Origin of the sequence: Novipirellula galeiformis (assembly GCF_007860095.1) — a bacterium.
GTDB lineage: Bacteria > Planctomycetota > Planctomycetia > Pirellulales > Pirellulaceae > Novipirellula > Novipirellula galeiformis.
In genome coordinates, this window is record NZ_SJPT01000005.1 from 115,344 (window position 1) to 230,686 (window position 115,343).

General features: G+C 56.0%; 78 protein-coding genes and 5 tRNA genes (1 of these 83 only partly in view). 51 read left to right on the forward strand and 32 right to left on the reverse strand.

The window, feature by feature from the left end:
• Positions 1 to 16: 16 nt before the first annotated feature.
• The 3 genes from trkA to Pla52o_RS14375 form a co-directional block, all read right to left on the reverse strand.
• Positions 17 to 1,369 carry a Trk system potassium transporter TrkA gene (gene trkA / locus Pla52o_RS14365; RefSeq protein WP_146595324.1) on the reverse strand — a complete coding sequence of 451 codons (1,353 nt, stop codon included), beginning with the start codon at positions 1,367 to 1,369 and terminating at the stop codon, positions 17 to 19.
• On the reverse strand, positions 1,369 to 1,560 hold the full coding sequence (locus Pla52o_RS14370) for a hypothetical protein (protein ID WP_146595325.1): 192 nt from the start codon (positions 1,558 to 1,560) through the stop codon (positions 1,369 to 1,371). Before Pla52o_RS14370 ends, trkA begins: the two co-directional genes overlap by 1 nt.
• 84 nt (positions 1,561 to 1,644) lie before the next feature.
• Complete coding sequence (locus Pla52o_RS14375; RefSeq protein WP_231612340.1) at positions 1,645 to 2,241, reverse strand: DUF6677 family protein; 597 nt, start codon at positions 2,239 to 2,241, stop codon at positions 1,645 to 1,647.
• A 292-nt stretch (positions 2,242 to 2,533) separates the two neighbouring features.
• On the opposite strand from Pla52o_RS14375, the gene Pla52o_RS14380 reads away from it, so the two are divergent.
• Positions 2,534 to 3,151 (forward strand): hypothetical protein, encoded by a 618-nt coding sequence (locus Pla52o_RS14380; RefSeq protein ID WP_146595326.1) that lies wholly within the window; start codon positions 2,534 to 2,536, stop codon positions 3,149 to 3,151.
• Between the two features lie 535 nt (positions 3,152 to 3,686).
• On the opposite strand, the gene Pla52o_RS14385 is transcribed toward Pla52o_RS14380, so the two are convergent.
• Together Pla52o_RS14385 and Pla52o_RS14395 are read right to left on the reverse strand one after the other, a co-directional pair.
• Positions 3,687 to 3,866, reverse strand: a complete 180-nt coding sequence (locus Pla52o_RS14385) for a hypothetical protein (protein WP_146595327.1) — start codon at positions 3,864 to 3,866, stop codon at positions 3,687 to 3,689.
• 690 nt (positions 3,867 to 4,556) lie between these two features.
• Positions 4,557 to 5,732 (reverse strand): hypothetical protein, encoded by a 1,176-nt coding sequence (locus Pla52o_RS14395; protein WP_146595329.1) that lies wholly within the window; start codon positions 5,730 to 5,732, stop codon positions 4,557 to 4,559.
• Between the two features lie 260 nt (positions 5,733 to 5,992).
• Between Pla52o_RS14395 and Pla52o_RS14400 the strand changes: the two genes are divergently transcribed.
• Positions 5,993 to 6,874: a WecB/TagA/CpsF family glycosyltransferase gene (locus Pla52o_RS14400; RefSeq protein WP_231612341.1), complete on the forward strand. Its 882-nt coding sequence runs from the start codon at positions 5,993 to 5,995 to the stop codon at positions 6,872 to 6,874.
• Positions 6,875 to 6,972: 98 nt separating this feature from the next.
• Here the strand turns inward: Pla52o_RS14400 and lpdA are convergent, their stop codons facing one another.
• On the reverse strand, positions 6,973 to 8,418 hold the full coding sequence (gene lpdA, locus Pla52o_RS14405) for a dihydrolipoyl dehydrogenase (protein ID WP_146595330.1): 1,446 nt from the start codon (positions 8,416 to 8,418) through the stop codon (positions 6,973 to 6,975).
• 190 nt (positions 8,419 to 8,608) lie between these two features.
• On the reverse strand, positions 8,609 to 9,217 hold the full coding sequence (rpsD, locus tag Pla52o_RS14410; protein ID WP_197169249.1) for a 30S ribosomal protein S4: 609 nt from the start codon (positions 9,215 to 9,217) through the stop codon (positions 8,609 to 8,611).
• A gap of 781 nt (positions 9,218 to 9,998) precedes the next feature.
• Between rpsD and Pla52o_RS14415 the strand changes: the two genes are divergently transcribed.
• The 3 genes from Pla52o_RS14415 to Pla52o_RS14425 all read left to right on the forward strand — a co-directional run bounded on the left by Pla52o_RS14415 (position 9,999) and on the right by Pla52o_RS14425 (position 17,243).
• Entirely contained in the window at positions 9,999 to 11,033 is a 1,035-nt protein-coding gene (locus tag Pla52o_RS14415; RefSeq protein ID WP_146595332.1) for a cytochrome c family protein, read from the forward strand.
• Between the two features lie 128 nt (positions 11,034 to 11,161).
• Positions 11,162 to 14,173, forward strand: a complete 3,012-nt coding sequence (locus tag Pla52o_RS14420) for a secretin N-terminal domain-containing protein (protein ID WP_231612342.1) — start codon at positions 11,162 to 11,164, stop codon at positions 14,171 to 14,173.
• A 325-nt stretch (positions 14,174 to 14,498) separates the two neighbouring features.
• Positions 14,499 to 17,243 carry an MMPL family transporter gene (locus tag Pla52o_RS14425; protein ID WP_146595333.1) on the forward strand — a complete coding sequence of 915 codons (2,745 nt, stop codon included), beginning with the start codon at positions 14,499 to 14,501 and terminating at the stop codon, positions 17,241 to 17,243.
• Between the two features lie 358 nt (positions 17,244 to 17,601).
• Here the strand turns inward: Pla52o_RS14425 and msrA are convergent, their stop codons facing one another.
• A complete protein-coding gene (msrA, locus tag Pla52o_RS14430; RefSeq protein WP_231612410.1) occupies positions 17,602 to 18,189 on the reverse strand; it encodes a peptide-methionine (S)-S-oxide reductase MsrA in 588 nt (195 codons plus the stop codon).
• 385 nt (positions 18,190 to 18,574) lie between these two features.
• Here msrA and Pla52o_RS14435 point away from each other — a divergent pair, with 385 nt between their 5' ends.
• From Pla52o_RS14435 to gyrA, 3 genes are all read left to right on the forward strand, one after another.
• Positions 18,575 to 19,027 carry an acyl-CoA thioesterase gene (locus Pla52o_RS14435; protein ID WP_146595335.1) on the forward strand — a complete coding sequence of 151 codons (453 nt, stop codon included), beginning with the start codon at positions 18,575 to 18,577 and terminating at the stop codon, positions 19,025 to 19,027.
• A gap of 8 nt (positions 19,028 to 19,035) precedes the next feature.
• Positions 19,036 to 19,506, forward strand: coding sequence for a hypothetical protein (locus Pla52o_RS14440; RefSeq protein ID WP_231612343.1), 471 nt, complete (start codon positions 19,036 to 19,038; stop codon positions 19,504 to 19,506).
• A gap of 452 nt (positions 19,507 to 19,958) precedes the next feature.
• On the forward strand, positions 19,959 to 22,775 hold the full coding sequence (gyrA, locus tag Pla52o_RS14445; RefSeq protein WP_261343354.1) for a DNA gyrase subunit A: 2,817 nt from the start codon (positions 19,959 to 19,961) through the stop codon (positions 22,773 to 22,775).
• Between the two features lie 80 nt (positions 22,776 to 22,855).
• Here the strand turns inward: gyrA and Pla52o_RS14450 are convergent, their stop codons facing one another.
• Positions 22,856 to 24,403: a sulfatase family protein gene (locus Pla52o_RS14450; RefSeq protein WP_146595336.1), complete on the reverse strand. Its 1,548-nt coding sequence runs from the start codon at positions 24,401 to 24,403 to the stop codon at positions 22,856 to 22,858.
• Between the two features lie 391 nt (positions 24,404 to 24,794).
• Here Pla52o_RS14450 and Pla52o_RS14455 point away from each other — a divergent pair, with 391 nt between their 5' ends.
• The 8 genes from Pla52o_RS14455 to Pla52o_RS14490 all read left to right on the forward strand — a co-directional run bounded on the left by Pla52o_RS14455 (position 24,795) and on the right by Pla52o_RS14490 (position 37,988).
• Positions 24,795 to 25,676, forward strand: coding sequence for a hypothetical protein (locus Pla52o_RS14455; protein ID WP_197169250.1), 882 nt, complete (start codon positions 24,795 to 24,797; stop codon positions 25,674 to 25,676).
• A 129-nt stretch (positions 25,677 to 25,805) separates the two neighbouring features.
• A complete protein-coding gene (locus Pla52o_RS14460) occupies positions 25,806 to 26,039 on the forward strand; it encodes a DUF3311 domain-containing protein (RefSeq protein ID WP_146595338.1) in 234 nt (77 codons plus the stop codon).
• Complete coding sequence (locus Pla52o_RS14465) at positions 26,036 to 27,721, forward strand: sodium:solute symporter family protein (protein WP_231612344.1); 1,686 nt, start codon at positions 26,036 to 26,038, stop codon at positions 27,719 to 27,721. Before Pla52o_RS14460 ends, Pla52o_RS14465 begins: the two co-directional genes overlap by 4 nt.
• Positions 27,722 to 27,730: 9 nt before the next feature.
• Positions 27,731 to 29,533 (forward strand): SLC13 family permease, encoded by a 1,803-nt coding sequence (locus Pla52o_RS14470; RefSeq protein ID WP_146595339.1) that lies wholly within the window; start codon positions 27,731 to 27,733, stop codon positions 29,531 to 29,533.
• 602 nt (positions 29,534 to 30,135) lie between these two features.
• Positions 30,136 to 30,798: a TetR/AcrR family transcriptional regulator gene (locus tag Pla52o_RS14475; RefSeq protein ID WP_146595340.1), complete on the forward strand. Its 663-nt coding sequence runs from the start codon at positions 30,136 to 30,138 to the stop codon at positions 30,796 to 30,798.
• A complete protein-coding gene (locus Pla52o_RS14480) occupies positions 30,785 to 32,548 on the forward strand; it encodes an efflux RND transporter periplasmic adaptor subunit (protein WP_390620880.1) in 1,764 nt (587 codons plus the stop codon). Before Pla52o_RS14475 ends, Pla52o_RS14480 begins: the two co-directional genes overlap by 14 nt.
• Positions 32,548 to 35,922 carry an efflux RND transporter permease subunit gene (locus Pla52o_RS14485; RefSeq protein WP_146595341.1) on the forward strand — a complete coding sequence of 1,125 codons (3,375 nt, stop codon included), beginning with the start codon at positions 32,548 to 32,550 and terminating at the stop codon, positions 35,920 to 35,922. The genes Pla52o_RS14480 and Pla52o_RS14485 overlap by 1 nt, the downstream gene beginning before the upstream one ends.
• A gap of 254 nt (positions 35,923 to 36,176) precedes the next feature.
• Entirely contained in the window at positions 36,177 to 37,988 is a 1,812-nt protein-coding gene (locus tag Pla52o_RS14490; RefSeq protein WP_146595342.1) for an arylsulfatase, read from the forward strand.
• A 32-nt stretch (positions 37,989 to 38,020) separates the two neighbouring features.
• Here the strand turns inward: Pla52o_RS14490 and Pla52o_RS14495 are convergent, their stop codons facing one another.
• From Pla52o_RS14495 to Pla52o_RS14505, 3 genes are all read right to left on the reverse strand, one after another.
• Positions 38,021 to 43,279, reverse strand: a complete 5,259-nt coding sequence (locus Pla52o_RS14495) for a DNA repair ATPase (RefSeq protein WP_146595343.1) — start codon at positions 43,277 to 43,279, stop codon at positions 38,021 to 38,023.
• Between the two features lie 259 nt (positions 43,280 to 43,538).
• Positions 43,539 to 44,570, reverse strand: a complete 1,032-nt coding sequence (locus tag Pla52o_RS14500; protein ID WP_146595344.1) for an oxidoreductase family protein — start codon at positions 44,568 to 44,570, stop codon at positions 43,539 to 43,541.
• A gap of 249 nt (positions 44,571 to 44,819) precedes the next feature.
• Positions 44,820 to 46,433, reverse strand: a complete 1,614-nt coding sequence (locus Pla52o_RS14505) for an amidophosphoribosyltransferase (RefSeq protein ID WP_146595345.1) — start codon at positions 46,431 to 46,433, stop codon at positions 44,820 to 44,822.
• 346 nt (positions 46,434 to 46,779) lie between these two features.
• Between Pla52o_RS14505 and proB the strand changes: the two genes are divergently transcribed.
• Both proB and Pla52o_RS14515 read left to right on the forward strand, forming a co-directional pair.
• Positions 46,780 to 47,952: a glutamate 5-kinase gene (gene proB / locus Pla52o_RS14510; RefSeq protein ID WP_146595346.1), complete on the forward strand. Its 1,173-nt coding sequence runs from the start codon at positions 46,780 to 46,782 to the stop codon at positions 47,950 to 47,952.
• 249 nt (positions 47,953 to 48,201) lie between these two features.
• Positions 48,202 to 49,407 (forward strand): esterase-like activity of phytase family protein, encoded by a 1,206-nt coding sequence (locus Pla52o_RS14515; RefSeq protein WP_146595347.1) that lies wholly within the window; start codon positions 48,202 to 48,204, stop codon positions 49,405 to 49,407.
• An 86-nt stretch (positions 49,408 to 49,493) separates the two neighbouring features.
• Here the strand turns inward: Pla52o_RS14515 and lpxB are convergent, their stop codons facing one another.
• Both lpxB and Pla52o_RS27440 read right to left on the reverse strand, forming a co-directional pair.
• Positions 49,494 to 50,681 carry a lipid-A-disaccharide synthase gene (lpxB, locus tag Pla52o_RS14520; RefSeq protein ID WP_146595348.1) on the reverse strand — a complete coding sequence of 396 codons (1,188 nt, stop codon included), beginning with the start codon at positions 50,679 to 50,681 and terminating at the stop codon, positions 49,494 to 49,496.
• Between the two features lie 274 nt (positions 50,682 to 50,955).
• Positions 50,956 to 51,204 (reverse strand): hypothetical protein, encoded by a 249-nt coding sequence (locus tag Pla52o_RS27440; RefSeq protein ID WP_231612345.1) that lies wholly within the window; start codon positions 51,202 to 51,204, stop codon positions 50,956 to 50,958.
• Positions 51,205 to 52,724: 1,520 nt separating this feature from the next.
• Here Pla52o_RS27440 and Pla52o_RS14530 point away from each other — a divergent pair.
• The 11 genes from Pla52o_RS14530 to Pla52o_RS14580 all read left to right on the forward strand — a co-directional run bounded on the left by Pla52o_RS14530 (position 52,725) and on the right by Pla52o_RS14580 (position 63,686).
• Positions 52,725 to 53,105, forward strand: coding sequence for a cupin domain-containing protein (locus Pla52o_RS14530; RefSeq protein ID WP_146595350.1), 381 nt, complete (start codon positions 52,725 to 52,727; stop codon positions 53,103 to 53,105).
• Between the two features lie 130 nt (positions 53,106 to 53,235).
• Entirely contained in the window at positions 53,236 to 55,506 is a 2,271-nt protein-coding gene (locus Pla52o_RS14535) for an outer membrane protein assembly factor BamB family protein (protein WP_231612346.1), read from the forward strand.
• Between the two features lie 409 nt (positions 55,507 to 55,915).
• Complete coding sequence (locus Pla52o_RS14540; RefSeq protein ID WP_390620891.1) at positions 55,916 to 57,976, forward strand: outer membrane protein assembly factor BamB family protein; 2,061 nt, start codon at positions 55,916 to 55,918, stop codon at positions 57,974 to 57,976.
• Between the two features lie 558 nt (positions 57,977 to 58,534).
• Positions 58,535 to 58,909 (forward strand): response regulator, encoded by a 375-nt coding sequence (locus Pla52o_RS14545; protein ID WP_146595724.1) that lies wholly within the window; start codon positions 58,535 to 58,537, stop codon positions 58,907 to 58,909.
• A 4-nt stretch (positions 58,910 to 58,913) separates the two neighbouring features.
• Complete coding sequence (gene panD / locus Pla52o_RS14550) at positions 58,914 to 59,405, forward strand: aspartate 1-decarboxylase (RefSeq protein ID WP_231612347.1); 492 nt, start codon at positions 58,914 to 58,916, stop codon at positions 59,403 to 59,405.
• A gap of 18 nt (positions 59,406 to 59,423) precedes the next feature.
• Entirely contained in the window at positions 59,424 to 60,071 is a 648-nt protein-coding gene (locus tag Pla52o_RS14555) for a DMT family transporter (RefSeq protein WP_231612348.1), read from the forward strand.
• Between the two features lie 88 nt (positions 60,072 to 60,159).
• Positions 60,160 to 60,654, forward strand: coding sequence for a 3-hydroxyacyl-ACP dehydratase FabZ family protein (locus Pla52o_RS14560; RefSeq protein WP_146595353.1), 495 nt, complete (start codon positions 60,160 to 60,162; stop codon positions 60,652 to 60,654).
• Between the two features lie 131 nt (positions 60,655 to 60,785).
• Positions 60,786 to 61,175, forward strand: a complete 390-nt coding sequence (locus Pla52o_RS14565; RefSeq protein WP_008694933.1) for an acyl carrier protein — start codon at positions 60,786 to 60,788, stop codon at positions 61,173 to 61,175.
• A 6-nt stretch (positions 61,176 to 61,181) separates the two neighbouring features.
• A complete protein-coding gene (locus Pla52o_RS14570) occupies positions 61,182 to 61,688 on the forward strand; it encodes a 3-hydroxyacyl-ACP dehydratase FabZ family protein (RefSeq protein ID WP_146595354.1) in 507 nt (168 codons plus the stop codon).
• Positions 61,689 to 61,752: 64 nt separating this feature from the next.
• The gene (locus Pla52o_RS14575; RefSeq protein WP_146595355.1) at positions 61,753 to 63,036 is read left to right on the forward strand and encodes a beta-ketoacyl-[acyl-carrier-protein] synthase family protein; all 1,284 of its coding nucleotides are present in this window, start codon (positions 61,753 to 61,755) and stop codon (positions 63,034 to 63,036) included.
• A gap of 248 nt (positions 63,037 to 63,284) precedes the next feature.
• A complete protein-coding gene (locus tag Pla52o_RS14580; RefSeq protein WP_146595356.1) occupies positions 63,285 to 63,686 on the forward strand; it encodes a hypothetical protein in 402 nt (133 codons plus the stop codon).
• A gap of 59 nt (positions 63,687 to 63,745) precedes the next feature.
• On the opposite strand, the gene Pla52o_RS14585 is transcribed toward Pla52o_RS14580, so the two are convergent.
• A complete protein-coding gene (locus Pla52o_RS14585; RefSeq protein WP_146595357.1) occupies positions 63,746 to 64,066 on the reverse strand; it encodes a hypothetical protein in 321 nt (106 codons plus the stop codon).
• Positions 64,067 to 64,368: 302 nt separating this feature from the next.
• On the opposite strand from Pla52o_RS14585, the gene Pla52o_RS14590 reads away from it, so the two are divergent.
• The 4 genes from Pla52o_RS14590 to Pla52o_RS14605 all read left to right on the forward strand — a co-directional run bounded on the left by Pla52o_RS14590 (position 64,369) and on the right by Pla52o_RS14605 (position 70,419).
• Positions 64,369 to 65,622 carry an NAD(P)/FAD-dependent oxidoreductase gene (locus Pla52o_RS14590; RefSeq protein ID WP_146595358.1) on the forward strand — a complete coding sequence of 418 codons (1,254 nt, stop codon included), beginning with the start codon at positions 64,369 to 64,371 and terminating at the stop codon, positions 65,620 to 65,622.
• A 346-nt stretch (positions 65,623 to 65,968) separates the two neighbouring features.
• Positions 65,969 to 67,321 carry a hypothetical protein gene (locus Pla52o_RS14595; protein ID WP_231612349.1) on the forward strand — a complete coding sequence of 451 codons (1,353 nt, stop codon included), beginning with the start codon at positions 65,969 to 65,971 and terminating at the stop codon, positions 67,319 to 67,321.
• Between the two features lie 148 nt (positions 67,322 to 67,469).
• The gene (locus Pla52o_RS14600) at positions 67,470 to 68,825 is read left to right on the forward strand and encodes a PQQ-binding-like beta-propeller repeat protein (protein WP_197169251.1); all 1,356 of its coding nucleotides are present in this window, start codon (positions 67,470 to 67,472) and stop codon (positions 68,823 to 68,825) included.
• A gap of 103 nt (positions 68,826 to 68,928) precedes the next feature.
• Complete coding sequence (locus Pla52o_RS14605) at positions 68,929 to 70,419, forward strand: hypothetical protein (RefSeq protein ID WP_146595360.1); 1,491 nt, start codon at positions 68,929 to 68,931, stop codon at positions 70,417 to 70,419.
• On the opposite strand, the gene Pla52o_RS14610 is transcribed toward Pla52o_RS14605, so the two are convergent.
• The 7 genes from Pla52o_RS14610 to Pla52o_RS14640 form a co-directional block, all read right to left on the reverse strand.
• Positions 70,402 to 71,154 carry a polyprenol monophosphomannose synthase gene (locus Pla52o_RS14610; RefSeq protein ID WP_261343350.1) on the reverse strand — a complete coding sequence of 251 codons (753 nt, stop codon included), beginning with the start codon at positions 71,152 to 71,154 and terminating at the stop codon, positions 70,402 to 70,404. The two genes, Pla52o_RS14605 and Pla52o_RS14610, sit on opposite strands and share 18 nt — an antisense overlap.
• Positions 71,155 to 71,307: 153 nt before the next feature.
• Entirely contained in the window at positions 71,308 to 71,727 is a 420-nt protein-coding gene (locus tag Pla52o_RS14615) for a hypothetical protein (protein WP_146595361.1), read from the reverse strand.
• Between the two features lie 87 nt (positions 71,728 to 71,814).
• Positions 71,815 to 73,668 carry an ExeA family protein gene (locus tag Pla52o_RS14620; RefSeq protein WP_197169253.1) on the reverse strand — a complete coding sequence of 618 codons (1,854 nt, stop codon included), beginning with the start codon at positions 73,666 to 73,668 and terminating at the stop codon, positions 71,815 to 71,817.
• A 475-nt stretch (positions 73,669 to 74,143) separates the two neighbouring features.
• Positions 74,144 to 75,154: an NAD-dependent epimerase gene (locus tag Pla52o_RS14625; protein WP_146595363.1), complete on the reverse strand. Its 1,011-nt coding sequence runs from the start codon at positions 75,152 to 75,154 to the stop codon at positions 74,144 to 74,146.
• A 344-nt stretch (positions 75,155 to 75,498) separates the two neighbouring features.
• Positions 75,499 to 75,699: a hypothetical protein gene (locus tag Pla52o_RS14630; protein WP_231612350.1), complete on the reverse strand. Its 201-nt coding sequence runs from the start codon at positions 75,697 to 75,699 to the stop codon at positions 75,499 to 75,501.
• A gap of 38 nt (positions 75,700 to 75,737) precedes the next feature.
• Entirely contained in the window at positions 75,738 to 77,594 is a 1,857-nt protein-coding gene (glmS, locus tag Pla52o_RS14635; RefSeq protein WP_146595364.1) for a glutamine--fructose-6-phosphate transaminase (isomerizing), read from the reverse strand.
• A gap of 414 nt (positions 77,595 to 78,008) precedes the next feature.
• Positions 78,009 to 78,722, reverse strand: a complete 714-nt coding sequence (locus Pla52o_RS14640) for a hypothetical protein (RefSeq protein ID WP_146595365.1) — start codon at positions 78,720 to 78,722, stop codon at positions 78,009 to 78,011.
• A gap of 226 nt (positions 78,723 to 78,948) precedes the next feature.
• On the opposite strand from Pla52o_RS14640, the gene Pla52o_RS14645 reads away from it, so the two are divergent.
• The 3 genes from Pla52o_RS14645 to leuD all read left to right on the forward strand — a co-directional run bounded on the left by Pla52o_RS14645 (position 78,949) and on the right by leuD (position 84,090).
• Complete coding sequence (locus tag Pla52o_RS14645) at positions 78,949 to 81,228, forward strand: S8 family peptidase (protein WP_146595366.1); 2,280 nt, start codon at positions 78,949 to 78,951, stop codon at positions 81,226 to 81,228.
• A gap of 687 nt (positions 81,229 to 81,915) precedes the next feature.
• Positions 81,916 to 83,358 carry a 3-isopropylmalate dehydratase large subunit gene (gene leuC, locus Pla52o_RS14650; protein ID WP_146595367.1) on the forward strand — a complete coding sequence of 481 codons (1,443 nt, stop codon included), beginning with the start codon at positions 81,916 to 81,918 and terminating at the stop codon, positions 83,356 to 83,358.
• A 138-nt stretch (positions 83,359 to 83,496) separates the two neighbouring features.
• A complete protein-coding gene (leuD, locus tag Pla52o_RS14655) occupies positions 83,497 to 84,090 on the forward strand; it encodes a 3-isopropylmalate dehydratase small subunit (protein ID WP_146595368.1) in 594 nt (197 codons plus the stop codon).
• A gap of 19 nt (positions 84,091 to 84,109) precedes the next feature.
• Here the strand turns inward: leuD and Pla52o_RS14660 are convergent, their stop codons facing one another.
• Positions 84,110 to 85,426 carry a DUF1501 domain-containing protein gene (locus Pla52o_RS14660; RefSeq protein WP_146595369.1) on the reverse strand — a complete coding sequence of 439 codons (1,317 nt, stop codon included), beginning with the start codon at positions 85,424 to 85,426 and terminating at the stop codon, positions 84,110 to 84,112.
• Positions 85,427 to 85,603: 177 nt separating this feature from the next.
• Positions 85,604 to 87,331, reverse strand: a complete 1,728-nt coding sequence (locus Pla52o_RS14665) for a DUF1549 domain-containing protein (RefSeq protein ID WP_197169254.1) — start codon at positions 87,329 to 87,331, stop codon at positions 85,604 to 85,606.
• A gap of 319 nt (positions 87,332 to 87,650) precedes the next feature.
• Between Pla52o_RS14665 and Pla52o_RS14670 the strand changes: the two genes are divergently transcribed.
• From Pla52o_RS14670 to Pla52o_RS14725, 11 genes are all read left to right on the forward strand, one after another.
• Positions 87,651 to 88,397, forward strand: coding sequence for a class I SAM-dependent methyltransferase (locus Pla52o_RS14670; protein WP_146595371.1), 747 nt, complete (start codon positions 87,651 to 87,653; stop codon positions 88,395 to 88,397).
• A 516-nt stretch (positions 88,398 to 88,913) separates the two neighbouring features.
• Positions 88,914 to 88,986 (forward strand) — tRNA-Thr (locus tag Pla52o_RS14675).
• A gap of 161 nt (positions 88,987 to 89,147) precedes the next feature.
• A tRNA-Tyr gene (locus tag Pla52o_RS14680) sits at positions 89,148 to 89,229 on the forward strand.
• A gap of 16 nt (positions 89,230 to 89,245) precedes the next feature.
• Positions 89,246 to 89,316, forward strand: a tRNA-Gly gene (locus Pla52o_RS14685).
• Between the two features lie 75 nt (positions 89,317 to 89,391).
• Positions 89,392 to 89,463: transfer RNA gene (locus Pla52o_RS14690), tRNA-Thr, on the forward strand.
• A gap of 620 nt (positions 89,464 to 90,083) precedes the next feature.
• Entirely contained in the window at positions 90,084 to 91,280 is a 1,197-nt protein-coding gene (tuf, locus tag Pla52o_RS14700; RefSeq protein WP_146595373.1) for an elongation factor Tu, read from the forward strand.
• 228 nt (positions 91,281 to 91,508) lie between these two features.
• Positions 91,509 to 91,580: transfer RNA gene (locus tag Pla52o_RS14705), tRNA-Trp, on the forward strand.
• A gap of 89 nt (positions 91,581 to 91,669) precedes the next feature.
• Positions 91,670 to 92,119, forward strand: a complete 450-nt coding sequence (gene secE, locus Pla52o_RS14710; RefSeq protein ID WP_146595374.1) for a preprotein translocase subunit SecE — start codon at positions 91,670 to 91,672, stop codon at positions 92,117 to 92,119.
• 101 nt (positions 92,120 to 92,220) lie between these two features.
• Positions 92,221 to 93,003 carry a transcription termination/antitermination protein NusG gene (gene nusG, locus Pla52o_RS14715; RefSeq protein ID WP_231612351.1) on the forward strand — a complete coding sequence of 261 codons (783 nt, stop codon included), beginning with the start codon at positions 92,221 to 92,223 and terminating at the stop codon, positions 93,001 to 93,003.
• Positions 93,004 to 93,106: 103 nt separating this feature from the next.
• Positions 93,107 to 93,532: a 50S ribosomal protein L11 gene (rplK, locus tag Pla52o_RS14720; protein ID WP_146595375.1), complete on the forward strand. Its 426-nt coding sequence runs from the start codon at positions 93,107 to 93,109 to the stop codon at positions 93,530 to 93,532.
• Positions 93,533 to 94,222: 690 nt separating this feature from the next.
• Complete coding sequence (locus Pla52o_RS14725) at positions 94,223 to 94,879, forward strand: YoaK family protein (protein ID WP_146595376.1); 657 nt, start codon at positions 94,223 to 94,225, stop codon at positions 94,877 to 94,879.
• Between the two features lie 255 nt (positions 94,880 to 95,134).
• Here the strand turns inward: Pla52o_RS14725 and Pla52o_RS14730 are convergent, their stop codons facing one another.
• Complete coding sequence (locus tag Pla52o_RS14730) at positions 95,135 to 96,406, reverse strand: DUF1552 domain-containing protein (RefSeq protein ID WP_197169294.1); 1,272 nt, start codon at positions 96,404 to 96,406, stop codon at positions 95,135 to 95,137.
• A 107-nt stretch (positions 96,407 to 96,513) separates the two neighbouring features.
• Positions 96,514 to 99,483: a DUF1592 domain-containing protein gene (locus Pla52o_RS14735; RefSeq protein WP_146595378.1), complete on the reverse strand. Its 2,970-nt coding sequence runs from the start codon at positions 99,481 to 99,483 to the stop codon at positions 96,514 to 96,516.
• Between the two features lie 453 nt (positions 99,484 to 99,936).
• Between Pla52o_RS14735 and Pla52o_RS14740 the strand changes: the two genes are divergently transcribed.
• The gene (locus tag Pla52o_RS14740; RefSeq protein ID WP_231612353.1) at positions 99,937 to 101,427 is read left to right on the forward strand and encodes an FAD-dependent oxidoreductase; all 1,491 of its coding nucleotides are present in this window, start codon (positions 99,937 to 99,939) and stop codon (positions 101,425 to 101,427) included.
• A 76-nt stretch (positions 101,428 to 101,503) separates the two neighbouring features.
• Positions 101,504 to 102,394, forward strand: coding sequence for an SDR family oxidoreductase (locus Pla52o_RS14745; protein WP_146595380.1), 891 nt, complete (start codon positions 101,504 to 101,506; stop codon positions 102,392 to 102,394).
• A 577-nt stretch (positions 102,395 to 102,971) separates the two neighbouring features.
• Here Pla52o_RS14745 and Pla52o_RS26930 read toward each other — a convergent pair.
• From Pla52o_RS26930 to Pla52o_RS14765, 5 genes are all read right to left on the reverse strand, one after another.
• Positions 102,972 to 103,115, reverse strand: a complete 144-nt coding sequence (locus Pla52o_RS26930; RefSeq protein WP_197169255.1) for a hypothetical protein — start codon at positions 103,113 to 103,115, stop codon at positions 102,972 to 102,974.
• 36 nt (positions 103,116 to 103,151) lie between these two features.
• The gene (locus tag Pla52o_RS14750) at positions 103,152 to 105,848 is read right to left on the reverse strand and encodes a cbb3-type cytochrome c oxidase subunit I (RefSeq protein WP_146595381.1); all 2,697 of its coding nucleotides are present in this window, start codon (positions 105,846 to 105,848) and stop codon (positions 103,152 to 103,154) included.
• Between the two features lie 132 nt (positions 105,849 to 105,980).
• A complete protein-coding gene (locus Pla52o_RS14755; protein WP_146595382.1) occupies positions 105,981 to 106,505 on the reverse strand; it encodes a hypothetical protein in 525 nt (174 codons plus the stop codon).
• Positions 106,502 to 107,806, reverse strand: coding sequence for a molybdopterin-dependent oxidoreductase (locus tag Pla52o_RS14760; protein WP_197169257.1), 1,305 nt, complete (start codon positions 107,804 to 107,806; stop codon positions 106,502 to 106,504). The genes Pla52o_RS14755 and Pla52o_RS14760 overlap by 4 nt, the downstream gene beginning before the upstream one ends.
• Before the next feature lie 475 nt (positions 107,807 to 108,281).
• The gene (locus tag Pla52o_RS14765; RefSeq protein ID WP_231612354.1) at positions 108,282 to 109,004 is read right to left on the reverse strand and encodes a hypothetical protein; all 723 of its coding nucleotides are present in this window, start codon (positions 109,002 to 109,004) and stop codon (positions 108,282 to 108,284) included.
• An 881-nt stretch (positions 109,005 to 109,885) separates the two neighbouring features.
• On the opposite strand from Pla52o_RS14765, the gene Pla52o_RS14770 reads away from it, so the two are divergent.
• Positions 109,886 to 113,887: a GEVED domain-containing protein gene (locus Pla52o_RS14770; RefSeq protein WP_146595383.1), complete on the forward strand. Its 4,002-nt coding sequence runs from the start codon at positions 109,886 to 109,888 to the stop codon at positions 113,885 to 113,887.
• Positions 113,888 to 114,364: 477 nt separating this feature from the next.
• On the opposite strand, the gene Pla52o_RS27920 is transcribed toward Pla52o_RS14770, so the two are convergent.
• Positions 114,365 to 115,012 (reverse strand): ankyrin repeat domain-containing protein, encoded by a 648-nt coding sequence (locus Pla52o_RS27920; protein ID WP_146595384.1) that lies wholly within the window; start codon positions 115,010 to 115,012, stop codon positions 114,365 to 114,367.
• Positions 115,013 to 115,145: 133 nt separating this feature from the next.
• Here Pla52o_RS27920 and parA point away from each other — a divergent pair, with 133 nt between their 5' ends.
• Positions 115,146 to 115,343, forward strand: partial view of a ParA family partition ATPase gene (gene parA / locus Pla52o_RS14780; RefSeq protein ID WP_231612355.1) — the start only. Its footprint extends 222 nt past the window's final position; only the first 198 of its 420 coding nucleotides appear in the window; the start codon lies at positions 115,146 to 115,148; the stop codon falls past the right edge of the window.

Here is a 115,343-nt window from a genome sequence, read left to right on the forward strand (position 1 = left end):
ATTACTGAGTCCCTGCTTAGAGCGGTGCATTGAACAACTCAAGACTGTCCTCGGCGGAGGATTGGTCGATCAGCGCCACAACGATATCGCCCGGTTTCAATTGGTCGTCGGCGCGTGGCACCCGCACAAATCCATCTCGTTGGATCGCGGCGATCAAGCACCGTCCGGCGAGCGGAAGATCGGCGAGGGTTGCCAAGGTGACCTTGGTGCCTTCGACCACTTCGAGTTCGTAAACGCCGATTTCACCGCTGGGCAATCGACTCTGGCTGATAATCGCCCCCTCGTTTAAAAAGCCCAGGACTTGGCGAGCCAGAACGTCTCGCTCGCTGACCGCACAATCGATTCCGAGTTTGCCGACCACGTTTGCATAATCGGGGCGACCAACGACACACATCACACGCGAAGCGCCCAATTCGCGGGCTTCGACACCGGCCATGATGTTGCTCTCGTCATTGCCGGTACAGGCGACGAAGAAGTCAACGGTTCCGGCCCCTTCATCCTCTAAAATGCTGCGGCGATTGGCATTGGCATTAATGACCGTGACGTTCGGTAATGTTTTCGAGAGGTGATCACAACGGTCCAAGTTGCGTTCGAGCAGCACGATTCGATAGTCATGCGAGCTTAACGATCCAGCCAAGTGATATCCCGTTTCCCCTCCGCCGGCGATCATAATGCGTTTGCGCGACCGCCGGTCGTCTGCTTCGGCGCCGAAAATCCCTCGCGCCTTCGCCACAGCATCGGGCATCCCGACCAAACTGACGCGATCACCAGACCTCAGCTCATCTTCGCCACTGGCAATCCACATTCGGCCTTCGCGTGCGATCGAGCCCACCCGCACATTGCCAGGGATTTTCAAGTCTCGCAAACGGGCGCCCGCCGCGCTGGCATTGTTCGTAATTGGCATCTCGTAGACTTCCAATTGTCCACGGGCAAAATGCTCTAGCGGAATCGCATCGGGATTGCGAATCGCGCGAGTCAACTCCGACGCGGTCAGCTGTTCCAAGCTGAGAATGCTGTCGATATTAAAATGACGTTGATAGTCAAACGTGCTGAGGTCCCCAAACGCAGGGGCGTATACACGAGCAATGCTGCGGCGTGCACCGAGGGCTTTTGCCATGCTCGCGGCAACAATGTTGACCTCGTCGTCGCCGGTCACGGCGAGCACGATGTCGGCGCTACATACGTCGGCTTGGAACAACACGGTGCTCTGAGACGCGTTGCCTTGAATCGCGCGCACGTCCAATTCGCTGTTGATGCGGCGAACATTTTCAGGATCGTTGTCGACCACGGTCACGCTATGACGACGCCGACAAAGAATGTCGGCGATCCAACGTCCTACCGTTCCGGCCCCCAGAGTGAGAACACGCACTAGATCATCCAATTCACGATGCACAGCACAACAAAAATGAACGCCATGAATCCACAGATCCAACGTCCTGTTCCCAACGCATGCTTCATGATCATTGTAGGGTCTTCGTGGCGGGTCGCACCAAAAACCAACGAGATCGAAATCAACAGCGGGACAAAGTACAGCAAATAAGTAGGGGAAATGGAAAGCATCGTCAGCCGCATCGAGTTCAAGGGGGATTGGGAGGGAAGGTTCGTGACGAGTCGTTCGCGTGCACGAAACGGTCCGAGGGGGAGCTAGTGGTCCGGAGCCACCTCCGCCTCGGTTTGCTCATCGTCTCGATCTTTCTTTCGCCCGCTAATGGGCACGCAAAGGGGTCCCCCGAAGGCATCGTAGATCACCAAAATATTAAGTAGCCCGGCGATCACGGTGTACCATGTTCCCACCTCATACCCCGCGCCATGACGTGCAAACCAGGCTGAAACATCGTCCGCATTGCTTTCAAACACTGGACGACGCGGGGGCGCCATAAAGCCGCTCCACAAAGGCTCGTAGCTCTGCAGCGTCCGCCCATCCTTGGTATTCAAACGCATGCGATTGCCTTGGACGAGCGCGGGAAGGGCGGCAGCGCCGACACCGGCTTGCAAAAAGTAATGCCAACGCTTGTCACCCGGTTGCCAAGAGGCGTAGACCACATGCCCTCCACCGAGCGCGAAGCCCAGCATCCAGGTGGAAAGAATACAGACGAAAAACAGCGCCGCCTTGGTCGTTCTGCCTTGGTAATAATGCCCTGCACCGGGCAGCAACCACGCCAAGAAGGCGGCCAGCGGACGATTGCGAAGGTCCACACGTTTTCCATCGACCGCAATCACGTTGTCTTCGTTGGAGGGCATGATCTTTGTTTGCTTTCAATATTTCGTAGGCGAGTTTGTCTCGATCAAGCGGACTCTCGATCAAGCCGACATTGTGCGGAAAAGCGATCGCGAGCGGTAGCCGAATCTGAATCCCCGCCCGTTGCGACTCCCCCGGGCGGCGTTTGACCTGTCGGTATTCTCCCCGGCGGCGTTTGCCATCGGCGGCGCTTGCCATCGGCATCACATCGGATCTACCTTGACGCCCCTTGGCTGGTTTTCTATCTAACCCGATTCCGTTGCCTGATCATCCTTCATTTTGATGGCCTTCGCTATGACCCGAATTTTGTCGAACACCTCGTTATTTGCCTTTCTGTTGATCGCCACCCTCGGCTGCGGCTCTGGTTCGGATGTCGCAGAACAGGCTTCCTCGGAACCCGCAGCATCGTCGACAGCACCACCGGCGGCAGCAAAATCGTCGCCAACCGACGTTGTCAGCCAATTCCTCGATCAAGTTCGCCGTGGTGGCGAGGACTCGGGGGCAGGCGATTTATTGACCGAGCGTGCCCAAGCGGAACTCAAGCGAATCGGCCGCAGCGTCCAACCGATCGGCTCTCCGGACGCTCGTTTTAACGTCACTCAGGCGCGCGAAGTGCCCGGGGAAGCAAATTCGATGCTAGTGCAAAGCATTTGGACCGAACCGGGTCCCGATGGCACCCAAAGTGATTTCGAAGTCGTTTGGGCCTTGCAACTCGAAGCCGCCGGATGGCGCATTTCGGGACTCGCGATGGAGATCGATCCCAGCCAGCCCCCAATTGTCATTGACTTCGAAAATGGCGATGAAATGGCCAAACTTTTGGCCGAAGGTGAGGAGCCTGCTGCGACCCCGCAAAGCGATGCCCAAACCCCTCCAACTGGCCCAAATGACCTCTCTCCTCAAGAAAACCAGTAAAATTTATCATTCTCATTTGTTCACTGCTGTGCCCGTATTGTGTCGAGGCCGCTGATCACCCGAGTGGAGGGAGCGGCAAAAAAACATTCCGCCCCCTTGGAACGCCAAAACAAGGCGATTTGGCCTGATTTCCCGATAAAAATCGCAATGGGGCGTGCTTCGGGAATCCCCGTCCCGTCTTGGTACGCGAAATGCGGTTGGGAGCGGGCCGAAAGGGGGAGCGAAAATTTCCTCCGTCGTGACGACCTAGATGGATTGACATCAATATTCCCCAGGTTATTGTAGCGGCGAAATTGCGCGAACCGCAAACTCAACCTAGCCACCCCATCTTGTTAGTGAGTTGGAGGGCCTGGAAGAAGGTTCGATGATCTTTCGGTAGTCGATAACGTTATCGGCGGTTGGGTCGACGCGATTGGGCCGTGGAATGACTGGCCTTACTAATTTGATGTGCGAATTCGGATCGCACCAAACTCCGAACACTTGGGAGATCTTTATGAATCGGACTGTGGTGAGCGGCATTGCCGCATTCGCACTGTTAATCGGTGCGGCAGTAGTAACAAGCGAAACCGCTGAAGCAGGACACCATGGCGGTGGACTGTTCGGCAAACTGCACGCGAAACAGTGCGGCGGTGGATGCGATCAACCATCCTGTGGTGGTGGTCTTGTACAAAAAAGCTGTGGCGGCGGATTGCTCGCACGCTTCAAAGCAAAGCATGCAGATCCTTGCTGTGCCCCTGAGCCAGTTTGCGCTCCTGTCTGCGAGCCAGTTCCCGTTTGTGCTCCAGCTCCAGTTTGCGAACCAGCTCCAGTTTGCTGCGCTCCAGAGCCAGTGTGCTGTGATGTTGCACCCACCTGTGCTCCTAAAAAGCGTTGCGGTTTGTTCAGCAAACTTCGCAATCGCAAAAACCGCTGCTGCGAACCAGCTCCTTGCTGCGAACCAGCTCCTGTAGCAGCACCTTGCTGTGGCAGCGAAGTTGTCGTCGAAGCTCCAGCAGCAGCACCTTGCTGCGGTGGCGAAGCGGTTGTCGTTGAAGGCGGACACGTTAACTCGGGACACGTCAGCTCGGAAGGTTACGACCTAGCTCCAGGCGAAACGCTCGTTCCTGGTAGCGTCGTTACCGAAGCGGCTCCTGCTCCTGAAGCAACTCCCGCTCCTGCTCCAGAAGCAGCCCCTGCACCAGCACCTGCACCAGCTGCAAGCAGCAGCGATGCTCCTCCAGCACCTAAAGCAGACGCTAACACCGACATCTAGTCGTGTTGGTTTAACGTAACCTCACGTTAAACCTCGTTCATGCAATCGAAACCTCACCGATCTTGTTGGATCGGTGAGGTTTTTTCATGCCCGTGCGAGTTCCGCAACGCGAGCTCCCCCCGCTCTCGCGCCATCCAAGAACAGCTAACCTCGTTAGGGTTCCAGCGGTGAGGCGAGGTGCTCGACGACATCATGCCGCAATCGACTAATGTCATTGTGGTCGTCCACGTCATCGGGCTTCAGATAAAGATGCTCTTCGCCTGGGGATTGAACGCAATACCATCGAGGGGTGGTGATCGCGTTTGACCCTTTGTCGCTGTGGGTGACAACACGAGGCTCGAACTCGGCGGCGGTGGCAGCCCAGGTAGCGGGATGAATCAAGTGATCAGGGGCGTCTTTGATTTTGGCCAGAATCTCGGGAAACGACGCCGCCTCGGTGAGAGCGGGGTGTCGGACGGGCCCGAATTCACTGACAACCATGGGCACGCGGTGATGGCAACTACGAAGCGGCCCCGTGCGATAGCCGAGCCATCCATTTTGCCCGAGGCTAAACCCGCTGGTCCCAACCAGCACAATCACGGGATCAAAATCGCTGACATATTCGATCAATAGCGACATCATTCGATCGAGCAACCGCACTTGGCAGCCGTAGGTCCGCATCCACGAAACCGCCAAATCGGGGTGCGAATGAGACGTGATTTCCAATTGAGGCGGCAACACGTTGGAAAAAACCCAGGGTGGCATTTCAAGTTCATCGTCGCCGATCGACTCGCCTGATTCGGGCAACAGCTCGACTTCGTCGGAAGGTTCTTCGCTGTAGAGCTCGTCGGCATCCAAAGGCACCAACCATCGTGGTGCATCCCAGCATCGGACCAGCGATTGCGTATGCAACCACCAGACGGCTGCAGAATCGGGCTCTTCGATCCTTGCTAGCAGTGCCGCAAACAGCCGAGCGAGGTGTGTTTCTTCGATCTCGTCACAGGGTTGAGCGTCGCTACTGACTTCATCGAGTTCAACCAACCAAGCTTGATCGAAGTCCTCGTCCAACGACTGATTCGACAAACGCGGGTCGTCCGTAATCAATTCCACCGGTCCCAGCTCGTTCCATCGGGTGATCCAGTGCTCGGGATCATGCTGCGTGGGCGGTTTCAGCCATTCGGCGAGCACTTTCAAGCCGTCGTCGTGACCGGCAATCACTCGATCCCAGACCACCCCACGGCTGGAAATCAGGTCGGCGGCGGGGGTTTCGTTCCATGACGATCCATAGCAACCGAGTGCGGAGGTGGCCAAGCCCTCGACGGAGATTACGATCATTTTTCGCTCATTCATGGGCGTTACTTTGACGAACCGGCGTATTCGCTACAAGCCGACCATGTGACAAATGAGCTCGCGGTTCAAGGGAAAGGATCGGCTATGATAGGGAGCCCCTTGGCGGGGAGTGACGTAGCGTTGGGAGATCGCGTCGAACGACGCCGGAACCTACACCCTGCAATACTCAACCGCTGACCATTTTGATGAACCCACTTGATCAACCCATGCATGCGATGAACAACCTTTCTCCGGTTGTTTGCCCTGAAAGCATTGCTGCCATGCCCCGATCGAACGACTCACACGACCAGCCCAACGAATCCATCGCCGCGGGGCCAATGTCCCCAGCCTTTCCGGAGCAAAAGCGAAGCGTGATATGGGATGTGCCATTTGATCACACGACCCTCGACGAGGCGGTCGACCGGATCGAGAGCTTGGTGCGTCAGGGGACGCCAAGTTACGTGATCACCGCGAACCTCAACTATTGCATGTTGAACCACCGTGACCGTGATTTGCGACCGGTCACCGAAGATGCCGATCTGATCCTGGCCGATGGCCAACCGATCGTCCTGCGTAGTCGGATGAGCAAAGCAGCGCTGCCGGAACGGGTGGCGGGAAGCGAGATGATTTACAACATCGCCGAGCGTTGCCGCGACCACGGTTGGGGGATTTACTTTTTGGGAGGCGAGCCGGGGGTCGCCCTCAAGTGCGCCGAGCAGCTGGTGGCGATGTATCCGGGACTAAAGATTGCGGGCGTTGAATCGCCTCCGTTCCGCGCCCTCAATGAAGCGGAGCAGGTTGAGCAAGATCAACGCATCCAACAATCCGGCGCCGCGATCCTATTGGTCGCCTTTGGGCAGCCCAAGGGAGAGAAGTGGATCCACAAGAACTACAAACGATTGGGCGTCCCGGTCAGCATTCAACTCGGTGCTTCGTTTGACTTCATTGCGGGTACCGCGAAGCGAGCTCCCCTGGTCTGGCAGAAAATCGGGATGGAATGGGCGTATCGGATGTGCAGTGATCCCAAACGGCTGGTTCCCCGCTATGCCTTGAACGCCACATTCTTGCTGGGAGCCCTCGTCGAAGATTGGAAGCGATTGGTGACGGGCTGGGGGATGGGCGATTGGAGCAACGACTCCGATCCGAATCGCCCTTCTCGCTAACATCGCAATCGGAAACACCGACCGCGGACGAGACGCTTCACTCGTGCCCCAAACACACCCGTTTTGAAGAGACACGTTCTACATTTCCCGAAGCGTCCCTAGCTCGCTGCGGGACTTGGCTTACGTTTCGGTTTGTAGATTTCCGTTGCGGTACCGAGGTGCACTTCGCCCGCGTTCATCAATGTCTCGCTGAGCGTTGGGTGAGGGTGAACGCTTTCGGTGATGTCGTGCACTTCGCATCCCATTTCGATCGCCAATACCGCTTCGGCGATCAGCTCGCCCGCACCGCTACCGACGATTCCGCAGCCCAGAACGCGATGCGTTTCGGGATCCACCAACCATTTGGTCAAGCCATCGGTAATACCGAGAGCCTGCGCCCGCCCACTGGCTGCCCAGGGATAGACCTCGACGTCGACCTTGCGACCGGCCGCTTTGGCCTCTCCTTCGGTGAGCCCAGCCCAAGCGATCTCGGGATCGGTAAAGACCACCGCAGGGATCGCCGCTTTGTCGAAGACGGACGGCTTGCCCGCGATCACTTCGGCTGCCACGCGGCCTTCGTGAGAGGCTTTATGGGCGAGCATCGGATCGCCGGCAACGTCGCCGATCGCGAAGATATGGGGGTCCGCGGTGCGTTGTTGGGCATCGCACTCGACGAAGCCGCGATCGTTAACAACCACTTGTGTATTTTCCAGTCCCAGACCACGGGTAACCGGCCGACGACCGATACTGACCAACACGCGGTCGAATTTTTCGTGCCCAAAGTGCGCGGGACCTTCAAAGGTCACTTCAATTTTGTCGCCATCTTCGGCAATCGAACCGACCTTGGTGTTAAGCAGCACACGGCCTTCGCACATCTTGTCGATGCGTTTGGCCAGCGGCTTGACGAGGTCGCGGTCCGCTCCGGGCAATAGTCCGTCCATCAGCTCGACCACGGTGACCTTGGTACCCAGGTGGGCATAGACGCTGCCCATTTCCAAGCCGATGTAGCCGCCGCCTACGACGAGCATCGTTTCGGGAATATCGGCAAGCGCCAAGGCACCGGTGCTATCCATGACTCGATCGCTACCGATATCGAACGCCGCCGGCATCGCCGGGATGCTGCCGGTGGCCAAGATACAGTGGTCGAACGTGAGCTCGCCCCCTTCGGGAATCGATTGGTCGTCCCCTTCGAGCTTCAGCGTGGTGGAATTCAGGAAGGTGCCGCGTGCCTGGATCACGGTCACGTTGCGTCGCTTAGCGAGCTGGCCGAGGCCGCCGGTGAGGTTGGAAATCACCTTCTCTTTGCGAGCACGCACCTTATCGACATCGATCTTGGGTTTTTCGTTGTACTCGACACCCCATTCTTCACGCAGCGAATCGACTTCGCTGATCACCTTGGCCACGTGCAACAACGCTTTGCTAGGGATGCACCCACGAAGCAAACAGGTGCCGCCGAGCCGAGGTTCGGCTTCTACAATCGCAACATCGAGACCTTCATCTGCAGCTAAAAACGCCGCTGCATATCCACCAGGACCACCACCGAGAACGACTACAGGACTATGCATCAGAGAAGATTGCCTCGCAAAAAACGGCTAGGACGATTCGTAAAGAAAGCCCAGCGAGATCGTCCGATACGGTCGCCGGGCTGAAAGAGGTGTCATTAGAAACAGAACCGGCAATTGTGGATTGCCGGTTCGCAAAAAAGACACCGCGCCGAGGGACTCGGCACAGATAGAAACCGATAAGCCTGAAGGCTTATCGTGACAAGAATTCGACGACGCTGTTCGCGTCCACTGGCAAGCTGATGTCGCTAGATCCAGGAAGCCCCAACACGGTTGCCTTGAGGTTCTCGCTGTCGAAGGTGACCCAATCAAGCGGATCGGGTGACGCGTTGGCGATCACACCGCGATACAGGTTCTTCAGGTTTTCGCGACCGCGAACTTCAACAATGTCGCCGGGGCGAAGTTGATAGCTAGGCTTGGTGACCTTCACGCCGTTGACGCGGAAGTGACCGTGGGTGATTCCCTGGCGCGCTTGAGGCCGAGTCTTTGTGAATCCAACGCGGCGAACCACGTTGTCCAAACGACGCTCGCACATCAACAGCAACAATTCACCGGTGTTACCCGATCGGCGGCTGACGGCATCAAAGTAACGACGAAGTTGACGCTCGCCCAAGCCATAATAATGCTTGATCTTTTGCTTCTCCATCAACGCCAAGCCGTAGTTACTTGGGCGGCGCCCGCGAACGTGCATCCCAGGAGGCGTATTACGACGGTCCAGTGCACGTGCAGCACCGGCTGTTTCGTAAATCAGAGTGCCAAGGCGACGGTTGATTCTTGCTTTGGGGCCAGTGTATCGGGCCATATCGCTGTACCTATCTTTTTGCGTCAAAAACGCAGCTTGAGACATCGGCAGGAGGAGATCGCTGCGAGCGTAAACTGCAAGCGGACTGCTGCCAGCGTGCGATCCGCATCAGGGGGGCGTCAATGACGCCAACACCCCGGCTGCTTTCCACAATGAAAAACAGGCGTTCGCACTTCGAATTCGAGGAAGCCCGAAAGTTTCGCGTCCGGTGCTCCCTTTGACAAGAGGAAACGGACGTTTAGAGGGCTAAAAACGATGAAAACGAGCTCAAAACGCTTCGTTTTAACGATCGTCGACGCAATTTTCCAACCAGGACGAATAATCCTCCCTTGCGGGGGGGATGTCCTCCGTTGCTCCAGGGAGACAAAAAAAGGGGGAGCAAGCCAGCGGGGGCAGCTCCGACCCGCTGAAACTTCTCATGCTCTCGCATTCCTCGGGAACACACGGCTTCCTCGGGAACACACGGCAGGCGCCGCCGCATCCTGTCGCGGTGAGCCGAAACGGGCTTCAGAAAAGCGTATTTTTTCCGCTGCTTTCCAGCCCTTGCACGAAAAAGGGACCTAGCCTCTTAGTAGCACTGCCTAGGCCCAGGCTCCGTTTAGAAACGCGCCGCTGGAGCTTGAGTCGTGCCGTTCGGAGCAATGCAGCGGTTTCCACCAACCGCCTCCACGGCAGGACACGGGGGGAACCGATAGCAGTCCCGGAGCGATGAGAGACGGTTGTCATCCTCTCGGCTTATACGAGGCGCGTACACACCTGACCTGAGGCTGGAGACTTTACGATGATCGTTCGCTGGAATGCGTTGGCGGCAGTTTGCTTTTTCATGACGCCGTCGACCGCACTCGGCGCGAGCCCTTCGGCATCTGCGGGTGCCGCGTTGGACTCGGCGGCGCCTGCGGCGCCCCATTTGGTGGTCGGCAATCAAGCCTGTGTGAAATGCCATGCGGCGGAAATCGACGTGTGGCGAATGACACCTCATGCGAAGACCTTTGATGAATTGCATCGCCGCCCCGAGGCCAAACAGATTGCAGCCAAGCTTGGTTTGCAATCGATCAAGAACGAGGGCCGCTGCGTCGCGTGCCACTACACCCAACAGACCGATTTGGCCACCAACCACACCCACGTGATCGCGGGTGTCTCATGTGAATCGTGTCACGGCGCCGCGAAGAATTGGCTTGACCTTCACCACGACTATGGTGGCGAAGGGATCACGCGGTTGAGCGAAACCGACGCGCATCGCAAACAGCGGATCGCTAACAGCATCCACGCGGGGATGCGCAACCCTGCAAACGTCTACCTCGTGGCTCAAAGTTGTCTTCGCTGTCACACCGCCGCGGATGAAGAACTGGTAAATGTCGGAGGACATTCAGCGGGAAGTCTTGATTTTGAGTTCGTTTCGTGGAGCCAAGGGCTCGTCCGTCACAATTTTGTCCGAACCGATGGCAAGTCGAATGAGGTCAGTTCACCGGAGCGTTTACGCGTCATGTTTGTCGCGGGCATGATCGCCGAATTGGAAGCGGGATTGCGTGCGACAGCGATTGCCACGGAGAAGGCGAGCTATGGCGTGACCGCTGCGAAGCGAACCGCCCGTGCCGCTGCGAAGCTGAAAAGCGTGGCGGCGAAGGTCAGCGTTCCCACCCTTGATAAAATTCTAGACGAATTTGCCACCGTCACGCTGAAGTTGAATAATCAGCAAGAATTGATGCAGGCCGCAGACAAAATCGCCCAATTCGGGGTGGCGTTTGCTGACGAAGTTAGCGGAGTCGAGCTAGCCCCGCTGGACACCTACATTCCCGCCAGCGATCGTTGGAAGTAGTCGCTGAGGCGTGGGCCTGGCATTTTGCCGATAATTGAGCCCATTTGCCACTGCGTCATGTTTGCCACCGCGTCATCGTTCAACCATAATGGCGAAGGTTGCGAGGTTTGACGCCTTTTCCCTAAGTGGTGGATTCATTGCGCTGGCATTTCTACACGTTACTGGCCACCCTCTTTTTGCTGGCTGCCATTCCGCCATCGGCTGCGTTTGCCGATGAAGCATCGGCCAAGCAGGGGAATCCGGCCGCTGTGACGGCGGGCAAACGCTCGCCCAGTTCCGCAGCGGGCAAATCGCCACAAGAAGGTCAACCACAACCCTCCCAGCCAACCGACGCGAAGCCGTCGGAGTCTGCGAAGCCAGATTCTGCTGCGACAGAGGCCAAGGTGATCCGTCGCGATCAAATCCCGGAAAACCAGGCCCGTCCCGAGGGAGCACCGACGGCGGACATGGACTCGAAAAACGCCGGCCAGCCTCCTCTCGTCTTCGCTGCGAACCCCGACGAACTCAAAGCCAGCGTCGGCGAGGACGGACGGGTTGCGTTCCAGTTCCGAAATCAGCCCTGGGTGGATTTGGTTCAATGGTTGGCGGAGATTTCCGATCAACCCTTGGATTGGCTTGAGCTTCCCGGTGACCGCGTGAACCTCTCCTCTCCGGGACGCTACACCGTGGCGGAGACGCGAGATTTGTTCAACCGTTACCTGTTGGCGCGAGGCTATGCGATTCTCGAACTCGACGGCGGATTGACCGTCGCCAAGACCGAAACGATCAACCCCGCCATCGTTCCGCGAGTCACTTCCGAAGAGCTGATGGCATTGTTGCCGCATGCCTTTGTTCGGATCTCGTTGGATGTACAGTGGTTATCAGCGGAGAAGTTAGCCGAAGAACTCAAGCCCATGATCAGCTCCAACGGCCGCATCACTGCGTTGTCGACGACCAATCGCATCGAGGTCATGGATGCGGCGATCAACGTGCAACAAGTCGCTCGACTGCTGCGTGAAGAGTCCGACAACGCCAGTCGTGAGGCGTTAGCACCCGAGTTCAAATTACGATACATGCCTGCCGAAGAAGCCAAGCGGATGTTGGAACAGTTTCTCGGGGTCGAGAAAAAAGCAGAGGTCCCGATGACGCCTCAACAGATCCAACAAATGCAACAAATGCAGCAGCGTCAGGGAGGGGCTCAACCTCCGGCGGCGAAAAAGGTGGAGGTATCGATCGTTGCGAACACGCGTCAAAACTCAGTCCTGATCCGCGCCCCAGATGATCGCATTGCGATTGCCCAAGAATTCCTCAAACGGATCGATGTCCCCAGCAATTCGCTGGCCACGCTTGCCGATGTGCAATCGCGAGTCCAGGTGTTCCGCTTGGCATCGCTGGATCCCGAGAAATTGATCGAGATCATTGGCGAAATGAACGTATTGGAGCCTTCGACACGCATCCGTGTCGACAAGGAAAACGGAGCGTTGATCGTTTCCGGATCGGCCGCCGATCGCTTCATCATCAATTCTCTGATTGAACGACTCGATGGAAGCGGACGCAATTTCCATGTCTTGCAACTGAGGCGATTGGACGCCGGTGATGTGGCCGAATCGATTAACTTTCTCATGGGCCAGAAAAAGGAAGACGATTCCGGTAGCTCGCGTCGACGCTACTCCTACTTCGGCTATGGGCAACCGCAAGAGGAAGAGAAAAAGAAAGACGAGTTTCGCGTCGCTGCGAATAACAGTTACCGACAAGTGCTGTTGTGGGCCAATGATATCGAAATGGAGCAAGTTCAATCGCTGCTGATCAAACTCGGTGAATTGCCACCGCCCGGCGGCAGCGCACGTAAGTTTCGCGTGATCGATGCTTCGGCAAGCCCCGAAACACTCGAGTATTTGCGCCAACTCGAAAAACAGTGGCGACAACTCTCGCCCAATCCACTGGAGTTGCCTGCTGCGGAACAATTCAAAAAACCGACGGAAAGCCCCGCGTCGGATCCGCCCTCGGAAGATGGTGCGAAGCCGGAAAAAACCCTGCCGGATGATGACAACGATGTGGTCTCGTCAGATGAGCCAAAAAATAATCCGTTCGATCCCCATCGCTGGACACTCGTCCAATCCCCAACCCACCCGCAGCCACAACCACCGTCCATTCACTCGCGGGAAGATTTCGATCGCCTGTTCCCTGAAACGGCGGCGGAGAAAGAGTCGCTCGATCCAGCCAAACCGCCTGCTTCGATTCGCATTGAACTCGACCCCTCCGGCAACCTTGTGTTGATGAGTTCCGACACCAAGGCGCTCGACCAACTAGAAGACTTGATGCTACAAGTCGCGCCCCCAACACGCTCCTACCACGTGTTCAAAATCAAACACAGTAGTGCGTATTGGATGAAATTGAATTTGGAGGATTACTTCGAGGACGAAGAACCGGAAGACAATTCCGATGATATGTTTTCGCGATGGTATTGGGGTGGCGATGACAGCAGCAACAAGAAAGAAGAACCTGCGGGGCTTGGCAAAGGGGCGAAGCTGAAGTTTGTCGACGACATCGATACCAATACACTTGTCGTCACCGGAGCCTCGCCTGAGCAACTTCGCACGATCGAAGAACTGATTCAATTGTGGGATACCGAAGTGCCTACCAATAAACGCAAGTCACGCTACACCAAACTGGTGACCATTCAGTTTGGAAAAGCCGATCGAATTGCGGAAACCGTCAAAGAGGCCTATCGCGATCTGTTGAGTAGCAACGACAAGACGTTCCAGGGAGGAAAAGGGCAACCGGGTGGGCGAAACCAGGGAGCCGATAAACAGGGAGTGTCCAAGAGTCGTGACGGAGACGGTAGCGGGCTGGTAGCATCCGAAGGAGGCCAGGAGGCAGGAGGTGCCGATTTTTCATTCAAAGGCAAACTGTCGATGGGCGTCGACTTGGTCGGCAATACCTTGATCGTGAGCGCCGAGGGAGAGCCGTTATTGGACCTTGTCTGCGAAATGATTGCCCAGCTTGACCAAGCAGCCAAACCGAGTGGCGAGGTCCAGGTCGTTAAGCTTTCCGGAGACATTAGTGTCGAGTCGGTACAGAATGCATTACGCGCATTCGGGGCTCAAGAAAATACTCCGAATGGCCCGCAAGAGAAAAAGAACCAGGGGATCAATGAATAAGGGACACCAACGTAGATGGCACCCGCGACTCCGCCCGGGTGACAAAGACTCGACGATCCATGCGGAGACCGCTACGCTGAGACTCGCTCCACTGCATCGCGTGCCGATGATCAACACAACCCTTTCGGGCCAACGCCAACCACCCTTCCGAACTACACCCATGCATTGAGACTCGTACCTTGAGATTTGAGTCGGGGGATGACGCTCTGCGGGTTCCCGGCTAATGTCACTACTTGCTCCGGGATACGACAGCAGGAAGTTGGCTACTTGCACCGATTTCCGTCCTCCCCATCCTTTCCCTCCTCATTTCTGATTTCGATGCTCCATGCACCGTCCTGTTTCGCATCGCTGGGCACAATTCGTCACACGGCGTTGGGGCTGGGTGATGTTGGCTTGGATCGTTGCCGCGGTGGTGCTCCGCATGGCAGCGCCGGCGTGGAAGGACATCGCTCAGGACGGTGACTTTGAGTACCTTCCGCCGGAGATGACCAGCGTGGCGGGAGGGCACCTGTTGGACGAAGCTTTTCCCGGCATCCGCAGCCGCAGCCAAATGGTGCTTGTGATTGGCCGTGACGAAGGGGCGCTGAGCAAAACGGATGAAATCGTCGGGCTTGATTTACTGCGACGACTGTACCACCAACTCGGCGAAGTCAGTTGGCAACGCGCGATCGCCGAAGGTTATCGCGGTGGCCCTCCCGCCGAAGACGCTCCATCGGGACATTGGATCAAGCTTGCTCGCGAGGCGTTTGACAATTCCATTTTGATGGACGAGCGATTCTACGAGCGAATTGCCGATCAATTGCCTAAGTCGGCAGCGACGCTGAGAGAGCCGCGGATGGCATTAGCGTATTGGGATCGTGGCCATTTGCTTGAAGCGTGGGGCGATTCGGCTGAAAACGTCGAGTCGGATTATGAAGCTGCGTTAATTCTGCAGCCCAAGATACCCTCGATGGCCACTCCGATTGCGGATCGAGAGCTCGGGTCATGGGACTCGCTGCTTGACGTCTTGGCTTGGGAAGACGCGATCGTTGGACCGCGATTAAAGAAAGACGGCGCTCGACTCGCCGTGCTGCAGCTTTCCAGCGAGCTTGCCGCAACCAGCAATATCGAGACGCTCGCAGCACTGCAGCAATTGATTGCATCGGTCGAGCGTTACAGCATGCATTACACCGCACCAGGCTTGCAGGTGCTGGTGACCGGTTCCGCCGCGATCGGGGGCGAAACCTTGACCGCCGCACGCGATGCGATTCGGTACACCGAATGGATCACCGTAGCGATGATTTTGATCATCCTAACGGTCGTCTACCGAGCGCCGTTATTGGTTGCCATTCCGATGATTTCGATCGGGTTTGCGGTCGTCGTTTCGATGAGTCTGGTATCGTTGCTAACACAATGGTCGATGGACGGCACGATCCCTGGATTGGACCTGCGGGTGTTCACGACCAGCCGGATCTTTATCGTGGTGATCCTGTTTGGGGCGGGCACCGACTACTGTCTGTTCTTGATCGCACGACTTCGCGAAGAGGCGCGGGAAACCGTTTGGCCGGTGGCGTGTCGCAATGCCGTCTCCAACGTCATGGGAGCATTGATCGGCAGCGCTTTGACCACGGTGGTCGGATTGGGCATGTTGTGGATCGCTCAGTTTGGCAAGTTTCACTACACCGGCCCGATCATTGGCATCTGTTTGCTTGTCGGTTTATTGGTCTGCACGACGCTGACCCCCGCAATGCTTCGCGCCCTTGGCCCCAAGGTGTTTTGGCCCACCAAAATTGATATCCGACAACCGGCCCGTCGAGCACTACTGAGCCCATCGTCGAGTCACGCATCCGGCTCTGCACACGGTGGATTGTGGGGCTGGATCGCATTGGTGCTGACGCGTTATCCGATCACGGCATTGTCGGTCGGCGGTTTTTTGTTGATGGTTCCGGGGGTGTATGGATTGCTGAACGAGCGATCGGTGACCTACGATCTCAGCAGCCAATTGAGCCACTCGGCCGAAAGTCGCCAAGGGCTGCGTTTGCTGGCGAAGCATTTTAACATCGGAGAGATCAATCCCGTCACGGTCTTGATCGTTCGTCCCGAAGCGGCGCCGCATGACGTGGTCAAGAAGAGCGTCAAGCAACTTGCCACCAAGTTGTACTCGCAACCAGGTGTAACAACCGTACGCACCGCCGACGATCCACTGGGCGATTTCCCTCCTAATCGCGATATGGGTTTGCTCAGCGGGGATGCTTGGCGACGCCGCGCATTACAGAATCACCGGATCGCCCAGGGCTACTTTTTTAGCGAGGTTCCCAAACTCGAAAAGCGACTCGTTCGGCTCGACGTGATCTTCCAAGGGGACCCGTTTTCGATTGAGACCGCTTCGCTCGTCAGCAATCTGCAACAGTACCTACAAAGTCGTACGGAGGATCCCGATTCGGGGTGGCAGGGGGCTGAGGTGCTGCTGGCCGGAACCACACCCTCGATCATCGACCTTCGCAAGGTAACCTTGTCAGACAATCGCCGCATCAAGATTGCGGTCGTCGTGGCGGTGTTCTTGGTGCTGGTGGTCGTGCTGCGACGCGTTGGGTTGTCGCTGTACTTGATCGTGACGGTATTGATCAGCTATTACGCCACCCTAGGGCTGACGATCCTGTTTTTCCGCGCTGCCTATGGAAGCGATTACGTCGGACTGGACTGGAAACTCCCCCTATTTTTGTTCGTGATCCTTGTCGCGGTGGGCCAAGATTACAACGTCTACTTGGTGACACGAGTCTTGGAAGAGCAGCAGCGACTGGGCTGGTTGGCGGCACTGCGACGCGCCGTCGCACGCACCGGAGGGATCATCACCGCATGTGGCCTCGTGATGGCAGCGACGTTCTTCAGCATGACCGCCTCGGTATGGTTTCCCCCGATCGCCAGCGTCTTTGGCTTCCCCAGCGAAGGAGGGGCGGCGCTGCGAGGAATTGTGGAGCTTGGCTTCGCGCTCGGACTCGGTGTGCTGATCGATACCTTTTACGTCCGTACGATCTTGGTCCCAAGTTTCATCGCGATTTTTGGAAAACGGTCCGGCTCGGCGAGTACGTAATGCAGCGAAACCGCGGTCTTGAGTGACGCCACCGCTGCTCGATCGCGGTTCGCTAGCCAGCGGAGGTTTCCCCCGACTTTTTCCGCCCAGCTTCCCAGACGCTCTAGTTCCCAGACGCTCTAGTTCCCGGACGCTCTGGTTCCCGGACGCTCTGGTTCCCAGACGCTCTGGTTCGGGACAGAAGTTTTGAAGTGACGTGATTCGGTGGGTTCCGGGGCTTCGCCCCGCAATGCAAACACACCACTGCAAACCGAAGATACCAGCCCCCCCCCTCAGCCCGAATGCGAGTTCGCCTTGAGCGATGAGGGCAGCGATCATGCCTCGATGCGGGCATGCCTCGGTACGCGGTGGGCGCCGCTTACGGCTTCTTCAGCAGATCGCTAAATTCGCGATTGGTTTTGCGGACTTTGTTTCGCACCACCGCTTGGCAATATCCGGCGTTGGGGTTCCGGCGATAGTAATCCTGGTGATATTCCTCCGCGGGGAAGAACTTCGTTGCCGGCTCGAGCGTGGTCACCACGGGGTTTGAGTAATCGCCTGATTCGTTGAGTTTCTCGATATACTTCTCAGCCGCTTTCTTTTCCGCTTCGCTGCGATAGAAGATCGCGCTGCGGTACTGAGTTCCCTCGTCGTGGCCCTGCTTGTTCAAGGTGGTGGGGTCGTGGGTCTTGAAAAAGATCTTCAAAAGTTCGTCGTAGGTGCGTTTGCTAGGGTCGTAATAGATTTCGACCGCTTCGGCATGTCCGGTCCGGCCGCTACACACTTTTTCGTAGTTGGGTTTGGGATCGGTGCCGCCGATGTATCCCGAAACGACATCATTGACCCCTTCGATTCGCTCGAAGACCGCTTCGGTGCACCAGAAACATCCGCCCGCCAACGTGACAACCGCTTCGCTGGCCTTCTTAGGGGCCGGTTCTTCGGCAACACTTCGCTGTGGTGTCAACATCGGACTGGCTACCGCCATCAACAAAACGGCCGCCGTCACAAGGACATTTCGAGACTGAAGCATGGAGGTAAGTTTCATTCTGGATGGTTTCATTACGAGTATCCGCTTACAGGTGGGTAGGTTTGGCGAGGGAGGGAGGCTACGGTTCAATGTTCACCCGAAGTTCACCTGAAGCGTAGCATTCATCGGAAACGCAACTCCGACGATTCTTAGGCTGCCGTCGCGCGCCTTCGCTGGGCTCATTTGCCTCAGACACTATCATAGGCGCTCGGCTGCCGATTCACACCTCATTTCTCATCCGAAGCATTGGCGACCAACGCCATCGCGATCTCCACAAAACGCACGCAAAACACAAAATGCATGCCCAAAAGGGACAATTTTAACGATGCAGAGTTATTTTGATGTCACGCATACGGTGATCCCCGACGAGATCGATTCTCAGCACCATGTGCACAATTTGCGTTACTTGCAGTGGACGCTGTGGGCTGCGTCGAAGCATTCCGCCGCCACGGGCTGGGATGCAACGGCCGCGGCCGAACAGGGCTTAGGATGGGTCGTGCGCAAGCATGACATCACATTTCGGGCCGCTGCACTGGCCAATGACCAACTCGTGATTCGAACCTGGGTCGATGACTTGGATCGCTTTGCATCGAGACGAAAGTATTTGATTTGCCGTCCCGCTGACCGAACCGTGCTCGCTCGTGCCGAGACGCGATGGGTTTACGTCGATTTGCGCGTCCATAAAGTGGTGGAGATTCCCTCGTCGGTGCGAGATAAAATCCAGGTTTCGGCAACGCCCCCACTGCCTTGGGAGCCCGCTGCCTTGAAAGGGAAGTGATCGAGGCCATGAAAATCGACGCGACAAATATCGAGCCAAACAGCCAATCAGGCGACCGCAATGCTGCTCCGCTTCGCTGGTTCCTTCGAGCGGTGGGTGGCATCACGCTGTTGGCGTTTGCCGCGGCCGTGATGCCCGAGAAATGGATGATCGAGATTGGCGAAGCACTGGGGGTGGATCCCTTTCCGGCGGCTCCATTGACGTTCTATCTCGCTCGCCACTTGTCAGCCTTGTACGGGTTTGTGGGCATCGGCTTGCTCGTCTTGGCCAATGATTTGGTGCGATATCGACCGCTCGTCAAACCCCTAGCGCTGGGCACGATCGGCTTTGGGTTGATCCAGTTTGTGATCGATGCGATGTCGGGGTTGCCGGCTTGGTGGACATTTGGCGAGTCCATCTCCACCCTCTTAGGTGGCTGCATGATTGCTTGGCTCAACCGCCATGGTGGGGGACGCGGCGCCCGGGATCACGCCGTCTGATCCGGGCACCGGACAGCGGCAAATTTCGCCGAATCGCTCGTCAATCGCTCTTTTTCGGCCAGGAATCACAGGCATTCCGCTCGGCTGAAACGGTGTCAAGGGGCGTTCCGGAGAGGGGAAACCAGGTGCGTTTTCGCTCGGCTTAGATTGATCGGTCGCAAGTAATTGGTATGTAAGGATTTGCGACAACCCCCTGAGACGTCTGGGTCGTTGTGAACGAACCGGAAAATTGGTACATTTTGGGGCTGAAATACGGGCTCTTGGCAGCCTTTTTTTGAAACCGAGGCTGACTCTTCGCAAGCGAGGGTCAGCCCCCGTTTTAAAACGAAATCAGCTCAACACAAACTTTTCGCACCCAGCACTCCTTTTAGGTCACGACGTTGGCAGAAGACGAAACTAGCAAAGAAGACGGCGCGAGCGAGAACAAAGGCCCGGACGACTACCGAGATGGGATTGATGGCGGCGCGGGCGCGTTCCGTCTTGTCGATTTGCCGATCGAAGACGAGCTACGTGAGAGCTATCTGACGTACGCGATGAGCGTCATCGTCAGCCGTGCGTTGCCCGATGTCCGCGACGGCTTGAAGCCCAGCCAGCGGCGGATTCTGGTCGCGATGAACGACCTCAATCTGGGCCCCAACAGCAAACGGGTCAAATGCGCAAAAATCTCAGGTGACACGTCGGGTAACTATCACCCGCACGGGGAAAGTGTGATCTATCCGACGCTTGTGCGAATGGCCCAGGAATGGAACCTGCGATCGCTATTAATCGACAAGCAGGGGAATTTCGGTAGTATCGCGGGGCTGCCACCGGCGGCGATGCGGTATACCGAAGCTCGCTTGAGTGCGGTGGCTGCATCGATGTTGGATGACTTGAAGCTCGACACCGTCGACTTCATTCCGACGTACGATGAAGCGCGCACCGAACCGACCGTGCTTCCGAGTCGGTACCCCAACCTGCTTATCAATGGTAGCGGCGGGATCGCGGTCGGGATGGCGACAAGCATCCCTCCGCACAACCCCACGGAAGTCTGCGAGGCGCTCATTCGCTTGGTGGATCATCCCGAGACCTCCATCGACGAGATCTGTGAGATCATCCCAGGCCCCGACTTCCCGACCGGTGGAATCATCTGTGGACGCGGGGGAATTCGTCGCGGTTACAAGACCGGACGAAGCACCATCGTCGTCCGGGCACGCTGCCGTATCGAAGAGATGAAAGGAAATCGCTCACGCATCATCGTGACCGAGATTCCTTATCAACAATACCGCGACCGCGTGATCGAAAAGATTGCGGGGCTGGTCAACGGCGAAAAGATCAAGGGAATCTCCGGGATTCGCGACGAGAGCGACTTGAAGGAACCGGTTCGCTTGGTGATCGAACTGAAGCGGGATGCCGATCCCGATGTCGTTCTGAACCAGCTTTATCAATACTCGCCGCTGCAGGACACCTTCTCGCTGATCTTCCTAGCGCTGGTCGATGGCAAGCCTCGCGAGTTAACGATCAAGGAAATGTTGCAAGAATTCTTGCGACATCGCGTCACGGTGATTCGTCGCCGGACTCAATTCTTGTTGGCCCGCGCGCGTCGCCGAAAGCATACCGTCGAAGGCTTGCTGCTCGCCCTGACGGATATCGACCAGATCATCAAGACGATCCGAAGCAGTGCCAATCAAGCCGAAGCCAAGGTGCGATTGATGGAAATCGAATGCCCCTCTTCGATGCTCAAACGAGCGCTCGGAGATAGCGGTTTCGACCAATTTGTACTCGAGCGAGGTGAGGCGGAAAACTACAAATTGACGAGCGTTCAAACCGATGCCATCTTGCGTTTGACACTCGGCCAATTGGTTAACCTCGAGCAAGAGAAACTCTCCGGTGAACATGCGGCGCTGCTAACCGAGATTGTCGATTACCTCGATATCCTCGGTAACCAAGAGCGAATCAATGGGATCATCAAGGATGATCTCGAAGAGATGAAGCGTCGTTTTGGCGACAAACGCCGAACCGAAATCAGTGGTGAAGAGCTTGGTAATATCGATCTTGAAGATCTGATCCCCGAAGAAACGATGGTCGTCTCGATCAGCCATCGCGGCTATATCAAACGAACGCCAACCAGCGTTTACAACACTCAGCGTCGCGGCGGCAAGGGGCTCAAAGGAGCCAAGACGGATGAAGAGGATCCGATTGAGCACCTGTTTGTCGCCAGCACGCATGCCTACCTGTTGTTCCTGACAACGGTCGGCAAGGTGCGTTGGCAAAAGGTTTACGACCTGCCGCAACTTGCTCGCGACAGCAAGGGACGTGCGATCGTCAATCTCTTGAATCTTGAAGCCGACGAGAAGATCGCGGAGTGTCTAGCAATTCGCGATTTCGACCAAGCGGGCTATTACGTGGTCATGGCCACTCGCAGTGGATTGGTCAAGAAAACGCCGCTCGAACAATACAGTCGCCCCAAGAAAGGCGGTATCATCGCGATCAAACTTCGCGAGGGAGATGAGCTCGTCGACGCTGCGGTGATCGGCCCCGGAGACGAAGTTATCCTGGTTACCAGTTCCGGTATGGCGATTCGATTCCGTGAATCCGATGCGCGGCCGATGGGAAGAAACACCTCCGGCGTGAAGGGGATCCGATTGGTCGGCGATGACCGAGTCGTTGGCATGGTTGTCGCAGACCCTGAAGCGACCCTCTTGACCGTTTGCGAAAAGGGCTACGGCAAACGCACCCATTTCGGCCCCAATGCAACGGTCGAAGCGGAGGACGCTGATGCCCCCGAGACCGACTCAGCGGATGCTCCCGAAGAGGAAAGCAGCGCCTCGGGCTCGCGATACCGCACGCAAAAGCGTGGCGGGAAGGGACTCCGTGACATTCGCACCAGTGAGCGAAACGGGGCCGTAATCGGAATCGCGCGAGTGACCGACGAAGACGAATTATTCATGATGACCGGAAAAGGCAAGATCCAGCGGATCAAGGCCGCCGACATCAACGTCATCGGACGCAACACCCAAGGCGTGCGAATCATGAACGTCGACAGCGGTGACAGTCTGATCGCGGTCGTGCGAGTTCCACCCGAAGAGCAATCTGACGAAGTCGAAGGGGCTGTCGTCGAGGGCGAAGTGATCGAAGGCACCGTCACCGAGGGCACCGTCATCGAGGGGACAGTCACTGAGGGCACCGCCGTTGCATCCAACGAGGAAGCGACCGACGCCAGCGTCGATGACGCTTCGGCGACCCCGCCGGAATCGGATCTCGATACTGGTGATAGCGACGACGAAGCGTAGTCACGACGCTTCAATGGCATACAGGGCTACGCAAAATGCGAGCCCTTGGAACTCCGATCCGCTGACGACTCCCAAACGCGTCACCACTGCAGTGGCAAACGCTCATCACCGGCTTCAAGTTTGCCGGAGGCGCGAAGCCCGGATCCTTTGCGCCGGGTGAGTTTGTCACCGAGGTCTTGCCGCGCCCGCTCCGCTGCGAACTGTAATTCCTTGACGACGGCGGGGAACCTCTCTTTCACATCGGTCGTTTCGGAGACGTCATTGTCCAGGTCAAACAAGGACAAGCCAATTTCAGTCATTTGATACGCGGTCGGCTTACCCCCTTCTCCGCCCTCGCGCCCATCGAGCGTTCGGTAGCGGTGAGGAAACATCAGTTTGAAACGCTCATTGCGAACCGCTTGAAGTTCGCCGCCTGCGTAATAGCAGTAAAAGGCTTCGTGGGGCGAGCTCGCGCCCTCGTCACCAAACATCAGCGGGCGAATGTCCTTGCCATCGATCTTCAGCGAACGGCGAGTGGACTCGGGTAATTGGGAACCGGGCAATGGAGCCAAAGGCAACTCGGCCCCGATCAACTTCGCGACCGTGGGTAGGACATCGATCGTGCTGCACAGTTGGTCGCAAGTGGTTCCAGCCGGGATTTTGCCTTTCCACCACATCAACGTCGGCGCGCGACAGCCCCCTTCGAACATCGTGCCTTTACCTTCGCGAAGCGGTGCAGCGGATCCAGCATGCGTCCCGTAGGATAACCAAGGCCCATTGTCGCTGGTGAAGATCACCAGCGTGTTTTCGGCGGCACCGATCGAATCGAGGGCGGACATGATTTGGCCCACGGACCAATCGACCTCCATCACCACGTCACCGAAAACGCCTTGCCCACTTTTCCCCTTGAACTCATCCGAGGCATACAGCGGGACATGAACCATGGGATGTGGCAGGTACAAAAAAAATGGCTGATCCGCACGGGTTCGGATGAACTCCACAGCTCGCTCGGTGAACTGTTTCGTCATCTGCTCCTGGTCCGCTGGCTGGATCTTCGGGTTGACGATCTGGTAGCCCGCTTCACGCGTTGACGAAATCATCGGTAAATCGGGCCAAGGCGACTTGGCGTGGGGATTTTTCTCGCGTCGGGCCAAAAAGTCAGGGTGAAGCGGCCACATGTCGTTGCTATAGGGAATGCCGTAGAAGTGGTCAAAGCCATGCGCAGTCGGCAAAAACTTGGGGTGATGTCCCAAGTGCCATTTGCCAAAAATCGCAGTGGCATATCCCTTCGATTGACAAACTTCCGCCAAGGTCGTTTCCGCTTCGTGGAGCCCAATTTCCGATTTTGGCCCCAGGGCACCTGAGATGCCGATGCGACGGTGATAACACCCCGTCATCAGCGCCGATCGCGAAGCGGAACAAACCGCCGATGAAACCACAAAGTCGGTAAATCGACGTCCCTCTGCGGCCATGCGATCCAAGTGAGGAGTCGAGCACCGGGCGTCACCAAACGGGTTGATGTCGGCATAGCCCATGTCATCGATAAAAATCACGACGATGTTGGGGGGCGTTTCAGCGCACACGGAGGTCGACAAAAACGCCGCCGCTAAGCTCAAAAAGCGAACCAGGGCACGGGGAAATCGTTTCATGATAGATACAAGAAGGTGGGTTTGCGGAGATGAGCTTCAACAACCTCGCACCGAGGTGCCCCCTCGCTCCTAAACAAGCGAGGACTTTGGAGAAAGAGGACTCTGATCCCATGATTCACGCCACTTTGACACAGGTTCACTTGAATGTAACCGGCGATCCCAGGTGAATGACGATATCCAGTTTCTCGTGATCGAAACGGTCGCATGGCTTTGTCTCGTTTTGATTCTTCATCGCAATCTTGTTCTTACCCTCATCTCCTCCGCTGGGTCCGGATCCAGCGCGGTTGCGCAGACGCGATTAAGATTAAGAGTAGGATTAAGAGTTGCTTGTTAAGGACAAGTATACTTTCGATACATCGGGGATGTCGTTCCCGATCGAGGTTGATTCTCAATGCGTTTCCCACACACACGCACGCGACTCGTTCCCAGCATGTCTCCGTCACCTTCACCGATCGCAAACGTTCACTACAAACGAAATGAAGGTACGTTCGGTGACCGTGCCGGATTCGCCGAGCATCGACGTCATGTCATGGGCGTAATCGCGGGCGCTGCAAATTCAACGCGCCCCAGCCTGTGTGTGCTGGGGGCTGGCAACGGCAACGATCTTGACCTGGATATCTTGGCGAACCATTTTGACGAGATTTGCTTAGTCGATCTCGACACGGCGGCGCTCCAGCAATGCGTGAGCCGATTACCCCAAGCGATCGCTCGCCGCATCACGCTCAAGGCTGGCGTGGATTTGTCGGGCATCCTGCCCACGCTGGATGCCCTGCAAGCTCAGCGTTCGATTTCGCACGACCAAATCAGCGAGTTATCTGAGTTGGCACGCGAATTCCCGCCCCAGATCGAACTGGGGCGATGGGACGTCGTTGTCTCGACCTGCTTAGTATCTCAGTTGATCGATTCGGTGGTGATGGCCGTGGGGGCGGAGCACCCCGGTTGCAGCGACTTGATCCTGTCGGTTCGCGACGGCCACTTGGGGGGCATCGCTGCCTTAACCAAAGATCGGGGGGCGAGCATTTTGATCACCGATTTTGTTTCATCCGATACGTTACCCCAGTTGCCGCAAGTCCCCGAAGCTGAACTTCAATCACTCGTCCATCACGCGGTTTCGAATCGGAATTTCTTTACGGGATTGAACCCAGCGGTCTTATTAGAGCGGATGCATGACTGGAGTCTTCGTCGAAACGTCGCCGTTAAAACGCACCCCGCTTGGCGGTGGACGCTAGGTCCGAGGTGCTTTGCGGTTTGTGCCATCGAGATCGCTCCCTGATCGACTTGTGGTGTGGTAAAACCGAAGTTGAGCCTGGCATCGTGTGCTCGATAAGAATTCCACTACAATGCGAAGCTCAATTTCTCCCGCCGTCGGTACTCGCTCCCTATCCAACCTAGAGTGCGCTTTATGAAATACATTGTCTGGGGTCTCATCCTATTCTTGGTGGTAATCCATCAAGACGTTTGGAATTGGGGCAACGATCGATTGGTCTTGGGATTCATTCCGTTCACACTGGCCTATCACGCGGGGATTTCGATCGCGGCAAGTGTGGTTTGGTTTATGGCCGTAACGTTTATCTGGCCTCAACATCTCGAAGATGAAGTCGAAGCGTCCACGGATACAGAGGAAGGTGCGGTATGAGTCCTGGAATGATCAAAGTCACCATCATCGGTGTTTACCTTGGATTACTCTTGTTCCTCGGCGTGTTTTCGTCGCGTCTGTTCAAAGGAACTTCAAAAGATTACATGTTGGCGAGTCATTCGATTGGCCCATTCCTGCTTTTAATGTCGTTGTTCGGCACGACGATGACCGGCTTTGCGCTGGTCGGTTCCACCGGAGAAGCGTTCTCCGAAGGGGTCGGAGTCTATGCGATGCTAGCCTCCTCATCGGGGATCATCCACTCCCTTTGCTTCTTTGTCTTAGGCGTCAAGCTTTGGTCATGGGGAAAGAAATACGGATACACAACGCAGGTCGGATTTTTCCGCGACCGACTCGAGAGCAATAACATTGGTTTGGTGTTGTTCCCCATCCTTGTGGCGCTCGTGGTCCCGTACCTGTTGGTCGGAGTCGTCTCGGCGGGCAAAGCGATCGAGGGAGCCACGCGAGGTGATTTCCCAGCTTTGACCGAGAACGGCGGGATTCCTCCTTGGCTTACCGAGCTGGTGATTTGCGTGGTGGTACTCGTCTACGTTTTCTTTGGCGGGATGCGAGGCACAGCCTGGGCGAACACGTTTCAAACGATTGTGTTTATGATTCTAGGCGTCGTGGCGTTCTATTTGATCGCCACGAATCTCGCCGAGAAATCGGTCGCCGATGGACGTGCACACGAGATTCGCGATGGAGCACGGGTCGTTCGCACCGAACCGCCGACCGGCTTTTTTGACTCGCTGCATATCGTCAGCCAAGAGATACCGAAGTCACGACGCGTTCGCGACGAAGTCGCTCTGAAAGACCAGCTTGAATCGGTTGAAGCGCCCGCTCAATTCCGCACCCGCGAACGATTGGACCCGTGGCTGTTCTTCACCTACATGCTGATCCCCTTCTCGGTCGGGATGTTCCCTCACTTATTCCAGCATTGGTTGACGGCCAAAAGTGGCAGCGCTTTCAAGCTGCCTATCGTCGCGCACCCGGTGTTCATTTTGATTGTTTGGATCCCCTGTGTGTTGATCGGAGTTTGGGCCACGAGCGGGCTGATTAACATTCCACCACCGATTGCCGCGGAGCCCAATAAGGTATTGGGTTTCATGGTCAAATCGCTGTCCGGCGACGTGCTTGGTGGCTTCTTGCTGGCGGGCATTCTGGCAGCGATCATGTCCAGCCTCGATAGCCAATTCCTCTGCATTGGAACGATGTTTACCACCGATATCGTGGTCCACTACGCTGGCAAAGATCGCTTTACCGATCGGCAAATCGTGATGATCTCGCGATGCTTTATCGTTGCGGTGGTCGCGATCACGTACTTGCTTAGCTTGACCGACGTCGCTCAAGCTCGCGTGTTCCAGCTTGGAATTTGGTGCTTTAGCGGTTTCAGCAGCCTGTTTCCTCTCGTGTTGCTCGCGGTGTATTGGCGTGGGCTGACCAAGTGGGGCGCCTATGCCGGCGTGCTCACTGCCTTTGTCACCTGGAGCGTGTTGTTTGCCAAATCCAACTTCGCCTCGATCGAAAATTGGTCTGTCGACATCCCCTGGGGCGACGGAGTCATTCACACGATGCCCGTTGCAACCATGTTTATCGCTTCCGCCGTCGCAACCATCGTCGTTTCGCTGGTCACCAAGGCTCCAAGTGAAGCAACGTTGCAAAAGTTCTTTCCTGAGCGAGCTTAATCAACGTCGATGGAGACTTGGGAAGCATGGTTGACCGTCATCGTCGCTGGCTCACTGCTGGTGTGCTTGGCGATGCGCGTGGCGGCGACCGACTTGTTGGCCTTGATGTTCCTGGGCGTGATCATATTCGCCCAAGAGATCAGCGGTTCGACGCTGCTGCCGACCGCCGAGGAGGCGGTTATGGGCTTCGGCAATAAAGGATTGATTACGGTCGCGCTGCTGTTTGCGGTGGTGGCCGGTCTGGAATTTACCGGAGGTACCGAATTAGCCACTGGTTGGTTGCTCAGCAAAGCCAAGAACGTCGTCGATGCGCAAGTCCGGTTGCTCGTTCCCGTCGCGGCGCTGAGCGGATTTTTAAACAATACGCCACTCGTCGCGGCGTTGATGCCGGTGGTAGGAGATCTCAGCAAACGAGTTTCCGTCAACAGTAGTCGTCTGCTCCTGCCGCTGTCGTACGCTGCGATTCTTGGTGGCATGTGTACGATCATGGGGACCAGCACAAACCTGATCGTCAAAGACAAGTACGAACAGCTCAACGGCAACGTGATGTCATTTTTCGAGCCCGCAGCCGTTGGGATTCCCGCAGCGATCGTGGGCTTGATCTACATCATCGGTTGCTCGCGATGGCTGCTTCCCGAACGCCAAGCGGCGGTCAGCGTTTCGGATGACCCTCGCCAATACACCGTCGAAATGGAAGTCGATTCCTCAGGACCGCTCGTGGGGCGGACGCTGCACGAAGCCGGACTGCGGCATTTGCCGGGGCTCTACGTCGCCGAAATACAACGCGCCGATGGGATCATTGCAGCCGCAAAACCCAACGAGGTCTTGCGCGGCGATGACGTGCTGATCCTGGTCGGAGCGTTGGACAGCGTCGTTGACATGCGAAAAATTCGCGGCTTGACGATCCCGGATGACCAAGCCCGTAAACTGCGTGTGCCGGCATGGCAACGCACCCTTGTCGAAGCGGTGGTCAGCTCGCGCTGTGCCCTGCTTGGCAAAACCATTCGCGAAGGAAAGTTTCGCTCCCACTACAATGCGGCCGTCGTCGCCGTGGCTCGCGGTGGCCGGCGATTGACCGGGAAAATCGGCGAGGTGCGACTCGAAGTCGGCGATGTTTTATTGCTCGAAGCGTCCCCTTCGTTCTTGCATCGTCGCCGCGAATCACATGATTTCTATCTGGTCAGCACCGTCGAAAAAGGAGTGGTGCGACGCCCCGAACTCGCGTGGCTGTCGATCGGAGTGATGTTGGCGATGGTGGTGGCGGCAACGCTAACGCCCGTCTCCATCATGACCTCGGCCCTGATCGCGGCGATCGCGATGATCGTGTTTCGCTGCTGCACCGCTTCGGAGGCACGCCGCAGCATCGATTGGTCGGTGTTGATCGTGATCGGAGCTGCAATCGGAATCGGGCAAGCGCTGGAACAGAGCAAGGCGGCCGATACGATCGCCAACGGCATGCTCAGCATTGCTGGGGGAGGCAACCTCGGGTCGTTGGCAGCGATCTTTATTGCCACCATGATTTGCACCGAATTGATCACGAACAATGCCGCGGCCGTCTTGATGTTCACGATCGCCGTTACCACGGCGGGCAAGCTGGGCGTCGATCCCGCCCCCTTCGTAATCGCTGTGATGATCGCGGCATCGGCAAGCTTCTTAACCCCGATCGGCTATCAAACGAACACGATGGTCTACGGCGTTGGAGGCTATCGTTTTACGGACTACCTTCGCTTCGGCTTCCCTTTGAGCATCATTGTGTTTGTCGTCTCGATGCTGATCATTCCCCAGGTCTGGCCCTTCACACCCGCCCCTTGATTCGGTCGCACGGTTTTAAGCAGGTAGGCAGGAGTCTTTCGGCAGCTTAGCCGTTTTGCCGCTAGCGGCGGCTCCCACGTTCAACCGGGGCTAACGCTGGGCTGTGCAAAAGATGGGGTTGTGTTTTTTGTGGTTTGCGCAATTTTCATCCCGCTGGGACGACCGACAGTCGCCGGTGGTTTAAACGCAGCGAACACCACCGCAAGGCCAGCGGTTCGGATTCCGGGGATGCCGCTACGCTTACGCCCGGCCAATCGCTAAGAATCCTTTCGGGATGAAGCCAAAGCCTTCACGACAAAGCCTTCACGACAAAGATCGCGGAACAAAAATGCCGTCACGAAATGCTCGGTCCATACCGACGATTCCGCCCCCCAGGCCAACGCCCGAACGGCTGATGGGATTTCTCCCAAGGATTCCTGCCTAGCTGCTTAGCACAACGCGTAGCATCCCGGTCGAGCTCGATTGCTAGCTACCATGCCGCCGTGGCCTTGGCGCCTCTGGACACCTTCTTGGCGAGCTGGCTAAACTATACCCGACCGACGGTCGATAAATAGACGACCGCGGGTTGATTACGGTTGGCGAGGTCACAGGAGATCCTTTGAATGAATTGGCAACGTGCGAGACAACCGGCTCAAAAAGCCGAGCGAATGACGGCAATTTTGGATGCGGCGGCGTCGCTTTTTGACGAGAAAGAACTTGCTGAAATCACGATGCGGGATGTCGCCGTGCAAGCGGGCGTGGGCAAAGCAAGTTTGTATCACTACGTCAAAACCAAAGAAGAAGTGTTTTTGTCACTCTATGGTTACGAGCTGGAATCGTGGCTCAATGAGCTCGAAAAACGACTCCACCGACTTCGCCGTCCCACGCCTGAGCGTGTCGCAGCGGTGTTGGTTAACGAGTTGCTACTGCGGCCGAGATTGTGTCGTTTAAAGGTGGTGCTAGCGCTCGTGCTCGAACGCAATCTATCAGACGAAGCGATTACGGAATTCAAAGAGTCGCTATTGGAACCGACTCATCGCTTTGTATCGCTGATTCACCATTCGCTGCCCGAGCTTTCGATCACCGCCGCCAAAGATTTTCTGTTTCAGTATCACGCGTTGGTGGCTGGGTTGTGGCCCATCGCCCATCCCAGCGACCAACTTGCCGCCATACTCGAAGACGCGAAATACAGTGAATTCCGTGTCGACTTTGGACCGCTGCTTCAGCGCACGCTTGCGAGTTTGTTGCAGCAAACCTCACCAGGAGCCGAAAATGCAAGTCGATAACCCCCGATCGGCGCCCCCGATCGGGCAACTTCAATATTTGGTCTTCTGCGGTTTCGTCTCGATGTTGGGCTGTCAAAAACCAGCGATGGAATTTGCCGACAAGGCGGCTCAACCGGTGACCGTGATGACGTTGGTTAAAGCGATGCCTCCGTCGTCGTTCATGGCGTCTGGCAGCGTCAAATCGTGGAAGTCCGAAGACCTCGGTTTTGAAGTCTCTGGACGGCTCGAATGGGTACTAGAGCCCGGCTTGGATGTGGACGGGCGGATCGTGGATCCTGAGGGGAATTTAGTTCAACCAGGCACGCCGCTCGCCCAAATCGAAACGGCTCAGTACGACATTGCGGTCGAGTCGGCAGCGGCGAACGTCGAGGTTGCCGAACGCAAAAAGGAGAGCATCGAGATTCGCTTGAACGAGGCATTGCCGGTGGAAATCGAATCGGCCGCGGCAGATTTAAAACTGGCGCAAATCGAATTTGAGCGAATGCAAAAATTGAATGCTCAGCAAGCGGCCTCGCAATCCGAATACGACCAAGCGGAGAATTTGGTGCAGACGCGACAAGCCGCATTACGTTCCCTCGAAGCAAGCGAGAAACAAGCCCAAGCGGAATTGAAGTCCGCCGAATCCGAAATCCGACGTGCTCAACAAGTGTTGCGTGACGCCGAGCGCGACTTAAAAAACACAACCCTGTATGGCTCCTACCAAGGCCAAATCGCCGAGGTGATGGTGGTGCCTGGCAGCGTTGTCACGGCGGGGTCGCCCGTTCTGAGGCTACAGATGACCAACCCGATCAATGTCGAGGTTGAGTTGTCGTCGCAACAATCACGTCAAATCCGTCAGCGGCGAAATTTGCCTGCGGCGTTCCCATTGCCCGATGGCACGATGCGGCACGTCAATGCGTTTATCTACAGCATTGCGCCGAGCGCCGATCCGAGCACACGAACGTTCACGATGAGGCTACTGCTGCTGAATGAGAAATTTCGTGATCGTTTGCCGGATTCAATTTCAGAGGATACCGTGGCAAGGTCCGAAGACATTTGGCCCCTGAAACTCAATCGTATGATGGGGACCCCCGCTGAGGTGACGTTGGTGGAAGAGAAATCGATCCACCATGATCACGAAGGTGCCTTCGTTTATCGGGTCATCAATGCCAAACTCGACGATGTCTTTCCCAAGATCCTGAAAGTCCGTCGTCAACGTTTAACAGAAAACGATTTGCGGATTCCGTTTCTAGGCAATTGGGTTTTTCGGTCGGTGTCGTTCTTGGATGACAAGGGTAATCGCGAAATACTTCCACAGAACACCATCTACATCGGCGAATTGGAAAGCGGTCCTTCCGCAGCGTCCGCGTGGGATGGCGAATCGGTGGTTTTAGACGCGGGCGCCCAATGGATGCTACGCCCAGGCGATTTGGTTTCGGTGGATCTGTCGAACAGCGAAATGGCGGTTGGTTTCCATGTGCCAATCGAAGCGATCTACGAAGAGTCGGGCGAGATGTTCTTGTTCGTCGTTCAAGACGGTCATGCGAAAAAGCTTGCGGTCCAGCTGAGACAGGCAGGAAATCTGGATGCCGGTTCGCGGGTCGAGATCCAATCGCCCGCCTTAGTCGATGGGATGCAGGTGATCGTTGGCGGTGTCCACTATTTGCGAGACGATGAACCGGTTCGGATCGTTGGGACGACGCGGGCCGAACAATCTTCAACGAATGCACCCGAGCCTGTTTTGGGCAATGATGATGGGATGTCGCTGTAATGTCTTTACCTGCCTTGGCGGTCAAGTATCGCCCCATCGTGATTTCGATCGTGTTGCTCGCGATGGCTTGCGGCGCGATGACCTATGTCACCATCCCGCGGCGTGAAGACCCTGAGTTTACGATTCGCGTTTGTGTTGTCTCAACCTCATGGCCCGGAGCGTCTGCGGAAACGGTCGAGGAGTTGATTACGGACAAGATCGAACAAAGTTTGATCAGTATTGAGGAGGTCGATCTGACGCGATCGACCACGTTGACGGGCCAGTCGACTATTTTCGTTGAGATCGAAGACAACGTCGCACCGGCCGACATTCAAAATGTGTGGGACAAGGTGCGGGCGCGTGTGCAAACCGTGCCGATGCCCGAACCCGAGATTCTCCCCGTCGTCAACGACGAGTTTGGTGATACCGCCGTGTTGTTATTGGCGGTGCATCAAACACCATCGCATGGACGCGATCACGTTCGGGAACAGGATCGGTATTCAGCTCGTCAACTGGAAATCCACGCCGAAGCGGTGCAAGACGCGGTGCGATTGTTGCCGGGCGTTGCCAAAGTCGACATGTTCGGCCAACGCGAGGAGGCGATTTATATCGAAACGGAGCTCGCGAATTGGTCCCAGCTCGGTTTGACCACGGCGCAGCTTGCAACGTTGGCTCGCGAACGAAATATTATCGAAGCCGGCGGTGAACTGGATACCGAATCGGGCCACTATGCCGTCAAAACGGGCGGCGAGTTTAACGCGGTCCAAGAAATCCAACAGATTGCCAGCACCGTTCGCACCAATGGTGGCGACAACAGTGTCCCGCTTGCCGAACTTGGTTTGACGGTGACGCGAGGCCTCGAAGATCCGGCGGATTTCATCTGCCGTTTCGGAGACACGTCCGGTGTCACTCCTGCGGTGATGCTCGGGATCACGATGAAGTCGGGCTCCAACATCATTGACATTTGCGAGGCCGCCAAGGCGCGCGTGCAGATGTTGATGGATGTCGAACAGCGATTGCCACCGGACATTGCCGTCACCCCCGTTTCAGATCAATCCGAAAGTGTGGCGAAAAAGATCCGTGACGTGATTATCAACGTGATCGAAGCGGTCTTGATCGTGGTGGTGGTCGTCTATTTGGTCGTTGGCTTTCGCACCTCGTTTGTGATGGCCGCGAACATCCCAATCGTGGTGCTCATTGCGCTGGGGCTGGTCGCTCCCTTGGGCGTTCAATTGGAACAAATCTCGCTCGCCGCCTTGATCATCTCACTTGGGCTGTTAGTTGATAACGCGGTTCAAGTTTGTGACCAAGCTCGCACGAATCAAATGGCGGGGATGAAACCGTTTCCTGCGGCGATTGATGGTGCTAATACGCTGGCGATCCCAATGTTAGTTGGCACGCTAACGACGATGGCCGCGTTCATTCCGATGTTGTTCTCACTCGAAGGCGGCGGAAAAGAATACGTCTACAGCTTACCCATCACCGTGTCGACCACGCTCGCGCTCAGTTGGTTGTTGGCAATGACGTTGTGTGTGATCCTCGCCGGTCTCTTCATTCGAGCCCCCGAGGGCAACCGATCGGGATCACCCGTTGTCAATGCCGCTACGGCGATGACGCGGTTCGCGTTGCATTTCCGTGGTCGCGGGCGCACAGGTTATGAATCGAATTCCCGTTCGAAAACCGCGTCCGGCACTCGGTCCGAGAATTGGGTCTACCGGATCTACGGCGTCGTGGGGGCATTGGCGGTGAAGGTGAAATGGTTGACGGCGATCGCCACGTTGGCGTTGATTGTGGGCATCATGACGTTGCCGGTCAGCTCGGAATTTTTCCCTGAAGCCGATGGGACTCAGTTCGCGGTCAAAGTCATCCTGCCTGAAACGGCGACCATCGATCAAACCGATGCGGTGGCGAAACAGGTCGAGCAGATCGTCCGCACCCTGGGACGCAGCGACGACCATCGGCCGGCGCGTTTGAGATCCTTTCGCACGATGGTGGGCGGCGGCGGATCCCGCTGGCATCTCGGTTGGAGTCCCGAACCGAAGACGCGGACCTATGCTGAGATTCTGGTTCGCACCAGCGACAATTCTGTGACGACACGCTACGCCGAACAGGTGCGTGAAATCGCCGAACGGGGCGACCGGGAACTTGGAATCGAGCCCATCGTCGGGGCCCGTGTGGTTCCGCTGCAATTAGCCCTCGGGCCTCCCGCGGATCCATTGGTGTTTCGGGTTTCCGGGAACGGATTTGCCGATCCTGCGGTCCTGCGATCCACCGCCGACCGATTAAAGCGTCTCGTGGACCAACAACCCGAAACCTGGGACGTCAACGACTCCTGGGGCGCCGATGGCTACCAAGTCCGCGTCGATGTCGACCAGGATCGTGCCACGCTCGCGGGCGTCACGAACTCGCAAGTCGCGCGGACGCTGAACTCTTATTACTCCGGTTTGCGATTGACGACGTTTCGCGAGGGCGACCATGAAGTGCCTGTCTATTTTCGGCTCAAACCGAGTCAACGGGCATCCATTCGGGGATTGCAAGAATCATTTGTCGAAGGGGATCTTGGCAAGGTGCCGTTGTCATCCATCGCCAGCTTGCAAACCACGTTTGAGTTGGCCAAGATCGCCCGGCGCAATATGAACCGGACCATCGAGGTGAGCTCGCGAATGGAACCTGGCGTGACCGGTAACGACGTGGTCTCGCGGCTTTTGCATTCGGATGCGATGAAAACACTCAAGGCAAGTTTGCCGGTCGGTTACTGGATCGAACCGGGCGGGGCGTTCGAAGAGAGTGCCGAAGCGGGTGGGCAAATGATGACGTCGTTTCTTATCTCCTTTGTATTGATCGTGCTGTGTTTGATCTTCCAGTACAACGGTTGGTCCAAGCCGTTGATCATTCTGTCCACGCTGCCGTTGGCATTAGCGGGAGCATGGTTGGGGTTGTTTCTGTTTGATAAGTCGCTCGGCTTCATGCCTCAGCTTGGGATCTTGGCGTTGTTCGGGATCGTCTTGAATACTGCCATCATCTTTGTTGAGTTCGCCGATATCGTAATCGCCGAGCGTGCGACCACAAAAGTGAATACGGGAACCGCCAACGGTCCAATCGTCGGCTTAAGCATTGCCGAGTTTCGCGAGTGTTTGATCGATGCCGGCAAGCAGCGGATGCTGCCCATCTTTTTAACTACGGCGACCACGGTGGGCGGACTGATTCCGCTAGCACTCAGTGGCGGCGCGCTATGGGAAGGTCTCGCGTGGTGCATGATCGTGGGATTGCTGCTGACCACATTCCTGACGCTGATTGTGGTTCCGGCGTTCTACGCCATCCTAGTCGAAACCTTCGGCGTCAAACCGATCGCAATCGCCGAAGCCGATCCACACCAAGTAAATCACCAGGGGTAATCGCGTCCGGAGGCATTAGGCGTGCTCTCCATCGATTTACCGACCGCGCCGTCCCCCAAGTCCATCTGTAGCAACGACTTACCTCACTCGAATTGCGATGCACCGAGGGCCGGGAAACGAGGCACTGCGGTTCCGCTCCGCCGAAAATCGAGACGTGAACGACGCGGTGATGATACACTGGCGTCTCTTCACGATCTGCGTCCACCGTCTGCGTCCACCGCACGAATGACTGTAGCAACCTCGACGAGAATCTCATGAATCGAATGCCATTGTTAGCCATCGCCTTGGAAATGGCGGTTCTGGTCGTGCCCACCCTCGCCGAAGCAAAACAGCCCAACGTTGTCGTGGTGATGACCGACGACCAAGGCTGGGGCGACTTAGCGTGCAACGGCAACCCCTGGATCAAAACGCCGACGATGGATGCGCTCGCCTCCGAAAGCACGCTCTTGACGAACTATCACGTCGATCCCACTTGCGCCCCAACGCGAGCGGCGTTGATGACGGGGCGTTACTCCGATCGCGTCGGGGTGTGGCATACGATCCAAGGACGCAATCTGTTGCGGTCTCGCGAGAAAACGATGGCAGACCTCTTTGCCGCCAACGGGTATGCGACCGGCATGTTCGGCAAGTGGCATCTCGGCGACGTCTATCCGTTTCGGCCCGAGGATCGCGGTTTTACTCACGCCGTTTATCACGGCGGAGGCGGAGTGATGCAGGCTCCCGATTATTGGGGCAATGACTATTTCGACGATACCTATATCGAAAATGGAAAACGAAACCGCTTTCCCGGTTTTTGCACCGACGTGTGGTTCGACGAAGGGATGAAATTCATCAAAGCCAACAAACACAAACCATTTTTTGCCTACATCGCAACCAACGCGCCGCACTCGCCGCTGTATTGCCCGACAAAGTACACCGACATCTACAAAGAGGATCCCAATGTGCCGTCAGATGAATTCTATGGGATGATCACCAATATCGATGATAACCTGGCGAAATTGATCCAGTTGCTTAAAGACGAAGGCCTCCACGACGACACGATTCTAGTCTTTACCACCGACAACGGCACGGCAGCCGGCTTGGTCAAAGGACTTGGTTACGATGGCAACATGCGAGGCAAAAAGGGGTCTCAGTACGACGGTGGGCATCGTGTTCCGTTCATGATCCGCTGGCCCAACGGCAACATCGAAGCGGGCAAAGAAATCAGTCGACTAACGGCTCACATCGACATCTTGCCAACGTTCATTGACCTATGTCAGCTTGACGCACCCGAGATCAAGTTTGACGGATCGAGTTTGCGAGAATTGCTCTACGGCGATGCGGACGGCTGGCCGGACCGCAGCTTGGTCGTCGAGTCGCAACGAGTAGTCGATCCCGTCAAATGGCGTCAATCGGCGGTGATGACGGATCGTTGGCGGTTGGTTGATGGCAAGGAGCTTTATGACATCCAAGTTGACCCGAAACAAAAACACAATATTGCCAGCGAGCATCCCGAGGTGCTGCAGCGTTTGCGGAATCAATACGAACGCTTTTGGTCGGATGTTTCCGCGGAGCACAATTTGACCAGCTACATGATCATCGGATCGGCGCAGCAACCGATCGTGACCCTGTCGTCTCATGATTGGCTCGTCGAGCGGGTGCCCTGGAATCAACCTCACATTATCTCCGGCGCAATGGCAAAGCCGGCCTATTGGGCGTTGCAGGTGGAACATGCCGGTGAGTACGAAATCTCCCTTCGTCGCTGGCCCGTCGAAGCGGACAAGGGGATCAACAACGGCGATTATGGCAACGCGTTTGCGTTTGAGCAGGCTTGTTTGCGAATCGACGACATTAACGAAACCAAGCCGATCCCAGCGGGAGCCAAAGAAGTCACGTTTCGAGTCACACTAAAAAAGGGAATGACGCGGCTAGCTCCCACCTTCGTCGGCGGTGGAATCGAAGCGACGCCGTATTACGTCTACGTCACTGACAAAATCCAGCCCGCGTGGCAAACCCCGGAGGGAATGGGGATTCCAGTCTACGATCCCGAGTACGGTCGTCGTCCGCCGCAAACAATGTCGAAATGACGTTGAGCGGCACGCAACGAACCGAGCCAACCCTACGATGGCGGAGACAAGCCTTCGTTGCCCGATTCGATCATTGATTCCATCTGTGAATAATGAGCGAGCATCGCTTCAAGCTGCGATTTCAGTTTCTCTAAGTCGCGACCATTTTCGAGCGACTCCGTCAAAATGGGACGCATCCATTCTTGCATCAAATGGAACTGACCTTTGACGAGATCCGCCAACACACGAGGCACTCGATGTTGGACCAAAATCTTCTGGTCGGGTGGCGATGCAGCTTGTTGTTCGCTGACCCGCTCCAGATTTTTACTGGTTGCACGCAGCGTATCAGAAAGCTGAGCCAGCGAGGCGGTCACGCTTTGGCGAAGCAGGTCGACCCGGTCGTCCATACGTTCTTCGGCCCCATCACTTCCTGATGCGATCGCATGAGAGATAACTTGGCGAATCGATTCGAGTCCGTCTCGCATCGCACCGAGTTGCCGCATCAATTGGCCCGCTTGGTCTTCGCTGTTCATGCCCTGCATTCGAACACTTTCCACAAACGCATACTTGATCGCATCCCAGCGTTCTTTTTCGGCCGGCGTTAAAATCCCCATCAACTCTTTGAATTTCAATACATTGGCTTCGTTATCGGTCGTCAACGTTTGTGCATCTTGCTCGTAATTGCTGATAATCAGGGTTTGCAATTCCTTTTCATTCATCACGCCCACCACGCGTTCGGCAATGCGATTCATATTTCGGTAACTGCCTTGCAATTTAAACGGAGGCTCGGTGCGATACGAATCGGCCTGAGCGGCGCTGCGAATGTAGGCGCGATTTACCTTTAGCACGACATCGCGGACCCGCAATAATTTGCGTACGACTTCGAACATCTCACGCACTTGATCCATCGACAAGTTGCTTTCCAACTCGATCCCTTCGAGCGAATCACGCTCGGCCGCACGAAGGATCGCTCGAGAATCTTCCATCGGAACCGTCGAGAGTGGAGCCAGGGTGCGGTTGCTGGTCAAACAATTCTCCAAGTAACTCATCTCGAACGCGTCGGCGGAATCGCCAATGATCTCACCGAGGTTATAAACGTCGGCGCGATTGGAGAGCATGTCGGGAATCTGGAAACGTTCCCCACTTTCGGTATAGGGATTTCCCGCCATCACGACCGCTACCCGACGACCGCGCAAATCAAACGTGCGAGTCTTGCCGTTACGAACCCCTTCAATCTTACGTGTCGCATCACAAAGCGAAATGAACTTCTGCAAAAACTCAGGATGAGTGTGCTGGATATCGTCCAGGTACAGCATCACATTGTCGCCCATTTCGAGCGCCAAATTCAGCCTTTGGATTTCTTCGCGAGCCGCTGCGTTAGGCGCTTCTGCGGGGTCCAGCGATGTCACGCCGTGACCGATCGCAGGCCCATTGATCTTCATAAAGACGATGCCCAGCCGATTGGCAATGTACTCCATCAACGTCGTCTTGCCGTATCCCGGAGGAGAGATCAACAGCAGCAATCCCATCCGATCGGTCCGCTTGTCCGCCCCGGCTGCGCCCATTTGTTTCGCGAGATTGTCGCCGATCATTGGCAAATAGACTTCATCCAACAAACGGTTGCGAACAAAGCTGGTCAAGACGCGTGGCTTGAACTCATCAAGTCGCATGTCTTCACGAGCGGCATCGAGCAATTGTGTTTTCGTTTCCTGCAACCGTTGAAATCTCGGCACGACATCGATTCGGTAGCCGCGAACACGGTCGAGCAATTCGTGAAAGTGCAGCGGCATCTCGCCTTTTTCGATCCGCGGGTGAGCTCCCGCCATCGACCCCAGCTTTTGAGCGACCGCAGCATCGACGACCGACATCGAGCCTACGCCGCCGCTTTGAACCAGCCAGGCAAACTCATCGAGGTACGATACCGAGGGATCCAATTCATTTGTTGTGGTGCGAGATTGCAAAAACGCCTCCGCCCAATTCCGCGCCAAAATAAACGTCGCCACAGGATCGGCTTGATTGCGTTTGATCGACACATCGAGCCACCTTTGGCGATCCGATGCTGGCAACGTTTCGGTGAACTCGTGATACAAGTCGGAGGCCCGTTTGCTGACCGCCGGCTGGTCCTCGGACGCAACCCATTGATCAAACAAGTAGTCAGCGATCCGTTCCTCGGTGACATGGTTAGAAAAGAGCGATCCCCAACGCGGTCGGTCCGAGGATGCAAGCTCCGCAAGCCGTTGGCGAAATTGCACCGCGGGCTTTGCGTTAGGATACGCCTTGGCGAGTTTGGCAAACCCACCGATCCACTCCCTCATCGCCTCGCTTTGTTTCGCATCCAACAATTTCGTATACCACAGCAACGAAGCCGCGCGCACCGAGGGCGAATGTCGTAGCAAACCAATCGAGCCATTGAGTTCGACGAGTTGGCTCAGAATCTTAATGGCATCGACATCGTGAACCCCTTTGGAATAGCCTTCCCTAAATCGCCCCGCAATCTGCGTTTGCATCCACTTCGCATCGATCGATTTCCGGTCGATGGCGTTGGTGGGATCGGCGATCATGTTTTCAAACAAATCGACGGCCAAGTATTCACCGCGATAGACATTAGGATCCTCGCTAACCAGCTCCTGATTCCAAAGATCTTTAGCCGCATCGAGGGCCTCGTCACGAAGCGGCTCAAAGAACTGAGTGCCGGTCAGATGCAAACAGATCTGCCCGCCGCGCAGCACCGTAGTCAAATCCAGCGGCTGCGTATTGACGGCGAACCGATGTCGCCCCAAGCGGATGACATCGCCGCCATCTTCGTAGAGATCTTGACGATCTTTAAGTTGTCGCGAGGCATCTTCGCGAATGGTTTTCAAGCGACTTTGCAGATCTTCGACACGAACGGCATCGCCGAGCTCTGTGAGCTGAGCGATAATGTCCCGCACCTTTTCGACCATTAAATCGCCAGCGAAATAGGCGGCCATTTCATCGCCCGAGGACATCGACCGGACGCGAGAATCAATCCCTTTGAGAATCCGATCGGCCGCCGAAGCCAACGACTCGGCGCGTCGGTTGCGTTTCTCCGTCCATTGGACTTTCCGCGACTCAAACGCCGCGTAGACCTCTTCACGCCGCTGAGCCAATTGAACAATAAATTCGTCGAACTCGGCGAACCGCCCTTCGAGTTCTTCGAGCTGGACCATCACTTTGGTCAAATATTCATCACACTTCTCGGCCGAGTCGATGACGTCCAAATATCCGGCGGTGGTTTGCTGCAGCAATTTCATCTGCGAGGCAAACTCCGCTCGCCCCTCGACACTGACGAGCTCGTTGATGCGTGCCTTCAACGAACTGCGGACGCGGTTGAGCGAGGCAAAAACGTTCCCGATGGCATCGATGATCTCGGTCCGCTTCGTCGCATCCTCGATCCGTAGATTGCTGACCGTTTCGGTCAACAACTCCAATTGGCTAGCCGACTCGTCGATCACCTCGCCTAGTTTCTTGGCTTCGGAAACCGTTTCCACCTGCTCGACTTGTTCCGCAGCCGCACCGACCTGAGTTTGATAAGAATCGAGCGATCCAGGCGTCAGCAAAAAATCGACACAGCGACGACTGAGTCGCTCGGAGCGTTCCGCCGTTGTGGATTCAAGCGTTTGCACGACATCTAGATCGACGTAGCGGAGCTCTTTGAGGGCCAAGGCGTGACCGCGTTGAAGCCGCAGCTTGGCGAGGAAATCAACAAAGCTCTCAATCGACTCGAAACGTCCACGCTCGATCTCTCGGACGAGCGTTTGCACATCTTGCTGGACCTGATTGATTTGTGTCTGCGTATCTCGACGGACCCGTACGACTTTTTCAAATTCGTCAACCGCAGCCGATGCCGCTTCGCGAATTTGTAGTAACGGTTCGGAAAGCTTCTCTGTCTCGGGTTTGTCGATCCAAAAATAACTATCCAACACATCGGACGCTTTCTTAACCAAGTCGACGTACAACCCATCGTAGCTATCGTCTTTGTCGATCAATTGAAGCAGTTCACTGCACTCGGCCATGCCGCGAACGATTTCCTTGTTCCCGATTTTGAACAACAGCGAATCAGTTTGATTCTCAGGAACAAAATTAGAACTCGTGAACGGCGTTTGCCAGACCTGGATGGCATGATGTTTTTGCGGTTCCGCTTGCGTCTTGAAACAAACCATCTCCCCCGCATCAAACAACGTTTGCCCGCTACAGACCAAGGGTGTTTCCACCGATTGGCGAATCAGGTTGTAACGCAATTGCACATACGTTCCCGTATCAGGATTGTAAAACAGGTAGAGAAAATCTTCACCGTTGGCTGCGGCGATCGTGCGTTGATAGCGCATGTCGCGGAGCCCATGATCGAACCGTTTACATTCCCCCGTTTGCAAATAGTAGCCGCCCGGAAAGATCAACCCTTGGTCACTGGGTAGCATCACGCACGCGTGCTCGATTTCATCGAGCCGGGTGGCTTGTTGAATCTTCCCATTGAAGACGATGTAGCGGGTCTTGGCCTCTTGATACGGACGCACTTTCATCAGTACGAGATTACCAACGATGGCATAGTGAATCTCGGCGTCATCGAGTTTTTGGTCGCGATGATCAACCGCCTCGGCATAAATGCCTTCACCGGAATCGGTGTTATTTTCGATTTTGACGGTTAAATCACCGCCGACGGTTTCGATAAAAACACGGTCATCGATCGAGATATGGGGATGAGTCCCATAATGGTGTTGGTCACGTGTCGTTCGCGTCCAAGTGAATTCGTGCTGTTGCGGATCACGCACCTCGTGCTCGCTACGATTGTCCAAATACTCAATCGAATCGGGAGTCACTCGCCATTTAAAACTCTTGATATCGCGTGGGTTCTTGCCAACGCGAAACACCATATGCAACATCGGACCGACGCGAAAGAAGCGAGCGAAAGCGGTGCCTTTGTAGAACCGGTAGAGTTCGTTGAAATCATTGGCGAAGCGTTTGTCGCCAATCAACTCGAGGGATGCTTGGTGAAATTGATGGTTCTCGAATCGATAGACCGAGAACACGTCGGCGAGCTCAATCTCGGATTTCAGCCCAAATTGAACGTTGTAGCCAAACAGAAACTTGTCACCGATCGAAACCAAGTCGCGAGGGATGCAATTATGAGCGGTGGTAACACGCTCGGTGGTAATCAACCGAGTTTCAATATTACCGAAGACTGCAGCCCGCTCTTCGTTCAGTTTGGAAAGTCGCCCACGAAGGTCGGACGACGCATCACGAAGTCGGTTGCGAAGGACTTCGTAGGTCCCGGCAGCAAGTGGAATGTCGGTCATGGCCGTCCCTTCGCAGTGAATTTCAATGGGAATCCCCCATCATGATTGCAACGCGCAGTGTATTCGCGGTAAAAGCAGGGTATTCGCGGTAAAAGCAGGGCGATCGCGGTAAAAGCAGGCGTTTTCCCCGTGAAATGGCAGGCACCTTTCCGGCGAAAAGAAGGCGCTTCCCAGGTAAAACGTAGGTCATGAAAGCCTCGTTTACAACTTCGTTCGCCGCCAAGCGGAGATCCCATCAGCGGCGAGGCAACGCGGGCATTTAGCCACACGTTTTCAGCACATCCGCAGTGATCCGGCGGCTATATCGGTTTAGTTTGTGATGGCCGGGACACCACCCCAATAGAAAACGGGTAAAGTCGGCCCAGGCGAAAGGGTACATCGCTCGCCACTCTAACTCCAACGCCTCAACGTCCACCTCCTTGCCCGTCGAGAGCAGCGATTGACGCAACGCTTGGAAATAACAATCCAAATAATCCGATTCACCACGCTCACACTCGGACTCGGAAAGGCAACTGCTAAGAAAGTAGGCGACATCTTTCATCCCACAGCCGGTACCGACGTATTGAAAATCGACGGCGGCCGCGCGAGTGCCATCCCCCGTGAAGCAGAAATTCGCGACCTTGGCATCTCCGTGAACGGCGGTCAAGAAGCGACATGCATTGAGTTTCGCGTCGATCGCCTCGGCGGCGTCCTTTAATGCCCCTGGTTCCATTGCGTGCCATTCGTCGCGGCGCGTGGCAAGATGCCAATACGTTCCCATGGGCCACAGTCCGGCCAGCGAATCGTGCAGAAAAACGGCATGAAAATGGGCCAACCATTTCAGCCCGACAAAAACGCCCTCTCGATCGAGACTCGACCGTCGCGATGCGAACCCCGCCGCATCGAGATCCTCTAGCACAAAGGCCCATTGGCCATCGAGCGAGCGAGCGGCGTAACAGTGGGGCACGCGACAGGCGTCGTCACAGCGGGCACTGAACTCTCGATACCAAGTCGACTCGACCTCGTAGGATAGCAGCTTGCGGTCATGCGACCCGCAGGTGTTCCAGCCACGCGGATGCGACGAGCCGCCCAAGCCACGCTGACCGCCCGAGACACCTTGGCTGAATGGCGGCGAGACGTGCTTGAGGATCACCGTTGCGGGCTGGCCCGAAGTGGCCCGATCATGAACCAGATTGACGCGAACGATTTCACCGTACCCGCTCCAGAGCGTCTGGATCGGCGACGTCTGAGCCACGGCCATCGCACCGGTGGATTGCAGAATCAGATCAATGAGTAATGGGTTCGATTTCATGAAAGCAAGGACGTCACCGCCGCAGCGTCCGATTTGGGTTCATTTCACGATCATTCGCACCGCAACAAAAACCGCCCCGTGGGCACCCAAGCAAGGGTCACAGGGCGGTGGATTGAACTCAAAGATTCCTGCGCAATTTGTCCCGTTAGAACATTTTTAATTTTGATGTGGTTCGTGTCGCCCTTGCGGCGGACCGCGTTCTTGCGAACGCAGCTACGGTTAGGATCCCACGTCAATTTTAAAATTGCTCTAGCTCTGTTGGAGCGCCGCGGCAAGCTGTTCGTAGGTGCGTTTGGAATCGATATTATTGCCGCGATTATCCAAGGCGATTTGATACAGATGTTGGCCGCATTCGGTGGGATATTTCCCAGTGACACAGGCGCGACACAAATGGTCTTCGGGCAACCCAATCGCGCGAGCGATCGCGTCAACCGGCAAATAACGCAGCGAATCGGCCCCCAAGTCATCGGCCAATTTCTGTTGAGCTTCATCCGTCAATTCGCCACCGACACCGAAGTACTTTGGTGCGATCAATTGATCGATTGTGCTCATGTCGATCCCGTAAAAACAGGGTGCGACGATGGGGGGACAGGCGACTCGCACGTGAATTTCTTTCGCCCCGCCGACTTCGCGGATACGGTCCAACAACACATTCATGGTAGTGCTGCGGACGATCGAGTCCTCGACCAAGATCACACGTTTGCCTTCGAGGACCTCCCGCAACGGGGTGTACTTCGCCGCCGCTTTGGCCTTCCTTGCTCCGCCCCCTTCGATAAACGTTCGGCCTGCGTAACGATTGCGAATCAGCCCTTCGCGACAGGGAATCGAGAGCTCAAATGCCATCGCATCGGCGGCCGCTTTGCTGGTATCGGGCACCGGCACAATGATCGTGTCCTCACTATTGAGCGGGACCCGTCCCAAGGCGCGTTCGGCGCGGGCTAATTCTTCACCGAGATGGGTGCGGCTGAGATAGACGCTGCGATCATCCAACGTACTGGCGACATTGGCAAAATAGATCCATTCGAAGAAGCAGTGCGCGGGCGATTTTTCTTCCGCGAAACGCTCAATTCGAAACCCGGTTTCCGGGTGAATGATGATCGCATGGCCGGGGGCCAACGATTTGATCTGGCTGTCCGAAAACCCGAGGTTCAACAAGGCCACACTCTCGCTTGCCGCAGCGAACAATGGACCTTCGTTGGCATAACACATTGGTTTGACCCCGAGCGGATCTCGCGCGACGATCATCTCGCCTTCCGCGGTCAACAACGCCAAACTGTAGGCGCCATCAAACCCGGCCGTCGCTTGCCGCAAAACATCGATCCAATCAATCCGCTCGGGACTATGGCTCAACAGACGACCGAACTCGTGCAAGATGATTTCGGTATCGGTGTCGAGGGTCAGATGATGGTCTCCGTCGGCGAGCAAACGCTCTTTCAACAAACCGTAGTTGGCGAGTTGTCCGTTGAAGCAAAAGCTAAACCATTTTCGTTTATGAATATGTTTACGCTCAAAGGGTTGGGCGTAGTTGCGATCGTCTTGGCCACAGGTGGCGTAGCGAACGTGACCGATCGCGGCGCGTCCGGCCAGATGCTTCATCAACGATTCGGACTTGGCACGATGGTTCAACCGAAAGACTTCGGTCACCGCCCCGACGTCTTTTCGCGTTCTCAACAGCGACGCACGATCGGGATCGTAGGTCGACATGCCGGCGGCCAATTGGCCACGATTTTGAATATCCAGCAGCATTCGCGGCAACAACCGCGAGATGTGGCGTGGTCCGTCGGAGGTGCACAGTGGGCTTCGCCCACGCCCCGACAGATGGTAAATGGCAGCAACACCACACTCGTGATGTAATTCGCTCATATCAGATGCTTCGTTCTGAGGAAGAAGAGAAGAGGCGGATGGGGGGCGAGGAAGAAGCATCGATTTTGAACCGTTTTCAAATCAATACAACTTCATCAAGTCTACACGAAATGTACGCTGGGCTTCCAAGGTCGTCGATTCCCCACGACAATTCAATCTTGGGGCGTTAACGAAGCTGGCCAATGTTTTCAGGTGAAAACCGCGGTGAAATCATTTTAACAGCCTAAAACAATCCTCCCTATGCTTTCCTTGCGACGGTCTTTTTAAGATCATCGTGCTGCTAATTCCCGTCACGCCAGCCTCGGAAGGCTGGCGTATCTTAAAATCAAAATGGATCGTTTTTCCGATGGACCAAACTGAAGCCACCTTAAAAGCGTACCGAAAAACCGCAATCGAAAATGCAAAATGCGTTGTCGTAAAGGTAGGAACGAGGGTCTTAACGACGCCTAGCGGTAAACTTGACCGCGATCGAGTCGCGAAACTTTCCGCACAACTTTGCCGAATTGCCGATACCGGACGCCAAACCGTCATGGTCAGCAGCGGTGCCGTGGGCGCCGGGGTTGGTAAGCTTGGACTTGCCAACCGCCCCAAGGGCATCTCTCAACTTCAAGCGGTCGCGGCAATCGGGCAAACCGACTTGATCCAAGCTTACGAATCAAGCATCGCCGCGGGCGGCCACCATGCCGCCCAAGTGCTGCTGACCGCCTCGGACCTGCGTCGCCGCAGTGGCTACTTGCATGTTCGCAACGCGCTGAGCCGAATTCACGACTACGGCGCGATTGCCATCGTCAACGAGAATGACTCGGTGGCCGTTCGCGAATTGATGACGACCTTTGGGGACAACGATCGGTTGGCCGCTCGAGTCGCCGGCCTCTTGAACGACACCTTGTTGATCATCCTTTCGGACGTCGACGGACTGTACGATGGCCCCCCTAGAGACCCGAAAAGTAAACGGTTGCAGGTGGTCCACGCGATCAACGACGCAGTCTTCAACTTGGCCTCCGACAAACTCAACAGCGTCAGCAAGGGAGGAATGACAAGCAAACTCGAGGCCGCCAAGATCGCGACCTCCCACGGCCACACCGCCATCATCGCTCCAGGCCATGACGATGAAGTGCTCGACAAAATTTTCGCATTGGAACCGATCGGAACCCTGTTCCCTCCGACCGAGAAAACCATCCGCGGTCGTCGACGTTGGATCGGTGGCTCCGCGAAAGTCGAAGGGATTCTGCATCTCGACCGCGGCGCCGTCAAAGCGGTTTGGGAAGATGGCCGCAGTCTATTAGCGGTCGGCATCCGGGTCGTCAAAGGAACGTTTCGGCGAGGAGCAGTGGTCGCGCTGCATGATCCCGATGGAAACGAAATCGCTCGTGGTCTAAGCAATTACCGATCGACCGAACTCGAGAAGATCATGGGCAAATCGAGCGACCAAATTGGCGACATCCTGGGGCATTGTCCGTATGAAAATGCGATCCACCGCGACAACCTCGTGCTGACTCGTAACAACGAGTTCACCTAGGAATCCCATTCGCCTTGAGCGCGATCGCCGCTGGGGACTCAACCGATCCGCAAGAAAAGGAGACGAGGAGCAGTCGCGAAGCAAGGCCACGACCTTCATCGCTTCTTCACATTTTCCACATCCGATATTCGCCAAGTTTTTACACAATCACCGCCGTGCTTCACGCTCAGGGGACACTCGCGATCGAGTGCTCTGAGATGAACGTTAGTGTATTGAATAAAAACCCTCGTTTTTGCGTTGGTGCCGACGATGACTTGGAAAGCGATTTTAGTAGGATCAATCCTCCGCATCAGCCTTGCCGCGATGCTCTTCAGCGACGCGGCTTTGAATGCCGCGTCGCCACAAATTGAATTGATTGGAAAACTGGCGATCCGAGGCGACCATCGAGACGCCACCGAGGACCAGCGGAAACTCGAAGACGGATCCCACGCCAACCAATTCGGAGGCCTCTCGGGAATCGAGTACCGTGGCACGGGCAACCGCTTCCTATTGCTGGCCGATCGCGGCGCCGGCGACGGCGCAGTGACCTATCACTGCCGCTACCACGAAGTGGAACTGGCCGCGGACCCGGCAACCGGGACCCTCTCGTTCCAACTCGAGTCGACGCACTTGCTGCACACGCTGGCCGGCGAACCGTTGGTTGGCTCGTCCGCAGCTCACCAGCAACACCAGCACAACAAAAACGCGAAACACGCCTGGACGGCGTTCGACCCCGAAGGCATTCGCCTACTCGCCGATCAATCATTGCTCCTTAGCGACGAGTACGGACCGCATATTGTCGTCGTCGATCCATCGGGACGAATCTCATACGAGTTCACCGTGCCCGATAAATTTCGCTTGCGCGAGCCCGAAAACGGCGTCGTCCAACAAGGGATTTACAGCAATCGTGGCTTGGAAGGCATCGCGGTGACGCCGAGCGGCAACCGCATGATCGCACTTCCCCAAAGCCCGCTGATCCAAGATGCGGTGATCGAAGATGGCAAATGTCTAGGGCTGAATTGCCGATCGCTGGTCTTCGACGGCAACCACAACTGCATTCGTGAAATCGTTTACCCCCTCGACAATCTCGCCAGCGGCACCAGCGAAATCTTGGCGATTGATGAGGAGCGACTCCTTGTGCTTGAGCGCGACAGCAAAGCGGGGCTGGAAGCAAAAACCAAAAAGATTTTCTTGATCGACATCGCCGGCGCCAGTGATGTCAGTGGCATCGAATCGTTGCCCAAAACCGATCTACCTGAGAACATTATCCCGGCAAAGAAAAGTCTGTTAATCGATTTGCTTGAGCCGAGATTTGGCCTGGGCGGTGAGAACGCGCACGAGAAACCCGAGGGACTTTGCTGGGGACCTCGCTTGGCCGATGGTCGTCGTACCCTCTGGGTCTGTTGCGACAACGATTTCGATGCCTCGATCTCGAGCGAAATCTACTGTTTCGCGGTCGACGGACTGGATCGCTAATGCGATTGCTGAGCCAAAGTTCAACAAGCCGCAGGTGAGTTTCGTCACAAAAAATGCACGCGGCGAAAAAGGCACGCGGCAATAGGCTAAGCGGCGTTGCGAAGGGCTTCGTCGCGCCGTCCCGCGACCTGCTCGCCGATCCAATTCGCAGCCTTCGCGGTCGCCCCGCCGCCCGCATGCTGACGTCGCAATTCGTCGATCGAGGCGAGCGTTTGTTGGTAGTAAAACTCGTCGTGCAGGAACGCGCCCACCGATTGCGTCAAAAATTCGACGGCGGGCTCCGTCGACCCCACGGAGATGAACTCGGGAAAAACCTTTCGAGGACTCATCAAATTGGGCAACGTGATCGAGTCTAACTTCACAACCATTTTCGCGAACGCATACAAGAATCGGCCGATCCGATACGTCACGGCGGCAGGCGTTCGCCGAGCCATCAACTCCAAACTCACCGACCCGCTGACCATCATGGCACAACGTGCCGCTTCGATGATTTCGCTTGTGCGGTCGACGTAAAACTCAATCGGCAACTCCGCATCCGCTGCGGTCAATTGGTTCCGGCACCACAAGCAGTGGCGATCCCGGTACGCGGCGACCAAGAATTTTGCATCAGGATCCGTTTTCGCCAATCGCCGGATCGACTCGAGCATGACCGGCCACGTGCGTTGGACCTCGTGAGTGCGCGACCCTGGCAACACCGCGACCAATTGATCCCCGTCGTCGCTTTGCTTTGCCAAGCGTGCGAGCAGATGCTCGTCAAGCTTGGCCGATGCCACCGCGTCAAAGAACGGATGCCCGACATAGGTGGCCGGAATATTGTGTTTGCTAAAGTAGGTTTGCTCGACCGGCAGCACCGCCAGCACATGATCGACAAGCCGTTTCATCTTCCGCACTCGCCACCCGCCCCAGGCCCATAGTTGGGGGGGGCAATAGTAGTAGACGGGAATCCCGTATTGCTTGGCACGTTTGGCGATATGCCAATTGAAACCTGGGAAATCAACAAGGACGACGGCATCGATCGTGCCGGTCTTGAAAATGGCTTCAGCCTGATCGACAAAGCGAAAGAACTCGCGCAGCTTTGGCAAAACCTCCAAAATCCCCACGACCGCATGCTTGGTCAGATCGAGCTCCAATTCACAGCCCGCCGCCTGCATCGATTCGCCGCCGAATCCAGTCGTCTGAATCTCGGGGTAAGCCTGTTTTAGATGGGTGATGAGTCGAGCCGCATGCTGATCACCACTGGGTTCCCCAACAGAAAAGAAGATGCGTTTGGACATGTCTTCGGGTGGGTTATCGCTAAGAGGTTGTCACTTGAGAGTCGTACGTCTCGGTTCTCAGCATGAATAGCTAGAAAATTACGAGTTGAACGTCAATGTGAGTTTTGCTGCTGGCGAGGCCGATCGAGCGACTTGGGTGACACAAACGTGGCTTGAGGACCGAAAACATCAATGCCATGAACGCAAAAAAAAAACGACCCGGACAGGGAAATTCCCCGACCGGGTCGTTTAGGTCACGTCTTATAGCTCAGTGGGCTACCTTTGTAAGCATTTTTCAGCGAACGTAGCTTGCACTGGCTTGAATGACGCGACGCTTGCTGGTCACGCTAGCACTTGGATCAACGATCGGTGCTGGTGGCATTGGAGCAGCTTCGACTTCAGGAGCAGCAACGGGGGCCGCTTCGTAAGGAGCGTGAGGAACCGAAGCTCCACATCCGCATCCGCTGTCGCAGATGCTGTCGCAGCCGCTGTCACAACCTTTTTTGCAACCGAGGTTGCGAACGTTACCGAACAACTTGGTCAAAAGACCAGGTCGTTTGATTCCGCATCCGCTGTCGCAACCGCTGTCGCAAGATGCAACTTCGCATCCGCCACAAGCGGGGACTTCGCAGCCGCTGTCGCAGCCCAAGTCACAACAGGCTCGTTTGCCAGAGAACATTTTCGAGAGCAATCCGCCACGGCTCTTGCCGCAAGGATCGCAAGGGGAATCGCAGGTGTTGACTTCGCAACCGCATGCTGGCTCACAACCACGCTTCAGAAGACCGAGACCGATCTTCGAACCACATGATGGTGTTTCGAAACCACACGATGGCTCTGCACATCCGCCACAGGCAGGTGCTTCGCAACCACAAGCGGGTTCCGCACATCCGCAAGCGGACTTGTGACGACCGAGCAAGCCCAAACCGAGCTTCGATCCACAAGCGTTTGCTTCAATGCCACAAGTCGGTTCAGCACACACAGGTGCTTCGCAACCGCATGCTGGCTCGCCAACAAGCAGGCCGCGGCCCGCTTTCAGCAATCCACATCCAGATTTTTTGCAACCGCATGCAACCGCTTCGCTGCCGCATGCTGGTTCTACTGCACAACCACAAGGGCTGTCACAGTCGTATGTTGGTGCATCGCAGCAGCTCGTCGAGCTGCCACAGCCTTTAACGCCAAGCATCCGATCCAAAAGATCGAATCCAAAGCTTTGGCTACAAATTGAACTACCCAATACGAGGGTCAAAGTTAAGATTGTCCGCTTCATTGGAGCCACGTCTCCCTTTATGCCATTTTCTGCGGGTTGTTGGTCGGCATTTCATTGTTGATGAGTGAGATCATTCCTCATTCAGGCAAGGCGAGGTCCAGTCGTCGAACGAAGTCGCCGACGAGTACACCTCGTCACTTTTTCAACACGCCCTAACGGTTCGGGTGCGAGCACCCGGCCCGCCGACTTCGTTAGCTTGTTGTGATCCTGATTCCCATCCCGGTGGATCAAACGTGAATTTGATTCCGCGAGATGACTCGGAAGACCCCTTACTCTCAATTGGGTCGAAATACCTTTTCGCCTCGACATCCGATATCGAAGCCTTCTATTTTGCCTCGCCAAACTTGGCCTCACACTCGTTGGTGTGAAGCCTTCATTAGCGGGACACTAACGATATCGGCGCAAGCGGGGGCAATAATCAGTGATCCACTTGATTTTCATGCGCTTGGAAAGCTTTGACGACTAGGCAAAAACGTCCTTCTCTTCCGAGAACAACGACTGTGACCCTTCTGCGCATGGCATCTTGGGCACGATCGGTATAAACTGAGGTAAATGAGCGTAGTTTCCGCTAAATTCAAACTACGACTCACCCCGTTTTGACCTTCCCCCCCGGTGTTTTGCCGACCACCCGCGCTTCCCCACCACCCCAAACGAATTTTGGTTCGAGATCCTTCCTTGGTGAAACCAAGGGTGGACCAAGCACCCCCTGAACCAAAGCCCCATTTGCGTTCAACGTCTATCTTTACACGTCACCCTTTTCGCAGCTCCCGACCGACCGCAGCAAACGAGTCCTCCCCTTGAACCGAGCAAAAACGGCCCCCCAACTCGTCGATCTGACCGCATTACCTGCGGTCGCGTGCCCTTGTGGCACCGCCCGTCGGGCGTTTGAGGATCGTCCCGAGTTTCCTGGTACGGTTCATCTAACGGAAATCACGACCGCTGCCCGCACTCACTATCACAAGGAGCACAGCGAGGTTTACGTCATACTGGAATGCGAAAGCGATGCGGCGATTGAACTCGATGGCACCCTCCACCCGGTTCGTCCCTTAACTGCTATCCTGATTCCTGCGGGTGTTCGCCACCGCGCGGTAGGGGAAATGAAGACGATCATCCTCAGCACCCCTAACTTTGACGCCGGGGACGAACACTTTGACCAAGAAAAACCTTCGAGCCAGTAAATCACGGTCATCGGTGACCACCGCAGAGCTGAACTCGGAGACTAGAATACGAACGAGAGCCTTTTAAACTGTCAGCGCGAGTCGTCGCAGGACACGAACAATCACACGACCTTCCCTCACGAGAGTTTCGATGCAATCCCTGTTTCTCATGCCATCGCTTTTCCGAAAGAGTTGGTTTGCCGGTTCCTTGCGAGCCCTGCTGCTCTTTGCCATTGTTGTGATCTGCTTGCCCGCCGCGCCAGCCCAGGCTGACAACGCCGGATGGCCTTATTGGCGTGGCCCGCATTACAACGGCTCCGCTACGGCAACCAACTTGGCCGAAGATTGGGATCCCGATGGGGGCGAAGGTAGCAACGTGCTCTGGAAACGGGACGACATCGGGGGCCCCTGTACCCCAATCGTGATGAATGAACGGCTTTACACGATCCAGCGATCGTTGCCAGGGACCCGCCGGGAATCGGAGAAAGTGGTTTGTCTGGATGCCAAAACAGGCGAAACGCTCTGGGAAAATCAATACAACGTCTGGCTTTCGGATGTTCCAGCTGAGCGCATTGGTTGGAGCAGTGTCGTCGGCGACCAGGAAACCGGGAACGTTTACGTCCTGGGTGCCTGTGATATTTTCCTCTGTATCAATGGAGAAACCGGCGAAACGGTGTGGCAGATTCCGCTGCACGAACAATTCGGAATGCTCAGCACCTACGGCGGACGCACCAACTTTCCCATCATTCACGAAGATCTCGTGATCATTAGCGGGATCATCATCAACTGGGGCGAGTTTGCCAAACCCAACCACCGCTTGCTGGGCTTTGACAAACGCACCGGCAAAATCGTCTGGTTCAGCGGCACACGTGATTTGCCTTACGACACCACCTATTCGGCTCCAAGCTTGGTCACGATCGATGGCCAACGGCAATTGATCATGGGTGCGGGTGACGGTGCGATTTGGGGATTCCAGCCTCGCACCGGCAAACCGCTATGGAATTTCCCGTTTTCACGTCGTGGCATCTATGCCACGCCGCTGGTCGTTGGCAACCAAGTCTTTGCGGCTCATAGCGAAGAAAATGTCTCGGGAAGCGCGATGGGTGCCATCGTCGCACTGAACATCTCGGGCACCGGCGATGAAACCAAGGCCGAAGAGGTCTGGAAACGCGAAGAAGTGGTCGCGGGTTACAGCGAGCCTGTGTTTGTCGATGGTCGCGTCTACTTGGTCGACGATCGCTGCAAAATGTGGATTTTTGACGCCGAGACCGGTGAAACGATCGTCGAACGCAAGGCGTTTGTCGGCAGCCGCCAACGTAGCTCGCTGCTCTACGCCGACGGCAAAATCTATGTGCTGACCGAAAATGGCCGCTGGGCTGTGGTCAAACCGACCGAAGACGGCTTCGAAGTACTCAGCAAGGGACGCGTCGATAACGCCGACTTCGCCGGGTCCCCGATTGTCGCCGATGGGCGGTTGTACTTCCCCAGTTCCAAGACGCTTTACTGTGTCGCCACCGAAAATGGCACGCAAGCAAGCGTCGATATGGCCAGCTCGATGGGCGACGAGACTCCACTTGCGGAAAACCCCGATGTGGCTCAGATCTTGGTCGTTCCCGCTGAATCGGTAGTCGAGCCAGGCAAACAGATCGAATTGAGCACCCGCCTTTTCAATCGTCTTGGCCAGTCGTTGGACGTTGACGCCGACATTACGTATGAAGTGCAGGGTGCCGGCAAGATCGAAGGCTCCACCTTCACCGCCAACGCCGACGCCTCTCATACCGGCGTGGTAATCACCGCCAAAGCGGGAAACGCAACCGGAACCGCTCGCGTTCGCATCGTCCCCCCGTTGCCATGGAAGTTTACCTTCGATGAATTGAGCGATCCCCCGCTGTCTTGGGTCGGGGCTCGTTATCGTCACGTGATTCGTGACGTCGATGGATCGCCAGCCCTGGTAAAAATCTCGACGATCCCTAAGGGAGCTCGGAGCCGTTCATGGATGGGGCCAAGCGAACTTTCAAACTACACCATCTCGGCCGATGTCCGCGGAGCGCGCAGCAACGACAAACTGCCCGATATCGGTTTGACCGCGCAAGGATACGTGATGGATTTGATGGGCCAGAGTCAACAATTGCAAATCCGCACCTGGTCGGCTCAACTTCGGATGGCGGAAACGATCCCCTTCGCTTGGAAGGAAAACACTTGGTATCGGATGAAGTTTCAAGCGGAGATCGAGAGCGAGCCCCCTGCACAAGTCGCCATTTTGAAAGGCAAAATTTGGCCGCGTGATGAGCCGGAGCCCAAAGAATGGACGATCACGGCTCGCGACGAGTCCCCCAACTTGAACGCGAGTCCGGGGCTTTACGGAAATGCCAAGGATGCAGAAATCTACATCGACAACGTCGATGTGACTGCAAACGAATAGCACACTTCCCACACTTCACTAGAATGAAGACGCGGCGCTCGCGAAGACACTCGCGAGCGCCACACCTCTCCCTCCCGAAAAACACTCTCGCTCAAAAACTTTCTTCGTTATGAAAAAGACTGAATTGTCCGCATGGACTTTGATTTTCGGTGCTACCGTTTTTGGCAGTATCACCTCCGTGCTACTAAGCGGTTGTAAACCACCTGAAACGCCTGGCTCGATCGAAATCACGACCGAGGACCTTGAGCTTGATTTCGATCAAGGCGAGATTGAGTCGAACAATACGACGACCGGTGTAGCCGAAACGCCCGCCGTCGAGATGCCTGCGGCTGAAACGCCCGCTACTGAGAAACCCGCTGCGGAAGCACCAGCTACTGAAACGCCTGCGGACGCAGCTCCCGAAGTAAAAATGTCCGCCGAGAAGGCTCCTCCGGCAACGAAGCCTGCCGCGGTCGAGCCCGCCGCCGCCGAGCCTGCCGCTCCGGAGACAAAAGCCGCCCCGCCGGAGAAGCCCGCCGAGAAGACTTCGAGCAAGCCAGCCTCGGCCGAGTCAAGTCTCGTTGCCACCAAGGCCGATGCGAGCGAAGCAGTCGCATTGAAAGCGATCCTCAGCAGCGGAGGCGATTGGCCTCAGTGGGGTGGAACACGTTTGCGAAACAATGTGCCTAACGTTACCGGGCTCCCTGAATCATGGAACATCGGAAAGTTTGATCGCAAAACGGGTGAATGGGCCAAAGAGCAAGCGGAAAACATTCGCTGGTACGCCAACTTGGGCAGCCAAACCTATGGCAACCCGGTGATTTCGGGCGGCAAAGTGTTTGTGGGAACCAACAACGGTGCGGGATATTTAAAACGCTATCCAGCGACGGTCGACCTTGGCTGCTTGCTCGCGTTTGACGAATCCAACGGTGAATTCCTTTGGCAACACAGTAGCGAAAAATTGATCACCGGCCGCGTCCATGACTGGCCACTGCAAGGCATTTGTAGCGCCTCGTTGGTCGAAGGAAACCGGCTTTGGTTCGTGACCAGCCGCGGCGAAGTCCGCTGTGTCGACACCGAAGGTTTTCACGACGGCGAGGACAATGGTCCGGTCAAAGACGAAGTCGTCAATGTGGCCGACATCATGAACGCGGGGCCCGGCGCTAAACCTTACGCCGACACCCTCGCTGCACTGGGCGAAGGAAAACTGTCCGACGCTGCGAAGCAAGCCCTCGATACCGCTGGCGAACCGCTCGCAGGCGAAGCAACCTTAAAAACATTGACCGAAGGCAAAGTCTGGGCCGCGACGGGCAACTTTGGCGGCGTAGACCGCACGATCACCATCAAAGCGATCGGCCCCAAATTGATGTTCACCAAAACGCTCGGCGTCCATGACAAACGGGATGCCGACACGCTTTGGGTCTACGACATGATGAGCGAATTGGGGACCAGCCAGCACAACATGGCCTCGTGCAGTGTGACCAGCTACGGAGACTTGCTGTTTGTCAACACCAGCAACGGGTTGGACGAATCGCACCTGAATTTGCCTGCACCCGATGCAGCCAGCTTCATCTGCTTGAACAAAAACACCGGCGAACTGTATTGGACCGACAACGCCCCAGGAACCAACATTCTTCATGGACAATGGTCCAGCCCGATGGTGGCGGAATTTGACGGGGTTCCTCAAGTCTTGTTCGCTGGCGGTGACGGCTACTTGTACAGCTACAAAGCCGATCAAGGCAAAGACGGCAAGCCCGAATTGCTTTGGAAATTCGATGCGAACCCCAAAGAAACCAAATGGATCCTCGGCGGCGAGGGAACTCGCAACAACATCATTGCGACTCCGGTTGCCTACGACGGGTTGGTCTATGTAGCGGTCGGACAAGACCCCGAGCACGGTGAAGGAGAGGGCCATTTGTGGTGCATCGACCCGAACAAGCGTGGTGACGTGTCGCCGCAGTTGGCGGTGAAGATCGAAGACGACGGGACGCGAACCCCGATCGCACACCGTCGCATTCAAGCGGTCGATCCGAAGGAAGGCGAAGCGGCGATCGACAATCCCAACTCGGCAGTCGTTTGGCACTACACCATGGCGGACCAAAATGACGACGGCGAGTTCGACTTTGAAGAGAAGATGCACCGCAGCTGTGGAACGGTCGCGATCAAGGACGACATCCTCTACATCGCCGACTTCTCGGGATTGGTTCACTGCTTAAACGCCAAACCCACCGACGAGGGAATGCCAACGGTTTACTTTACCTACGACATGTTCGCCCAAAGCTGGGGCAGCCCGCTGATCACGGACGGACGCGTCTTCATCGGCGATGAAGATGGAGATGTCGCGATTTTCGAATTCGGTCCGGAAAACAAAGAACCGCTCGAAGAAATCAATATGGGAACGAGCGTTTACAGCACCCCGGTCGCTGCCAACGGAACCATCTATATCAGCACCAAGGACAAATTATTCGCGATTGGAAAAATCGAGGAATAATTGAAAAGCCCGAGGACTGAGCCTGCACCGCAGCAAACGGGACTCCCGATCACTGCGGTGCGGGAGACCGTTGCCATGATAAAATCGCAGCCGATGGTAAAATGCCGATGGTAAAATGAGGGCGCCTGCGATTTTCAATTGAGCAAACGCTCCGCAGGCGGTCGACTCCCTTCGTATGCCTTTCGCCGCGAGGCCGGATGATTCACCGGACAACTGGTTCTTGCGGCAAACCGTTTCGTAACAGGGGGTTGCGCGAGCGATTTTTAAAATGCGGTGCGTTTTACACCCCGAATCATCCGCGAGGGCCCCAATCAAGATCGATTTTCCCTCGCTGACGCGTCAGGTAATGAAAAACGTCAAAACTTACGTGTCGGGTCGTGGATCATCCCGGCTCGGTTGTGAATCCGCTCAGCCCGCTTGCCGTCCCCTACGACATAGCTACCCTCTTAGGCTTGAATTGCCGGTAACCTCGCCGTGCGAACGCCGCTTCGATCGAAGCAGGGTTTCGCTCGACGCAGGAACTACCGTAAAAAGACTTGCATATAAATTGGTTTGATGATGTCTAAGCTGCTTGTGGATTGCGGAAATTGCGGTCCCGACTTCAATTCGATTCGACGAATGGTCTCGTCCAACTTCAAAGCTTCGGTGGTTCAAACCCACGGGCTCGAAGACACGCTCGAGGCTCTCCGCAATCGCAAGGTCGATTTGGTCACGGTCAATCGCAAGCTTGATCGCGACTATTCGGACGGAATTGAAATTTTGAAGCAAATCAAAGCCGATCCCGAGGTGGGATCGGTCCCGGTCATGCTGGTGACCAATTACGACGAACATCAACAAGCATCCATTGATGCAGGGGGCGTGCTCGGTTTCGGGAAGCTGTCGATCGATGAAACGAAGACGCGTGAGCTGCTTGAGCCTTATCTGAGCGAGTAAAACGATGACAGGTCCATTCCGAAAACTACTTTCCGCAAAAATCCATCGCGCCACCGTTACGGGGGCCGATGTCGATTACGAAGGAAGTGTAACGATCCCCCCCGAGTTGCTTGCGGCCGCAGGGATCTTTGCCTACGAGTCGGTTCACGTCTGGAACGTGACGCGTGGCTCCCGTTTAGAAACCTATGCGATCCCGGGAACGCCAGGCTCGAATGACATTTGCATGAACGGAGCGGCGGCTCATTTGGTGCATCCCGGCGATCAAGTCATCTTGGCGACCTACACCTTTGTTCCCGAAGACAAGGTAGCCGAACATCGTCCGCGATTGGTTTTCGTTGACGCGCAAAACCAGATCAAACACTTGGGGCCCGAAATTGCGGGGCCACAACGCCGCGACGCATCCCCAGACAACGGGCCAGCCCCAGACAACGGGCCAGCCCCAGACAACGGGCCAGCCCCAGACAGCAAAGCGGTCGAAACCGCAAAGGGTTGCTAGGTGCCACACGCGACCGGCATGCTTTCCATCGCAATCCTCGTCGGTCTAGCCGCGGGATGTCTACTGGGAGTTCAGCCCAGTGCCAATGGCTCGCTCGGCAAAGCGCTGGCCCATCCCTACCAAGCGGCTTTGATCTCGTTTGCGGTGGGCACGGCACTGCTATTGATTCTGTGTCTTTTTGCCGGCGTTTTCCCTCCGACATTTAAATCAACGCCGGGGCAATTACCATGGTGGGTCTGGTCCGGAGGCGCGATCGGAGTGGTCGTCGTCACGACCTCTCTGTTTTTCGTTCCTCGCGTGGGATCGGTCCCTTGGTTTGCTGCCATCATGACAGGACAAACCTTGGCGGCTATTTTACTCGATCACTTTGGTTGGATGGGCAATCCGCAAGCCGACGCATCGCCACTTCGACTATTAGGAGTCGCGTTGTTGGTCACAGGCGTGTTGGTCATTGCCCCAGCCAAACGCAGTGAAAACACAGCCAAACGCAGTGAAAACACAGCCCAACGCAGTCAAAACACGGGGCAACGCAGTGAAAACACGGCACCTCCCAGAGAAAATACCGCCCCACGCCTCGTAGAAGCGGGCCAACGGAGTGAATCAGCGACCCCGCTTTCGAGCGAAACCCAGTCGTTGCCGAGCGTCGAATCAACGAATTTCCGGTAAACGCGGGATAATCGTTACGAACTACGGTTGAGGCAAAACTGAGCGAAAACTATTTTATGGCGATCCCCAACGCGTCAATGACCGGAAAATGAAGTACCGACAACTCGATAAAATCACCTCCCTTGAACCCGGAGTCCGAATCACGGCAGAGCGAACGCTGCACGCCGATGAAGAGTACTTGCTGGATCATTTCCCACGCTTTCCCGTGATGCCAGGGGTGATGATGCTCGAATCGCTGCATCAGGCCGCGATTTGGCTGATCCGCACGGGAGACAATTTTGAAAGCGCGTTGGTGCTCTTAAAGGAGGTTCGGGGGGTTAAATTCGGCGACTTCCTGACTCCTGGCGAAACCTTGCAGATCACCGCCGAAGCGATCAAAACCGACGGCGACCTGACCACCATCAAGGCCACCGCCCAGAAAGGGGGGCGAACCACCGTTTCGGCTCGTCTGGTGCTGCAGCGGCGTTCTTGCAATGATCCAGAACGCCTGCAAACGGACGAAGACGTCCGCAACCGGGCCAAAAAACAATTTGACGAACTATTCGGTCCTATTGCGCTCATTCCAGCTAAAGCAGCGAGCTAAGCTTGAACGAGAATAAGCTTGGACCGACAACGATGTCGCCTTGAGCGACCTCAATACAAAACAACTAACGCGTCGAATTGCGACGCATCCCTCACGACCATTTTTGTGCACCGCCCTTAAAGGATTCCCCGATGGCACTTTCCCAAGAAGAAATTTTCGAAAAAGTTCAAGAAGCCCTGATCGACGCTTTGGGCGTGGACGATGACGAAGTGACACGCGAAGCGACTTTGGTCGGCGACTTGGGTGCCGAGTCAATCGACTTTCTCGATATCGTCTTCAAGCTTGAAAAAGCGTTCGACATCACGATCCCCCGTGAAGAATTGTCGCCCGAAGACGTTTTGACTAACTCGGAATACGTCAAAGACGGCGTCGTGACCGCCGAAGGCATGGCCGAACTGAAGCGACGTATGCCTTGGGCCGACCTTTCGGAGTTCGAAAAGAACCCGCGCGTCCAAGACTTCGGCAACTTGTTGACCGTTGGTGACCTGTGCAATTACGTCGAAACCAAGGTCGGAGCCTAGTCCCCCATGCGTTGGTTTTGGATCGATCGATTTACCGAGTTCGTCAGCGGTAGCCATACGAGCGGCATTAAAAATGTCTCGCTCGATGAGGAAGTCGTGGACAAATACTGCCCCGGCTTTCCCGTGCTACCTCCGACGCTCGTGATCGAAGGCATGGCTCAACTTGGCGGCATTCTGGTTTCGGAACACTTTGGTTTCGAAAAACGATGCGTGTTAGCCAAGGTGGGCAAGGCGATCTTTCATCAACCCGCGCGGACCGGCGATCAACTGCGGTATGACGTCAAAGTGGAATCGCTCCAGGAAACCGGAGCGACCGTGACCGGAATCAGCCATATCGGCGAAACATTGCACGCCGAGATCGATCTGATGTTTGCCTTCCTCGACGAAGATCGCTTCAATACCGGTCCCCTTTTCGGACCGGGCGACCTAGAATCGATGTTACGATTGATGAATTTTTTCCATGTCGCCGTGAAACCCGACGGAACCCCCGTTCCGGTCTACGAGAATCTCTAAGACCGCCGACGTTGCCCTCCCCATTCTTTTCTCGCTTTCTCTCCTCAACACCAAAGGTCTCCCCATGCGTCGCCGAGTCGTCGTCACTGGTATCGGAATGATTAACCCGATGGGCCATGACGCCGCGACCGTATGGTCGGGTCTCAAGGAAGGTAAAAGCGGCGTCGCCAAGACCACGCTGTTTGATGCCAGTGGCTTTCCCACTCAGATCAGTGCCGAGGTCAAAAATTGGGACGTCAGCAAAGTCGGAGAATCGATCGAACAATGGGAAAACCGAGGTCGCCACACCCGCTTTGCAATCGGGGCTGGTAAACAAGCGATCCAAGACAGTGGCGTGATGGACTCGATCTCCGATCCCGTTCGCTTTGGTGTCTACATGGGCAGCGGCGAAGGCAACCAAGACTTCCAAACATTCAGCCGCATGATGTCAGCGGCGCTTGCCAACGGCACTTACGATGCCGCGAAGTTTGTCGGCAAAGGACTCGAGCTGCTCGATCCTGCCAAAGAACTCGAGCAAGAACCGAACATGCCCGCGGCTCACTTGGCGACGATGTTCAATGCCCAAGGCCCCAACCTGAACTGCTTGACCGCTTGTGCCGCCAGCAGCCAAGCGGTTGGTGAAGCAACCGAAATCATCCGCCGCGGCGATGCCGACGTGATGCTCGCCGGCGGAACGCACAGCATGATCCATCCGCTCGGCGTGACTGGATTCAATCTGCTGACCGCGCTGAGCGAAAGTAACGACGAACCGACCAAGGCCAGCCGTCCATTTGACCGTTTACGAAACGGCTTCGTGTTGGGCGAGGGATCGGCAATGGTTGTGCTCGAAGAACTCGAAGCTGCCAAACGTCGTGGGGCGACGATCTATGGCGAAGTCGCCGGTTACGGAACCACCGCCGATGCGTACCGCATCACTGACATTCCACCGGATGGCCATGGCGGGATCGCGGCAATGCGAATGTCAATCGCGGACGCTGGATTGACCCCCAACGATATCGGTTACGTTAACGCACACGGAACCAGCACCACGGTGAACGACAAAGTCGAAACCAAAGCGTGCAAAGAAGTGTTCGGCGAAAACGCAATCAACACTCCCGTTAGCAGCACCAAGAGCATGATGGGACACCTGATTGCCGCGGCCGGCGTGACCGAAATGATTGTCTGCTTGATGGCGATTCGCGATGGAGTGTTGCCACCGACGATCAACCAAGAAAACCCCGATCCCGATTGCGACTTGGATTACATTCCTAACGTCGCTCGCGAAGCCAATATCCGCTACGCACTGAACAACAGCTTTGGCTTTGGCGGACAAAACGTCACGCTCTGCCTGAGTCGTTTCGACGGTTAGCAATGGGGTTCGCATTGATTCCGAGGTAACGGAACTTGCCAAGAGTTTCGTTCACGCTCGGATCGCCGAGAACCTTGACGACTTTCGCTAAACAGGTAGGCAGGAATCTTCGGTAGATTAGCCGTTTTGGCGTTAGTCAAGGGTTAAGCGGTTCAAGCGGGGCTAACGCCCAAGCGGCTAATGGGATTTCACCCAATCATTTCTGCCTCTCTGCTTACGACCTCACAACGACCTGGGAGCGTGCAACCATGAACGAATTCACCGATTCGGAACTGGCGGCTTTTCTGGACGAGGCGTTACCGGCCAATCGCAGTTCGGAACTTGAACAAGCGTTACGCAGCGACACCTCGCTACGCAAACGGTTGACCGAGATTCAAGGACGCGAGGCCGCTGGGCTGCACACGATTGCGGGAATTTGGCGACGCGAACGATTGTCGTGCCCCTCACGTTCGGAACTCGGCCAATACATTCTTGGCACGCTGGATACCGAACCGAATGATTACATTCGGTTTCATCTCGACGAGGTCGGTTGTCGCTATTGCCAAGCCAACTTGCTGGATTTGCAAGAAGCGGCCCAGGATCAGTCTCAACCGGTTGTCCGCCGCAGTCGGTTCTTTCAAACCAGTGCCGGCTACCTGCGAAAAGAATAGCGAGGGCACTACACCTCGCGATTACCTTCCCATTTATCCGCGGGTTGCCGGCACCCCCATTACGCCGCATGGTGCATCATTTGTTCGAGACGATCGAGCGTGGTGACCATTTGGTTCCACTCGTTCATCACTTCGAGCGTCGACATCACCGCGGCATCGCTGCGATCAAAGCCTCGTTCGCTGATCGTGATCCGTTTGGCCAACATGATCACGGTGCTCATTACCGAGCCGTCATGATCGGATTTTGAATGCGAAAACTCGTCATCGACGGGTAAAACTTGCTGCATCGCCTCATGGACAGCCCAAATTGCAGCTTTGCGGCTCGATTCTGCCTGAACAACGGTACGCAAATTTCCGGATTGAACGTAAAACTTAGCCATGATCAAACTCCGCGAGATGTTTTGTGTTTTTTAATTTGAAGAGGTGCCGCTTTCGGCTACTTACTTCATCGCATCCGCGGTGACACGTTAGGTCAAAGCGCAACAAAAATTTCAAAATGGTGGAATAGGCGTCCAGCCTGTCATCCGGTTGACGTTAGAGGACTTCGTATCGTCGCCGGGCGTCCGTGCATTTGGACGTCGGCCGACACGTTGTCCTGCTGCAGCGAAATTTAGCTTCCGCCTCACGCGTTTTCTGTCAAGATTCAGCATTCCGTCGACCCCCGATTTCCAAGAGCAACTCAATGTCTAACGCGACGACTGGCGACTCGTTCGATGTCATCATCGTGGGTGCGGGGCTGGCCGGACTCTCCTGTGCCGTCAAGCTTGCCGAAGCGGGTCGATCGGTCACAGTGATTGAAGCGAGCGATCGCGTCGGAGGCCGTGTCCGTAGCGACCACATTGAAGGCTACACGCTCGACCATGGTTTCCAAGTGCTGTTAACCGCCTACCCGGCCTGCCGTGAACTGTTGGACTACAAGAAACTCAACTTGCGTCACTTTTCACCTGGCGTACTGATCCGTCAAAACGGTCACTTCGAGATCCTTGGCGATCCCTGGCGTCGGCCTCACGAAATCCCCGCGACCGTCAAGAATTCTGTTGGCTCTCTGGCCGACAAATGGCGAATCTCGAAACTTCGCAGCGCCTCTCATGCGGACTCCCTCAATGGCCTCTACACACGCGATCAAACGAGCACGATCGAGCGATTAATCAACGCGGGATTTTCCGACCGCATCATCGACCAATTCTTTCGCCCTTTTCTAGGCGGCGTGTTCTTGGACGAATCACTCGAAATGCCCAGCCGGATGTTGGAGTTCGTCTTCCGCATGTTCAGCCAAGGACGCGTTTCGATTCCTGCGGGCGGGATGGCCGAAATCCCACGTCAACTCGCTGACCGACTGCCACGCGGCACCCTGCAACTGAAAACCACCGTCGCGAGTCTTCGGCAAGGATCCGTTGAACTGACCGACGGACGCAACCTGAGTGCCAATCAAATCGTGATTGCCACCGAAAGCAGTGCGGCGGCAAGCCTGCTCGACGATGAATCGTTTGACACCGAGTGGTCCGGTACCACGACGGTTTACTACGGCGCTGACCAAGCACCGACGAAGCGGCGACGATTGCTGTTACGAGGCGATGAACCAGGCCCAGTCCAAAGTGCGATGGTGATGTCCAATGTCGCATCCAACTATGCCCCCAAAGGACGGCACTTGATCTCGGTCAGCACGACGCTCAGCCAAAACGAAGCCCCGGATCAATTGGACGCATCCCTTCGCAAACAATTGACTCAGTGGTTTGGCGATCAGGTCAGTGGGTGGAAACGGCTGCAAATCTACCATGTGCCCTTTGGGCTGCCTAAGTTAACGCTCGACCCAGTGATGCAGCCCATCGCAACAGACCGCGAAGGCGTGTTTGTGTGTGGCGATCACCGGGAAACGCCCAGTATCCAAGGCGCGATGAACAGCGGCCTGAGGGTCGCCCAGGCGATCTTGCGTTAGCGTCTTGTGCCGCCATCGCTAATTAGATTCGACGTCAATCTAGCCGTATTGCAATGCGGGGATAGGCTTCCAGCCTGCCATGGCAAATACGCACTTCGTAGCGAAACTCGCCAAGCGTTTCGGATTGGGGGGCCAAGGGCGGACGAAAGTCTTCACGACTTTTGCTACGAGAAGACAACAGGCAGGATTAATTATTGAAATACCGATGACAGGCAGGATGCCTATCCCACGTTTTGATCGCAGAGCGATCAACGACTTTCTTTTCGGCGCTGGTACAATATGCAATGGATGATCACGAATCCGTTCGTGGTGTTCCTTCCTCGCTACAGTGTGGAGCCCGATGACCATGCCCGAATCGCCATTGTCGGAATTCGATTGGAAATGTCAGCCTCAGGCGGCAATGCTGATCGATCAATGGACCGAAGAATTTGTTCGTGACAATCGCTTTGTTGCCGATTTGCGGACACGGATGTTGGACGAAACGGGAACACGGTTGAGCGATTGGCTCGATCATTTTTCGCTCCCGTTTTCAGTGGAAACGGAATCGCTGCTTTCACAATCAGGTTTTCAATTGCGCCGTGAACCTGGCGACCCGATTTGGCAGCACCCCGCTGGCTTGTTTCCCCACGTTGTGCTGGGTGGTTTCCCCAAGCGACGAGTGACCATTCAAGTCGAATCGGTGGCCGATTTCTTAGTCGCTCATCGCAGCGCGACTCCGATTCAAGGACTGCCTGGATCGTCGCTCAGACTGGCGTGTGTTTGGGAAACCGAGTCGACCGAGTTTTGCGTCATCGAGCGACATGGAGATATTGGTTTCAAACCGAGTGAATTGCCCGTGACCAACGTGCAAGCGATCCTGCAGCACCAGGAAGCGTTGCTGTTGCGAAAACGCGATTTCGTTTCGGACGAAGATGGCTTTGCTCATGCGTGTTCGTTGATCGCTGCGGCCAAGAAGGATCTCGGCGTGGATCGCACTTGCGACTTATTTTTTGCCGCCGAACGCCGCTATTGGGCAAGCCGCAACAAGGCAGCTCGCGTTCAAAAATCACGCCAAGACGAACTCGGACTCGGCTGGGCTAATCACGACCATCACACCTACCGTAGCAGCCGCCAACACTTCACTCGTTTGATCGCGTTACTCGAACAACTCGGGTTTCAGTGTCGCGAACGGTTCTATGGTGGAGCCGAGGCGGGCTGGGGAGCTCAGGTGTTAGAACAACCCGCGACCGGGGTGGTCATCTTTGCCGATGTCGATTTAACCGCGGAAGAGGTCTCGGGCGATTTTGCTCATGCACCACTGCCGCACCGCGATCAACTTGGCACCGTGGGGCTGTGGTGCAAACTGCACGGCGAAGCAGTCTTGCAAGCGGGCATGCACCACCTCGAATGCCAATTTGATTTTGCTGCCGCACGCACTCAATTAGCCGAGCGCGGCATCAAAACGATGGCTCCGTTCACCGACTTTAATTTTTTAAAACAGGCGTTTACAAACGGAGAGGTTTGGCCGGTCGCCGAGGGGCGGATTGAACAAGCGGTGAGTGAAGGCGCGATCACGACCGAGCAAGCCGAGCGGTTCCGCCACTCGGGCAGCATCGGTTCGCACTTGGAAATCTTGCAGCGTGACGAGGGCTACAAAGGCTTCAATCAAACGGGGATCAATGAAATCATCCGTAAAACGGATCCTCGCTACGCCCACTAGATTGACAAAGATTCTCGATTCTGCGGTTTTGCCTTCAGCGCTGAGTGGTTCACTTCGCTTAGAATGTCGCTGACCATCTACCGAGTCGCCTTCATCCCGCGACTGCCTTTCATACCCCTTTTGTTCCGAAACCACTGGACCCGACGCGATGATTCTCGACACTGCAGCGATAACGATCCGATCCCTGTTGATGCTGGCGGTGACCAGCGTGCTGGCGGGGAATGTTGCGACAGCGGACGATTGGCCGCAATGGATGGGGCCGACGCGTGATGGCAATTACAACGAAACGGGACTCGTCGATTCGATTCCCGCTGCGGGATTGCCGATCAAGTGGCGGGTGCCAGTCGAAGGTGGATACGCGGGTCCCGCCGTCGTTGGTGACCGCATCTATGTGATGGATTACAAACGCACCAAGGGAACGTTGGTCGAAGAGCCAGCTGCGAAACCGGAACTCGAGGGGATCGAACGTCTGCTTTGCCTGAACGCCACCACCGGCAAACAAATTTGGAAGTATGAATATCCCTGTAGCTATCGAATCAGCTACCCCGCAGGTCCGCGGGCGACCCCGACGGTTGTCGATGGGATCGTTGCCATCCTGGGGGCGCAAGGCGACTTGTCAGTCCTGGATGCTGAGAGTGGAACGCTCAAGTGGCACATCAACTTGCCCAAAAAATTCAACGCCGAGACTCCCACTTGGGGATTTGCAGCTCATCCGTTGGTAACCGATGGCATGGTCGTGACGATGGTCGGCGGCGAAGGCCAAGCGGTCGTTGCCTTTGATCAAAACACGGGCGATGTGAAATGGAAAGCATTAACCAGCACCGACGCAGGCTATTGCCCTCCGTCGATCATCCAGGCGGGCGGCACGACTCAGTTGATCGCGTGGCATCCGCAAGCGGTCGCGTCACTGAATCCGAAAACGGGCGAGACCTATTGGACCGTCCCGCTAGTTCCCGACTACGGGATGTCGATCAGCCGTCCCCAACGCAGCGGTGACTACTTGTTCGCGACCGGGATCAAGAACAAATCGCTGATGTTGAAACTCGATGCAAACAAACCCGCGGTCAGCGAATTGTGGTCAGGCACCCCGAAGACCTCGCTGAGCGTTTCGACGATGACGCCCATCATCAAGGATGGATTGATTTTTGGTACGGATGAAGGTGTCGGAGCGTTAATGGCCGTGAAGGTCGAAGATGGCGAGCGGATCTGGCAAACCTACGATCCCGTTCGTCCCGAAAACGAACGCCGACTTCCTGTTGGAACCGCCTTCATCACTCGGCACACGCCCACGGGGCATTATTTTCTGTTTGGTGAAGAGGGGCATTTATCGATCGCCGACATGGATGCCGATGGCTACCATTCGCGTGGACAAATGAAAGTACTCGAGCCAACGCAATCCAGCTTTGGACGGAAAGTCGTATGGAGCCACCCGGCCTACGCCAACCAAACCGCTTACGTGCGAAATGACAACGAATTGGTCGCCGTCGATTTGGCCAAACCGTAAAACGGGAATTCACACCTCCTCCGTAGTGGATCTTGCTAAAGATCCCGCGTGAAGGATCTTTAGCAAGATCCACTACGACAATTCCCCCATTTGGAATCCATTCATGAGAAGCCTGCGCCGTGTCCTGCTGGTCCTCGCTGCTTGCTCGTTTGCAACGTCGCATTCCGCGACGGCAGCGGATTTTTTCTTGACCATTGGTGGAGGATACTCGCCATCGGGAAATCAAGCATCGCTGGAACGCAACGTGCTGTTTTTCCAGCGATTGCTTAAACAGCATCGCCTCGATGAAAACGTGAATGACATTTACTTTTCCGATGGCGACCATCCCGACGACGACCTGCAAGTGATCGATCGAACTTCGATCCCCAAGGCCAATCAATTGATGGCCGAGTTTTTTGGTAGCCAGCGTGACCTCGGACTATCGTATCGCAACCATGAAATCGACAAGGTCCGTGGTTCCACATCGCCGAAAAACATTCAACAGTGGTTTGACGATGTCGGCTCAACGATGGAAAAAGGAGACCGGTTAGTGCTCTACGTCACCGCCCACGGCAACGAGAGTCAAACTCGCAACCACCCCTACAACACGTCCATCTCGCTGTGGAATCACCGCAAGATTACGGTCAGCGAACTGTCAGCCATGTTGGATCAATTGCCTGAGGGCGTCAGCGTGGTCACGATCATGGTCCAGTGCCACGCGGGCGGATTTGCGCGTCTGGTTTACAACGAAGGTGATCCAGACAAGGGACGCTCCTCGCAAACGCGAAGCGGTTTCTTTGCCACCGTTCACGACCGCCCCGCCGCAGGATGCACCCCCGAAATCGACGAAGCGACGTATGTCGAATACAGCACCTATTTCTGGGAAGCGATCGCGGGACGCACCCGCTTGGATCAACCGATCGAACTTCCCGATTACAACCAAGACGGGGTCGTTTCGTTCGAAGAAGCCCATGCGTACACGATTCTAAAAAGTGACACGATTGATTTGCCGATCAAAACCTCTGGAGAATTCCTGGGCGAAGAAAGCCTTTTTCAAGACGAGCAACACCCGGAATTGTTGCCGCGTGATTTGGCTTACGATGAATTGATCACGTTTGCAACCGCTTCGGATCGTGCGGTACTCGAAGGCCTCTCGGAACAACTCGACTTACAAGGCGAAAATCGCCTGGAAGTCGCGGAGCAAAAAAAAGAAAAAGCTCGACCGCGAGGACGTCGGCGAGCACGTAACACCGACACCGATTCCAGTGCGGCACTACGACGAAAGATTGCCACCGATATGCGATCGCGGTGGCCGGGGTTGGCCAATCCACTGAACCCCATCGGGATCGAGTTAATGACCACTCGCAGCGACGATTTTATCCGCGCAATCGAAGTGCATCCCGATTACGCAAACTATCGTGAGCTCGCCAACACCAGCAAAACGAAACTTAGTGATCGTGAAAAAGAGGTGAAGTACGAACGCTTCATTCGCACCGTGGAAAACGTCATCCTGCGAGAGAACCTGATTCGCATGGGGAACGCCAACACGATCGCGGCCTTCGAAGCGATTCTCGAGGGCGAGACCGCCTCGTTGGGATCACCGAAACGCCAGTGAGAAGATTTTAATTGCCGATCGCGCCGCCTCACGAAACGTCAACTTGCTGTGCCCTCGCTGGCGATCGGTAAAGGTGATCGGCACCTCGTCCATGACCGCCCCTTTTCGTTTTAACAGCACCAACACCTCTTCGAGCAACGAGTATCCTTGGCTATTCCAATCGCCAAGATTCAACTGTTTGAGTGTGTCGACGCGATAGCACCGCATCGAACCGCTGCAATCTTTGACCGGCAAGCGAAGACAGAGCGTGGCGAATTGATTGACCATCCGGCTCATCATCCGCCGACGCCAAGGCCAACCAATGATCGCTCCCCCGGCAACGTATCGCGAACCGACGACGACATCGATTTCGGGAACTGCGATTGCGCGGTCGAGCAATCGCGGCAATTGGGCCGGATCGTGGCTGAGATCTCCGTCGAGGTTCAAGAAATAATCGTAGTGGTGCTCGATGGCATCGTTCATCGCATAACGAATCGCTCCCCCGAGCCCCCGTTCGTGTTCACGCACCTGGACTCGTAACTCCGCAATACGGTCAGCGAAGTCCAAAGCGATCGTCGCGGTGCCGTCCGGCGAATTATCATCCACGATCAGCAAATCGGCATCGGGAAGGGCCGCTCGCAGTCGCTCGATCATCGCCGCGATATTCTCAGCCTCGTTGTACGTGCATACGCCAACGAGCACACGGCATTGCCGATCTGGGGGTGGAATCGAGCCAGGGGGATCAAGTTCGGACAACGGAGCTTCGAATGATAAAGGAAGGAAGAAACCAAACAATCATCCCGCAAACGAAGCCTGGGGGATCAAGCATCAGCCGCCCAAATTGTAGCGCTGAGCCATCATTTTACGACCCCTCTTGATCCACGCTGCCGATTCCCCCGTGTGTTCTTGCTAAACCGTGGGTTCCGCTAAGTCAATCGAGGCGACCCAGGTCGGTAACGAATCACGGCTCTGGGCAACACCAATCACGAACTCCGCTGCGGAGTTTTCTGCGACACGCAGAGGGCGGGCGATCGTGGCGGTCCAGGCAACCTGCACCCAAAGTGCCTCGTCATGACGACGAGCGAGAACTCGGTTGAGACGACCGACTTGCTGGGCGAAAATACGATTCGCGACCGATTGCCACAGCCCGCCAATCGGACGCAAGACATCAAACCGAACCCGACGAATCCCCGCGTCGGCAAGGCTACGCCCCAACGCTTCATAGAACGGAGCCCGCAAATTCAAGTGAGCCGGCAAAATCAATGCCGGTGTTAACTCATCTTGCTGTCGAATCCGAATCATCCATTGTGCGATTTGCACCAGCGACATCGTTGCTGTCCCAGGACCAAGAGAAAGGAACCGAACCTCATCGCGGACCACACCCAAGCACCGGTGCGGACCTCAGCACGCTGCGAACTAAGATCCACAACCCGTTCGCATCCGCTGAATCATCGCATGGCAATCGACCGACACCTCGGTCTGATCTCGCTCCGATGAGGTCGAGCTCGATGATCGGGAAAGATCGACGTCCTCTTCGATGATCAACAGATCGCTGTCGTCGCGTACGGTCAAACGAAGCGAGCCGTCGGATAAGTCCGTGCGGAGCTTCGTCTCAAGTTCACAGGAACTCGTGCGACGCTCGTCGACATGGAGCGACAGGGTGCTAGGCATCGCTTCGGCTTCGTCGACGAACGATTCCACATCGGAATGCTCACTCGACGTTGCCTCGTTCAACCTTGCTTCGGCCCACGCTTGATCGGCGGCCTCATGCAAGGCTAAGAAATTAGCATTCGCTGACATATCGCCGATCCCAATGATCTCTTGATGCAACATCGCTTCGAGATCATCACACTGAGAATCGATCGATTGCGAGTCGATGGTTCGGGAACCTGTCGAATCGGAATCCATGCACGGAGTCGAGGCAGGTGGGAGTGGAGTGGATTCGGCGACGCCCCTCGCTCCCGCTGGCTTGCCAGCACTTCCCAAACACACATCCTCTTCGTCATCAAACTCACCAAAGATCACGCTGGGGTCCTTGACCGCGGCGCGGCGTTCGCCGAGCGTCGAAACCTTGGAAACGGGAAACGAAACAAGCGAATGATACTGGGTCTCTCCCTTCACTGTTTCCGCATGCTCCGAGGCAACGTCGGCACTGAGCATGTTTTCACGAATGGTCGAGGCGACAAGGTCACGCTTTTCATCTGCGGACTCGGTTGCTGCAGAACCGGTCGCGGCAACACAGTCGGCCGCTTCGTTTTCTTGCTCGCAAACCATTTCATCGCAGGCACCTGCCTCGCAGTCCACTTCACTGGGGTCGCATGCTTGCGAATCCACTTTGGCGGTGGCGACTTCTTCCTCGACGCGAGCGTCGGCACCCGGGGTCTCATCGAGTTCCTCGAGCTCTCCGAACTCAACCGGCGCCCCTTGGCTTGCGAATTCCGGCGACTCAATCATCGGGCTGGGCAATTGTTGCAATTGGGCCCAAGCACAGTCGATGGTGTAATCGGAGATCAAGGACTCGTCCGCAGCCTCAGCGATATCGATCGCTTCGGTCATAATTTGATTCACCAAGCGGGGAACCCCACTACATGCGTGGTGGACCGCTGAGATCGCTTCGCCCGTGATGGTCGAATCGGGGTCGGCGCCACAGCACTGGATCGTCTCGGTAATGTAGTGACGCGTCTCATCGGCGTTCATCGGATGCAAGTAGCAACGAGCCGCGATCCGCTGCGAGAAGGGCTCCATCGAAGGTGCGGCGAGCGTATCATCGAGCCGCACTCCGCCTACAACCACAGCAAACACTCGAGGTTGGCCACCACTGTGAATGTTCGTCGACATGCGAATCGCTTCGAGCACGTCGGCACCAAGCGCCTGGGCTTCATCAACGATGATCAATAGCCCCGCGTTGGGTGGATCGTTATCACACACGCGATCGACCAATGCAAGTTGCAGGTCGGCATCGCCAATGCCGCGATAGTCCGCTCCGAGATGATGCAGCAAGTGACGCAAATAAGCTGCGGGGCTGTCGATGGGGGTTTCACCGAGGACCACCACATCGTGAGTTTCACGGTAGCGATCGACCAGCAATGAGCATAGCAACGACTTGCCCGTTCCCGGAGGCCCGACGACCAATGAAACGCCTTCGCGAGAATCCACGCTACGACAAACGCGTGCCATTGCGTCGGCGATCGAACCAAGCGGAACGTACCGTGAAACACTCGGGAATGCTGGAAACGGTGGAGTCACGTATTGTTGATCGGAGCGTTGCATGGTTCGGGAAACTCTTGTTGCGAGGGGCGTTGAAGCGCTTTGCATCTTGCTTAAACAGCGGCTTGAACGGTTTTTCCGTGATAGAAAGGCATGCTCGAGTCGCAAAACCACCGAGCACAGCAATCCATCCAATCAACAAGATCGGCATAATCGCTACAAAACCTAAACCCAATCGACCGCTAATTCCAAAATAACTTAAAGACCATTTTCAAACGCTGCGATCGAGAGCGGCCGGCGCAGCGTGCCCACCCGGACGAGACCCGCAACCGTCTCCGCGCCCAGCTCAACGCGCCCAGCTCAACGGGGTCAGCTCAACGGGGTCAGCCCGAACAAGGGCGGTGGGAAGGAGCGGGAAAATGTTGAAGCTGCGTGTGGTTCCTAACCCGAAGTGCAATGGAGAGCATCTCACACTTGCCCCGATCTCTCGCGGACGCGTCGGGTGGTCATTCTCGCGGACCACCGACATTGCGAAGACCTACACTTGATAGTACGCGCGGTACCAATCGACAAATCGCTTGACCCCGGTTTCAATCGACGTTTCCGGCTGAAATCCAACCGCCTCGACGAGCGCATCGACATCGGCATACGTTGCCGGAACATCCCCCGGTTGCATCGGCATCATGTTCTTCACCGCCTTGATACCGATCGCATTCTCGATCACTTCGATGAAATGGCCGAGTTCAACCGGTTGGGAATTTCCAATGTTGAAGACTCGGTAGGGCGCTTGGCTGGTCGCCGGATCGGGAGCGTCGCTATTCCAGTTTGGATTGGGCTGAGCAATCTGTTCGGACACGCGGTGAACCCCTTCGACGATATCGTCGATGTAGGTGAAATCGCGACGCATTTTTCCGTGATTGAATACATTGATCGGTTCACCGGCCAGAATCGCTTTGGTGAACAAAAACAAGGCCATGTCGGGACGGCCCCAGGGTCCATAAACCGTAAAGAAACGCAGTCCCGTCGTCGGCAAACCATACAGATGGCTGTAGGTGTGGGCGGTGAGCTCATTCCCCTTCTTGGTTGCCGCGTAAAGGCTGAGCGGATGATCGACCCGATCATGCACCGAAAACGGCATCTGAGTGCAACCGCCATAAACGCTGCTGCTACTGGCATACGTGAGATGCGGCGAATTGGCATGACGGCATGCTTCGAGCACGTTCATAAACGCGACGACATTACTGGTCACATAGGCGTGTGGGTTCTCGAGCGAATAGCGAACGCCCGCCTGGGCGGCGAGGTGAACGACACGATCAAAGTCGTATTTGCGAAACACATCGTTGACGGCGGCTTGGTCCGCTAAGTCCGATTCCACCAACGTGAAGTTGTCAAAGTCGTGAAGTTGGGCCAGTCGGTCTCGCTTGAGTTGAACATCGTAATAGTCATTCACGATATCAAAACCGACGACATCGACGCCTTGCTTGAGCAGCCGAAGCGCCAAGTGGTAACCAATGAAGCCCGCGGTACCGGTAACAAGATAGGTGCTCATGAAAAAACAGGCGTCACTGATTCGAGTGGGTGCTGAACCGATACAATGCCGAACGGATCACTCGCCATGCCACCATCCGCACAACGAGCACTGAATCGCAATCCGTCGGCAGGGTGGGGTCTTGGTGGGAGGCGGTCTCAGCTCCGGCGATCCATTCAGCGTGGGTTGTGGGGGGATGAGGGTCGCGTAGCGCGAACCACGGCAACGCAAATGCCGCAGTCAGAAGCATGTTAGTTCGCAGACCCAATCAGTACCAGCATCACCCGCCAAGCGTGGTCATGATGCAGCGAGAAAAACCGCGTACAAACGATGCGAATGGAAGGCGCCAGCGGAATGCGAGGGGTTTACACCGGCTTTTCGATGGTCGTCGCGGGACCGGGAACGCCGGGAATGATTCGTGTGACGCTGACCTTGGTTTGCCGAAGCTCTTCGATCTCCGCTGCCATTTGGGCAATCAGATCCGCGACTTCTTGGCCCGCGGATTCACCGATATTGACGATCAGTGCTTTGCGTGAGTTTTCGCTGAGTCGGTTCATTTTCATCATGCCGTTCTTTTGATTAGAGAGTCACCATGCTTTATCGGTCACTCGACGGTTACACTTTTCGCCAAGTTTCGCGGTTTATCCACATCGCATCCTCGCAACAGCGCGATGTGGTATGCCAGCAATTGCAGGGGAACCACGTTGACGATCGGCTGAAGAAACTCGGGCACCTGGGGGACATGAATGACATCATCGGCAACCGCCTGGACTTGCGGATCATCCTCGTTAGCCAATGCGATCACAGGACCACCGCGTGCTTTGACCTCTTCCATGTTCGCCATGACTTTAGTGTAGGTCGTGCCACGCGGAATGATGAAAACACTTGGCGTTTCTTTGTCGACCAGCGCGATCGGACCGTGCTTCATTTCGGCGGCGGGATAGCCTTCGGCGTGAATGTAGCTGATCTCTTTTAGCTTCAGCGCTCCTTCGAGTGCGGTGGGAAAATTGAACTGACGACCAAGATACAACACCGTCGATGCGTTTTGGTACTTTTGGGCAACGTCGCGGACTTGCTCGTTACAGCCGAGCGTTTGCTGAATCGCGTTTGGCAATTGACGCAATTCTTCAATGATCTGCTTACCCCGCTCAAAGCTCAAATGTCGCAAGCGGCCAAAGTACAATCCGAGCATCGCCAGCACACAACACTGGGACGTAAACGCCTTGGTGCTGGCGACCCCAATTTCGGGTCCGGCATACAAATAGACTCCTCCATCGGCGGCTTGCGCAATCGAACTACCCACGACGTTACAAATCGCGAGCGTGCGATGCCCTTTTCGCTTCGTTTCACGGAGGGCGGCAAGCGTGTCGGCCGTCTCGCCGCTTTGCGTAATCCCGAACACCAACGTGTTGTTTTCGATTGGCGGATTTCGGTAACGCAATTCGCTGGCGTATTCCACGCTGACGGGAATTCGGGCGAGATCTTCGATCAAATACTCTCCGACCAACCCCGAGTGCCAACTCGTTCCACAGCCCGTCAAAATGATCCGCTCGACCATTCTTGATTGTTGCGGAGTCAGATTCAGCCCACCGAAGACTGCGGTCGCATTTTCTTCGTCCAACCGACCGCGCATGGCATTGCGAATCGACTCGGGTTGCTCATAGATCTCCTTGAGCATGTAGTGCTCAAATCCCTCGCGAGTCGCTTCGCTCGAATCGGTTTCTAATTGGCGAATGTTGACGCGAACTTTCCCCTGGTCGCGGTGCAGTACCGAAAAGCCCTCCGGTGTCAGGACGGCGATTTGGTGATCGGCCAAATAAACAATCCGATCGGTGCGTCCGACCAATGGCGAAGCGTCACTCGCGACAAAGTACTCTCCTTTGCCGACTCCGAGGACTAACGGGCTGCCGAATCGAGCGGCGATCATGAAGTTGGGATGGTCGCGAAAGGCAATCGCCAATCCGTAGGTCCCTCTCAGACGTGAGATCGCCCCTTGCACCGCGTTCAGATAGCGTAGGTTCGGTTGTCCCACGGTTTCCGGCGTGTTCTTCAAGCTTTCGGCGACCAAGTGGGCGATCACTTCGCTATCGGTTGCCGAAACAAAGTGGTAACCCTTTTGGATCAACTCGTCCTTCAGAGTCTGGAAGTTCTCGATCACGCCGTTGTGGACTAAAACGATCTCGCCATCGCCCCCGAGATGAGGATGTGCATTTTCAATCGTGGCCGGTCCATGAGTGGCCCAGCGGGTGTGGCCCAACCCCAGCGTGCCGTTGGGTGGCACCGCACCGAGCTGCATCGCAAGCGCATCGATCCGACCGACCGAGCGTGTGATGTGGAATGTGCTGCCGCCGTAAATCGCAACTCCGGCACTGTCGTAGCCACGGTACTCAAGCCGACGCAATCCGCCGATCAAAAAATCGCATGCGTTATCGCTACCGACGTAACCGACAATTCCACACATTTGTTTGCCTTTGCGTTAGGCGAAGAGCGTCCCCCATGGCGAGATGGCAACCATGCTCCCACCCCCTCCAGGACGATGTGCTCCGTTGACGTTTAACCCATTCACTTCGTTCACAACCCAACACCGGGTTGGTGAATTTAGGTTGGTTGAATTTAGGTTGTGAAGTCGTGCTTCGTCGGCCCCGCCGCGCTGCGAAGTCGAAACGCTGCGAAGCCGAAACGCTCCACGCTCGGCCCGCAGTCTAGCAAACCGAGGAATCAGGCCGAGACAAAAAGTCAAATTTTAACGAACCGGCAAACCCAACACTGCGAAGACAAAGTTCGAGTTCATTAGCGATGCGGACAAATGACGATTTCGCTGCGCTCGCGAGGGGCATCGCCACAAACGAACTCGTTTGCTTGCATGATGTTTTGGTTAGGCCGCTTTGCGAATCCCTGCGGTGCTTGCCTCGGTATCGGCAAAGCGATCCCATTTTCCATTCTCGTTGTAGAACACAATGGTTTCGGGGTGACACACCCGTCGCAGCATTGCGATCGTATTGGGATTTTTCCAACGCTCGACCGAAACTCCCAACACGACCACATCGACTCGTCCGACGGTGTGACACACACGGATCAATCCGTTTTCGATGGAATCGGGGAAAATTTGCGGACAAACGCCTTCCCCACGCACCCGTTGATGGAACTGCATCAACGTCACCGGCCCGTCGCCCATCTCGAAAGCGTCGATGGCGCAATAGCGCAATTTGGTTTCCGGATGGGACGCTTGCAGCGTCGAAACGATCGCCAGCGCCCGACTGCCGTCGTCAACGCCGACTTCCAGCAGCGAACCGACATTCAGCGGTTTCAAAAGCTTGCAAAGCGCTGGCTCGACCGGCCGAGCTCCGAAACCAAGGATGTTACGAGCTGGCGCTGCCACCACGGGCTTCGCCGCAGCGATCGGTTTGGACGCCGTCGCGGTCGCCTTGGCGGTTGCAGCAGGCTGAACCGCAGCGGGCGTGGACGCAGCCGACCGAGCGTTTTGACGCTCCGGTTGGCTTGGTGCCGCAGCAGGATCCGCCGCGGCGGTGTTTTCGGTGGCTCCGTGGGTTCGTCCACAGATTGAATTCCATAGTTTACGCAGTGGCATCGGACGATGGCCTCGCAAATCGAGCTTTCGCGGTTGCAGATGTAACGACTTCTCTTATTGTGTCGGCGATTCCGACCACAGGAGTCGATCTGGGATCGAAGAAATCCGGTTGTGCAGAAGATGGGCGAGTTTGCGTTCTAGGGTTTCTGTAGCGGCGTCTAATCACGCCCGGCGACGCCCCCATCGAGCGTCATCAACCCCCTCTTCCCATCACGCAATCGCCTCAATGAAGAACTTGGATCGCAACCAACGCATCGGTGACCAGGATGGGATCGAAATCTGTGAAGAACGACTGGCGTTGTCGGCAAGTCTCCCCAGCGATCTGCTACTCGAAGCCCTCAGCATCGGGTTGTCCCACGATCCGCTCGACTCATCGCTATCGACAAACAGCGCCTCACCGCTACCCCTCTCCCTCCAGAGCTTCGATGCTCAGAGCTCCGTTGGGATTGACGCAGCCTCGGTCAACGAGCCCCCACCCGATTTGATCGAACAAGCCAATGAGCTCCGCGGTCAAACGCCGCTGAGCGGTAATCCTTTGGACGGTCGCGGCCAAACCGTCGCCGTTATCGATAGCGGCATCGCCTGGGACCACGTTGCTCTGGGCGGCGGCTTCGGCCCGGGATACCGGGTCATCGGCGGCTGGGACTTTGCCGAGAGCGATGCCAACCCTTACGACGATGGACCGGCTGGTTTCCATGGAACCCATGTCGCCGGAGTACTAGCGGGCCAATCTGATTCGCTTTCGGGCATTGCCCCTCAGGCGGACATTGTCGCTCTCCGCGTGTTTGACGACGCGGGACTTGGACAACTCAGCTGGATCGAAGATTCGCTGAAGTGGGTTCACGAACATCGCAACCAATTTGATTCGCCGATCACCACCGTGAACTTATCCGTCGGTGCGGCGTTGAACGCCGAAAATCTAGCCGATGCGATGTCCATCCTCGAAGACGACTTGAGGTTGCTTCGCGAAGACGGCATCCTTGTCTTTGCCGCCGCAGGAAATTCCTTCGGCAACTCCGTCAATGACACCAGCTTGATGTACCCAGCCGCCAGCGATTCGGTCGTCGCGGTAGGGTCCGTCAATGAGTTCAGCCAACTCAGCACCTTTTCACAGCGTAGTGACGGGCTGCTGGCGACCAGCGGCGAATCGATCCACAGCTCGGTCCCCGATCACGTTTATGGTTGGGACGGAAACGTCGACGACTTCGCATCGCTCGACGGTACCAGCATGGCGACGCCTCAAGTCGCCGCCACATCGATGTTGATTCGCCAATCGATGATCGACCAAGGACTCGAGCCGACCGCCGACGATATTTTGGCGCGATTGCGTGACTCGACCATCACGCGAATCGATCCACAAACCGGAGCCTCTTACCACGTCATCGATTTGCAAGCGGCGATCCTTGCCGTCCCCTCGGAAACCGAGCCCAATGCAGAGCACGTCAACACGCCTGTTGACGAGACCGTCAACTCGCCGCTTGACGAAATCGCAGTGACGGAGTTCATCGGCAGCAACGAAAATGAGTCGTTGGTTCTTGACCTGCGAAACGGCATCGAACTTCGCAGCGGTGGCAACGTGTACCGCTTCGATGCCACCGATTCATTGACGAGTCCCATCGTCATTGACGTGGGCGCGGGCGCCGATTCGTTACACATCATCGGTTCGCCCGATGCCGAACGGCTGGTCATGCATCCACCGTCGTCCCACGAAGCAAGTCGCATTTCGTCCAACACCTACGAGATCGAATTGCGGGGTGTGGAAACGTTGATCTTCGACGGCGGCGGTGGCGCCGACCGCGCGACACTGAATGATTCCGCTGGCGACGACACGCTTCGTTCGGGTCCCGGCAAAACGGAACTGTCAGGGGTCGGATTCCAGTTCGAAGTCAACGAGGTCTCACGAATTTATGTGCATGCGACCCAAGGCGGCGAGGACCATGCGTTTTTGCACGATACCGCCGGTGACGACACGCTCGCGGTGCGGCCTCAGTTCACCAGCCTTCGCAGCGAAAACTTCTTTCAAGCCGCCTACGGTTTCGAACGCGTGTACGCCTATGCCACCGCAGGCGGCAACGACACCGCGACGCTGTACGATTCCGCAGGCAACGACACGATGAGCATTTCATCCAGCCGATCCATCATCAGCGGCCCAGGGTATCAAGTCAGCGCTCGCGGCTTCGATTCAGTCGAAGCGTTTGCCAATGGAGGTGGCGACGACGTGGTCAAGATCTACGCCGACGAGGTGCACAGCCAATGGCACCAAAGCAGTGACCGATTGCAATGGACCGGCCAAGATGGAACCACCCGCATCGCTCGTGGCTTCGAACGGATGCAGGCCTTTGAAGAATACGAACCGATCGCAATCTCCCCTCAATCGCTGAGCTTCCCCGCCTTGCTCGCCAACCAAGACTCGCTCGCCAACCAAGATTCCGAAGAACGCCTCCGCCGCGAACGACTCGCATCTCAATCGGTATTCCAGTGGCTCGGCTCGGAATCGCCCGAATAAACCAGCCCGAATAAACCAGCCCAAGTAAACTCACTCGAGTAAACCCGCCCTCGGGCTCGCTCCGAACGTCGTAAAAGTCGTACAGGAGTCAAGAAGCGGGAAGAGAGGGGGCGCTGGCGCACCCCGAGCCAAGACGGCCGCGCCGGGCCGCTTTTTATCCTATACATCTCACGACGAATGGTTTTCGATCCTACTCCCGACTGGGCCTATCCCGATTGGAATTGAGGAGATTAGCCGTAGGTAAGCGAAACGCCACCTGCGGAAATCGAGAGTGCGAAATCGTTTTCGACCCTGTAGGGGTCGTAGCCCGGTTGTCAGTGCCCCTTTCTGGGTCAATTCAGAGGCTGGTTTAGTTTTTCCGGTGGTGTTCGCTACGCAAAAACCACCGGCTAATTTCTAAAATCCCTCTCGGGATTGGGCTAAAAAAAGAAGGGTTTAGATCAAGAACGTTGGACAGCGGGAGCGGCCCAACAGGGAGCCATGCCCCGTCGGCGAGGGGCTAACGGGCGAGGGCAGGGCGGACGGCCTAATCCATCGCCTTTCGCCCCGGTTCGGCATCGAAATCGTCGCCCAAGAGGCGGGCTCACGCGAGTGAAATCCAGCTGGGCGTTGACATTTTCCGGTTTACAGTTGACAGTAGAACGTAATCTTTCCGCCTCTCTTTCTACCTGGTTTCGCACACTCAAAATGTCTGAATCTCAAACGTCTACGGGAAAAACGTCCGCCCCACGGACCATGCTCGACAAAATCTGGGACGAGCACGTCGTCTTCCAAGACACCGCTGGACCCGCAATCCTGTATGTCGATTTGCACCTGGTTCACGAGGTCACTAGCCCCCAAGCGTTCGAGGGACTGCGTCTAGCCAACCGCCCCATCCGTCGTCCCGAGCGGACGATCGCGACCCCGGATCATAACGTCCCCACCAGCGACCGTAGTTTGCCGATCGCCGACCCGATCAGCCGTAAACAGATCGAAACGTTGCGTGAAAACTGTAAAGAGTTTGGCGTCACGCTGTTTGACATCGACGATGTCCGTCAAGGAATCGTGCACGTCATCGGCCCTGAAAACGGCTACACCCAACCCGGCATGACGATCGTCTGCGGCGATAGCCATACCGCCACTCACGGTGCGTTCGGGGCCTTGGCCTTTGGCATCGGCACCAGCGAAGTGGAACACGTGATGGCGACGCAAACGCTGTTGCAATTCAAGCCCAAGACCTTCGAGCTTCGCGTTGACGGCGAGCTCCCACGGGGCGTCACCGCCAAGGACATGATCCTGTATTTGATCGGCCAAATCGGCACCGCCGGGGGAACCGGTTACGTGTTGGAGTTCACCGGCGATTGCGTTCGAAATCTAACGATGGAAGAACGCATGACGGTTTGCAACATGTCGATCGAAGCGGGAGCTCGAGCCGGCATGATCGCTCCGGACGAAGTCACCTTTGATTACTTGCGAGGGCTGCCCGAAGTCCCAGCCGATTTTGATGCCGCCGTTCGCCGCTGGAAATCGCTGCCCACCGATCCGGGTGCGACCTATGACCGATCGAATGTTTACCAAGGCAAAGACATCGAACCCCAGGTCACTTGGGGCACCAACCCAGGCCAGGTTCTCGGCATCACCGCAACGGTTCCCGACCCAGCCGATTTCTCGGACGCGACCGAACAAAAGTCGACCGCTCAAGCACTCGAATACATGGGTTTGACGGCCAAGACGAAGCTTCAAGATGTCTCCCTTGATCGGGTGTTCATCGGCTCGTGCACCAATGCCCGTATCGAAGACTTGCGTGCGGCCGCCGCGGTAGCCAAAGGCCATCACGTCTCGAGCAACGTCGACGCGATGGTGGTTCCCGGCAGTGGTCAAGTCAAACTGCAAGCTGAAAAAGAAGGCCTCGACAAGATCTTCAAGGAAGCGGGTTTCGATTGGCGTGAAGCGGGTTGCAGCATGTGCTTGGCCATGAACCCCGACAAACTGGCTCCCGGTGAACGATGTGCCAGCACGAGCAACCGCAACTTCGAAGGCCGACAAGGCAAAGGCGGCCGGACCCATTTGGTCAGTCCCGCGATGGCCGCAGCGGCCGCGATCTCAGGGCGTTTCACCGACATCCGCGATTGGGATTTCAAGTCAGTCTAGCTTGAGGATCACCCTCAAAGACGACCCGCAACCATCGCGATTCATTTCAATTGCGATGGCTCGGAACCCGCCCCAATACGGCTCCCCCGCAGCCGCTCGCATCCTTCAAAACAATCACTCGCTTCATCACAAACTCCCATGCAAGACTTCAAAGTACATTCCGGCAAAGTCGTGACGATGGATCGCGCCAACGTCGACACGGACCAAATCATCCCCAAGCAATTCCTCAAACGGATCGAGCGCACGGGATTTGGCCAATTCCTCTTTTTCGACTGGCGTTTCCTCGACGACGGCACCACCCCCAACCCCGAGTTTGAGCTCAATCAGCCCGAGGCGCAAGGCGCATCGATCCTGATCACTCGCCAAAACTTTGGCAACGGAAGCAGTCGCGAGCACGCGGTTTGGGCGTTGAACGACTACGGATTTCGCTCCGTGATCGCCCCTTCGTTTGCAGACATCTTTTTCAACAACTGCTTCAAGAATGGCGTGCTGCCGATCACGTTGTCCGAAGCCGACGTCGACGAACTGTTTAAGCGTGCCGCCGAGCACCCGTCTTACGAAATAACCGTTAACCTCGAGACGCAAACGATCTCAGACAACCTTGGATTCGAGCGTCGCTTCGAAGTCGACGCCAGCCGTCGCCACAACATGCTCAATGGACTCGACGATATCGCGTTGACACTTCAACACGAAGATAAAATCTCGAGCTACGAAGCCGCCCGCAGCTGGTAGAGCAGGTCAGGGCGATACCCTAACTCAGCAGCGATCCGATGGGCGTCCCTTCGCTGCGTTTCATCGGCCGGCCAATCGGCGTGTAAAGCTCTTCGCCGTACGGCACCCCGAGTGCCGCTAATATCGTCGCGTGCAGGTCGGCCACCGTGGTCACCTCCGCGACATCTTGCATCGGGTTTTTGCGATCCAACTTCGGGTCGGGCGAAGTCTCCCCATAGACGGTGCCCGGGCGAATCCCACAACCGGCCAACAGGGTCGAGAATCCATGCGGCCAATGATCGCGGCCTCCCGCAGGATTGATCGTAGGGGTCCGGCCAAATTCGCCTCCGCAAACCACCAAAGTGCTGGCGAGCAAGTCCCGATCACGGAGTCGCACCAGCAGCGAGGCAAGCGCTGGATCGAGCTTCGCGCATGCCGACGACTGCAGCGAATGGTTGTTGATGTGCGAATCCCATCCCCCCAGCGTGACTTCGACGCATCGTGTCCCCGCTTCGATCAAGCGGCTCGCCGCCAAACAACCGCGCCCGAACGCTGAATCGCCAAACGCATCCAGCACGCTGCGTGATTCGGCCGAGACATCAAACGCAGCGAGTTGATCGCTTGACATCATTCGCAATGCCGCATCGGTGGCCGTTCGATGAAGCGTTCGATTCGCATCGAGATTGGCCAAGCGTCCACGCCGAAACTCCGCTTCAACCACATCGTAAAGATCGTCAATCCGCTTGTCATAACGGTCCTTTCCGACCGGCCGACGAACGTCGGGGACAGGGCCCGCGGGATCCCCCATCTTAAATGCGTCAAAGGCACCGCCGAGATATCCACCCCGCCCCGGCGACCCGCCAGGAACGATCGAAATGTGTCGCGGGATGTCCGATTCGCCTGGATCCGACTGACAAACCACCGCCCCAATCGAAGGATGGATCAGCGTCGGATCCGGCCGAAAACCGGTCTTCACATTATAGACCGCCCGTTGATGATCCCCCTCTTTGCTTGTCACACTGCGGACGAGCGATGCCAACTGCATCTGCTCGGCGACTTGCGGCAACGTGTCTGCAATCTCAATTCCGTCAACCGAAGTCGCGATCGCTTTCGTCTCGCCACCGATCGCGCTCCCCGGATGCGGGTCAAACGTTTCGAGTTGGCTTGGGCCCCCTTCTAACCACAACAAGATCACACTCAAAGGTCGCCCGCGATCGGTCACCCCGGTCTCGTCCGCCCGCGCCAACGCACGCGAGAGCTGAGAAAGGAACAACCCGCTCGCTCCCGCTCCGAGCAACGTTCGTCGCGAAAAGTGGGCGTTGCGATCGCACAGCCGATCCGTTTGATTCGGAGTCATGATTCGTCCTTCGATAAAGAGTCTAGCTCTAGCCCGGATACTTCACCGCTTACTTAACGAAGCGTTACGGTCTTGAGTGATGTACGCAGTTAAACTCACAACCCGAAGCGTAAGCGAGGCAAAAATCACTCTTGGCTCGGTCCCTCGCTAACGCTGCGGGTTATGAACTACACGGGTCTAATGATTCCAGGCCAATTCGGTGCTGTTGAGCAACACCCAAAACAAATCCTCCACCCCCGAGCGGCGGTTTTCACTTTCGCTCAAACGTTTCACAAAATGAGCCTCTTCGGTCGCACTGGGGTAACGGTTCAGCACCGTCAAGTACGTCGTCTGAACCGCTTGAACATCCGATTTGGCAAACCGATTGATGTGATTGGTCGAGTTGAGCACCGGGTTATCGCCAATCGATTTACGCAACATCGACCCGTTGAGCATGATCAAACGCTGAGAAATCGTCACGCTATCGCTGCTGAATTCATCCTCGCCGACGTCACCGTAGCGACGAACGAAATCGTTCGTGCTGCCGAATTTGTCCAATTGAAGCAACAGCGATGAATCACGATCGATCTTTTTGATCCGCCCGCTTTGAATGATACAGGCGGCCACTTGCTCGGGCCGCAAACGTGTCAACGGAAACACCGCCCCGCTATCTTCGTGAGCAGCAGTGATTTCAAACTCCGCTCGACTGGAAACCCGAAACGCGGAGGAGTAAACGATCATGCGGATCAAATCGCGAACATTAAACCCGCTGGCAATAAACTCATCCGTCAGCGCTTCGATCACTGCGGGGGCCGGTTCATCCAGCGGAAGATTATCGATCGCGTCGGTGGCGCTGCGGCCAAACAACAACGCCCAAATGTGGCTGACCGCCGAGCGAGCCGCTTGCCGATTCTCGGGATGCGTCATCCAAACGGCCAAGCGATTCCGAGACGAACCTTTCGGGGGCAGCAACTCGGGTTGGTAGGGAACACTTGGCGTCACCTCGACTTCGGCATCGGCGCCAAGGTATTGGTAGCGATAATCGGCCTTGCGTTCCTGGACCCCCTGCAATCCATTCGTTTTCGCACTCGAAAAGAACGCGGCGAGTTGATGAAAATCACTCTGCAATCCAGCGCGTGGCGAATCGGCACTCCCTAGGCTGACATTGCCGAGGAAATCGTCGTGACATTGCAAGCAATCGATCCGAAGCCCCAAGAAGGCGCGCGACGCCCTCGCCGCCAAACGGACCGGATCGGGCTGCCCATCATTGCTGTCAAAGGTGACCGTCAAAAAATTGACTTGCGGTTGATCGGTCCAAAGGCCTTCCGCGGCGACCAATTTCCGCACCAACACGTCATAGCGAGTGTTGGCGGCCAATTGGTCGGTCAACCACATTCGGAATCGTCGCCGACGATAGACAAGAAACGGCCCCTCATCGGCCCCCACATAAAACCGCGCCCAGCGCTCAGCCCAATATTGATGAAAGCGTGGATCACGCAGCAGTGACTCCAAGTGCGATTGCTCACGTTTTCCTTCGGGCAACGATTCGAGTCGCCGAATCTCTTGCAGCGCAAGCCCGTTGCCGACCAGCGCCAACGACATCCGGCGACAAACGGTCAACCAGTCTGCGATCTCGGTCCGCTCAACCCCCGCCTCCTCCCAACCCTGGGCAAGACTCGCTTCGATTGCGGTCAGCGGCCCAAGCGTCGTCGCGGAGCCAGGCAGAGCAACGGGCGGCGTGTGGTTGGCATTCGCGCTCGAGCCGACGGTCTGCTTCGCTGACGCAGTCTGCTCCGCTGGCGTGCGACTCGTCTCCTTCCGCAGCCCCTTTCGATCGGAGAAACCCGCAGCGAGATAACCGAACGCCAACAGGACCAAGAGTCCGAACCAACCGTAGCGAACGATCGTCATGAATGCTGACTTCATTGAAATGAGGTATCCGATCGAGACGGGTGCCAGCTCGACACCAGCCCCCATGCTTGGACAGCCGAACAAGCGAGCTAAAAATCAGGTAATTTCGGGGTGCCCCGCAAAGAACCGGCCCCCCGATACAGCCTATTCGCAGCGCGACCACCATTCTTGCCAACGATGGATAATAAAACCACGCTCATTTCATGGGGTTGTTTTTGTCGGCGAAAGCACCGATTTTAGCATCAGAGCTTTAACCCAACGGCTTGGCTCGCCCCGTTTCCCCCCGCCCCGCTCCGCTTGCAAGCCTCGCCCCGTTCCTCATCGAGCCCCAACCATGGACACCTCCCCTCCGCAGCCTCGCCAAGACAGCCGCCGCGAAGCGAGCGATCCATTTTTTGAACCTTACGACCGCGAACAGATCGCCTATGGGGACGAGCCATCGGCGGCCCTCTCGGCGTATCTCGAGCAGGTTCCACGTGGCGGAAAGGCGCTCGACCTCGGCGCCGGAGCGGGTCGCGACACCATCGCCTTGGCAAAGGCCGGTTACGACGTTTTGGCGGTGGACCTCAGCCATCGCGGTTTGGAGCGTATTCGCCAACGAGCCGAAACCGAACAGACTCGCGGTCACGTCGAAACCCTCGCGATCGATGTGCGCGAGGTGCCGATGCCCGAAAATTCCTACGATGCAATCGTCGCCACGACGGTCTTGGATCACATCCCGCTCGACGACGCGATCGTGTTGTGGGAACGAATGGCCAACGCGTTGACCGAGACTGGGATTCTCTACGCTCAGGTACACACGACTGAGGATCCCGGCAGCGATCAATCGCCGGGAAAGGAAAGCGACGCCCCGGTCAGCGAGACCGCTGACGCCGTGATCAACTATTTCCCCCCCAACGAATTGGCTCGCTGGGCCGTCGCAGCGAACCGCCGGCTGCGAATCCTGCGCTACGAAGAATGTTTAGAGTGGGATTACACCCATGGCCCGGAACACCTGCACGGCAAAGCCATCCTGCTAGCAACGCGTGCAGGCGCTCATCCCCCTTGGTACGGCCAACCGGCATTATTCCCGCGGCGATAGTTCCTTCCCCGCGGCGATAGCTTTCCTGCTCCCTGACGCGAACCTCCCTCGCGTCCCAGAGCGTCATCACCTCAGGGGCAAAAAAACCAATCTGCAAAAATATCCAGGAATGATGCCGGTCCACGCTGCAAAATGCCGATCCAGCTCATTCCAGCATCTTACAAAACCAATCACGGTGTAAAAAACCGGAATCGGGTAAGGTGTTCATGGCGTCCTCAGCTCTCCAGGAACCGAGCCCATTTCGTTGTCATTTGCATCGAGATGGGGCGTGATGGGGCCCTCGGGTTGCCGAAAAAGAAAATAATCGTCAGAATCCTGCTGTTTCAACGTCCCCAGGCCGATTTCCGTCTTGCCCCATATCGCTGGATCGCTAAACTTTGCCCTTCGAAGCGAAAAGGTTAGCTTTGTCAGACCGAAGGAACGAAGTAAGTGGCTTCCACTTGAGCGTCCAGGTTTTAAGATTGGATTGACGTTGAACGACGCGACCGATTTTGACCAAGTTGGTACTGATAGACCGCCAGCGTAGCTCAGTTGGCAGAGCAGCTGATTTGTAATCAGCCGGTCGTGGGTTCGAATCCCTCCGCTGGCTTTCGCATCGTGATTCATGGTGTGAAGCGACGAAGTGAAGAGAGAATAGCAAAGCAGACGAAACAGTAGAGAAGCATTGGTTTAAGGAAACGACTCGAGCAAAACACACGACAAGACAAAACAAGAGACGGCCGAAGCACGCCGAAAGATGCAATGAAATAGGGGGGTTTGCCCGAGTGGTTAAAGGGGGCGGATTGTAAATCCGCTGACTATGTCTACACAGGTTCGAATCCTGTAGCCCCCATTTGCAACGTTCAATCGCGGGTGTAGCTCAATGGTAGAGCAGCAGCCTTCCAAGCTGAATACGAGGGTTCGATTCCCTTCACCCGCTTTTGCATCCTCTTCGTTTCGACCGGAGCGTGTTCTGTTGGACTCGGGCCTTTTGGTCTAAGATCCCTCTTGAGTCGCTGCTGTAGCTCAGTGGTAGAGCGCCTCCTTGGTAAGGATGAGGTCATGGGTTCAAATCCCATCAGCAGCTTGAGCGACGACGGCATCCCTAGGGTGCTGTCGCCACGGTGAATCCAAAGCATCGCTTTGGTTCACTTTGGCAACAAACCGCGTCCGTGGCTCGACTTCAACGAAGAGCCTGCGGCGCCAATAAAGAAACAGAGCAAAAGTGCTTCACGGGTGACGATTGTGTCACTAGCGGTTCCCTCACGAAAAAAGAGCCATCGAAAGCTCAAATTTCGCCTCCGGGGCAATTGCAAGTGGCGGCACTTTTCGCAACAACTTAGGCAAGTTGGCGGCCAGCGATCTTGCTGACAGCGTTAATGAGATCGGATTTCAGTGTCTCTCGGGGTGCCGGCGATACAAGCAGGGCAAGAACCCTGCGGGTGTTGCAGACACAGTAAACGAGCACGTTTTCGTCGGTCGAATTGCGGCTGACGCCAATTAGCAGCAACAAAATACGCACCCCGCGGTGGGGTGCGAACGATTCTTTTTGATTTCGTTCCAATATCTATTGTTGATCAAGTGGCCATGCGGCCGGGATTTTGGCGAGCTACCGTGGGTGTGAACACGGGCGCTGGGGTTTCGGGCTGATTCGGGGCGTATCCCTTACCAGTTTTCGCGTTGGTCGAGTGTAGGTGATTTAGAAAAATGGCTAAGGAAACTTTTCAACGGACAAAGCCCCACGTCAATGTCGGCACAATCGGCCACATTGACCATGGTAAAACGACCACCACTGGCGCAATCTTGGCCGTCCAAGCTGCTAAGGGTCTGGCAAAGGCAAAGGGTTACTCGGAAATCGCCAAGGGCGGTACCGTACGTGACTCGACCAAAACCGTGACGATCGCGGTCGCTCACGTTGAATACGAGTCGGACAATCGTCACTACGCCCACATTGACTGCCCGGGCCACGCGGACTTTGTGAAGAACATGATCACCGGTGCCGCCCAGATGGACGGTGCGATCTTGGTCGTGTCGGCTGCTGACGGACCGATGCCACAAACCAAGGAACACGTTTTGTTGGCTCGCCAAGTTGGCGTTCCTTACATCGTGGTTTACTTGAACAAGTGCGACTTGGTCGACGACGAAGAGTTGCTTGAACTCGTCGAACTCGAAGCTCGTGACTTGCTCAGCAAGTACGGCTACCCAGGCGACGATGTCCCTGTGGTTCGCGGTTCGTCGCTTCCAGCGTACAACAACCCAGCCGATCCTGAAGCGAGCAAGTGCATCACCGAGTTGATGACCGCTTTGGACGAATTCATTCCAGAACCCGTTCGTGAAGACGACAAGCCATTCTTGATGGCGATCGAAGACGTCTTCTCGATCGAAGGTCGTGGAACGGTTGCTACCGGTCGTATCGAGCGTGGTGTGGTTAAGGTTGGCGAAGAAGTCGCCATCGTTGGCCTCGCTGACACTCCTGTAAAAACCACCTGCACCGGCGTCGAAATGTTCCGCAAGGAAATGGGCGAAGGCCGCGCGGGAGACAACGTCGGTTGCTTGCTTCGTGGTGTTAAGCGTGAAGACATCCAACGCGGCCAATGCTTGGCTAAGCCTGGATCGATCACTCCTCACACCAAGTTCGAAGCGGAAGTTTACTGCTTGAGCAAGGAAGAAGGCGGACGCCACACTCCTTTCTTCAGCGGTTACCGTCCTCAGTTCTACTTCCGTACCACGGACGTCACCGGAACTGCGAACCTCGTCGACGCTGAAATGTGCATGCCTGGCGACAACGTGAAAGTTGAAGTCGAATTGCACAAGCCAATCGCAATGGACGACGGTGTTCGTTTCGCAATTCGCGAAGGCGGCCGTACCGTTGGTTCGGGTGTTGTAACCAAGATCGTTCAATAATTACGATTTTGCGTTCCAAGCAGGGACCTGCTTCGGCCTCGCGCCAGGCGGATTTCCCTGCTTCGAAAGATCATCCAATGACCAACAGGGTTTTCTACCCTTGTTGGTCATTGGCTTTTTAGGCCAAATTGGTTAACCTGCTCAATTGCCGCGGGTTCCCCGCATTGGGATTGCTCCCAGCGAGGGTTTTCGGCAATAACAGAGCGGTCTAACCAGACGGTCTTGTTCAGGGGTGTAGCTCAATGGCAGAGCACTGGTTTCCAAAACCAGCGGTTGAGAGTTCGAGTCCCTCCGCCCCTGCTTCGATTTGATATAGAAAATTTAGCCAGCTGGTTTGCTGCAACGGATTCGCAGCATTCATTGGTCAAGGTCATTTTTAGGAGCCGACAGTGTCTCGAGACATTGCAGGGACGAACAACGCCCCGCTAACGAGCGAGCTATTCCACGCCAAGGTTTACAAGCCAAACCAGGGGCGGATCGTTCGTCAATTGACCGCATTGGCGATCTGGATCGTCGTTGCCCTTGGATGCTGGAGCTTGTACGCGACCCTGCGAGGCTTTTTGTTCTCCGGGCCTTACGCGTACCTCGTCCCCGGCATCTCCGGTGTGACCCTAGCGATCGGATTGTGGGTCGGCTACCGCTTGGTGAACTGGCCCCAGTTCGCTGACTTTTTGATCGCGGTGGAAGCCGAGATGAACAAGGTCACTTGGCCCAGCAAAGAGGAGCTGATCCGAGCGTCCATCGTGGTCATCTTTACGATTTTCTTCCTCGCGGTTGCCTTGTTTATGTTCGACGTCGTCTGGCAGTTTATCTTTAACTTCCTGGGCGTTACTAGCTAAGCCACCCGCGCCAAACCATGGCGTCGCTGGCTCCTCCCCAGCTGCTGGCCAGCCAGACGCCACCAGACGAATTACTTTAGATACCGCTTTCGGTGATAACCGTGAATCCAGCTGATACGACAGAAGACCCAGGCGACATGCCAGACGACGTGCAAGGCGGAGCCCCGCTTGATTCGGATCAGCCGGAGACCAACGAACTCGAGTCGGCAACCACAGAACCCGCCGCAGATGCTGGCGAAGCCGTTGCCCAAGACGCCGATAGCGAAGACACCTCGTCGCCCGCTCCGCCTCCGCCCAAAAAACAAGTCGCTCCCAAAGTCGACAAGGCGGACGATGGCGAAGCCAAGATGGATTGGTACATCTTGAAGGTCGCATTCAATCGCGAAGATTCGATCGCCGATGCCTTGCGCAAACGCGTCAAGATGGAAGGCATGATCGAAGAATTCGGCGAGATCGTGGTGCCTACCGAAGACGTTGCCACCTTCAGCCGCGATGGAAAACGTCGTGTCACCAAACGAAAGCTACTTCCCGGCTACATCATGGTGAATATGATCATCAATGATGACACTTGGTTCCTAGTCCGCGAAACGGGCGGAATCAGTGACTTCACCGGGGCTGCTGGGAAACCGATGCCGATGGAACCATCGGATATCGAGCGATTCATCAACAAACCTGAACTGGACGATGAAGACGAGACTCCAATCAAGACGGCGATTCCGTATAAGGTTGGCGATCGCGTGAGAGTCAAGGAAGGCAACTTCGAAAACCAAGAAGGCGATGTGGATAGCGTCGACGAAGCAAACGGACGCATCACTGTTATCATCAACATCTTTGGTCGTAGTGTTCCAATGGAACTTGATCATTGGCAAGTCGAAGCGTTATAGACGGCAACCATCACTGGCGGTTGATGCCAAAACGCTCTCCAGCCGTGACCTTCCAACATCCTCAAATTACTCCTCCGAACAATTTTATAACTGATCACTGAAAATGGCTAAACAAGTAACCGGGGTCGCTAAATTTCAAGTTCCTGGCGGACAAGCTACCCCCGCCCCTCCCGTCGGTACCTCGCTCGGTAAATTCGGCGTTAACCTTGGCCAGTTCGTCCAAGCGTTCAACGACCGAACCAAAGAGTATGCGGGCACGCCAATCCCAGTGGTCGTGACCGTTTACAACGACCGTAGCTTTGAATTCATCACCAAAAGCCCACCAGCTGCATCGCTGCTCAAAGCGGCCGCTGGCATCGCTAAGGGAAGCGGAGTTCCTAACCGCGATAAGGTTGGCACCGTGACCGCCGCTCAGTGCGAAGAGATCGCCCAGAAGAAGATGGCTGACCTCAACGCTCGCAGCATCGAGCAAGCGGCTCAGATGATCCAAGGCACCGCCCGCAGCATGGGCATCAACGTCGAAGGCTAATCCTGGCCTCTCAGCAACGCATTGAAGATAGCCGCGGGCAATTTGCTGCGGCTATCTTTTTTTTTGCGTTTCACCATCAGGAATTCAAATCTCGTGAGCCCGCCCGGCGATCACGACTCGCACAACGGCGGGTGCGCGGCTTCGGCAAACGCGGATGCAACCCTCTAGGCTCTCCTTGCGCGCGGTGGCCGCATTCGTGCACGGTGGATGATCGAGTCGGCGTCCTCCGCTGCCGCTCCCTCCCCCCGGGACTTTCATTTCGAGCTGAACCACAGTAGGCTGGTGAGCTTACGTGCAATTTGAGAAATGACGTAGTTAAAACAAGTAGTTGCGTTCGCCAGAACGTGGTCCACCGCGAACGCGACGGGTGCTACATCAAAGTTTAAATTGCGCGAGTGCGATGCGCACTTGCTTCGCTCAGGGCACCTAATCGACGCGTTACCACCGTGTGAACGCGATTGAGAGTTGGCCTGTTTTGCAATCCACGCCACTGACCACAGCGGGATTGCCCAGCTCGCGAGGCATTTTTAGGACATCCTGCGTTTCGACCTTTCGCTTCGCAGCCACACCTGAAGAGCCAGCTCACCCTCGTTCTTCGCTGAACATTTTCGAGTGCCCTACGCGATTGCTTGGATGGCAACGCGAAACGACTCCCGGTTTTGCTCTAGAGGACTGTATAAAGCTCCCGTCGTGATAACCAAACTTCCTCGCTGGGTTGAAATAGGTGGGTTCTGGCTCTCTTGTATTGCGGGATCCATCAATGCAATCGGCTTACTGGGCTTCAAGTATCAAGCCGTATCCCATCTCACGGGAACGTCGACGTTGCTTGGGGTTTCACTCGCCGCAGCCAACCTTTTCGACTGCGCCCACCTACTCGGAATCACCCTTGCGTTTGTATTTGGGGCGGCGGTTGCCGGTGCGTTGGTAGGCAATGCCGCACTCCAGCTCGGTCGCCGTTACGGGATTGCACTGGTCCTAGAGTCGTTACTGTTGCTTGCAGCGATGTTTGCGCTTTTGAGCACCGATTCCACGTCCGGCCACCTCCTCGCGTCGGCAGCCTGCGGACTGCAAAACGGCATGGTCAGCACCTATAGTGGCGCCGTGGTCAGAACCACGCATGTTTCGGGACTGTTTACCGATCTAGGAACGATGCTTGGCACTTGGTTTCGCGGGCATCCATTTAATTCACGGCAAGCCATCTTGTACTTGCTACTGATTGTCGGATTCGTGTTGGGAGGCATTATCGGCGCGTTCCTTTTTGAGCGGTATCAATTTCACGCCATGCTATTCCCCGCGTTGGGCGCCTTAGCTTTGGCGGCGATCTACTGGGTGCTCGGCAACCCGTAGAAACGATCTGAACACCCTCATCCGGCGGCCCTAACGCAAACGGCTTATGCGAGTTCACCCAATCATTCCTGCCCGCTTGCTAACCCGGATATTGCATCCGACCGAGCAAAAATGTCGGAACCGATCACTCAACAACATGTGACGCATTTTGAATGATGTGCGCAAACAAAATCATCACCCGACGCGTGAGCGAGGGATTTCACGAAGGGTCCCTCGCTTACGCTTCGGGTTATGAAATATCCGGGCTAAGACCGGCTACAGATCGGCGAGCTGCTTTTCGGCGTCGCCGAAGTGATCTAGCTTGACGTCCATCCGGTCCATGACCGAAAGGTACAAACTGCACAGCTTTCGATTCTCGTCCCCCTTGTCGATGTAATCGAGCACGCGGCCGGTCTCGAGTCCGCCTGACAAACCGCCGGTCAACAACACGGGAACCTTGTTCGAATCGTGTGCGTTCCCCGACCACATGCTCGAAATGAACAGCAAACACGAATGGTCTAGCACCGTGCCGTCCCCTTCGGGCATCGCATCCAACTTGCTGGCCAAGTAAGCGTACTGGCTACAGTAGTACCGCGAGATCCGTTCATACTCGTCCGACTTGTCGCGGTGAGACGCCGAGTGATGCGTGCTTTGCACATCGAGGAACGGATAAAACAATCCCGACAAGTCACGGTTTAGCAGCAGCGTGGCGACGCGAGATTTGTCGGTCTGGAAACCGAGTGCCACGATGTCACACATCAACCGCATGTGTTCGCGAATGTCTTCGGGCAACCCATCGTCGGGACGTTTCATCATCGCGATCGTTTTGCCATGATCCTTGGCCCGCGACGCAGCCTTGTCACGAGCTGCCCGCATCGACGCGGCTCGCTTTTCGACTTCACGGACGCTGCTCAAATACTCTTCGAGCTTCGCCTTGTCCGCCGAGCTGACTCGGTGACTCAGCGACACGGCGTCTTCACGAACGCGGTCCAGGATGCTCTCGTTGCGACGGCTGCCGTGATTGTCAAACAACGCGTCAAAGGCGAGCGATGGATAGACTTCCATTGGCACCGGAGACGTCGAGTTCTGCCATGAGATGTGCGAACTGTAGGCCATTGAAAAGTTGGTTTCATGATAACCGGTCACCGGTTGCTCACAGCCCAAGACCATGCTGGGCACTGCCGTCTGCTCTTGAAAATGGTTCGCCAGCATTTGATCCATGCTAATGCCGCCACGCAGCTCGGATCCCTTTTGCAGCGACGCTCCCGACAAGATATTTCCGGTTTGTCCCGGGTGAATGCCAACGCCTGTCGCATTTTCGTTGAACAGCCCGGTGATGAAATTCATCTTGTGTTTCAGCGGTTCCATCGGCTGCAAACTCTTGCCCAATTCCATCTGGTCGCCACTTCCCTTGGCCCACCAATGGTCGCTGTTAATGCCGCACCCCATAAAGACCGCCGCAAAGCGTTTTGGCGAAACGACGGGATCGTTACCCACGACGGTTTCGGCTCCCCAAACGGGAATCGATTCCAACCACGGCAGCGCCATCGCAACGCCGGTTCCTCGCAACAGCGTGCGGCGAGACAGCCGATGTGGGACCGATGACGTCGACGGGCCGAATGGTTTTTGTTGGGATGAGTTCATCTTTGTTTTCATCACTCGAGTTCCAATTGGGTTCGTTTATTTAGAAACGCCGGGCTCGTCACGATCACTTCGATCATGCTGCTGAAACGGTAATCCTGTTTCGCCAGCGTTGACCGCATCTGAGCAATCGTCGCCTCGTCGGAAAGTTGCAGCGTGCGTCCAAGTCCATACGCCAACATTTTACGACACAAATTTTCAACAAAGTCGTCTTGTCGTTGGTCGCGAATGTATCGCAGCAGCCCCGCGAGTCCGCTGCCTTCGCTCTTGTCCGGGAACACCGCGGTGTCATCCACGGCGCGGCCGCCAAGATCGGTGTCACGCGATTCGCCCACAGGGCCGTAACCTTCAAAAGCGAGTCCAAAGGAATCGATCCGCTCGTGACAGCTCGCACAACTCGCATCCGCACGATGACGGGCAAGGGCCTCGCGAAGCGTCAGATCGCCCAGTTTGGATTCGTCTTCGGGAAGCTCAGGAACTGTTGGCGGCGGCGCGGGCACGTTCTCACCCAGCATCCGTTTGACCACCCAATTCCCGCGTTTCACCGGACTGGTACGTAGCCCTGGCGAGTTGTAGGTCAAAAAGACTGCCATCGGCAACATTCCGCCGCGTCCCCAACGACTTGCCTCATCGAGTTTGCTCCAACCATGAATGCTATCCGCAATCTGTTCCGCGGGCACACCATAATGTTTCGCCAACTCGGGATTCACGAAGGTGTGATCGGCATACAAACACTCCAGCAGCGAGGCGTCGCGGTCGATCACGTCTAAAAAGAAGCGAACCGGTTCCTCATACATCGCCTGGCGCAATTCATCGGTGAACTGGGGAAAACGACCTCGATCGACTCCGTTGTGCTGTTCGAATCGTCGAAAATCGAGCCAGTTGCCTGCGAACTCTGTCGCCAATCCATGCACCCGTTTGTCCCGCAACATGCGGCGAACTTGGTCCACCAACACGTCGGGCTCGTGCAGACGCCCCGACTCGGCAATCTGTATCAGCGTCGGGTCAGGCATACTGGACCACAAAAAGTAACTCAGCCGACTTGCCAGCGCCACATCATCAAGCGGCTGTACGCTCTGAGACGCAAGTAACGATTCCGACTCACTGTGAGATTCGCCCGGAAGATCGACGCGATAACAAAAGTGGGGTGACATCAACACGCGAATCACACTGTCACGAATCGCATCTTCGTGACTCAATCCATCCACGTCACGCAGCATTTGATAAAACGCTTTGACGTCCTCGCCTTCTTGGCTCGACAGCGGTCGGCGAAAGGCACGCTCGGTGAATGTGACTAACGCCTGAACATGAACCGGTTCCGACTGTATGCGCAACTGCTCTAGTTTCCGGAACGTCGCGGACATATCGTCAAAGTAGCGACGGATCGCAGCCAAAGCCTGATCGCTCGATCCCAATCGGCGAGCCTTGGCGATGTAAACGTCCGACAAACCTTGGACCTTTTCTACGGACGTCGCATCCTTGTCCTCGGCGCGATAACGGTCGAATTCCCGGTCCCGCATGAAGGTCGAGTCGGTACGGTCAAACCAGATGAATCCGCTGTATTGCCGCATCGGTGCCGAGGTCACGAAATCAAGCTCTAACCACAACCGATCGATTTCTTGCTGCTGCGATTCATCGAGCATCAAATCATACAGCGGCGCATCATCGCGAAAGTATCCCATTTGGCTATGGAATCCCGCGCTCAAAAATCGTCCTGTTAACTTCTTTTCCTTTTTCGGGTCCAAGTAAACCCGGGCGCGTTCGGAGATGAAAAAGGCATCGGGAAAAATGCTACAGAACCGCTCAAGCGATTCACGCATCTGATCCTTCGCCGCGTCATCGGCAGTCGACATCACCTTGGCGGCGATGGAGTCCGCGGGTAAACCGAGATCACCCTCGGGCAAGGGTTCGCCGGAGTAACGTCGACGATTCTCTACAAATTGCTGGTTCTTCCACAGCACCAACGGCTGAGATCCGTTGTTCATTTGGGGCGAGGTCAAGTTCGGTACTTTCGGAACCAAGCTCGCGCGTAGCGTCGTGACAAACTTGGCCATTTGTTTGCACTGCGTTTGTGCGTCGACTTGATGTGCTTCCGTCGCCTCCGTGGGCAACTCACGCCACATTGCCTGCAGCGCCGCGATGGCGCCTACCGACTCCGCTTCGCCCGTCAACATCCCCCACAACGTCTCGGCATATCGCTCGCTCAAACCGTGCTGGCGAGCGAGTTCAGTCAACGTTACGCCGGAGCGTGCAAACGCGTCTCGATTTTGGTACCGCCAAAGCAGCATGAAGTAGGCGTCATAGTCAGTCCGTTGTCGCTTGTAGAGATCGACAATCCGATTGACACAGAACTTGTCGCGGTCCGTGTTCGTGATAACGGGATGGGGTGCGAACTCGAATCCCGTCGGCGTTAACGCCAAGTGCTCCGCCACGGATTGCCCGGCCGCGAGATATTTTTTCAACAGGGCAGGGGACATCGTTAGCGATTCACCCGAGTTGTCGAAGCCCGCTTCGTTGGCCGGGTCAATCGGAAACGCGTTAGCCGGTTGGATATCCACCCCCGTCAAATCACGGATCGTGTAGTTGTACTCGGCGTTACTAAGTCGACGCGCCAACACAACGCCGGGATCCCCGGCAGTGCGTTTGGCCTCGGTATCTTTGACCGCTTCGATCCAGCGGATGACCGACTCTCGCTGCGCGGGGGTTGGCTGCTCGTCGGCATCGTCCGGAGGCATATCGCCCGCTTCGAGTCGTTCGAGTACGACCATCCAGTGGCGAAAATTCTTGACCACCGATGCCAGATCCTGGTCGACACTCAAATCCAAGTCACCTTCGCGAGTGACGTCGTTGTGACATGCGACACAGTGCGTCTGCAACACAGGCTGCACGGTGTCGCGAAAGATGACGGCCAGCGGTTCTTCGGCGATCGCACCAATCGCGGGAACGACGAAGAACCAAGCAATAATGAAACGCAGCGTTTTCATGAGTGCGTTCGATAACGGTGGGGCAGGGGAGAACTGCAAAAAATCGCAGCAGAGGTGGGCACGAGCCAAAGCATCGCGTATGCCACACCAGTCTACTGACTGTCGTCTTGCGGATGCCACTTGATTTCGGACTTACCCACGATAAAACCAGAATTGGGAAGAAAATTCGCCTCGTCGCGACACTCGCCAAGAGTTTCGACCGCGATGTTGGGGTACAGCCGCTAGCGGCATAGACTCGATGCTCCACCACCTCGACAGGCTGACAGCCCACCCTACCAGTTCGATGACAGGCGGGAAGCCTTCCCCACATTCACAGGCTGGCCGCCTGGGCTACTAAACCCGTCGCGGGTTGCGGGAAACAGCAACCCTACAGCAACAAAGCAAACGAGATGGTACACGGTGTGCTTGCTAGAGTTTGAGAGTGGAAAAACTTTCATGCTCCCGAGGTTCACCATGAATTCGAACTCGATTCACCATTCATGCTGGATTGAATCCAATCCATTGTCGCAACGCTTTGATCGATTGACGTCCACGCATACCAGCGATGTTGCTGTCGTGGGAGGCGGAATCACAGGATTGTCCGTAGCCTTGGAATTGCGACACCGCGGATTCAGTGTGGCTGTCTATGAAGCGTCCGTGATCGGTGCGGGAACCACCGGAGGCAGCACCGGCCACCTAGACGCGCATCCGGAAATCGGTTGCCAAGAATTATTGTCAAAGCTTGGGGAGGATGCCGGCCGCGAGTATGTCCAGCTTCGTCAAGCAGCGATTGCTGCGATCGAACATCGCGCCGCAGATTGCTGTGATTTCACGCGCGTCCCCGCTTTCGATTACTCCGAACGCGGTGATGATGCCTCCTCGATTCGGAAGGATTATGACGCAGCGATCAAGCTGGGACTGCCCGTGTCGTGGTGTGACTCGGCACCGTTACCCTTCGCGGCGGTCGGCTACCAAATCGACGCCATGGCTCGAATGGACTGCATGGCGTACCTGCGGCGATTGACCGATTTGGTGATCGAGTCAGGGGGCCAAATTTTCGAGAACTCGATGGCCCAAGTCTCGCTCGAACCACACACATCGGAGTTATCGGTCGGTGACGGCACGGCCAAGTTCGAGCACCTCGTGTTAGCGGCCCACTGCAACAAAACCGACTCGATCGCCTTGGACGTGCAGACGCCAGCGTATCAGTCATACGCACTGCTTGCCGAAGTGGCGGACCCGCCTATAGACGCATTATTTTGGGACAATTCGGATCCCTATTTCTATCTTCGCCGCTGGAAAAGTACATCGCCGAATAAGATCATCGTGGGCGGCTGCGACCATCGCACCGGCGACGGCGATACCAAACAAGCCGAAGCAAAACTCGAAGAATACGTCCGTCAACATTTCGAAGTTCGATCGATCGAGTCGCGATGGAGTGCCGAGTTCTTCGATCCGACCGATGGATTGCCGATGATCGGTAAGGCACCAGGCAAAAAGAACGTGTGGATCGCAACCGGGTTAAGCGGCGTCGGCTTGACCTGGGGCACGGCGGCCGGTTGGTTGATCGCCGACCAGATTTTCCGCGGCACCTCGACGCTGCAAGAACAACTGTCTCCGTCGCGAATAAATGCAGCTGGACTTGCCGGTGCGGTCACCGAGATGGCAGCTCCAGTCAAAGGAATGGCTCAGAGAATCTTGCCAGCGAAAAATATCGATCCGGCGACGCTTCGTCCAGGCCAAGGAGCGGTGGGGAATGTCGATGGAGTTCACACGGCGATCTGCAGAGACAAAAGCGGCACGCTGCACCGCTGTGATCCGATGTGCACCCACATGGGCGGCACCGTGTCGTGGAACGAAGCCGAACAAACATGGGATTGCCCGGTCCATGGTGGCCGCTTCGCGAACTGCGGCAAACGAATTTATGGTCCGCCGGAACAAGACTTGCAACCAAAGCAAAAGTAGCCAAGCAACAACACCTTTCACCACTTTTTCAAAACACTTTTCAACTTCACCGCGACATCGCCCGAGGAACGATCGCATGAACAAATCCAAGACACGCGGCAATGCGAGTTCAAAGAAACAGCGACCCAAACAATCTCAGCAGAAACAACCGGGGATCCAATCCGAGATGAAGCCGCAGCCGCGTTCGATCCGCGAGGATTACGTCGGCAGTGGCAAATTAGAAGGCAAGGTCGCATTGATCTCAGGCGGCGATAGCGGAATCGGACGCTCGGTGGCTGTTATGTTCGCCCGCGAGGGGGCTGATATCGCATTCGTTTACCTCAACGAAAAAGAGGATGCCGAACAAACGCGGTCGCTAGTCGAGTCTGAAGGGCGAGTTTGCTTGCCCATCAAGGCTGACATCGGCAAGGCCGCTTCATGTAAATCTGCGGTAGCAAAGACGGTTAAAAAATTTGGCCGTCTCGATGTGCTCGTCAACAATGCCGCAGAACAACATCCGCAAGACGACATCGACGCGATCACCGAGAAACAACTGATTGCGACGTTCAGCACGAACGTGTTTCCGATGTTTTATCTAACCCAAGCTGCGCTTCCGCACTTGAAAGAGCACACGGGAAGCTCGATTATCAATACCACTTCGGTGACAGCGTACCGCGGCAGCCCAGGACTGCTCGATTATGCTGCCAGCAAAGGAGCGATCGTTGCGTTCACGCGTTCGCTATCACAAAAGTTGGTCGACGACGGCATCCGCGTCAACGCGGTTGCACCGGGGCCCATTTGGACGCCGCTGATTCCCGCGACCTTCGACAAGGAAAAGGTTAGCAAGTTCGGTAGCGATACGCCGATGGGTCGGGCGGGACAACCCGATGAATGCGGAAGCTGTTACGTCTTTCTTGCCTCCGCCGATGCCTCCTATATCACCGGTCAAGTGCTTCACCCCAACGGCGGCGAAGTCATCAACGGTTAATCAGCCGCGATTCCCGTCAACGGCTTGCAAAAACGTGCGACGATGGATCCGTTACGGAAATACGTCCGCAATGGATTCGCCGTCGCCTCGCGACTTTCAGTGGCTTAAAATTGATCAGCGAGCTTGCAAGCGAACCGGCCATTCGAGCCATGTTTTCTCGAACAATCCGCAACTCCGTCCCACGCGCACCGCCTAGGGACAACACGTTGTTCGCTCTTGGCCTCCTCCGGCCGCTTCTGAAGTTTGGATACGATTTCGTCAATCGTCGCGATGTGTTCGATACCTTCGAATTGGCGTTCTACGAAACCTGATCGCAGTACATTCGCGTCGACAAACCAGCGTATACGCTGATCTGCGATCAGAGTACTAATCGAGTGCTGCCCAAATGGGATTCGTTCTTCCACGGCTTTCTTCAATCAATCAACACCCTCGACACATTCCTACACATTCGTCGACAGGCAAATTCACTGTAAAACACCACCGGTCGGTGATGAAGGCAATTGCTCAACTGCACCACCTCGATGAACGGGCGGTCAGTCGCACGTTTGATAACGGACGGAAAGTACGTCCCGACGCGTCAGCGACGGTCTTCGCCTTGGTTTTCCATGAAGCGGTATTTGGGGGCCTCGAACCAATCGCGGGTGGCCGGAAATAGCAACCACACAGCAACAAAGCCGACCATCATGAGTGTGACGAAGAGAATGATCCCGTTAATGATCACTGAATTGTCCTTGGATAAAATCGGATTAAAACGCCGTTATTCTTCGTAAAGCGAGCGGACATATCGAGCCAACAAGTCTCGATCTTCCACACTTAACTTGTTATCCCAGCGTGGCATGGCGGTGCCGGGAATCCCATTTGCCAACACATGTTGGGCGTAGGCAAATGTTGGGATCTGTTGACCGAAATTGGTCGGTTTGGGATCGACTGCGGCGGCTGAAACCCCATCCCCGCGACCGCTCTCGCCATGACACAACGCACAATTCTTGGCAAACAACTCACGCGCTTGACCCAATTGTTCTTCACCAAGCGGCGGCTCGGGTTCGTACAACGGCTCGGACAACTGAGTTGTGAATGCGGCCAGGGCGCGCAGCTCCGCAAGTGGCAACTCATTCCAGCTCGGCATCGACGTCCCATGCACTCCGTTCCACAACACGTCACTGAGCTGCTGTGGCGACAAATGCACCGTCGTCAACTCGCGTGGCTTGGGCAATAAACTTGCCGCTGCGGGGGCATCGCCGCAACCGCAATCCAAATGACAGCCCGCACAATTTGCTTGAAACAAACGATGACCTTCGTTCGCCAATGACACGGGCACCGGCTCGCCTCGCGGATCGAACAAAATCGGTGCCGGGCCTCGATCCAGCGAAATCAATGATTCGTCGAACCCGCCGGTGTGCGCGTTGCCCGCTTGTTGAATCTCACCAATGGACAGCCCGCTAGTCGAAGTCGATTCGGGAGTTACGCTTCCAAGACCCGCGAGTTCTCCGTTGCGACCGAGTGAATGTAGATAAGCCACCAAGTCGATTCCTGCTTGATTCGGTTCGCTTGCCGAACCCTCAAATAACCATGGATAGGCAGGCATCACCGATTGCGGCACCACGCTTCGCGGATCGAACAAGTGAGTCAATTGCCAATCGGTCGGACGTTTGCTGCCCTCGCGCGCCAAATCGGGTCCGACGCGACGGGTTCCCCACAATTGCGGAAACTCGTCATCCGACTCCCACGCTCGGCTGACCGGACCAAATCGACGCACATCGTACGGAGTCGAGCGAACCAATTGCGTATGGCAGTACGCGCAACCTTCGCGAGCGTAAACCGCACGCCCTCGCAACTCGCTCGGCGTCAACGAAACCACCGTCCCAGGCTTCGTCGTTGCAATGGTTTTAGCAAGCTCTTGATTGGGCCATACCGCCAACACCAAAAACGACAAAGCAAAAAAGCCTACCCCCGCAATCCCGGTCAACACATAAGCATGACGAAGCCAAGCAAAACTTTCGTGATCAGAGGCGTGACCGTGCTCGTGAGCTTCCTGATCGCTGATTGCGTCGTGTGCAGCGTTCTCGGGATGCGCCGCCAACGTACGTTCACGTACATCCTCTTCGGCACCTACATCCTCTTGGGCAACCACTTTGGCTCCCGTCAACATGCTCAGACACAAACATCCGAACGCCAACAACACGGGGATCCCGGCGATCGTCCGCGTCCCCCAATACAAACGCGACGCTTCGACCGATTCCATCCACGGGGCGGACGACTCCCACAATTGACCTTGGACCAAACCGGCGATGGTTAAATCAATCACCATCAACATCAATCCGATCGACAATAGCCAAAACGACCAATTTGCCGCTCGCCGACTGAAACGTGCCCCCGGCGTGTGCTGCCACACAAACAACAACCCACCGATCGCAGCGAAACTGGCAAAGCCTAACATTGCCAAGTGCGAGTGCCCAATCACCCAATCGCTAAAGTGCACCAAACGGTTCACCGGCATCAACGCCTGCATCGCTCCCTGCAAACTGACGACCAAGTACAACACGACACCCACCCAAGTGAAACGCAGCGGCACGTTCGCGGCGACTTTCCCCGTGCTTCCTCGCAGCGACAACAGTTGGTTAGTGACCACCAAAATCACATCCATCCCGAGATACACCGAGGCGACGATCGCTCCCATTTGAGCTTCCATCGGAATCGACGAAAAAATGTAATGGTGAGTCCCGTTTAGCGGATAAACAAAGAACAACAACCAAAACCCAATCATCGACAAAAAGTGGCTGTAGATCGGTTTCCCAGTCGCCAACGGGATCACAAAATAGGCAATCCCCACCGCAATCGGCGTCACCCACAATCCAATCGCATCATGAATCCATAATCCGCTAAACGTGGCTCCGCGAGCCCCAGGGATCAACTCCGGTGCAATGTTCCCGACTGGATAAGCCAACGCCGTGAACGTGATCCCGCCCAGGATGTACCAACCGGTCACGTACAAATCCGACAACTTCGCGCGCAAGAATGGCAGCACGAATTGGACAATCAACATCCCAAAGCAAACCAGCACCACGGTGTCGATGACCAGCGGAAACTCGGCCCATTCCAACGATTGGCTGTGCCCCGCCATCATCAATGCCCAACCGGGAATGACCATGGCAAAGTTCCATGCCATGAACAACATCCATCCGAGCCCACGACTGGTCACGCTGCGTTGGGTTAACCGGGGTACCGCGTAGTACATGAACGCAATGAAAGCGTTACCGAGCCAACCAAAAAAAATGCCTTGGGTGTGAACGTATCGCAAACGCCCCCACGTCAACGCCGCAGAATCGCCTAAAAACCCCGGCCAATTGAACTTCATCGCGACCGCGATCCCGGCCAAGGCCGAAACCAGAACCATCGCAAGCGAGATAATTCCGTGGGCGCGAATCAGCGAGAATTCCGTTTTCATGGGTTGCATCGCGTTTCTTTCCCGGCAGCCCCGATTCAATGGCGGGATGCCCCTTTTCTAGATTGACTCAAAAATACCCTCGAAGAAAAACTCACACCACATCACCCCCAACAAACGCGGCGATGGCGATCTCGATAGCGATCAACGACCGCGGATCGAAACCAAGTAGTCAACGACTTTGGGCTTGTCGTCCTCCGCGATATTCGCCCCAAATACATCGACCATCTTTTGCACGACCTCTTCCCACTTTTGGCGTGGAAAGAAGAATTGATTGGTCACCAACCGCGGTGAATGACACGACACACAATTGGCCATAAACACCTCGCGATGTTCGCCGGGAGGCATGATCGGCTCGAAATGAGGCAGCGTGATCGCGGGCACCGAGATCGCTGCTAACATCGCCGCTTCGCCATCGACATTTGTCGCGACCGCGACTGGCCGCTCACCGGAAAATTCGACTTCACGCGGCAAATCATCTCGCTGAACGGCATACCAAGAGACGGCAGCCGCGATCACCGCCAAAACAATCGTCCACGTCACCGGCCCTTTTGCGACAGTCCCTCTTGCGACAGACTCTCCTACCGCCGACCGGACCACCGGTTTTCCCGATCTCGTTTTCCCCACGCCCGATTCGTGATCGAGCGGTTTGGTTCGTTCCTTTTTCATACGACGTCCACCTCCACTTGCTCGACCACGTTTCGCATGTACCCGCCGCCGTTCCATTTCGCCGTCATTGGCTGCGTCTCCCCACGGTGGTTGGTCGCCCGCACTTTCAAAACGAAGTGCCCGGTTCGAGTCGGCTTCCAATTCCCTCGCCATCGACGGAACGAATAGTTCCCCAAATCGTTGCCAAGCTCGGTCGCCATCCACGACTTTCCGTCGTCGCTAGAAACCTCGACCGACTTGATGCCCGCGCCCCCGTCCATCGCGATCCCTTCCAACGGGACCACGCCGTTGACACGCACGCGAGTCGTGTTGGTTTCCGGACTGGGGTTGACCCAAAACGAGCGGACATTCATCCGATGGATCGGTACTTTTTCTTTCGCCGGCTTGTCAGGTAACTCCGACGCATCCGCATTGGCGGGGATTTTATACGCCTTGGCCATCCAAAAACCATCAAACGGTTCGGAGAGTACTTGCACATGATCGAGGGCTTTGACCCAGTACGTGGCGTACCAGCCGGGAACCACCAATCGCAGAGGAAATCCGTTCAGCATCGGCAACGGTCGACCGTTCATCTCGTAAGCCACGATCACATCCGGCTCGCTTGCTTGCTCGACGCCGAGCGTTTTAATGAAGTCGGGCGAGGCGGGCATCGGGCCGACGTCCATACCGTTGAACGCCACCTCGGTTGCCTTTGCTTTGATTCCGGCACGCTCGAGCAGCGTCTTCACGCGGACTCCCTTCCACCGTGCGTTACTCATCGCACCGTTGCCCCATTGGCCACCCGTTATCCGCGGCTCAAAATATTGCCGCGAGTTGCCCGAGCATTGGCAGACCGCCACCACCTCGCTTGCCGGCATCGATCGCAAGTCCATCATCGATAACTTCAGCGGCGAGTTGACATGCCCGTCGAGCGTCAGCCGCCATGTTCGCAGATCGACCGCGGTGGGAATCGGTTGGTAATGCCAACGCACAAAAAACGCTTCGTTGGGCGTGATGTCTTCGGCAAAATAACGCCACGGTGTTTCCAACTGCGGGGCGCGGTCGTTGATCATCCGCATTGCCACCTTTTCAGGAAACCGCCCGACCGGCTGATCAAACGGGGGCGTTGGTAAAGCTCCCCGCGATGCATCGCTAGCCGCAGGGTCGGTACATCCCGCAACCAGACCACTAAGCCCCAGCAAGCCCACATTCCGCAGCCACTCACGCCGCGTCGCACCATCAGGCAACAACATTCGGGGCTGCGGTTGATCAGGCATCCAATCCTGCGGGCGACGCCAGCGTTGTTGTTCGGTGGGTTTCATACACGCTCCGGTAACCGTTTGGACGAATCAGCTCATTACGCTGCGAGGATGCAACGCTACAACGACCGATCACTGACGACAAAGACTTTCCGCTTCTCCTCCCCATAGCTTAAAGTTATGCACGGGCCATTGCTCGGTCCAATTCCATTGTCTGCGATTTCCATGCCCCCTTCACTGCAAAAACTGAACCGCTCTTGAACCTTCATCACCTCGAAATCTTTCGCTATGTTTCTGAAACCAGCAGCATGAAGAGTTTCCGATTGGATAACCGTGCCGGAGACAATGTTATTTCTGGGGTGCACGGGCTGACCTGAACTGGCCCAGCCCTCAAACAAAGTGCTCTGTCCTTCTCGCTTGTTTGCTTCTCGAATGTGACGTGAGACGCAGCGTATGCAAGCAGTTGACCTGCCGCGGAAAGTCGATGGCCAGTTTTCGATAAGCGTTACGAGGCTATAGGACATTCGCTGCGTCCCGGTTAGGCGACGAGCAACAACACGGCATAGCCGCCCGCTCCCATCGCAAACGCCCAAAAGCGACTCTCGCGTTCTTCGGGCAATTCCTCTTTGAACGTGTTCAGCAGAATCCCGCCCGCTAAAAATGCGATGCTCAGTGCCGTCAACACTTCGTGAATTTCGGTGGAAACCCCGATCGCCCATCCCGCTAGCACCGCAGCGGACAGCACCCAGCGACCGGTCCGATGATAACGCTGCTTATGATGCTGACGAAGTCCGTGATCGTTGACGAAAAAATGCAAACCGATTCCGACCAGATAGAACGTCAATGAACGCAGCCCCCGGTCTTCACGCACCAATAAGTAGCCGAGCAACGCATTGTAAAACGCATAAGAAATAATGTGCAACCAAAACGCTTGGTGACTCGATCTCAGGGAGTTTGAATCGCAATTAGACCGGATCACGACTTTCTCCAGCCCGTAAAAAACGACCAGTCCTGCTAGCACCATCAACCACAGCAAGTGTTCGCCGAGCCACTGCAAACCATGATCCGCGGTGGACTTGCGAAGTATTTCATGATGCTGCTGCAGTTCAGGTAACAAATGCAACAATGCATACGCCACGGCGACTCCACCGGCGAGCGACAACCATCGACTGCGGGGAATCACATCGAGAAAACGAAGCCTGCCTGCGAACAGGTGGATCAACGCCAACAGGCTCGCTCCGATGAATGATTCAACAATCATGCTGCAGATCCTATCGCGCTGTATGGCGGGCGACCTATCCATGGATTGATCGCCACCCAACCACCTCAATAAGCAAATGCCGAGAAAAGAGATTGCGGTTCAGGTCAGTTAGCAACTGACAGATAGCAAATACAGAGCCAAACACGATTCCCCCCTCTACACGGCCACGAAATTGCAGGTCGATGTTGTTAGCGGAGCGACGAAGGGCCGCCCGCTCTAATTCAAACGCCTGCCTCACTGCAACCGGACGGCTCGCGCTGGGTTGCCAGTTCTTCGGGGTTGCCGTGGTCGGTCGGCTGCGTTGGTTATCTGCCACCGCTCCATCCACTTGGTTGGGGAAGAGGTCCAGCGGAGCCTTCAGCGACGTTCGGGAGCGGGGACGGATCGAGCAAGAGGAACCGAGCTCGCTATCGGCCAGGGGCATTCGAAGCGGAACAAAAACGAAACAAGCCCGCAAAACACTGGTTTTTCCGGCCTTTTCAGAGAGTCGGCAAAACAGAACTCGAATCGGTGACCTCCACGATCAGAGCGCAGAATTCGATGCAGAAATCGAAAAGCATCTCCATGACCGTCCAGCAAATAGCAAGAACCAGCAGCGACATTTAGATGATGAATGCAATTGCGCCGGTGGACGCCGCGCCGTCAGTCTTCAGATTTCTCTGACAAGAGAAGGGATAGCAAATTGAACGGTCTTACTCGACAAGTCATTGCGCTTAAGCCGGCGCCGATCCCCCCCGCACTCTTTCCCCATGCTCTTAAATTTGTTTCCGTCCCTTCCGTTCGTCCCCCTAACCTCCGCAAGGGGGTAGTTGCACGACCCCCATCAGTCAGTATGTTAGTTTGATACCTAGGCACCCCTGTCCGTCGACAAGAAGCTCGGTATGAAGCCAAAAAATGCACAGCGGAAGCGTTTTCGTAGCCTGCGAATGGAACAGCTTGAAACACGGAAGGTTCTAGCTGCCATTATCAGCGGGCAGGAAATAATAGGAAGCATTCCAGTAAATGGTGTCGATGAATTTCAGTTCACGGCAACTGATGGCGATACGATACGCATTGCCATCGGAGAGCGCAACGCGAACAGCAATACAAGTGGTCAAGATCCCATTTTGCAGCTGTTCGGTCCTGACGGAGTGCAGATTACAACCGGGGTTAGCAATACCGCCGATCAATCGAGCGCGGAGCTGATTGCTCCAGCAACAGGAACCTACACGGCATTCGTTCGCGAGGAGAACAACAACCAACCCCTTGAGTATCGAATTCGGGTACTGACGCTTCCGGATACTGATCCACAGGAGGTCATCGATCGAGACTTCGACCTCGTCAACGGTCAAGAGGTTGAGTCTTCATTGCCGCAGGGCAGTTTTAATGTTCACCAATTCACGGCAACTGATGGCGATGCGATACGCATTGCCATCGGAGAACGCAACGCGAACAGCAATACAAGTGGTCAAGATCCCATTTTGCAGCTGTTCGGTCCTGACGGAGTCCAGATTACAACCGGGGTTAGCAATACCGCCGATCAATCGAGCGCGGAGCTGATTGCAACAGCAACAGGAACCTACACGGCCTTTGTTCGCGAGGAGGACAACAACCAACCCCTTGAGTATCGAATTCGGGTACTGACGCTTCCGGATACTGATCCACAGGAGGTCATCGATCGAGACTTCGACCTCGTCAACGGCCAAGAGGTTGAGTCTTCATTGCCGCAGGGCAGTTTTAACGTTCACCAATTCACGGCAACCGATGGCGATGCGATACGCATTGCCATCGGAGAACGCAACGCGAACAGCAATACAAGTGGTCAAGATCCCATTTTGCAGTTGTTCGGTCCCGACGGAGTACAGATTACGACCGGGGTTAGCAATGCCACGGATGAATCTCGCGCGGAGCTCGTTGCGACAGCAACAGGAACCTACACGGCATTCGTTCGCGAGGAGAACAACAACCAACCGCTTGAGTATCGAATTCGGGTGCTGACGCTTCCGGACGCTGATCCACAGGAACTCACCGATCGAGATTTCGATCTCGCCAACGGTCAAGAGGTTGAATCTTCATTGCCGCAGGGCAGTTTCAACGTCCACCAATTCACGGCAACTGATGGCGATGCGATACGCATTGCCATCGGAGAACGCAACGCGAACAGCAATACAAGTGGTCAAGATCCCATTTTGCAGCTGTTCGGTCCTGACGGAGTCCAGATTACGACAGGTGTTAGCAATACCGCCGATCAATCGAGCGCTGCGCACGTGGCGACAGCAACAGGAATCTACACGGCATTCGTTCGCGAGGAGGACAACAACCAACCCCTTGAGTATAGAATTCGGGTACTGACGCTTCCGAACGCTGATCCACAGGAACTCACCGATCGAGACTTCGATCTCGCCAATGGTCAAGAGGTTGAGTCTTCATTGCCGCAGGGCAGTTTTAACGTTCACCAATTCACAGCAACTGATGGCGACGCGATACGCATTGCCGTCGGGGAGCGCAACGCGAACAGCAATACAAGTGGTCAAGATCCCATTTTGCAGCTGTTCGGTCCTGACGGAGTGCAGATTACAACCGGGGTTAGCAATACCGCTGATCAATCGAACGCCGAGCACGTGGCGACAGCAACAGGAACTTACACGGCCTTCGTTCGCGAGGAAGACAACAACCAATCCCTTGAGTATCGAATTGTCGTAAACGGCATCAGTGATATAAATCTAGCCACAGTCAATATCGCCAGTACGAATGAAAATGTGGCTGAAGATGTGGGCATGTTGACCATCAAGGTCAATCTTTCTGCAGCGGTTAACGGCGAAGTTTCGGTACCGTTCACGGTGACCGGCACAGCGACAAAGGGCGGTGACTTCTCAATCACGGCCAGTCCGCTAACCATTCCCGCTGGTCAAACATCGGCAACCATCACGATCTCTGTGATCGATGATGCCATTGTCGAAGGCGACGAGACGGTCGTTGTGACCTTAGGAACGCCAACGGGCGCAGAGCTTGGCAACCCGACCGTTCACACAGCAACAATCACTGACAATGACGTGACGGGCGTCGATACCTCGGCACCTGTAATTACGGTGCCGGATGACATTACCGTTGAAGGGGACGACTTGGATGGATCGAGCGATTCGAATTCGGTGATTGCAGCCTTCCTTGCCGGAGCGACTGCGACCGACAACGTCGATCCCTCCGTGACCGTTACGCACAACGCACCAGAGCATTTTCCAATCGGCGATACCGTCGTGATCTTCTCGGCCACTGACCAAGCTGGCAACGTCGCAACTGCGAGCGCGACGGTGACGGTGGAACCGCCAACGATGTTTGATTTTGGAGACGCGCCCTCGACGTTCCCCGTTACCTTATCTCAAAACGGTGCTCGGCATGCGACCGGGGGCCTGTTCCTCGGGGCCAGCATTGATGAAGAACTCGATGGAAACGCAACCGCGGATGCCAGCGGAGACGGAAATGACGAAGACGGCGTGACGGCACGGGCTAGCTTAATCGCCGCCCCCACCTCGAATACGGTGTCGAGCTTTGCCATTGTCGCCTCGGCGGCCGGAAAGCTGGATGCGTGGATCGATTTCAATCGGGACGGCGACTGGGACGACGACGGAGAGCAAGTTTTCGCAAGCAAGGATGTCACTCCTGGCGTGAACACACTCAGCTACATCATTCCCGCTGGCGCAAATCCCGGGGATGTTGCGGCAAGATTTCGACTCAGCACTGCAGGCGGTCTTACCCCATCCGGGATAGCTGCCGACGGCGAAGTGGAGGACTACATCGCCAACTTGGAAGCGGCCGGCAACAACACGGTTAACTTGACCTCGATCAACGCCACAACGGTAACGATCGAGCAAAACGGCAGCGACGTGGTTGTTCGTGAAGGCAGTCTGATCTTATTCCAAGGCCCCGCTGACCAATTGGCAGGGTTAAATTTCACAGGTTCCAACGGTAACGATACCATTGACTTGATCGCCACGGTTACTTCGTTCAGCAGTCTCGTCCGCTTGCACTTCGGTGACGGAACCGACACGCTGCGAATCAGCGGTCAGGATCAAAGCCTAGATCTGACCACCTTGCCAACAGGCTCGGTTGAAGGCCTTGAAGTGATCGATGTTTCTGGAAACGGATCCATCGTCCTGAGGTTGAATGAAGCTCACGTCGCGTCACTGCCTGACCGCGGTCGACGATTGCGTGTCATCATGGAGCCCGATGACATTTTGAATATTTCAGTGAATACGACGATCAACGTCGAGAACGTATTTACGATCCGAGACACTCTTATTGATGGTGACCAATTCATCGTCTTAGCTCAGTCAGACAATGCGACCATCGAAGTCGGTGGGCTTCGGTGGACCAACCCTCTAAATCGTTTGGACGTGAATAATTCTGGCAAAGTCTCAGCCCTCGACGCTTTGGATATCATCAACGAATTGAATCGTCGTCGATTTGTGATTAGCGGTACCTCGCGTTTGATCGATCCCACACAATTGCAGGGTGCGCATCCGCTACAGTTCTTTGACACCACAGCCAACGGTGAACTGACGGCCCTTGATGCCCTACGCGTGATTAACGGTCTCGCTCGAATTGTCGGCAGTACTTCCCTCAGCGGAGAAATGATACCGGTCCTCTCTGAATTGCAAGGGCCCCGTGTTACTGCGGATGATGTACGGGACCGTAGCGACCCAGCGTTAGAAACGAATCCCTCGTTGAGCACGACTATCGCTGATCCGGCAAGGGACTTTGTAAGTGATCCTGGCGTCGATCAAGTCCCCTCACTTGAGTCCGAGCACAACGAGGTTCCAACCAACGAAGTGAGTCGCGACGACACCATCGACTTCGCGATTCTCGAGTTGCTTTCTGAACAATCGCCACTAAGCCAGTCGCTCTAATCAAACGCGTCTCCAGATTCAAAAAATGAGTTACCCCGGAGATGCCGACTACCGATCTCCGATGCAACCAGGCGGATGGACAAGAGGTAACGGCTCAGCGCACACTCGTCCGTCCTCGCGGCATTGACGTTCAAAACAGAGACGACTCGCGATCGACAATGGTTTCGGTCGTGGCAACCGTGAAGCCACGCCGATGGATTAGGACCGCCCCGTTGGGGCTTCGCTGGATAAGGTCTCCGTCAATCCCAGGGCATTGCCCTGGGCTGACCCAGCGCCGGCCCGTTGGGCCTACCAGAGCGTCACATCTCCGCCCCAACGGGGCAGCCCTATGTCAGCCCAGGCCCACGGCCTGGGGCTCAACAACAATTGCCCGCACCACATGCTCTGTCCCCATTGGCACCCATTGGCAATCACGGGAGCAGTCTGGGAGCGAAGCTTTCAATGATGCGTTCAATTTTCTCGGCAGTTGCCTTTTTATCATGCCGCTCGGCCACGTTCCGAACCCGGTAGGAGAGATCGACGAATGCTGCGGACACATCGATCGCTTTCTCTGTGCTTGAGCAAAGCGACTGCAATTTCGGTGTGCCCCTTTGCAGCTGCCTCGTGGATCGGCGTGTAGAGCATGTTGTTGGGTCGCCGGGCATCGGCGGAGGCGCCAAGCAACTGTCTCACGGTGCCAGGCTGTCCGGCTCGTGCTGCCAGATGTAGCGGCGTATCACCGGAAGTGTCGCTTGAATTAGGATTGGCGTTGTGCGCCAGCAAATCTGACACCATATATTGCAGGCCTGCGTTTGCGGCAAAGTGAAGAGCTGTCCGGTCGCAGGTTCCCCGTGAGTTCGGTGGGACACCCGCGCTGAGCAACAATCGAACAAAGCCAAAGTCCTTCCGTCGTGCCGCTGCATGGATCAAACGGTCTTGTCGTTTTCCAACTGCCCCGTTCGGGTCCGCTCCTAATTCGATCAATTGTTGGGCCATGTCTGCGCGAGCACACCTCATGGCGACTTCCAACGGCTCTTGGCCTTTCCAGTCCGGGAACGAGACATCCGCACCGGCATCCACCGCGTCATTGAAATCCGCAGTGCAGCCACTGTGAATCGCATCATTAAGGCGGTAGTCCGGGTGCATGAGCCGGACATTGCCACGGTCTTCTCAATTTCGCAAGCAATTTCCGCTGCAAAAGACGCTTGCGCTGCACGTCAAAACGCTGTAGCGTGAAATCGCAATAACGTGCAGTCTCATGCACAGAAATACGACGAACATGATTTATGCATTCCTGAAACAAAAAGGTGGGGTCGGCAAGACAACGCTTTCTATTCGCACCGCCGCCGAGCTGTCTAGCCGGGGCCGACGCGTGCTGTTGATCGACGCGGATCCGCAGGGCAGTTCGCTTGGGTGGTCGAACCATCGCGAGACGGCGGACTTCACGGTCGTCGGCATGGCAAAAGCGACCATTCAC

Bases quoted from the DNA above. Each gene is read 5' to 3' on its own strand.
- Pla52o_RS14745 (WP_146595380.1), top strand. From the start codon at position 101,504: ATGAACAAATCCAAGACACGCGGCAATGCGAGTTCAAAGAAACAGCGA.
- Pla52o_RS27920 (WP_146595384.1), bottom strand. From the start codon at position 115,012: ATGCACCCGGACTACCGCCTTAATGATGCGATTCACAGTGGCTGCACT.
- panD (WP_231612347.1), top strand. From the start codon at position 58,914: ATGACAGGTCCATTCCGAAAACTACTTTCCGCAAAAATCCATCGCGCC.
- Pla52o_RS14475 (WP_146595340.1), top strand. From the start codon at position 30,136: ATGAATTGGCAACGTGCGAGACAACCGGCTCAAAAAGCCGAGCGAATG.
- Pla52o_RS14490 (WP_146595342.1), top strand. From the start codon at position 36,177: ATGAATCGAATGCCATTGTTAGCCATCGCCTTGGAAATGGCGGTTCTG.
- Pla52o_RS14480 (WP_390620880.1), top strand. From the start codon at position 30,785: ATGCAAGTCGATAACCCCCGATCGGCGCCCCCGATCGGGCAACTTCAA.
- Pla52o_RS14370 (WP_146595325.1), bottom strand. From the start codon at position 1,560: ATGCTTTCCATTTCCCCTACTTATTTGCTGTACTTTGTCCCGCTGTTG.
- Pla52o_RS14435 (WP_146595335.1), top strand. From the start codon at position 18,575: ATGCAGAGTTATTTTGATGTCACGCATACGGTGATCCCCGACGAGATC.
- leuC (WP_146595367.1), top strand. From the start codon at position 81,916: ATGTCTGAATCTCAAACGTCTACGGGAAAAACGTCCGCCCCACGGACC.
- glmS (WP_146595364.1), bottom strand. From the start codon at position 77,594: ATGTGTGGAATTGTCGGTTACGTCGGTAGCGATAACGCATGCGATTTT.
- Pla52o_RS14545 (WP_146595724.1), top strand. From the start codon at position 58,535: ATGTCTAAGCTGCTTGTGGATTGCGGAAATTGCGGTCCCGACTTCAAT.
- Pla52o_RS14515 (WP_146595347.1), top strand. From the start codon at position 48,202: ATGACTTGGAAAGCGATTTTAGTAGGATCAATCCTCCGCATCAGCCTT.
- Pla52o_RS14570 (WP_146595354.1), top strand. From the start codon at position 61,182: ATGCGTTGGTTTTGGATCGATCGATTTACCGAGTTCGTCAGCGGTAGC.
- Pla52o_RS14605 (WP_146595360.1), top strand. From the start codon at position 68,929: ATGAGAAGCCTGCGCCGTGTCCTGCTGGTCCTCGCTGCTTGCTCGTTT.
- Pla52o_RS14460 (WP_146595338.1), top strand. From the start codon at position 25,806: ATGAAATACATTGTCTGGGGTCTCATCCTATTCTTGGTGGTAATCCAT.
- Pla52o_RS14600 (WP_197169251.1), top strand. From the start codon at position 67,470: ATGATTCTCGACACTGCAGCGATAACGATCCGATCCCTGTTGATGCTG.
- Pla52o_RS14500 (WP_146595344.1), bottom strand. From the start codon at position 44,570: ATGAAATCGAACCCATTACTCATTGATCTGATTCTGCAATCCACCGGT.
- Pla52o_RS14440 (WP_231612343.1), top strand. From the start codon at position 19,036: ATGAAAATCGACGCGACAAATATCGAGCCAAACAGCCAATCAGGCGAC.
- Pla52o_RS14575 (WP_146595355.1), top strand. From the start codon at position 61,753: ATGCGTCGCCGAGTCGTCGTCACTGGTATCGGAATGATTAACCCGATG.
- lpdA (WP_146595330.1), bottom strand. From the start codon at position 8,418: ATGCATAGTCCTGTAGTCGTTCTCGGTGGTGGTCCTGGTGGATATGCA.
- Pla52o_RS14535 (WP_231612346.1), top strand. From the start codon at position 53,236: ATGCAATCCCTGTTTCTCATGCCATCGCTTTTCCGAAAGAGTTGGTTT.
- Pla52o_RS14660 (WP_146595369.1), bottom strand. From the start codon at position 85,426: ATGACTCCGAATCAAACGGATCGGCTGTGCGATCGCAACGCCCACTTT.
- Pla52o_RS14770 (WP_146595383.1), top strand. From the start codon at position 109,886: ATGAAGCCAAAAAATGCACAGCGGAAGCGTTTTCGTAGCCTGCGAATG.
- Pla52o_RS14750 (WP_146595381.1), bottom strand. From the start codon at position 105,848: ATGCAACCCATGAAAACGGAATTCTCGCTGATTCGCGCCCACGGAATT.
- Pla52o_RS14630 (WP_231612350.1), bottom strand. From the start codon at position 75,699: ATGATGAAAATGAACCGACTCAGCGAAAACTCACGCAAAGCACTGATC.
- Pla52o_RS14380 (WP_146595326.1), top strand. From the start codon at position 2,534: ATGACCCGAATTTTGTCGAACACCTCGTTATTTGCCTTTCTGTTGATC.
- rpsD (WP_197169249.1), bottom strand. From the start codon at position 9,217: ATGGCCCGATACACTGGCCCCAAAGCAAGAATCAACCGTCGCCTTGGC.
- Pla52o_RS14375 (WP_231612340.1), bottom strand. From the start codon at position 2,241: ATGCCCTCCAACGAAGACAACGTGATTGCGGTCGATGGAAAACGTGTG.
- Pla52o_RS14495 (WP_146595343.1), bottom strand. From the start codon at position 43,279: ATGACCGACATTCCACTTGCTGCCGGGACCTACGAAGTCCTTCGCAAC.
- Pla52o_RS14580 (WP_146595356.1), top strand. From the start codon at position 63,285: ATGAACGAATTCACCGATTCGGAACTGGCGGCTTTTCTGGACGAGGCG.
- Pla52o_RS14585 (WP_146595357.1), bottom strand. From the start codon at position 64,066: ATGGCTAAGTTTTACGTTCAATCCGGAAATTTGCGTACCGTTGTTCAG.
- Pla52o_RS14400 (WP_231612341.1), top strand. From the start codon at position 5,993: ATGCCCCGATCGAACGACTCACACGACCAGCCCAACGAATCCATCGCC.
- leuD (WP_146595368.1), top strand. From the start codon at position 83,497: ATGCAAGACTTCAAAGTACATTCCGGCAAAGTCGTGACGATGGATCGC.
- Pla52o_RS14670 (WP_146595371.1), top strand. From the start codon at position 87,651: ATGGACACCTCCCCTCCGCAGCCTCGCCAAGACAGCCGCCGCGAAGCG.
- Pla52o_RS14470 (WP_146595339.1), top strand. From the start codon at position 27,731: ATGGAGACTTGGGAAGCATGGTTGACCGTCATCGTCGCTGGCTCACTG.
- Pla52o_RS14560 (WP_146595353.1), top strand. From the start codon at position 60,160: ATGAAGTACCGACAACTCGATAAAATCACCTCCCTTGAACCCGGAGTC.
- Pla52o_RS14465 (WP_231612344.1), top strand. From the start codon at position 26,036: ATGAGTCCTGGAATGATCAAAGTCACCATCATCGGTGTTTACCTTGGA.
- Pla52o_RS14555 (WP_231612348.1), top strand. From the start codon at position 59,424: ATGCTTTCCATCGCAATCCTCGTCGGTCTAGCCGCGGGATGTCTACTG.
- Pla52o_RS14615 (WP_146595361.1), bottom strand. From the start codon at position 71,727: ATGTCGCTGGTGCAAATCGCACAATGGATGATTCGGATTCGACAGCAA.
- Pla52o_RS14425 (WP_146595333.1), top strand. From the start codon at position 14,499: ATGCACCGTCCTGTTTCGCATCGCTGGGCACAATTCGTCACACGGCGT.
- Pla52o_RS14755 (WP_146595382.1), bottom strand. From the start codon at position 106,505: ATGAAAAAGGAACGAACCAAACCGCTCGATCACGAATCGGGCGTGGGG.
- tuf (WP_146595373.1), top strand. From the start codon at position 90,084: ATGGCTAAGGAAACTTTTCAACGGACAAAGCCCCACGTCAATGTCGGC.
- Pla52o_RS14540 (WP_390620891.1), top strand. From the start codon at position 55,916: ATGTCCGCCGAGAAGGCTCCTCCGGCAACGAAGCCTGCCGCGGTCGAG.
- Pla52o_RS14620 (WP_197169253.1), bottom strand. From the start codon at position 73,668: ATGCAACGCTCCGATCAACAATACGTGACTCCACCGTTTCCAGCATTC.
- Pla52o_RS14730 (WP_197169294.1), bottom strand. From the start codon at position 96,406: ATGGCGCTGCCGTGGTTGGAATCGATTCCCGTTTGGGGAGCCGAAACC.
- Pla52o_RS14565 (WP_008694933.1), top strand. From the start codon at position 60,786: ATGGCACTTTCCCAAGAAGAAATTTTCGAAAAAGTTCAAGAAGCCCTG.
- lpxB (WP_146595348.1), bottom strand. From the start codon at position 50,681: ATGTCCAAACGCATCTTCTTTTCTGTTGGGGAACCCAGTGGTGATCAG.
- Pla52o_RS14645 (WP_146595366.1), top strand. From the start codon at position 78,949: ATGAAGAACTTGGATCGCAACCAACGCATCGGTGACCAGGATGGGATC.
- Pla52o_RS14455 (WP_197169250.1), top strand. From the start codon at position 24,795: ATGCGTTTCCCACACACACGCACGCGACTCGTTCCCAGCATGTCTCCG.
- Pla52o_RS14485 (WP_146595341.1), top strand. From the start codon at position 32,548: ATGTCTTTACCTGCCTTGGCGGTCAAGTATCGCCCCATCGTGATTTCG.
- Pla52o_RS14760 (WP_197169257.1), bottom strand. From the start codon at position 107,806: ATGAAACCCACCGAACAACAACGCTGGCGTCGCCCGCAGGATTGGATG.
- Pla52o_RS14595 (WP_231612349.1), top strand. From the start codon at position 65,969: ATGCCCGAATCGCCATTGTCGGAATTCGATTGGAAATGTCAGCCTCAG.
- Pla52o_RS14640 (WP_146595365.1), bottom strand. From the start codon at position 78,722: ATGCCACTGCGTAAACTATGGAATTCAATCTGTGGACGAACCCACGGA.
- Pla52o_RS14665 (WP_197169254.1), bottom strand. From the start codon at position 87,331: ATGAAGTCAGCATTCATGACGATCGTTCGCTACGGTTGGTTCGGACTC.
- rplK (WP_146595375.1), top strand. From the start codon at position 93,107: ATGGCTAAACAAGTAACCGGGGTCGCTAAATTTCAAGTTCCTGGCGGA.
- msrA (WP_231612410.1), bottom strand. From the start codon at position 18,189: ATGTTGACACCACAGCGAAGTGTTGCCGAAGAACCGGCCCCTAAGAAG.
- Pla52o_RS14505 (WP_146595345.1), bottom strand. From the start codon at position 46,433: ATGAGCGAATTACATCACGAGTGTGGTGTTGCTGCCATTTACCATCTG.
- proB (WP_146595346.1), top strand. From the start codon at position 46,780: ATGGACCAAACTGAAGCCACCTTAAAAGCGTACCGAAAAACCGCAATC.
- Pla52o_RS14740 (WP_231612353.1), top strand. From the start codon at position 99,937: ATGAATTCGAACTCGATTCACCATTCATGCTGGATTGAATCCAATCCA.
- Pla52o_RS14735 (WP_146595378.1), bottom strand. From the start codon at position 99,483: ATGAAAACGCTGCGTTTCATTATTGCTTGGTTCTTCGTCGTTCCCGCG.
- Pla52o_RS14450 (WP_146595336.1), bottom strand. From the start codon at position 24,403: ATGAAACGATTTCCCCGTGCCCTGGTTCGCTTTTTGAGCTTAGCGGCG.
- Pla52o_RS14590 (WP_146595358.1), top strand. From the start codon at position 64,369: ATGTCTAACGCGACGACTGGCGACTCGTTCGATGTCATCATCGTGGGT.
- Pla52o_RS14765 (WP_231612354.1), bottom strand. From the start codon at position 109,004: ATGATTGTTGAATCATTCATCGGAGCGAGCCTGTTGGCGTTGATCCAC.
- Pla52o_RS14385 (WP_146595327.1), bottom strand. From the start codon at position 3,866: ATGCTTTGCTTTGAAGCGTGCGAGCAATCCGCCGCCACAGCTTTTTTG.
- Pla52o_RS14395 (WP_146595329.1), bottom strand. From the start codon at position 5,732: ATGAATGAGCGAAAAATGATCGTAATCTCCGTCGAGGGCTTGGCCACC.
- Pla52o_RS14415 (WP_146595332.1), top strand. From the start codon at position 9,999: ATGATCGTTCGCTGGAATGCGTTGGCGGCAGTTTGCTTTTTCATGACG.
- Pla52o_RS14625 (WP_146595363.1), bottom strand. From the start codon at position 75,154: ATGAGCACCTATCTTGTTACCGGTACCGCGGGCTTCATTGGTTACCAC.